This is a genomic window from Prevotella amnii CRIS 21A-A (assembly GCF_000177355.1).
GTDB lineage: Bacteria > Bacteroidota > Bacteroidia > Bacteroidales > Bacteroidaceae > Prevotella > Prevotella amnii.
Genome location: NZ_ADFQ01000105.1, coordinates 1 through 98,764 on the forward strand (window position 1 = coordinate 1; position 98,764 = coordinate 98,764).

80 protein-coding genes and 2 pseudogenes are annotated in these 98,764 nt (G+C 33.5%); 37 read left to right on the plus strand and 45 right to left on the minus strand.

From position 1 onward, the window contains the following. Window positions 1–488, plus strand: a 488-nt coding sequence (locus HMPREF9018_RS09455; protein WP_008450999.1) for a hypothetical protein, incomplete at its 5' end; no start/stop codon positions are given. Between the two features lie 93 nt (window positions 489–581). Here HMPREF9018_RS09455 and HMPREF9018_RS09460 read toward each other — a convergent pair. The 3 genes from HMPREF9018_RS09460 to HMPREF9018_RS09470 form a co-directional block, all read right to left on the minus strand. Then, window positions 582–1,145: a Maf-like protein gene (locus HMPREF9018_RS09460; RefSeq protein ID WP_008451035.1), complete on the minus strand. Its 564-nt coding sequence runs from the start codon at window positions 1,143–1,145 to the stop codon at window positions 582–584. A gap of 86 nt (window positions 1,146–1,231) precedes the next feature. Next, window positions 1,232–1,750 carry a KdsC family phosphatase gene (locus HMPREF9018_RS09465; RefSeq protein ID WP_008451062.1) on the minus strand — a complete coding sequence of 173 codons (519 nt, stop codon included), beginning with the start codon at window positions 1,748–1,750 and terminating at the stop codon, window positions 1,232–1,234. Further along, window positions 1,737–2,534, minus strand: a complete 798-nt coding sequence (locus tag HMPREF9018_RS09470) for a Rossmann-like and DUF2520 domain-containing protein (protein WP_008450997.1) — start codon at window positions 2,532–2,534, stop codon at window positions 1,737–1,739. The genes HMPREF9018_RS09465 and HMPREF9018_RS09470 overlap by 14 nt, the downstream gene beginning before the upstream one ends. 82 nt (window positions 2,535–2,616) lie before the next feature. Between HMPREF9018_RS09470 and kdsB the strand changes: the two genes are divergently transcribed. Together kdsB and HMPREF9018_RS09480 are read left to right on the plus strand one after the other, a co-directional pair. Continuing rightward, on the plus strand, window positions 2,617–3,354 hold the full coding sequence (kdsB, locus tag HMPREF9018_RS09475) for a 3-deoxy-manno-octulosonate cytidylyltransferase (protein ID WP_008451097.1): 738 nt from the start codon (window positions 2,617–2,619) through the stop codon (window positions 3,352–3,354). 87 nt (window positions 3,355–3,441) lie between these two features. Beyond that, on the plus strand, window positions 3,442–5,214 hold the full coding sequence (locus HMPREF9018_RS09480) for a DNA polymerase III subunit gamma/tau (protein WP_008451005.1): 1,773 nt from the start codon (window positions 3,442–3,444) through the stop codon (window positions 5,212–5,214). A 49-nt stretch (window positions 5,215–5,263) separates the two neighbouring features. On the opposite strand, the gene HMPREF9018_RS09485 is transcribed toward HMPREF9018_RS09480, so the two are convergent. From HMPREF9018_RS09485 to nusB, 8 genes are all read right to left on the minus strand, one after another. Next, window positions 5,264–6,721 carry a TrkH family potassium uptake protein gene (locus HMPREF9018_RS09485; protein WP_008451053.1) on the minus strand — a complete coding sequence of 486 codons (1,458 nt, stop codon included), beginning with the start codon at window positions 6,719–6,721 and terminating at the stop codon, window positions 5,264–5,266. A 5-nt stretch (window positions 6,722–6,726) separates the two neighbouring features. Then, window positions 6,727–8,067 (minus strand): Trk system potassium transporter TrkA, encoded by a 1,341-nt coding sequence (gene trkA / locus HMPREF9018_RS09490; RefSeq protein ID WP_008451150.1) that lies wholly within the window; start codon window positions 8,065–8,067, stop codon window positions 6,727–6,729. A 12-nt stretch (window positions 8,068–8,079) separates the two neighbouring features. After that, window positions 8,080–10,008: a 1-deoxy-D-xylulose-5-phosphate synthase gene (dxs, locus tag HMPREF9018_RS09495; RefSeq protein ID WP_008451039.1), complete on the minus strand. Its 1,929-nt coding sequence runs from the start codon at window positions 10,006–10,008 to the stop codon at window positions 8,080–8,082. A 229-nt stretch (window positions 10,009–10,237) separates the two neighbouring features. Continuing rightward, on the minus strand, window positions 10,238–10,684 hold the full coding sequence (locus tag HMPREF9018_RS09500) for a DUF5606 family protein (RefSeq protein ID WP_008451138.1): 447 nt from the start codon (window positions 10,682–10,684) through the stop codon (window positions 10,238–10,240). Window positions 10,685–10,705: 21 nt separating this feature from the next. Next, complete coding sequence (gene coaE, locus HMPREF9018_RS09505) at window positions 10,706–11,284, minus strand: dephospho-CoA kinase (protein WP_008451021.1); 579 nt, start codon at window positions 11,282–11,284, stop codon at window positions 10,706–10,708. Continuing rightward, on the minus strand, window positions 11,281–12,291 hold the full coding sequence (locus HMPREF9018_RS09510) for a CdaR family protein (RefSeq protein WP_008451010.1): 1,011 nt from the start codon (window positions 12,289–12,291) through the stop codon (window positions 11,281–11,283). Before HMPREF9018_RS09510 ends, coaE begins: the two co-directional genes overlap by 4 nt. Window positions 12,292–12,339: 48 nt before the next feature. Beyond that, window positions 12,340–12,663 (minus strand): preprotein translocase subunit YajC, encoded by a 324-nt coding sequence (gene yajC, locus HMPREF9018_RS09515; RefSeq protein WP_008451110.1) that lies wholly within the window; start codon window positions 12,661–12,663, stop codon window positions 12,340–12,342. A 57-nt stretch (window positions 12,664–12,720) separates the two neighbouring features. Then, entirely contained in the window at window positions 12,721–13,737 is a 1,017-nt protein-coding gene (gene nusB / locus HMPREF9018_RS09520) for a transcription antitermination factor NusB (RefSeq protein ID WP_050773476.1), read from the minus strand. A gap of 262 nt (window positions 13,738–13,999) precedes the next feature. Here nusB and HMPREF9018_RS09525 point away from each other — a divergent pair, with 262 nt between their 5' ends. The 4 genes from HMPREF9018_RS09525 (at window position 14,000) to aroB (ending at window position 16,742) form a co-directional block, all read left to right on the plus strand. Then, entirely contained in the window at window positions 14,000–14,590 is a 591-nt protein-coding gene (locus HMPREF9018_RS09525) for a 50S ribosomal protein L25/general stress protein Ctc (RefSeq protein ID WP_008451095.1), read from the plus strand. A gap of 39 nt (window positions 14,591–14,629) precedes the next feature. Beyond that, window positions 14,630–15,202 carry an aminoacyl-tRNA hydrolase gene (gene pth, locus HMPREF9018_RS09530; protein WP_008451072.1) on the plus strand — a complete coding sequence of 191 codons (573 nt, stop codon included), beginning with the start codon at window positions 14,630–14,632 and terminating at the stop codon, window positions 15,200–15,202. A 1-nt stretch (window position 15,203) separates the two neighbouring features. After that, window positions 15,204–15,617, plus strand: coding sequence for an RNA-binding S4 domain-containing protein (locus tag HMPREF9018_RS09535; RefSeq protein ID WP_008451081.1), 414 nt, complete (start codon window positions 15,204–15,206; stop codon window positions 15,615–15,617). A 78-nt stretch (window positions 15,618–15,695) separates the two neighbouring features. Continuing rightward, window positions 15,696–16,742: a 3-dehydroquinate synthase gene (aroB, locus tag HMPREF9018_RS09540; RefSeq protein ID WP_008451076.1), complete on the plus strand. Its 1,047-nt coding sequence runs from the start codon at window positions 15,696–15,698 to the stop codon at window positions 16,740–16,742. A gap of 226 nt (window positions 16,743–16,968) precedes the next feature. Here the strand turns inward: aroB and HMPREF9018_RS09545 are convergent, their stop codons facing one another. The 18 genes from HMPREF9018_RS09545 to rfbA all read right to left on the minus strand — a co-directional run bounded on the left by HMPREF9018_RS09545 (window position 16,969) and on the right by rfbA (window position 38,303). Beyond that, on the minus strand, window positions 16,969–18,045 hold the full coding sequence (locus tag HMPREF9018_RS09545; RefSeq protein WP_008451147.1) for a nucleotidyltransferase domain-containing protein: 1,077 nt from the start codon (window positions 18,043–18,045) through the stop codon (window positions 16,969–16,971). A gap of 58 nt (window positions 18,046–18,103) precedes the next feature. Beyond that, window positions 18,104–19,105, minus strand: coding sequence for an ATP-grasp domain-containing protein (locus HMPREF9018_RS09550; protein ID WP_008451065.1), 1,002 nt, complete (start codon window positions 19,103–19,105; stop codon window positions 18,104–18,106). Between the two features lie 4 nt (window positions 19,106–19,109). Continuing rightward, window positions 19,110–20,312 carry a type III PLP-dependent enzyme domain-containing protein gene (locus HMPREF9018_RS09555; protein ID WP_008450995.1) on the minus strand — a complete coding sequence of 401 codons (1,203 nt, stop codon included), beginning with the start codon at window positions 20,310–20,312 and terminating at the stop codon, window positions 19,110–19,112. Next, window positions 20,299–20,907 (minus strand): sugar transferase, encoded by a 609-nt coding sequence (locus HMPREF9018_RS09560; protein ID WP_008451023.1) that lies wholly within the window; start codon window positions 20,905–20,907, stop codon window positions 20,299–20,301. Before HMPREF9018_RS09560 ends, HMPREF9018_RS09555 begins: the two co-directional genes overlap by 14 nt. A gap of 21 nt (window positions 20,908–20,928) precedes the next feature. Continuing rightward, entirely contained in the window at window positions 20,929–22,062 is a 1,134-nt protein-coding gene (locus HMPREF9018_RS09565) for a glycosyltransferase family 4 protein (protein WP_008451048.1), read from the minus strand. A gap of 8 nt (window positions 22,063–22,070) precedes the next feature. Then, window positions 22,071–23,147: a glycosyltransferase gene (locus tag HMPREF9018_RS09570; RefSeq protein ID WP_008451043.1), complete on the minus strand. Its 1,077-nt coding sequence runs from the start codon at window positions 23,145–23,147 to the stop codon at window positions 22,071–22,073. Window positions 23,148–23,180: 33 nt separating this feature from the next. Beyond that, the gene (locus HMPREF9018_RS09575) at window positions 23,181–24,206 is read right to left on the minus strand and encodes a glycosyltransferase (RefSeq protein ID WP_008450992.1); all 1,026 of its coding nucleotides are present in this window, start codon (window positions 24,204–24,206) and stop codon (window positions 23,181–23,183) included. A 14-nt stretch (window positions 24,207–24,220) separates the two neighbouring features. After that, window positions 24,221–25,201 carry a glycosyltransferase gene (locus HMPREF9018_RS09580; RefSeq protein WP_008451019.1) on the minus strand — a complete coding sequence of 327 codons (981 nt, stop codon included), beginning with the start codon at window positions 25,199–25,201 and terminating at the stop codon, window positions 24,221–24,223. Between the two features lie 3 nt (window positions 25,202–25,204). Continuing rightward, on the minus strand, window positions 25,205–26,086 hold the full coding sequence (locus tag HMPREF9018_RS09585) for a glycosyltransferase family A protein (RefSeq protein WP_008450994.1): 882 nt from the start codon (window positions 26,084–26,086) through the stop codon (window positions 25,205–25,207). 11 nt (window positions 26,087–26,097) lie between these two features. Beyond that, window positions 26,098–27,162, minus strand: coding sequence for an acyltransferase family protein (locus HMPREF9018_RS09590; protein WP_008451149.1), 1,065 nt, complete (start codon window positions 27,160–27,162; stop codon window positions 26,098–26,100). 5 nt (window positions 27,163–27,167) lie between these two features. Further along, window positions 27,168–28,328, minus strand: a complete 1,161-nt coding sequence (locus tag HMPREF9018_RS09595; RefSeq protein WP_008451007.1) for an EpsG family protein — start codon at window positions 28,326–28,328, stop codon at window positions 27,168–27,170. 6 nt (window positions 28,329–28,334) lie between these two features. Further along, entirely contained in the window at window positions 28,335–29,525 is a 1,191-nt protein-coding gene (locus tag HMPREF9018_RS09600; RefSeq protein ID WP_008451009.1) for a glycosyltransferase, read from the minus strand. Window positions 29,526–29,651: 126 nt separating this feature from the next. Then, entirely contained in the window at window positions 29,652–30,779 is a 1,128-nt protein-coding gene (gene glf, locus HMPREF9018_RS09605) for a UDP-galactopyranose mutase (RefSeq protein ID WP_036855375.1), read from the minus strand. Window positions 30,780–31,142: 363 nt separating this feature from the next. After that, complete coding sequence (locus HMPREF9018_RS09610) at window positions 31,143–32,393, minus strand: ABC transporter permease (protein WP_008451037.1); 1,251 nt, start codon at window positions 32,391–32,393, stop codon at window positions 31,143–31,145. 104 nt (window positions 32,394–32,497) lie between these two features. Beyond that, complete coding sequence (locus tag HMPREF9018_RS09615) at window positions 32,498–33,694, minus strand: pyridoxal phosphate-dependent aminotransferase (RefSeq protein WP_008451016.1); 1,197 nt, start codon at window positions 33,692–33,694, stop codon at window positions 32,498–32,500. A gap of 785 nt (window positions 33,695–34,479) precedes the next feature. Further along, window positions 34,480–34,890 (minus strand): BT0820 family HAD-type phosphatase, encoded by a 411-nt coding sequence (locus HMPREF9018_RS09620; protein ID WP_008451041.1) that lies wholly within the window; start codon window positions 34,888–34,890, stop codon window positions 34,480–34,482. Between the two features lie 5 nt (window positions 34,891–34,895). Continuing rightward, window positions 34,896–37,394 carry a GumC family protein gene (locus HMPREF9018_RS09625; RefSeq protein ID WP_008451114.1) on the minus strand — a complete coding sequence of 833 codons (2,499 nt, stop codon included), beginning with the start codon at window positions 37,392–37,394 and terminating at the stop codon, window positions 34,896–34,898. 30 nt (window positions 37,395–37,424) lie between these two features. Beyond that, window positions 37,425–38,303, minus strand: coding sequence for a glucose-1-phosphate thymidylyltransferase RfbA (gene rfbA / locus HMPREF9018_RS09630; protein ID WP_008451140.1), 879 nt, complete (start codon window positions 38,301–38,303; stop codon window positions 37,425–37,427). A gap of 293 nt (window positions 38,304–38,596) precedes the next feature. Between rfbA and HMPREF9018_RS09635 the strand changes: the two genes are divergently transcribed. The 5 genes from HMPREF9018_RS09635 (at window position 38,597) to holA (ending at window position 42,709) form a co-directional block, all read left to right on the plus strand. Then, a complete protein-coding gene (locus HMPREF9018_RS09635) occupies window positions 38,597–39,229 on the plus strand; it encodes a hypothetical protein (RefSeq protein WP_039864868.1) in 633 nt (210 codons plus the stop codon). Window positions 39,230–39,304: 75 nt separating this feature from the next. Further along, on the plus strand, window positions 39,305–39,598 hold the full coding sequence (locus HMPREF9018_RS09640; RefSeq protein ID WP_019036560.1) for a hypothetical protein: 294 nt from the start codon (window positions 39,305–39,307) through the stop codon (window positions 39,596–39,598). 36 nt (window positions 39,599–39,634) lie between these two features. Beyond that, on the plus strand, window positions 39,635–39,928 hold the full coding sequence (locus tag HMPREF9018_RS09645) for a cell division protein ZapA (protein ID WP_008451116.1): 294 nt from the start codon (window positions 39,635–39,637) through the stop codon (window positions 39,926–39,928). Window positions 39,929–39,965: 37 nt separating this feature from the next. Then, the gene (rny, locus tag HMPREF9018_RS09650) at window positions 39,966–41,507 is read left to right on the plus strand and encodes a ribonuclease Y (protein WP_008451054.1); all 1,542 of its coding nucleotides are present in this window, start codon (window positions 39,966–39,968) and stop codon (window positions 41,505–41,507) included. Between the two features lie 173 nt (window positions 41,508–41,680). Further along, the gene (gene holA, locus HMPREF9018_RS09655) at window positions 41,681–42,709 is read left to right on the plus strand and encodes a DNA polymerase III subunit delta (protein ID WP_008451029.1); all 1,029 of its coding nucleotides are present in this window, start codon (window positions 41,681–41,683) and stop codon (window positions 42,707–42,709) included. A 227-nt stretch (window positions 42,710–42,936) separates the two neighbouring features. Here holA and HMPREF9018_RS09660 read toward each other — a convergent pair whose 3' ends face one another. From HMPREF9018_RS09660 to HMPREF9018_RS09700, 9 genes and pseudogenes are all read right to left on the minus strand, one after another. Then, on the minus strand, window positions 42,937–44,775 hold the full coding sequence (locus tag HMPREF9018_RS09660) for a DUF262 domain-containing protein (RefSeq protein ID WP_008451051.1): 1,839 nt from the start codon (window positions 44,773–44,775) through the stop codon (window positions 42,937–42,939). A gap of 25 nt (window positions 44,776–44,800) precedes the next feature. Continuing rightward, window positions 44,801–46,425 (minus strand): annotated as a pseudogene (locus HMPREF9018_RS11440) (type I restriction-modification system subunit M). After that, the gene (locus HMPREF9018_RS09670) at window positions 46,409–47,512 is read right to left on the minus strand and encodes an AAA family ATPase (RefSeq protein ID WP_008451084.1); all 1,104 of its coding nucleotides are present in this window, start codon (window positions 47,510–47,512) and stop codon (window positions 46,409–46,411) included. The pseudogene HMPREF9018_RS11440 and the gene HMPREF9018_RS09670 overlap by 17 nt, the downstream one beginning before the upstream one ends. Window positions 47,513–47,521: 9 nt before the next feature. Continuing rightward, on the minus strand, window positions 47,522–48,721 hold the full coding sequence (locus HMPREF9018_RS09675) for a restriction endonuclease subunit S (protein WP_008451124.1): 1,200 nt from the start codon (window positions 48,719–48,721) through the stop codon (window positions 47,522–47,524). A gap of 4 nt (window positions 48,722–48,725) precedes the next feature. Further along, a complete protein-coding gene (locus HMPREF9018_RS09680; protein ID WP_008451134.1) occupies window positions 48,726–51,692 on the minus strand; it encodes a type I restriction endonuclease subunit R in 2,967 nt (988 codons plus the stop codon). A 117-nt stretch (window positions 51,693–51,809) separates the two neighbouring features. Beyond that, window positions 51,810–52,772, minus strand: coding sequence for a Fic family protein (locus tag HMPREF9018_RS09685; RefSeq protein ID WP_008451130.1), 963 nt, complete (start codon window positions 52,770–52,772; stop codon window positions 51,810–51,812). Then, complete coding sequence (locus HMPREF9018_RS09690; protein WP_039864871.1) at window positions 52,765–52,971, minus strand: helix-turn-helix domain-containing protein; 207 nt, start codon at window positions 52,969–52,971, stop codon at window positions 52,765–52,767. Before HMPREF9018_RS09690 ends, HMPREF9018_RS09685 begins: the two co-directional genes overlap by 8 nt. Window positions 52,972–53,504: 533 nt before the next feature. Continuing rightward, on the minus strand, window positions 53,505–55,406 hold the full coding sequence (gene dnaK / locus HMPREF9018_RS09695; protein WP_008451152.1) for a molecular chaperone DnaK: 1,902 nt from the start codon (window positions 55,404–55,406) through the stop codon (window positions 53,505–53,507). Window positions 55,407–55,600: 194 nt separating this feature from the next. Continuing rightward, entirely contained in the window at window positions 55,601–56,029 is a 429-nt protein-coding gene (locus tag HMPREF9018_RS09700) for an HU family DNA-binding protein (RefSeq protein WP_008451105.1), read from the minus strand. A gap of 660 nt (window positions 56,030–56,689) precedes the next feature. Here HMPREF9018_RS09700 and HMPREF9018_RS09705 point away from each other — a divergent pair. The 6 genes from HMPREF9018_RS09705 to HMPREF9018_RS09730 all read left to right on the plus strand — a co-directional run bounded on the left by HMPREF9018_RS09705 (window position 56,690) and on the right by HMPREF9018_RS09730 (window position 65,697). Further along, on the plus strand, window positions 56,690–59,482 hold the full coding sequence (locus HMPREF9018_RS09705; protein WP_008451013.1) for a SusC/RagA family TonB-linked outer membrane protein: 2,793 nt from the start codon (window positions 56,690–56,692) through the stop codon (window positions 59,480–59,482). 3 nt (window positions 59,483–59,485) lie between these two features. Further along, window positions 59,486–60,889 carry a RagB/SusD family nutrient uptake outer membrane protein gene (locus HMPREF9018_RS09710; RefSeq protein ID WP_008451112.1) on the plus strand — a complete coding sequence of 468 codons (1,404 nt, stop codon included), beginning with the start codon at window positions 59,486–59,488 and terminating at the stop codon, window positions 60,887–60,889. A 17-nt stretch (window positions 60,890–60,906) separates the two neighbouring features. Continuing rightward, window positions 60,907–61,581, plus strand: a complete 675-nt coding sequence (locus HMPREF9018_RS09715) for a DUF4843 domain-containing protein (protein ID WP_008451033.1) — start codon at window positions 60,907–60,909, stop codon at window positions 61,579–61,581. 65 nt (window positions 61,582–61,646) lie between these two features. Beyond that, the gene (locus HMPREF9018_RS09720; RefSeq protein WP_008451069.1) at window positions 61,647–63,191 is read left to right on the plus strand and encodes a PKD-like domain-containing protein; all 1,545 of its coding nucleotides are present in this window, start codon (window positions 61,647–61,649) and stop codon (window positions 63,189–63,191) included. A gap of 76 nt (window positions 63,192–63,267) precedes the next feature. Next, a complete protein-coding gene (locus HMPREF9018_RS09725; protein WP_008451064.1) occupies window positions 63,268–64,782 on the plus strand; it encodes a leucine-rich repeat domain-containing protein in 1,515 nt (504 codons plus the stop codon). Window positions 64,783–64,857: 75 nt separating this feature from the next. Further along, window positions 64,858–65,697, plus strand: coding sequence for a hypothetical protein (locus tag HMPREF9018_RS09730; RefSeq protein WP_008451087.1), 840 nt, complete (start codon window positions 64,858–64,860; stop codon window positions 65,695–65,697). Between the two features lie 256 nt (window positions 65,698–65,953). On the opposite strand, the gene HMPREF9018_RS09735 is transcribed toward HMPREF9018_RS09730, so the two are convergent. Beyond that, on the minus strand, window positions 65,954–66,970 hold the full coding sequence (locus HMPREF9018_RS09735) for an aspartate-semialdehyde dehydrogenase (protein WP_008451067.1): 1,017 nt from the start codon (window positions 66,968–66,970) through the stop codon (window positions 65,954–65,956). 122 nt (window positions 66,971–67,092) lie between these two features. Here HMPREF9018_RS09735 and HMPREF9018_RS09740 point away from each other — a divergent pair, with 122 nt between their 5' ends. The 10 genes from HMPREF9018_RS09740 (at window position 67,093) to HMPREF9018_RS09785 (ending at window position 78,561) form a co-directional block, all read left to right on the plus strand. After that, window positions 67,093–69,213 carry a cation:proton antiporter gene (locus HMPREF9018_RS09740; protein WP_039864875.1) on the plus strand — a complete coding sequence of 707 codons (2,121 nt, stop codon included), beginning with the start codon at window positions 67,093–67,095 and terminating at the stop codon, window positions 69,211–69,213. A 2-nt stretch (window positions 69,214–69,215) separates the two neighbouring features. Then, window positions 69,216–69,902: an ABC transporter ATP-binding protein gene (locus HMPREF9018_RS09745; protein ID WP_008450991.1), complete on the plus strand. Its 687-nt coding sequence runs from the start codon at window positions 69,216–69,218 to the stop codon at window positions 69,900–69,902. 59 nt (window positions 69,903–69,961) lie between these two features. Further along, on the plus strand, window positions 69,962–70,828 hold the full coding sequence (locus HMPREF9018_RS09750) for a CvfB family protein (protein ID WP_008451120.1): 867 nt from the start codon (window positions 69,962–69,964) through the stop codon (window positions 70,826–70,828). An 81-nt stretch (window positions 70,829–70,909) separates the two neighbouring features. Continuing rightward, window positions 70,910–71,797 (plus strand): tRNA threonylcarbamoyladenosine dehydratase, encoded by an 888-nt coding sequence (locus HMPREF9018_RS09755; protein WP_008451085.1) that lies wholly within the window; start codon window positions 70,910–70,912, stop codon window positions 71,795–71,797. 128 nt (window positions 71,798–71,925) lie between these two features. Then, window positions 71,926–72,627, plus strand: coding sequence for an SDR family NAD(P)-dependent oxidoreductase (locus HMPREF9018_RS09760; RefSeq protein ID WP_008451092.1), 702 nt, complete (start codon window positions 71,926–71,928; stop codon window positions 72,625–72,627). A 274-nt stretch (window positions 72,628–72,901) separates the two neighbouring features. After that, window positions 72,902–73,375: a Dps family protein gene (locus tag HMPREF9018_RS09765; protein ID WP_008451107.1), complete on the plus strand. Its 474-nt coding sequence runs from the start codon at window positions 72,902–72,904 to the stop codon at window positions 73,373–73,375. A 295-nt stretch (window positions 73,376–73,670) separates the two neighbouring features. Next, window positions 73,671–75,404, plus strand: coding sequence for a lysine--tRNA ligase (lysS, locus tag HMPREF9018_RS09770; protein ID WP_008450989.1), 1,734 nt, complete (start codon window positions 73,671–73,673; stop codon window positions 75,402–75,404). A 10-nt stretch (window positions 75,405–75,414) separates the two neighbouring features. Continuing rightward, complete coding sequence (locus tag HMPREF9018_RS09775; protein WP_008451073.1) at window positions 75,415–76,470, plus strand: NAD(P)H-dependent glycerol-3-phosphate dehydrogenase; 1,056 nt, start codon at window positions 75,415–75,417, stop codon at window positions 76,468–76,470. A 3-nt stretch (window positions 76,471–76,473) separates the two neighbouring features. Beyond that, a complete protein-coding gene (locus HMPREF9018_RS09780) occupies window positions 76,474–77,832 on the plus strand; it encodes a glucose-6-phosphate isomerase (protein WP_008451103.1) in 1,359 nt (452 codons plus the stop codon). Window positions 77,833–77,895: 63 nt separating this feature from the next. Continuing rightward, window positions 77,896–78,561, plus strand: coding sequence for an HAD family hydrolase (locus tag HMPREF9018_RS09785; RefSeq protein ID WP_008451089.1), 666 nt, complete (start codon window positions 77,896–77,898; stop codon window positions 78,559–78,561). Window positions 78,562–78,629: 68 nt separating this feature from the next. On the opposite strand, the gene HMPREF9018_RS09790 is transcribed toward HMPREF9018_RS09785, so the two are convergent. Both HMPREF9018_RS09790 and HMPREF9018_RS09795 read right to left on the minus strand, forming a co-directional pair. Further along, entirely contained in the window at window positions 78,630–80,090 is a 1,461-nt protein-coding gene (locus tag HMPREF9018_RS09790; RefSeq protein ID WP_008451049.1) for an aminoacyl-histidine dipeptidase, read from the minus strand. 18 nt (window positions 80,091–80,108) lie between these two features. Beyond that, entirely contained in the window at window positions 80,109–81,110 is a 1,002-nt protein-coding gene (locus HMPREF9018_RS09795; RefSeq protein WP_008451031.1) for a lysylphosphatidylglycerol synthase transmembrane domain-containing protein, read from the minus strand. Window positions 81,111–81,187: 77 nt separating this feature from the next. On the opposite strand from HMPREF9018_RS09795, the gene rsmA reads away from it, so the two are divergent. From rsmA to rsgA, 3 genes are all read left to right on the plus strand, one after another. Continuing rightward, window positions 81,188–81,991, plus strand: a complete 804-nt coding sequence (rsmA, locus tag HMPREF9018_RS09800) for a 16S rRNA (adenine(1518)-N(6)/adenine(1519)-N(6))-dimethyltransferase RsmA (RefSeq protein ID WP_008451100.1) — start codon at window positions 81,188–81,190, stop codon at window positions 81,989–81,991. Window positions 81,992–82,142: 151 nt separating this feature from the next. Continuing rightward, window positions 82,143–82,703 (plus strand): ribosome recycling factor, encoded by a 561-nt coding sequence (frr, locus tag HMPREF9018_RS09805; RefSeq protein ID WP_008451060.1) that lies wholly within the window; start codon window positions 82,143–82,145, stop codon window positions 82,701–82,703. A 79-nt stretch (window positions 82,704–82,782) separates the two neighbouring features. Further along, on the plus strand, window positions 82,783–83,727 hold the full coding sequence (gene rsgA, locus HMPREF9018_RS09810; protein ID WP_008451128.1) for a ribosome small subunit-dependent GTPase A: 945 nt from the start codon (window positions 82,783–82,785) through the stop codon (window positions 83,725–83,727). Window positions 83,728–83,816: 89 nt separating this feature from the next. On the opposite strand, the gene HMPREF9018_RS09815 is transcribed toward rsgA, so the two are convergent. The 3 genes from HMPREF9018_RS09815 to HMPREF9018_RS09825 all read right to left on the minus strand — a co-directional run bounded on the left by HMPREF9018_RS09815 (window position 83,817) and on the right by HMPREF9018_RS09825 (window position 88,270). Then, window positions 83,817–85,577, minus strand: coding sequence for a DUF349 domain-containing protein (locus HMPREF9018_RS09815; protein ID WP_008451136.1), 1,761 nt, complete (start codon window positions 85,575–85,577; stop codon window positions 83,817–83,819). A gap of 159 nt (window positions 85,578–85,736) precedes the next feature. Beyond that, window positions 85,737–86,663, minus strand: coding sequence for a magnesium transporter CorA family protein (locus tag HMPREF9018_RS09820; protein ID WP_008451143.1), 927 nt, complete (start codon window positions 86,661–86,663; stop codon window positions 85,737–85,739). A 692-nt stretch (window positions 86,664–87,355) separates the two neighbouring features. Beyond that, window positions 87,356–88,270 (minus strand): substrate-binding domain-containing protein, encoded by a 915-nt coding sequence (locus HMPREF9018_RS09825; protein WP_008451014.1) that lies wholly within the window; start codon window positions 88,268–88,270, stop codon window positions 87,356–87,358. 62 nt (window positions 88,271–88,332) lie between these two features. Here HMPREF9018_RS09825 and radA point away from each other — a divergent pair, with 62 nt between their 5' ends. From radA to HMPREF9018_RS09845, 4 genes are all read left to right on the plus strand, one after another. Beyond that, window positions 88,333–89,730, plus strand: coding sequence for a DNA repair protein RadA (gene radA / locus HMPREF9018_RS09830; protein ID WP_008451070.1), 1,398 nt, complete (start codon window positions 88,333–88,335; stop codon window positions 89,728–89,730). A gap of 178 nt (window positions 89,731–89,908) precedes the next feature. Next, window positions 89,909–92,383, plus strand: coding sequence for a ferrous iron transport protein B (gene feoB, locus HMPREF9018_RS09835; protein WP_008451058.1), 2,475 nt, complete (start codon window positions 89,909–89,911; stop codon window positions 92,381–92,383). A 149-nt stretch (window positions 92,384–92,532) separates the two neighbouring features. Then, the gene (yihA, locus tag HMPREF9018_RS09840) at window positions 92,533–93,138 is read left to right on the plus strand and encodes a ribosome biogenesis GTP-binding protein YihA/YsxC (protein WP_008451056.1); all 606 of its coding nucleotides are present in this window, start codon (window positions 92,533–92,535) and stop codon (window positions 93,136–93,138) included. Window positions 93,139–93,142: 4 nt separating this feature from the next. Next, complete coding sequence (locus HMPREF9018_RS09845) at window positions 93,143–94,939, plus strand: ABC-F family ATP-binding cassette domain-containing protein (protein WP_008451045.1); 1,797 nt, start codon at window positions 93,143–93,145, stop codon at window positions 94,937–94,939. A 123-nt stretch (window positions 94,940–95,062) separates the two neighbouring features. Here the strand turns inward: HMPREF9018_RS09845 and hemN are convergent, their stop codons facing one another. Beyond that, a complete protein-coding gene (gene hemN / locus HMPREF9018_RS09850) occupies window positions 95,063–96,427 on the minus strand; it encodes an oxygen-independent coproporphyrinogen III oxidase (protein WP_008451122.1) in 1,365 nt (454 codons plus the stop codon). 361 nt (window positions 96,428–96,788) lie between these two features. On the opposite strand from hemN, the gene HMPREF9018_RS09855 reads away from it, so the two are divergent. After that, complete coding sequence (locus HMPREF9018_RS09855) at window positions 96,789–98,294, plus strand: glutamine synthetase family protein (RefSeq protein WP_008451126.1); 1,506 nt, start codon at window positions 96,789–96,791, stop codon at window positions 98,292–98,294. Between the two features lie 369 nt (window positions 98,295–98,663). Next, window positions 98,664–98,764: pseudogene (locus HMPREF9018_RS10800) on the plus strand (Arm DNA-binding domain-containing protein); the annotation flags it as partial.

Here is a 98,764-nt window from a genome sequence, read left to right on the forward strand (position 1 = left end):
TACGCAAAAAGGAGGAAGCAAAGGTTGATACCAATCCTATTGAGAGCAGCGAGAGGACGAAGCCAGAGACCAAGAATAGACTGGTAACGGATGAACGCTATGAGGAGCTGAAAAAGCGCATGAGAGCAAAGCTACGTGGTCAGCTTAATTTAGGTGTAGCCCCTGAGATGTTGGCTATCGGTGCAGAAATGGCAGTGTACCGCATCGAAAAGGGCGCACGTGCCTTTGGAGCCTATGCAAAGGAAATGATTTCTGACCTTGGAGACGCAATTCGTCCATATCTCAAAGCATTATACAACGATGCAAGAGATTTACCAGAGATGGCAGAACTATCTAAGGAAATGACCTTTTATAGTGATGTTAGTGCCTTTGATGTAGATACTATCGGCAATGATGGCGAAGAGGTAGACCGTCTATCTGATTTCTATGCAAACGAGAAAGATGCTAATAGAGCTATAAAGGAACTTTGTCAAGGCTGGAGTTATTAACAATAAACAGTTAGCAGAACTGCGTACAGGTTAAATCTTATTTATCATAATTCTCATTATATTAATCTTATGCTTGTTTCATGAAATTTAATACTAAATTATTTCACATAGTTCTTCCCATAACCTCTGCACGGGAAGCCCCATTACGTTAAAGTAACTACCATTTATAGAAGTTACACCAACATAACCTATCCACTCTTGAATGCCATATGCTCCAGCTTTATCAAATGGCTTATATTTGTGTATATAATAATTTATTTCGCTTTCTTTCAAAACTTTAAAAGTAACGTCTGTAGATACTGAGAAGTGACGCTGTAAAGTATTAGTTGTTATGCATACTCCAGTTACTACCTTATGCTTTTTCCCACTGATTGACTGTAACATATACTTAGCTTGGTTTTCATTCTTAGGTTTTCCTAACACTTGATTACCCAAGACAACTATAGTATCAGCTGTAATAATTAATTCGTTTTCTTCTATACTCTCCTTATATGCTTTGGCTTTAAGACATGCTATATATTCAGCTATATCCATAGTTGGTAGATTTTTAGGATATTCTTCAGATATATTGGGCAATACTTTTACTTCAAATTTAATTCCTAAGCCCATTAATAATTCGCGCCGACGAGGAGAATTACTTGCTAAAATTATTTTCATAATCAAAATAACAAGATAAGTTTAATATGCATATTTAAACTAATAATATATATATATGTTGGATATATATTTTAACTGAAATAGGATTACCAACCAAATGCTTTAGCATTCATCAACCATTTACCTTGAGCCTTTAATACTTGTTCTATAATATCACGTGCAATACCTTTGCCACCGATAAAATCGCTAATATAATTAGATATTTGCTTTATTTCTGTGCAAGCATCTTTAGGACAGCAAGGACAACCACAGTGCTGCATTACTTCATAATCAGGAATATCGTCTCCTACATAAATAACTTCCTCTGCATGCAATTTATGTTTATGAAGAAAATTATTCCAAGATTGTATTTTTACAGAGCAGTTAAGATAAATATCTTCCACTCCAAGATAAGCATAACGCTTTCTAATATATTCATTCCTACCACCTGTTATAATAGCTACTTTAAGCCCCAATCGAATAGCTAATTGTATAGCATATCCGTCTTTTACATTCATTGTGCGTATAGGCTCACCATTATTATCCATAATAACAGTAGAGGCTGACAACACTCCATCAACGTCAAAAACTAAAGCTTTAATTTTTTTTAGATTATAATTTATCATAATGTTTTTTTTTAGAAGAGCTCATATCATAAATATTTTGCGAAAAGTTTTTATAAAGTTCTTGCCATTGAGGATTATCATGCATTAATTTAATATGTTTCTCTATAATATTCTTATCACCTCGAACAGCTGGTCCTGTTTGCGCTTCTTTTGGTTGTAAATAGCTAACCTTCTTTGTAGTTTCATATATTAGAGGTAATAAAACTTTAAAAGGTATTCCATGTTGTGCTAAAATATCTTGTCCTATTGAATAACAATGATTTACAAAGTTACAAACCCATACAGCGGATAGATGTATATATTGTCGCACCTCACTTGTAAGTGTATATACATTTATAGAAATCTTCTTTGCTAGCATTTCTAACTGTTGAGAAACTTCTATACTATTTCCCTCTATAAATATAGGAATATTTTCAAAATCAACGTAACTATTTTTGGAAAAAGTTTGTAATGGATAGAATACACCATATTTATTTACTTTATTCTTAAAAACATCACAACTCATTGAACCTGCTGTATGAAGAAAAATTCCTGTTTTTATATGTGAACAAACATCTATTATCAATTGTTCCAAGACATTGTCTTTTACAGAAAAAATGTAATAATCTGCATCATCTACTATTTCTTGTACATCTATTGTCCAATTACAGACAAGAATATCTGATAAAAGTTTTGCAGATTTCTTAGTCCTACTATATACCTGCACCACTTCTATACCTGCTTTTTTAAAAGCTTTACCCAAATTAGTAGCTAAATTCCCCGCCCCTATTAAAACCACTTTCATACCAAACAAAATTACAATTTATATTGGAATTTCACAAATAAATTTTACCTTTGTTTTCCATAATAATTAAAATAAAGAGAAGATGAAGTTTGTTGGAATTATCCCTGCACGTTATGCTTCTTCACGTTTTCCAGGGAAGCCCTTAGCTATCTTAGGAGGTAAAATGGTGATAGAGCGTGTATACATGCAGGTAAAAGAAGCACTTAAAGATGTTTATGTTGCTACTGATGACGAAAGAATATATAAAGCAGTAAAAAGCTTTCATGGCAATGTTATTATGACAAATAATAAGCATAAAAGTGGTACTGATAGAATCTGTGAAGCTATAGATAAGATAGGAGAAAAATATGATGTTGTTATAAATATACAAGGTGATGAACCTTTTATCCAAGCAAGCCAGATAAAAACAGTAATAGATTGTTTTGATGACTCTCAAACACAAATAGCTACATTAGGTAAACGCTTTGATAAAATAGAAGATGTACAAAATCCTAATTCTCCAAAGATTGTATTAGATAATAATAATTATGCAATGTATTTTTCACGCTCTCCTATTCCGTTCATTCGTGGGAAAGAAACTAAAGAATGGCTTGCTAATTTTCCGTTTTTAAAACATATAGGGCTGTATGCTTATAAAACAGAAGTATTGAAAGAAATAAGTAAGTTACAACAATCCCCTCTTGAGATAGCAGAAAGCCTTGAACAATTGCGTTGGCTTCAGAATGGTTATAAAATAAAAGTAGGTATTACAGATATAGAAACTATTGGTATCGACACGCCTGAAGATCTACAAAAAGCTGAGATTTTTTTAACTCGTTAAGACTTAAAAAAGTATAGTGATTGACTATATAATCAGTCTTTTTATATAAATTTGCAAAAAGAATAAACATATAAGACGAAATAAATTATGAGCGAATACATTGTATCAGCACGTAAATACAGACCTGCTACTTTTAGTTCTGTAGTAGGGCAAAGTTCCTTAACTACAACATTAAAGAATGCTGTCATAAGTGGAAAACTCGCACATGCCTATCTTTTTTGTGGTCCTCGTGGAGTAGGTAAAACTACTACTGCAAGAATATTTGCTAAAGCAATAAACTGTGAACATCCAGTTTCAGACGGTGAAGCATGTAATGAATGTGAAAGCTGTAAAGCTTTTAATGAAGGAAGAAGTTATAATATATTCGAATTAGATGCTGCAAGCAATAACTCTGTAGAAAACATAAAAGAACTAATGGAGCAAACTCGTATACCTCCACAAATAGGCAAATATAAAGTATTTATAATAGATGAGGTGCATATGCTTTCATCACAAGCTTTTAATGCCTTTCTTAAAACTTTAGAAGAGCCACCAGCGCAAATAATATTTATTCTTGCTACAACAGAAAAACATAAAATTCTACCTACTATTTTATCACGATGTCAGATATATGATTTTGAGCGTATGTCAGTAGCCGACATTATAAAACACCTTGAAAAAGTAGCTGAAAAAGAAAATATTACTTATGAAGAGAGTGCGCTCAATGTCATTGCAGAAAAAGCTGATGGGGGTATGCGTGATGCTCTTTCAATATTTGATCAAGTAGCAAGTTTCTCACAAGGTAAAATAACTTATCAAAAAGTTACAGAAGATCTTAATGTGTTAGATATAGATAATTATTTCGACATTATAGACCTATCTTTACAAAATAAGGTCAGTGAAATTATGCTACTTCTTAATAATGCTATTAACAGAGGTTTCGATCCTGGTAGAATAATAAACGGATTAGCTGCCCATGTACGCAATATACTTATGGCAAAAGACATATCAACATTGCCCTTAATAGAGGTTAGCAAGCAACAAATGGAACGTTATAAGAATCAGGCATCAAAATGTCCTGTAAAGTTTCTATACAAAGCATTAGAAAAAATGAATCAATGTGACATTAATTATAGGCAAAGCTCTAATAAACGACTTCTTGCAGAAATAACACTTATTGAAGTAGCACAGATAACGCAAATAGATGATAATGCTGATGACTCCTCATCGGGGCGTAGCCCCAAAAGATTAAAAAGCCTGTTTAAGAAAATAAAGATTAGTACTCAACAGAAAACAGTTTTGCAGGTAGCTGGGAGTACTAAACATACAAGAGAGGTTAAACCTTCCTCTTCTAATAGCAATGACACAGATGTTTCTTCTTCACAACTAACAGCAAAGCAAGTAAAACTCAATTTGCAGCTTAGCAGCATAGGCAATTCTTTTGGTCATCTTCTGAAAAATGATAAAAAAGATAATGTTATAATAGAAGATGCAGAGGTAATTAATAAAAATGATAATGAAACATTTACAGAAGAAGAATTGCTAATACAATGGCGAGCCATGTGTTCTAGAATGCCTAAAAGTATGCAAGCTTTGGCTTCTAGAATGAAGAATATAACACCAACCATTACTACTTTCCCTGAAATTCAAGTTCTTGCAGAAAACAATATCCAGCTTAATGAACTGTTGGCTATAAAGTCAAGGATACGTTCTACTATGGCTAAAGAACTAAGAAATGGTAAAATAAATATACTTATAAGATTAGCAGAAAAGGACGAGATTATACCCGTCCTTTCACCATATGAAACACTCGAAAAACTTAAAAGAGAAAACAAAGCTATTACTCTACTTATAGATACTTTCAATCTCGATTTAGGATAAAATATATCTTATCAACAATACATTTTATAAAATACTATAAAGATATGTTTTAGTTATTCTTCCAATAATCTCGAGAAAACAGTACTAAAACGCCAAAGAACTCTAAACGTCCTAAAAGCATCAAACAAGAACACATCCATTTTATAGTATCAGGAAAGGCTGCCCATGACTGCGTAGGACCTACCTCCTTGCCAAATGCAGGCCCCACATTACTAAGACAACTTATAGTAACAGTAATAGAATCTATATCATTCAAACCAAGCATAATCATTATAAAAGCACTTATAAATACTACACCTATATATAATCCTATAAAAGATACTACGGTTACACGTTGTTTCATTGGAATATTAACGCCATCTATCTTCATAGGCAGCACAGCATTAGGATGTATAATCTGCCTAAACTCATTTCTCAATACTTTAAAAAGCATCACTATTCGTATACTTTTCACACCACCACTTGTAGAACCAGAGCAGCCACCTATCACCATACCTACTGTAAAAATAACCCACGTTATATGAGGCCACAATCCAGCATCATCACTAAAACACCCTGTTGTTGTAATAATAGAACATACCTGACACAAGGCACTACGAATAGCATGTTCTATTTCGTAGTGATTATATCTTACCAATTCAAAAGCTATAAAACCTGAAAAGAATAATACCATAATAGTATAAAACTTTATCTCACTATTCTTTAATAAAGTTTTAATATTTAGTCCTGTAGCTGAAGCATAAAGTACTGTAAAATTGACACCTGAAATAAAACAAAAAAAAGCTACAGCATAGTCGAGCGCAGGTTTGTGAAAACCCATTATAGATGTACTCGATGTACCGAAACCACCTGTTGCTGTAGTAGCCATAGAATAATTACAAGCATCAAACCACCCCATTCCGCATACTTTATATGAAAGTAAACATATAATGGTTAGAACTATATAAACTACCCAAATCCACTTTGAACCTGTAGTCAATCTCGGATGAAGCTTACTCTTTATAGGGCCTGTAGACTCTGCATCAAAAACTTTCACCGATCCGCCTACTAAAGAAGGTAATATAGCAACAGTAAAAAAGACAATCCCCAAACCACCTATCCAATGAGTTAAAGAACGCCAAAATAAAAGACCTTGAGGAAATTTCTCTGGAAAATTAATAATAGATGCTCCTGTCGTAGTAAATCCAGACATCATTTCAAAATAAGCATCAGTGAAACTACTCAAATAACCACTTATAAGAAAAGGCAAAGTAGCAAATGAAGAGAATAATACCCAAATTATAGTAACTACAAAATAGGCATCTTTTCTGCTTAAATTATTATCTGCATTAATACCATATAAACGGAATAGTAACCCTACCAAAGCAGTAATGCCAATACTCCACATAAAAGGATAAACATCATTACCTCTATAAAACAAAGCTACTACAAGGCATACTAACATCAACATAGCTTCTAAGACGAGCAAAGAACCTATGATTTTACTTATCAATTTAATATTTAACATTTCTCTTATAGAAATAAATTTTCTACTTTCTTCAAATCAACATTGTGACAAAACATCACTACAATATCTCCTGCCTGAATATGACTATTACCAGAAACAAGGATTCCTTCATTGCCACGTACAACCCCTCCTATTATTACTCCTTGGGGTAGATGAATATCTTTTACCTCTTTTTGAGTTATTTTAGAACCTTCTACTGGAATAAACTCTGCAACATCTGCATTTACAGACATAAGAAATTTAACGTTTTCTACATTTGCATCGAGCATCATTTGGTATATATGACTTGCTGCTACTGCTTTTTTATTAACAAGAGTACCTATATCTAGACTCTCTGCCATATAATAATAATCTTCATTCTCTACCATTGCTACCGTCTTACGCACTCCTTTTTCTTTAGCTGTAAGACAAGCTAAAATATTTGTTTCTGCATTAGATGCTAACGATACAAAAGCTTGGGTACTAAGAATACCTTCTTCTGTTAACAAACTAAGATCACGACCATCACCATTTATTACCAAAGTATCTTCTTTTAATACCTCATTAAGATACTCACAGCGATCAATGTCTTGTTCTATAACTTTTACATTCATATAATCTGGCAATATCTCTACTGCCCTAACAGCAGTACTTCCACCACCCATAATCATTACGTTTTTAACATCTACATAATGTTCCTTGCCTACTACCTTACGAAGATAAGGGATATAATTCTTTGTTGTCATAAAGTACACTAAATCGTGCTTCTTTAAAACACTATTACCACCTGGTATAATTGTTTCACCATGACGTTTAATAGCAAGCACATGATAAGGCTCCTCTGGTCCTGCTGTTTCCTTTAAAGGTCTATCTAAAATAGTACAAGTACTACGAAGCTTAATACAAAGCATTACCAAAGCACCACCATGAACGTCCCATCTTTGGCGCACCCATGACATCTTCAAACCATTTACAATATCCTTTGCTGCTAATAAGTCTGGAAGCACTATACTATTAATACCCATCGACTTAAACTCTGCCAAGTTATTAGCCTCTACATATTCCGGATTATCTACCTTAGCCACTGTTTTCTTTGCTCCTAAACTATGGGCAATAAGACAAGAAGTGAGATTTACATGCTCGTCAGGTGTTACTGCAACAAATAAATCAGCATCTTGTACCCCTGCTTCTTTCTGTGCCTTAAAGCTAGAAGGAGATGCGTCTATTGTTAACAAATCATATTCACTACTTAAATTATCAAGGTTTTCGGAGTTTCCACTTATAAGTGTTATGTCATGTTTATCACGTGCTAACAGCTTAGACAAATAAGTTCCAATAACATATGCTCCTGCTATAACTATCTTCATTATATTTATTTTTTATTGTAAAACAGTTTCTAAACCGTTTATTATTTCTTTCTTTATTCCACATATATCTATACCACAGATATGTTTTAGCTCTTCCACTGTTCCTTGTTCTACAAAAGTGTCTGGCAAACCTAAACGAACAATATGAGGAGTGAAGCCGTGATCGCCCATCCATTCTGATATAGCTGTTCCTAATCCACCAGCTCTTACGCCGTCCTCTACCGTTATAACATAGCTAAACGTCTGCCCAACATGCTGTAGAATAGCCTCATCTAAAGGTTTCAAAAAACGCATATCATAATGAGCTATCAAAGAAGTGTTATTAAATTTCTTTTCCAATTCAATAGCATCTATAGCACGTTCTACATCATTGCCTATAGTACCAATACTTAATACTGCTAACTTATTACCTTCACGTATCTTACGCCCTTTACCTACAGTTATTTCTTCTAAAGGACATTCCCAATCATTTAACACACCATTGCCACGAGGATAACGAATAACGAAAGTACCTTTATCGGGCAATTGTGCTGTATACATTAACTTACGTAACTCGTGCTCGTTCATAGGAGCAGATATAGTAAGATTAGGGATAGGACGAAGAAAAGCTAAGTCGAAAGCACCATGATGAGTAGCTCCATCTTCACCTACCAAGCCTGCACGGTCTAAACAAAGCACTACGGGTAAATTAAGAATGGCAGCATCATGAATAATATTATCATATGCACGTTGTAAAAACGAACTATAAATATTACAAAAAGGAATAAGACCATCTTTTGCCATACCTGCTGAAAATGTTACAGCATGCCCCTCTGCTATACCAACATCGAAACAGCGTTCAGGTATTTCGTCCATAACAATATTCATAGAGCACCCTGTAGGCATAGCAGGCGTAACACCTACAATAGCATTATTTTGTCGAGCTAATTCGAGCAAAGTCTTACCAAAGACATATTGATATTTAGGGGGATTAACTTTAGATGAAACCTGCTCTACACGCTCGCCTGTAGCTGGATCAAACTTGCCTGGTGCATGCCAAACGGTAGCACTTTTCTCTGCAGGCTCATAACCCTTGCCCTTTACTGTTCGTAAATGAAGTAATTTTGGTCCTTTCATATCCTTCAACTGCCTAAGAATACGTACTAACTCGCTTACATTATTACCATCAAAAGGACCAAAATAACGTATATTCATTCCTTCAAAAATATTCTGCTGACGAGCAAGAACCGATTTCAAAGAATTAGTAAGACGAATAATGCCTTTCTTACGTTCTTCTGTTAACAGTCCCTTCTTTTCAAACCATATAGACGCACGATTGCGAATCTTATTATAAGTTTCATTAGTATTCAAACCTATAAGATATTGCTCCATGCCGCCTACAGCACGATCTATAGACATTTCGTTGTCATTTAATATGATAAGAAGATCGTTAGGCTGACTAGAAACATTGTTCAGCCCCTCATAAGCTAAACCGCCACTCATAGCACCATCACCTATTATTGCCACTACATGACGTTTCTTATTCTGTAATTTAGCTGCAACAGCCATACCTAACGCAGCTGAAATAGAGTTAGAAGCATGACCACAAGTAAAAGTATCATACTCACTTTCCTTTGGAGAAGGAAAAGGCATAAGACCATGCAGCTTCCTATTAGTATAAAAAATATCACCACGACCCGTAATAATCTTATGACCATATGCTTGATGCCCAACATCCCACACTATACGATCATCAGGAGTATTAAAGACATAATGACAAGCTATAGTAATCTCAGTAGCACCCAAACTCGAAGCCAAATGACCCGGATTTACAGCTACCTCTTCTATTATCTTGCTCCGCAACTCCTTACATACTTCTGGAAGTGATTCTATCGGCAAACTTCTCAAATCAGAAGGATATCTTATCTGCCCTAAGTATTTATACTTATTCTCGCTCAACATTATCGTAGATAAAAATGACTATGGCTGCAAAGATACGCTAAATAGCTTAAAAGGCAAAGACTTTTAAAAGTAATTTACTAATGACTACTATTATATAAACTCTAAATAAGCCTATAATAAAGAAAAACCAGCAAGTGTTGTATCTATTTTTTCACACTTGCTGGTTAATAGCATGATACACCATAGCTTATATTATTATTATAAAAAGCTATAAAATGCAGCTAAAACATTATTCTTGCTGCTGACGGTCCTGAATATGATCGCCCTTAGTAGGCTTCATTTCTTTCTCAAAATCGGTAACTCCTGCTTTTATAAGAAGGTCATACCATTGTAATAACTTTTTAATATCACTATTATGCACTCTGTCGCGATCGAAAGAAGGAAGCACTTCTGCAAAATAACATTGAAGTTCTTTTGATGAGGCTTTGCGCCAATTAAGCGAACATTCTTTACCTTCTTCCTTATCACGCACCTTGGCAAGAACCTCACCAAGTGGCATATCTTCACTCTCTGTAAATATAGCTATATCAGCAAGACTGGTAACACGATCTGTGGCAAATATAGGCTGACGTTTTTTTGTTTCATCAAGAACTTCCACTATAAGATTATTATTACCACGGCTTACTAACTTATAAAGACCCGGTTTTCCGGAAATTGAAAGAATTGTCTGTAACATTTTCTCTTAATCTTTTTATTATTATATATTTTTACTATCTTTTTGTAAGGAGGCAAGAATTGCAGTTATCTGCTTATCAAGATCCTTTTTACCATCATTTATAATATTATAATTGCTGCGAGCCAATATTTCACACTCTGGCAACTGACGTTTAATCCATGCACGTGCCTTATCCTCTGTTATGTTATCACGACACATTATACGATATATACGTACTTGCTCAGGAGCTGTTACACACACCACCTTGTCTATTTTTATACGCTTATCGAAACCACTATCAAAAAATATTGCACTCTCTATCCAATCGTAACCAGACGATATAAAATCGGTTGCTACTACAGGGTGAACTATATCGTTAATAGCTTTTACATGCTGAGAATCGGAAAGAAGATAACGTGTCAATACTGCTTTTTGCAATATACCTTTTACAAAGATATTCTTACCTACCAGATTACTTAACTGCTGCTGAATAACAGCAGAAGAAGACATCAATCTTTTAGCCCGTGCATCACTATCGTATACTGCTATTCCGCGCTGTTGAAGAAGCTTGCAGACGTACGATTTACCACTACCTATACCTCCTGTAATTGCTATTTTCATCGTTGTTCTATAACATAATCGACAGATGTTGTTGTAAGCTGAACATTACGAATATCTGTAGGACTCGCTGCAATATAAATACGACATTTATCTGAATGTCCTTCCACCAACTTACTATAATCGGCTACTACTTTAAAACCTGTAGGTAATAGCTCTTTTGTCTCGCTGTTTCTTGGCATAGACTGTAACCTAAAAGCACCTACTATAAACCTTACATTTACCTTACCCGGAAAAGTTCTTAACACCTTATCCTTAGGAATATTAATAGCCTCTATAGGTACTGAAACAGTCTCTTCTGTAAGAACATCAGGCGTTATTCTCATGCGTACCTTATTAGGAATACACTTTGCTCGGGCTATCTTACGAAGATTAACATCTACATCTTTAGTCTCGGTTAGTTTTGTTATATACTGTTTCTCTGTGTATACACTCTTTATACTATCCAAAGTAGCCTTATCAGCATATACTGTTACCAGGTCGGGAGTAAAAAGAGTATGAGATATGTTATAACTGCCATTAGAGGCAACATATCCCAAAAACTTCACAGGAACACGCTTATGTAACCCATAATTATAAGTAAAACTAAGATTGTCTACCTTTAATGAAACTATACGAGTACCTTTATTAAGCTGATTTTGTATCTGACGCTGAATATCAACCAAAGAAACAGTACCATGCCCTCTATCATCGTTATACAAACGAAAACTTACCAAGACTGGTTTTAGCACTTTTGTAAACTCGTATGCAGCTATAACAAAACCTTTATCACGTACAGTAAAACGAACTATAGTGTCAGGATCTTCTGTTATAACAACATTTTTAGGAATGTCTATTAACTTCATATTAACAGTTAGCTCACTTTCATACGTCTCGTTTAAAGTCATCATAAGCCAAAATGCTCCACTTAAAAACAAGAAGAATAAAAAAACGAGGAACTCCTTGCTGAATATCTTCAATAAGAAGTTCCTTGCCGTATCTAATGTAAATATCGAGCGAATAGACATCATTTAAATTCCACCTTTATATAAAATTAGGTGATAGTAATATAACTCTTTTTATTTCTGAGCTTGTGCCTGAGATGCTTTAACATCAGCAAAAACATAGCTCTTATCTACTGTTATAACTACACCTTTAGAAATTTCTATATCTATTTTACCTGTTGTTAGGTCAATACGCTTTACTATGCCGTATATACCACCACCTGTAACTACAGAGTCGCCATCTTTTAAAGCATTCTGAAAAGCACGAATCTGCTTTTGCTTCTTCTGCTGAGGACGAATCATAAAGAAATACATTATTACAAAGATGGCTACCATCATAATAATCATAGAATAACCACCACCTTGTGATTGAGCTACTAATAAAATTTCTGTATTCATTATTTATTTATTTATTATCTTAATATTAATAATTTACACTATTCTCTCGTAAAACAATTAGTTATCATCATGCTTTTCGCTTGCTACACTACGAAAACTACGCTTAGCTTCTATAGTCCTATTATATTTCCTGCGTTGCTGAGATTCAGGCATAGGTTTTAGTAGCTTACCCACTTCTATTAAATGGCGAGCTATACTATCTAACATACCATTAATATAACCACCACTACGCGGAGTACTATATAGCTTAGCAAGATTAACATACTCATTTATAGAAACGTTAATAGGGATATTAGGAAAATTAACCATTTCGGCTATTGCTATTTGCATTATAACAACGTCCATATATGCAAGACGAGAAAAATCCCAGTTACGACTCGCCTGACTCATATAACCCTGATAAACCTCTGCATTTATAATAGTAGCGCGAAAAAGATCAATAGCAAACTTGCGATCTTCGTCGTCCTTAAATTCTGGCAACAACTCCTGGTCTGCCCCTTTTACAGGATCAAAACGCTTAATAGTCTTTACAACAAAGGTATCTACTATCTCTTTATCGTCATTCCAATAAATACTTTTATCTTCTAAATATGCATCTATTAGCTCATTGTTTTCTATAATATGCCGATAAAGCTTACGCCACAACTCACGATCAGCATCATAAGAAGCATCATCACTTAAGATGTAATCTTTAAAAACATCGCTCTCCTCTATATCATTACATATCTTGCGCACAAGCTCTATATCATCGTCCCAACGATAACTCTGATTAGATAAAAAAGCATTCAGCTGATTATTCTCTTCTAACTGTAAAGCAAACTTATTATTAATAAAACGATCTGAAGGCATTTGTAACTCCTCACGCTTTGCTTTTCGCTGTAAAAGATCAAAACGGCGACGCTCCTCTTGAGTTACTGCAACTATCAAGCCTAAAAGAAAATTATACAAATCATAAGCTTTTGAAAGACTTAATAACAACTCTTTCTCTGCTGTATCCATATTACGACTACCATTTTGATAGTATCCATAGGTTAACTGAACAACCTTTATTCGAATTAATTCTCTGTTAATCATCTTGCGAGTTATTGTGCTTCTTCAATAATTTATGATTGCAAATGTAGGAATTTTTCCACGTTTGCACAAGTAAAAGATATTATTTTATGCTTTTTTTAGTTGCCTATTATCTTGTTTGCTAAAAAAAGCGTACCTTTGTAACGCTTTTTGCAAATTGAGAACAAGAGAAGGTTATTAATAATATATCCCTATTCTCGACAAGCATCTCAGTGTGTGATGGCGAATTAACATTCATATTAATTTAGAGTAACACAACACAATTATGAAAGAAATTAAGTTGTCAGGTCAGAAGCGTAACGACCTTGGGAAAAAAGCTTCACGTTTAATGCGTAAGGAAGGCTTAGTGCCATGTAATCTTTATGGTGAAAAGAAAGAAAATGGTCTTCCTGTAGCAGTCTCTTTTTCATCGCCTATGTCTGAGCTTCGTAAGCTTGTTTATACACCAAATATATATGGTGTAGAGCTAACAATAGATGGTGAAAAACACTTGGCTGTAATGAAGGACTTACAATTTCACCCTACGACAGACGCTCTTTTACATGTAGACTTCTATGAGGTAACAGAAGAGAAACCTATCGTAATGGGAGTTCCTGTTAAGCTTTCTGGTCTTGCACAAGGTGTTCGCGATGGTGGTCGATTGAATATGTCTATTCGTAAGATCAATGTTAAAGCTCCTTTCAATAAAATGCCAGAAACTTTAAATATTGATGTAACCAATCTTCAGCTTGGTAAAGCTATAAAGGTAGGCGATTTAAGTTTTGAAGGTTTGGAATTAGTAACTTCTAAAGAAGTAGTAGTTTGTTCTATTAAGGCTACACGTAATTCGCGTACTGCTGCAACTACCGCTGAATAATTTTATCTTTGAACAAACTAAAATATTAGTTTAACAAAATTGGATAAATATTTAATATGTGGTCTTGGTAACCCTGGTAATGAGTATGAGGGTACCAGACATAATACGGGATTTATGGTATTGGACGCTTTAGCTAAAGCGTCCAATGCTGTTTTTGAGGATAAACGTTATGGTTTTATCGCAGAGTTTACCTTAAAAGGTAGAAAGATTATCCTTCTAAAGCCTACTACATTTATGAACTTATCGGGAAATGCTGTGCGCTATTGGCTTAATAAGGAGAATATAGATCAAAGTCGTTTATTAGTAATATCCGATGATATTGCCTTGCCACTTGGTGCTTTTCGTTTAAAAGGAAGTGGATCAAATGGAGGACATAATGGCTTAGGTAATATAGAACAACTTATAGGTAAGGATTATCCTCGGCTGAGAATGGGCATAGGAAACGATTATGCTAAAGGGAAACAAGTGGACTGGGTATTAGGTCATTACTCTGAAGAAGACATGAAAATATTACAGCCCTCTATCAATTTAGCTGAAGACATTATAAAAAGTTTTGTACTTTCAGGGCTTGGATTTACTATGAACGAATATAATAAACTGGGGAAGAAATAATATGAGCGATATAGCACGAATAGATAAATGGCTATGGGCTGCACGAATATTTAAGACGCGCTCTTTAGCTGCTAATGCTTGCAAAAATGGTCGTGTTACAGTAGCAGGAGTAAGCAGGAAGCCTTCCCATAATATAAAAGTAGGCGATGTGGTAAGTGTTAAGAAAGCTCCCATCACTTATTCCTTTAAAGTGCTTAAAACCATTGAGCAACGTGTAGGAGCTAAACTTATACCTGAAGTTTACGAAAATGTTACCGATGCCAAACAATATGAACTTTTAGAGATGAGTCGTATAAGTGGTTTTGTAGACAGAGCAAGGGGCACAGGGCGTCCTACTAAGAAAGAACGACGCGCAATGGAGGCATTTATCTATTTAGACGATTGTGATTTAGATAATGAAGAAGATCTTGATTAAAAAGCTTATAAGCAATAAAACATCTTTAAAAGGTCATATTATTTTTTTATTTCATCATACGTTTTTATAAAATAGTACATGCTTCAAAACATTATCTCCTCACACAACCTATCTTTAGACATTGCTACCTTAATAGCAAAATGTGAACATGACAAGATTTTTATATTAGTGGACGAAAATACCAAAAGGAAATGTTTACCACTAATAAAAGACTATCATTGCTTAAAAAAAGCAGAAACTATAACTATAAAAGCATCGGATATTAATAAAAATATTAATACTGTTATAGATGTTTGGACTTCTTTACAAACTCTTGGAGCTACTCGACACTCAGTATTAATAAATCTTGGGGGAGGAATGGTAACTGATCTTGGAGGATTTGCAGCATCTACATTTAAAAGAGGTATAAAATTTATAAACATTCCAACTACTCTTCTTGCTATGGTAGATGCCAGTGTTGGAGGGAAAACAGGAATTAATTTTAGGGGATTAAAAAACGAAATAGGAGTATTTAATAACCCCATTTCTGTTGTTTTGAACACGCAATGGTTAAAAACCTTAGATCATGAAAATATACTAAGTGGATTTGCAGAAATGTTAAAACATAGCCTTATTAGTAATGAAACTATGTGGGCAGAACATATTAATTTTGATCTTTTTAAGCCTAACCTAAAAAAACTCTCATCTATGCTCACCCAAAATATAAAGGTAAAAGAAGATATTGTCTTACAAGACCCAACAGAGAAAAATATAAGAAAAGCTTTAAACTTTGGGCATACATTTGGTCATGCCTTTGAAAGTTGGGCTATAAAACGCAACCCCATACTTCATGGATACGCTGTAGCTTATGGATTGATACCAGAACTCTTCATATCTATGTATAAAAAAGGATTCCCTACGGACAAACTTAGACAAACAGTTCTTTTCATTCAACAGAACTATGGCACTCTTAACATTACATGCGATGATTATACAGAAATTATAAAGTATATGCATCATGACAAAAAAAACAGTGGAAACGATATAAATATTACTCTATTAAGCAATATTGGTAATATCTGTATTAACCAGACTATAACAGAAAAAGAAATAGAAGAAGCCTTAGATTTCTTTAGAGAAGGATAACCATATATAATAACATTATGAAGACTTAATGCTAACTTTTATTATACAAACAACAACCCTTTAACAAACAAATAATAACTATTTCAGGACGAAAATAAATTATTTTTACACCATTTTTAATTTATTTTTCAACTAAAAATAAATTATTTTTCTTCACCAGATTTGTTTTTTCCCTTACTAAAAAAGTCTCTTTTACTCTTTATATAATAAACGGTGTTTTATGTTTTTATATATGTTTTATACCTAATCTTATTTTTTCAGGAAGTCCATACATAATAGATGCCTTAATTTCCTTTGCTGATAGTTTCCAAAATAGCCTGTAATGATTTATCTTTCTAAAAAAAGCTCTTATAAAATAAAGACCTCCTGAGCGAAAACCTTCAGGAACATTATCTTTACCAAAGTTGCCTCCAGCAAGTACTATCTTTAATATTCTTTCTACATACTTGCGTTCTTTCTTTTCTAATTCTATAGGAAACATTTCTTTAGGCAAATTAAATTTATCTACAAGTATCCACCCAATAGCAATGAAAGCTTTTCGAAAGCCTAACTCTGTGAGATGCTTATCAAGTAAAGTTTTGTTTATATCTTTATGGTAATGCTGAAGAAGACAAATCAAATCGCAAAAATGACGAAATCCCACTCCTAACTCTACCAAGTGATGATACATATGTAAAAACGTGTAAAGCAGATTTAACGTTGGTGCTAAAGTAGGTATGTCTGTATTACATATTTTCACCATTACAGGCTTATTTGTAGCAAGAATATTATCCCAATACTGCTGATTAGCAGAAGAAAAGAAATGCATCATGTTATAATGTAACTCAAACAACACATTATTATGTGTAAAACTATAGTGTTGCTTAGAGTCTTCAGCGTCAAGTTTTACCCCCCACTCTGCCTTTATCAATGTCTTTGCTCTATCAAAATGCTTTTTATCTACATAAAAATCTATATCACCAGGCAAGCGTTCTTGTCTATGAGGATATAATGTAGATATTGTTTGCCCTTTAAAAATAAGATGTGGTATAGCATTATCTGATAACAACTTACTTATAGCAGTTAGCTCTTTCGATACTTTTTCGTTTAACAACCTAATACGTTCAGATAATGTAAATACCTTAAAAGCATCTATTCTATCAAGTAATACCTTTTCTCTTATTAATACTCCTGCTACCATTCCGTCTACGGTCTGCTTACGAGCTAAAGACATTAAAGAAACATACTCCGTATGCGATAATGACTTAAAGGGTAAAGAGCTATAACCAAAACTCTTCTGCAAAAGTAGATATAACAAATTCATATCAGATTTATTATAATATAATGAGAAAAAGATAAAATATTAAAAGTAAATATTAATCTTAAAGCAAGGGGAAGTTTTCTGACAACAATTCTGATTTCTTTTTTATAACAACATCGTCATACATCATCATTATAATGTCCTCTTCATAGTTTCCTATAATACTTTTATTCTTCTTTCCATGAATATTATTAAGTATTAGCTGCACGAAGTCTACTCCTGCACCATAAGCATGCAAATAAGCTCCACCAAAGCGAGGATTAATCTCACTCAGATAATACTCACCATTTTTATAAAAGAAGTCCATATCACAAGGGCCATTTAGCTCTAAAACAGAACATACTTCTCGTACAAAATCAAACAATTTATGATCTTTAAAAGATATTGTTTTACTTGCTCCTCCTATCCTACTTTCTATTTTCTTTTTAGAAAAAATAGCAACAGGCTCATGAGAAATACAGTCTACATAAACATCTGCATCACAGTCGCCACCTGTCATTAATTCCTGAATAATATAAGTAAACTTGCCATCATAAAACTTTTCTTCTGCCTCTTCCCAATTATTAACTTTTCCTATCCCAGCACTGCCACTACCAGAAATAGGCTTCATAAAGACAGGGAATCTTATTTCACCTTTTTCTAAACCCTCTTTAAAACTTTCAAGAGAATTGTATGTTAACACTGTACGTACTCCTTTAGTATATAAGTACTTAAACATTTCATATTTATCAAAACATAAATGAGCTGTCCAATCTGCCGGGCAAAGAGGAATAATATCTTTTTGTAAAAACTCGTTACGATGTTTTGATAACAATTCTATTTCTGGATCTATAAGTGTAGTAATGGCATTAACACTTTCCTTGTTACAAATATCAAAAACTTTACTTATATACTCTGGTGCATCAATACGTGGCATAAGATAGCTCCTATCAGCCATAAACAATGCAGGCGCAACTGGTGAAAGGTCGGTGGCAATAATTTTCCCACTTTCCTTCATAGACTTACGAAAGTTTTGCAATAATTTTACGCGACGTCCACAACTACAAAATAATATATTATCCATATACTTAATATTTTGATTTCATTATAAAATCTTTTTCTGTCCATTCTTCTCTTACTACACAATATTCATCTCCCCTCTTTACATATATAACAGGAAAGTAATGAATAAAAAGTGGTGTAAGACACAATGTATAAGCTCCCACTCTGTTAAAAACTATTTTATCCCCGAGACATAGTGTTGTTTCCCCTTTCTCTAATACAAATAATCTATCGTTTTCAAGACATGTTAGTCCTCCAACAAGCTGCTTATGCTGACATTTTTCTGAGCTTTTCTTATATATAAATGATTTGAAATAATCTGTTTTATGAAATAAAGGGTCTACATCATTTCTTGTCCCATCAGTGGTAACAACATTTTTATCATTATGGTGTTTTACATCTATTACAGTACAAACATAGTCAAATGCTGATGCTACAATAGCATTACCTGGCTCTACTATAATCTTATAATTGTTATTGCTATGCTTTAACACATCATAAAAAGCATCTACATAGTCTGCATAAGTAGGCTTACCTGGCATTTCACCAAAATATCCTCCTCCTAAGTCTATATATTCTATATTTAGATTATATTTATTAATAACAGATAAGGCATAAGTTAAAGTGTTTTTATAAAAATCTACACTACGAGTCTTAGAAGTACGGTGTATATGCAAACCCACTAAGCGAACATTACTATATTCAGATATTTGTTGTATAGCATTCTTAAAATCTGCAGAATCTGCAGAAAAGCCAAATCTACTATCATCTTCTTTATGATTTTCATCTAATGGAGATATTTTCGATATGTCTATATTTAGTCTTATACCAACCTTATAAATCTCATTACAAGATAATTCCCTTAACCATTCTATTTCTCTGAAAGATTCTATGTTTACAATACCTTTATGCTTTAACACATCAAGAAAAGTATCTTTAGATTTCATCGGACCATTATATATAATATGGTTTTTAGGAAATCCACAAGTTAATGCTAATCGATATTCATGATAAGAAACTACTTCTGCATAACACCCATTATCTTTAGCTATTTTAAGACAATAAGGTAAGGAATTGGTTTTTACAGAGTAACCTATAATACTATTTGGAAATTTAGTATCTAAAGCTGTTTTAAAACCATAAATACTTTTTTTAAGTTCTTCTTCTTTTAAAATGAAACAAGGTGTAGATAAATTGCTTATAGTCATCATTTTTTCAATTACTTCCATTAAATTCTTCCATTGTAACAAGACCTTCCTGCGATATGCCATCACGCTTGAGTACCGACTTTATAGTAAACCAAATAACTTTTAAATCTGTTATCAACGAAACATGATCAACATACCATACATCATATTCAAACTTTTTTTTCCAAGTTATTCCATTACGACCATGACATTGAGCCCAACCCGTGATACCAGGTCTAACTTCATGCCTACGCATCTGCTCTTCAGAATATAATGGTAGGTATTCTACTAATAATGGGCGTGGTCCTATTAAAGACATATCACCCTTTAAAACATTTATAAGCTGTGGCAACTCATCTATAGATGTTGAACGTACAAACTTTCCTACTTTAGTTATACGATGTTCATCAGATAATAATTTTCCAGACTCATCACATTCATCGGTCATTGTCTTATACTTAATTATTCTAAAAATTTTCTTGTTTTTACCTGGACGTTCTTGATAAAAGAACACTCCAGTGCCTTTATTTGTAAAATAAAGCCAAACGGTTACTACTAACAATAAAGGGCTAACACATACCAAGACTATAAAAGAGATGACTATATCTAAAAGACGTTTTAAAAAATATTGATACATCTTGCTAAAAATCTTTTTATTTTATAAAAGCTCTTTATACATTGCTAATAAAGCATTCCATAAATCTCGGCGTTCATATCTATTACAGATTTTCTCACGAGCGCAAGCAGCAAGCTGCTCCACCTTATTTTTATTTTGTATAAAGAGGTTCATAGCTTTAAGTAATGCAATAGCACTCTTTGATGGTATTATGAGTCCATTCACTCCATCTTCTATTATTTCATTACTACCATTAATATCTGTTACTATTGAAGGTAGCCCCATTGCTCCAGCTTCCATTACTACATTAGGAAATCCTTCACGATAACTTGGAAACACTAAAGCATCTGAAGCAAGAAGATAAGGACGCACATCTTTCTGAGAACCTACATATAATATGTCTTTATTTTCATTAAAAAAAGTCTCGTATTCTTTATAAATAGTGCCTTTACTCAACTCAAAAGAACCTACTATAATAAGTTTACATTTACCTCTTAACTCTTTCATACAAGCAATAAGCTCATTAATGCCTTTATCCCTTACTATCCGTCCTATGAATATAAATGTAAAATCATTGGGGGATAAACAAAGTTTTTGCCTCATTTCCTTACGGCTAATTCCTACTGCTTCATCAGAAAAATAACTCGTATCAATGCCATTAATATTACCATTTAATATTACTTTCAGAGGCTTACTCGTTATCTTATCTTTCTGTAAAGTATTTAAAACTCCTCGTCCCTCAGGAATAACCTTTGTTGCAAAATAACAAGTAATACGCTCCATCATCATTAACAAAACACGAAATATACCACTTGCACCCTCATAACGTAATCCTGTTACAAGATAAATACGATGCTTTACACCAGCAACTTTCCCGGCTATCATTGCCAATAAACTTCCTTTTGGAGTATTTGCATGTACAATGTCAGGCTTCTCCCTCTTAAAAATACAATATAACTTCCATAAACATTTAATATCGGATAATAATGAAATCTCACGGCACATAGGCACTTCTATAGTTCTTATACCCTCACGCTTACCTATCTCTTCTAACAGTCCAGTATTGTTAGATACGCCTATAACATTAAACTCTTTATTTAAAAATTTTAATTGTCCCTTTCCAAATGAATCAAGACTTATATCAGAGGTCATTATACGTATTATCTTCTTTTTCATATTCTTATTTATTGCAATAACAAGTTATTATAAACCTCTAAATACCCATTAACAGTGGTATCTATATCAAATAGTTGTGCCCTTTTATAACAGGCTTCTGCTACTTGCTGATAATAAAGACTATCTTCCATAAGTTTTAATATTTCTTCTGCCAATTTTCTGTCATTCTGATAAGGAAAGAGAATACCAGCCCCTATAGTAGTTTGATGTAATCCCTTAACATCACTCGCTATAAAAGGCTTATTCACAGACATTCCCTCTATACTTGCCAAAGATAAGCCCTCATAACGAGAAGACATAACTATAACATCTGAAGCCTGCAACAGTTCTGGTACATCGCTACGCACGCCAAAAAGCCTTACTCGCTCTCTTAAAGACAACTTGCTTATAAGATTATCTATTTCGTTTCTACGCACACCATCACCTAACAACCATACCTTATAGTTAGTTGGCAGATATTGCAAAGCTTTTATTAAAGTATCTTGATCCTTACCCACTCGAAAACCTGCAACCATTGATATGATAACATCTCCTTCCTTTTTATACTCTTTATTAGGTCTTGCAGAATGAAACTTTTCTATGTTTACACCATTTGGTATAGTTATAACCTTACTATCATACCCTATATAATCTATTAACAACTTTGTTGCTATTTCTGATATTGATATTATTTTTTCATACCTACTATACATCCACTTATCAAATGGCTTTAACCACCACTTAGAACGTCTACGGTTTTCTGTGCTATGCTCGGTTGTTACTAACTTACATTTACATGGTATTATCATCTTAGCTAATGCTACAAACAGCTGACAAGCAGTGTTATGTGTATGAATAATATCATATTTTTTCAGAAAAGGAAATATCTTAAATATAAATCCTACTCTATACACACTACCTTTTCTTGCTAAAGAATAGACATTAATACTATTTTTGCGTAGCTTTTCATAAAAAGGAGTTTCGCCTCCAATGAAAGTAAGAACATCTACTTCAACGCCTTTCTTTTTAAGTAAAGGAACCATCTCTGATATAAGATTCTCAGCCCCTCCTGTTTCTAATGATGTTATCACATGAAGTATTCTCATATTTCCTCTATTATATTTAACTTAATAAGTTTTTTAAAGTTTTTTCCTAATAATAGGCATTATATAAGGCACTATAATATTATTAAATATAAAAGAAGAAAGTTTATATGAAAAATATTTTTTCAAAGAAATATTCATTATATAAGTTATGATTTTTCCTTTAATTGTATTTGAACTCTCTTTAAAAGGATAAAAACCTATTTTTTTACATTTTACTAAGACTTTTTCATATGTTTCAGGAGAATAGTTAGCAGAAAAGATTCTACTTAATCCAAACATCTTTTTAGAATTTAGCGATCTTAAACATTTATCGTAAACAACTTTGTTTTCTAATGTTATACTATACTTTGCCATTGTTAAAAGTATATCTTTATATGAGGAAAGATAATCCTCTACACATTGTCTCGCATGCTTTATAGAACGTTTTGTTGTAGCACTATTTTTATGTATCACATAACGGTAAAAATTAGCTCTAGTTGAAGCTAATCTTGGATTTGCTATATACACCTGCGAAGAGAATAACTGATCTTCACCAACAATTAATTTTTTAAATCTAATACTGTGCTCATCTAAAAACTCTTTTCTATATAAACATAACCAACAAAAAGATGGTAACCCTTGCTTAACTATATATTCATGTCCTGTTCCCTCAAAGTCTATACTATTATCAATAGGCTTCTTTTCCCAGTTATCATAGCTACTATAAAAATGCAACACGTCAAAATTACCACGGTTACTAAAAGTATCTAATACTATCTTATACCCATTATCTAATAAATAATCATCTGCATCAAGAAAGGCTATATATTTACCTTTAGCTATTTCTATGCCTTTATTTCTTGCAACAGCTACTCCTTCATTCTTTTTATCTATTAAACAGATGTTATTATGCCTACGTACGTATTCTTTACAAATATCTAAAGAATTATCAGTAGAACCATCATTTATAAGTATAATTTCAAAAGATTCTTCTTTTAGTCCTTGTCTAAAAACAGAGTTAAGACATAAAGGAAGATATTCTGCCACATTATATATTGGTATTATAATACTAAGAATCATTTATAATATTTTTTTTATATTATAAAATTAGGTACCGCTTGGTATTCTTTAGAGTCTGCATATTTTTTAGCATCTTTATATCCTCTAACATGAGCTTTAATATACTTAACGTCTAATTTTAAAATAGAGAAAGCTAAACGTACTATTCCTCCGAGTAAAAACCTAAATCTATAAGCACGTTTACAGCAAGAACGTTCTTCTTCACTTATACCATTTACTCCATAGCAACAACGATACCAAATTAGATATTGAGCCATTGCTCTATAATAAAGTTTTTCATAAGTTTTTTGACTAGCCTTATTTGTAGAAGCATCAAGGTGAATTATACCAGCATCGTACTGCATCATCAATTTATATCCATTGCGAAATATTTTATAAAACATAATTTGATCTTCACCTAAAGAACCTGCAGGAAATGTATCTACCCAATACTCATCTTTATAATGAATATCTTTAAAAACTTTCGTCTTAATAAAAACTGCTGGACCCGCAGCACTCTGCGTAAGATATACTCCACCCTTACGAGGATTATTGTTATAAGAAAATGTTCCATTTGGTTCTATTTTTATAGCCCAATTATCGTTACTTCTCCAACGGACATCATTAGCTAATCTTGCTTTTATCTTTTCTTTAAGCGACATTTCATGATTAGGAAACGTATCAGGAGCTACTGCATCAGCTTTATTTTCTTTTAAAATAGCATACATTTTCTCAACAGCATCTTTAGGGAAATACACATCATCGTCCAAAATAAGAATAAAATCCTCTTCTACTATATCTGCAGAAGCTCCACGCTGATGTACTAAACCTTTGGGTACTGATATATATTCTTCATATCCTACCTGAAATTCCGGACGTTGAAAACCTTCTGCAATGCATACATAAATATGTTTTGGCTTTATTGTTTGTGCATGTAAAGACTCTAACTCTTTTTTAAACTTATCCCCCCCCTTACCAAGAGTACGAATAGAAACACTATACTCAAACTTATTCATATCTTACAAATTATATTCTTTCTTCCAATATTTATATAATAACATTCCTGGTAAAAAAGCTATGATTACCAAAAAAGGATAAGGACATTTTATTATTTGTTGTATAGTTCTTCGTCCAAACTTACTATATACAATATATAACAATGCTTGTTTATAACGTATCTTAAATGAAAAGTCCTTTGACATTGTTTCTAATGAGCCATAAATCATTCCATTTGGACATTTAAAACGTAAAGCCCTTCCTGTATCTGATAATCCTCCTGCAAGATATTCAGTAATATAAATAATTTTATTTCTAAATAGCATATCTTTATTTCTTGAAACTTTTATCCATAACACTGACTCGCTTATAAAATGTTCACCATCAAATTCAGGAAAACAATATTTCTTTAAACTTTTAGTAACCCACACTTCAGCCTTATCTCCACTAATAGATTTATTATAGCGCAAATGTATAAAATTATCTATAATATTATCTGAAGGGTATTTATCTCCTATAACATTTCCTTTTTTATCACCTCTCAAATAACCTATTCCACAAATATTTTTATTACAATGATTATTCCAATCAGATAATATAGTTTCTATTGCATCATGTGTTAGCAAATCATCGCTATCCACTATAAAGAATAATTCTGTATTAACAACTCTAATCGCAATATTTAAAGCAGTATGTTTTCCACCATTTTCTTTTTTTAAATAAGTTATATTAAGTTTCTTATCTTTTATAAAATCTTGTATTACCTCTTTAGTATTATCAACTGATCCATCATCTATTATTAACCAATCAAAATATTCTACACTCTGATTAAGAAGGGATTTATATAAATAATTTAATTCTTTTGCTCTATTATAAGTTGGTGTTACTACTGTTATCTTATTCATTACCTCTTCTTTTATCTGTTACCTACTAAGATTGCTGTAAACTTAGGCATTATTAACTTCAGTAAAAAATATATTCCTACACATGAAAAAGATACCATAAAAGGTATTATTAGAATAGAAATAAATGCACCTAAAGTATTAATTGGCAAAATTTTTATCCATAACTTAGCTGGAATATATATTATAAACATATGAAAAACGAAAACAAAAAAAGAACTCTCTGAGAATAATTTAAACTTTCCAAAATTATATCTCTCTACTAAATAAGATACACTTATTAAACACCATATTCCGCCGATTAATCTCATAAGACTAACTATAGTTAAATTTTCTTTATTATATTTCCACATAAAGAAATCTATTGATACAAGCAATAAGGTTAAAATAGAGATTAGTATGTAATGCTTTCTTAATTTAATAATAGGATCTATTTTATTGATACTAAACCAGGCACCTAAAATAAATGGATATAAAGCCCTTAACCCAATACCTTCTATGTATTGACAATAACCAGATAAATAGAAAAGTGTAAAAAATAACATTACTACTTTATTTAACTTACAAGATAATAAAAAATAAATAATGGGGCATATAATAGTTATAATTATTAAGTCTCTTAAAAACCATAAGGGTATTAATCCTTGACTCATTTCCCAAAAACAATTACATATTTCCCAAAAAGACATGTTTAAAAAACTTTTTTTATATGAAAGTAATGAAGGAGCTAAAGCATTTACTGCTGCAACAAATAGCATAAATATAATATTCCATATAAAAAAAGGAATGACTAAAGAATAAAACCTTTTATGACATTTATGAAAATATTTTTTCCATTCAAATTTCTCTAATCCTATAAAAAACAGAAAACCTGATATAAAAAAAAATAGATGCACTGAAAAATTAGCTAACTCATTTTGGTAAATCTGTATAAAATAGTCTAAATAAGTATAAGTACCTGTTTGGATATATACAATACCATTTATAGGTCTATCTATGATATAAGTGTGTAATAAGACAACTGCTATTATCATAGGAAAACGAATAGCTGAAATTGTCTTAGATGTTAATACTGACATAATTACTAAAACTTAAAAATCGGTCGGTAAAACTTATTCTTGTCATACTTCTGATCATATTCAAATCTATAGAAAATATTGTCACCATCTCTGTGCCCATTAGTAAGAAAAGTTTTATAAGGATAAAGATAAATGCCCCAATATAATATAAATCTTAAATAAAGTATAAAGCTAATTAGTACTAAAAATTTGCGATAATAGCTTATTTTATCCTTGAAGTTACCTATCTTTACCAATGTAACTATAACTCCAATCATATAATACCAACCTAATCGCCCTCCTGAAGAAGATTTAATAAACAACATCAGAACAGCACAGAAAACAATTGCTGCATTTGTAAATATTAAGCTTTGCTTATCTTTAGTGACCTTATCATAATTTTTAAGAATAAAGAAAAGAAAGAAAACTGCTTCTATTATGTATTCTATCCTAATCCCTGATCTGTCTAATTCCTCTGCATAATATGCAGTTCTTTCTTCTGAACCTGTTAAAGCACCAAAATGAGTATATAATTGAGCAGGAAGAGGAGATATACCAATAAGAAGCAATATTGTCATTACGATAGCTATAGTGCTAGGATTAAATTTTCGTATAGGGAAAAAATAAAATGGAAGAAATATAACCGCCGAATTATGAAAACTTATAGCTAAAGATGTGAAAAGAATAAACTTCCAAAAATTTCGTTTCACAGCATATCGCATTGCATACCAAGATATAGAAACTGCTATAACTTCACGCAGATAAGTAAATGTGAAGCAAAACATCAGTCCAAGGAAGAGAATCATTCCCAACGGATAATTCTCTAAATACTCACTAAATGATTTATAAATTAAGCCATATATAATAAAAGTTACTAACAATATGAAAATATATCGATTAGCTGTTATATGAGAAATTAATATATTAAGAAGAACATATCCATACTCTTTATAATACCCGGAAATAGACGCATCTATATAAGGAATAGCCGCATCTGTAGCATCTGAGGTGTCATCAAAAAGTTCTGCATATATATATCTGTCATATCCACCAAGCATATCTCCAAATCCCACAAACAATGCTAAACCCAACAAGCAAAACATAAGTTTTTTTCGTGATAAAGCCTCCTTTTCTCCTAATGACAACCATAAAAGGACTATAACAAATATAACTATATAAATAAACATATTCTATTATTTAAACTTATTAAATAAGAGTGTAGCTGCTTGTCTTCTGCTATGATGCGACAGAACATTTTCTCTACCAGCCTTTGCTATTTGCTCATATAATTCTCTTTTTAAAGGAATATCCTTTAATATTTCGATAACATCTTCTGCTTTAGCATATTCTAAACAAGACTTTCCGTTGTCTACTAAAATGTTTTCCATAGCATAAGGTGTACCTAATACAAGCAATCCTGAAGAGAGTGCATCTAAAACCTTTCCTTTTGTTCCTGTTCCTATAGAAATAGGAGTGATCTGAATATCATGTTTAGAAACCTCTTCTATATAATCTTTAGCAAAAACTACCTTATTAGTTATAAAGCCACTTAGGGCTAAATGTTTCACATGTTCTTCCCAGCCTCTACCAAGAAATGTTATAGTATAGTAACTTGACAACTCCTTATGCTTTAAAAGTTGGCTTACCAGCTCATCAGAAGCCTGCTTCATATATATATTATATTGTCCAGCTATAACAATACTCAATTTTTCTTTTTTTAAACAAATACTTTTTTTACTGTATAACTCGTAGTGAGGGTGATAGAAAAAGGAAGCTCTTATTTTAGTATTGTTATTTATTAAGGTTTTCAAATCTTCTTTTCCCACAAGCATATACTGAATATTATCACTATTATCATACGCTTTTTCTAAACGAATATACTTCCTATACATTATAGCCTCTCTCCAAAATAAATGAATGGAATGGATAACAAACCGTTGCTTCAGCATTCTATAAAAAAACAACGATTCACAATCTGGCAAAACATGTACTCGCTTATACTTCTTAAATTGCTTTGCTACTCTTGACAGCTCTTGCCCATATATCCAAATACCATCATAATTAGCTTTATCTATAGACATAAAAACATCTTTTGGTATCTTCAGATAATAGTATATTGGCATTGCAAGAAGTAATCTTATAATAAGCAAATTATATTTTAAAACATAAAATAGCCACTTTGGTTGTGATAGTATATGAATCCTAACACCTAACGTTTTTTCTACTTCAGCTATCTTGCTTTCACTGATATCATTATAATTGAAAGTATAAATATCTATATCAATATCTTCCTTTCGCTCTATCATCATGTGATAAGGTAGAGCAGAAGCCCCTCTAACATTCTCTGCAGTAGGTGTTAAACTTGTTAATAGCGCTATTTTCATTTACTATAATTATTTTATAAAATGCAGTATATACTACAATGAAGATTAAACAATGATATTTAGAAAATTATTATTTGCAAATAAATTCTCTATAAAGCATTACATCTTTTTTAGTAACATAACACCTCAGTCAAACATTTCTAATACCTGCTCTACTATAGGAGCCATATCATAATATTTATATTGAGCTAATCTTCCGCCAAATATAATTTTATCTTCCTTGTCAGATAGCTGCTTATACTGCTTATATAAAGCTATGTTTTTATCATCATTTACTGGATAATAAGGCTCCATGCCAGGCTTCCACTCTGTAGAATATTCTTTTGAAATTACGGTCTTAGGGCATTTATACACATCACTACCGAAAAGCTCAAAGTGCTTATGCTCTATGATGCGTGTGTATGGGACTTCTTTTTCAGTATAATTTACTACAGCATTGCCTTGCCAATTAGGCGTATTAAGAGTTTCCTGCTCAAAACTTACCGTACGATACTCCAAATATCCATATTTGTAATTATAAAACTCATCTATCTTTCCTGTAAAAACTATCTTTTCTGCAATATTTTCCCATAAGGTACGATCAGTAAAAAAATTAGTTTCTATACGTGTTTCTATACCTGCAAGCAAACCTTGTATTAACCTGTTATACCCTCCCTTAGGAACACCTTGATAGCTATCATTAAAATAATTATTATCAAAAACAAAACGAAGTGGAAGTCGTTTGATAATAAAAGCAGGAAGCTCTGTACATTTACGACCCCACTGCTTTTCTGTGTAGCCCTTTATAAGTTTCTCGTAAATATCTCTACCTACTAATAAAAGAGCTTGCTCCTCTAAATTGCGAGGCTCCTGTATTCCTGCTATTTTCATTGCAGCAACAACCTCAGCTCTCTGTTCTTCTATCTTCTTCCAAGCCGCAGTAGGTGTTAATACTCCCCACATCTGGTAAAACGTATTCATATTAAAAGGCAAGTTATATAGCTTACCTTTATAATTTGCAACAGGAGAGTTAGTATAACGATTAAACTCCGTTATACTGTTAACAAAGTCCCATACTCGCTTATTATTTGTGTGAAATATATGTGCACCATATTTATGAACACTTATACCTTCTACCTCTTCACAATAAAGATTCCCTCCTACATGTGCACGCTTATCTATTACCAAGCATTTCTTACCTATTTTTGTGGCAAGATATGCAAAAGTAGAACCAAACAAGCCAGAGCCTACAATGAGATAATCGTATTTTTTCATATTTATACTAAACACAAGCAATGCAAAACAAAACATTATAAAAGAGACATTATTCTCTCTCCCTACAATCAAGCACATTGTGCTGATTATTGGTTATAAAAAAAGAGTGAACCTTATCTCCGCTTAAGAACATAAAACAAGAATAAATAATAGAATGTTAATGATGTTTTTTATCCTATTCTTTATATAAAAGCTTATCCTTCTTGAGATATTATATTCGCAGATGCCTTAGTTGCACATTGCCCTAATAATGTACAAAGATAGGAAAAATAATTAATACTCAATGTAAAAATATTGCAAAAACTCTATATCTATATACAATTTATAATGCCGTAGAGTAAAGAAGCAAGTATTTCTCCTATTTTATTCATATTGCATTGATTTGGCTGGATTAATTCTACTTACTAAATAGCTTGGAGCAATTAGCACTAATACACATACTATCATAGTAATAATATTAAGGGCTAAGATAAGAAGAATGTTTATTTCTACTGGAATAATATTCACATAATAGGTTTGTGGGTCAAGTTTTATAAATCCTGTATATCTTTGCAACAATATTATACCTACTCCTATAATATTACCAAAGAGTAAACCTTTTCCGATTACAAATGTAGCAAACCATAGAAATATATGGCGTATTTGCTTATTCCTACACCCAAGAGCCTTCATGGTGCCAATCATTTGTGTACGTTCAAGGATAATAATTAATAATCCTGACACCATTGTTACACCAGCTACTGCTATCATCAGACCTAAAATAATCCATACATTCATATCCATAAGATTAAGCCAAGAGAAAATTTGCGGATACTGACTAATAATATTAGAAGCAGCATAAGTGTTATTGTATTTATCCCTTCTGTCCTTAACAAGATGTGATATTTTATTAGACTCTATATGGAGATTATTAAAATCTTTTATTAGCAATTCTACCCCACCATATTGATCATCTTTCCAACTGTTAAGTTTTTGTGTTGTATAAAGATCTGTAAAACATATTTGTGAATCAAATTGCTTCATATTTGTGGCGTAAATGCCTGCTATTTTAAAATAACGCATACGCACCCCTTGTCGATTTAAGAAATATGCAAAAGCTTTATCCCCCACATGAAGGTTTAGCTTTTGAGCTATTGTTTCTGATATAACTATCTTGTTTTGGCTTTTTTTATCAGAAAAATTAGGAATATTACCCTCTCTAAGGTTTTCATGTATAAAAGAAAGATCATATTCAGGACCAATACCTTTAAGCATAATACCTAAAAAATCGGAATTTGTTTTTAATACCCCTTCAGTATAAGCATATCTCTCTACTTTTTTTACACCATCTACCTGTGTGAGTCTTCTTGTTAAATCTTTATTAATAGCTATAGGATACTGTTCTGCTCCATCTATATTTAAAATATTTGTTACAATAATATGACTGCCAAAGCCAACAACTTTATCTCTGATAGAATTTTTAAACCCTAATACTACACTTACAGAGATAATCATTACAGACAAACCTATAGTTACTCCGAGTGTGGCTATTCTTATCGCAGGCTTAGAAACTTTATTATTTAGACCTCTACCTCCGGTATAAATTTTTCGTGCAACGTAAAGAGAAAAGTTCATTTATATTATAATTTTATGACATAAAATATAATCTAAAACATATTCAGCCTATATAATTTTGCTTTTATAAGCATTCATCTGTTTAGAAATATTATTACTATCTATCATATTCTACCAGGATATTGTTCTAAAGCTTTCTCAAGGATAGTTAGAGAGCGTTGTAATTTTTCGCGCTTCAGAACATAAGCTATTCTAACCTGATTAATACCAGCATTATGTGTAGAATAGAAGCCACTGGCAGGTGCCATCATAACAGTTTCACCATTATAGTTAAACTCCTCTAAACACCAACGGCAGAAATCATCTGCATTTTTTACAGGTAGCTTTGCTATTGTATAGAATGCTCCCATAGGCATAGGCGAATATACTCCCGGTATTTTATTTAATCCTGCTATTAGACAATTTCTTCTATCTACATATTCTTTATAAATTTCACGATAATATTCTTCTGGTGCATTAAGGCTTGCTTCTGCAATAATTTGTCCTATTAAGGGTGGAGAAAGGCGAGCCTGACAAAATTTCATAACCGTTTTCCTCACTTCTTCATTTTTTGTTATAAGAGCCCCTATACGAATACCACACTCGCTGTATCTTTTAGAAACAGAATCTATAAGAATAGTATTGTTATCTATCCCTTCTAAGTTCATAGCAGAGAAATAAGGCTCATCAGTATAGGTATATTCACGATACACCTCATCAGAGAACAGAAATAGATTATGCTTAGCCACTATATCTCTAATTTGTTTCATTTCCTCCTTAGTATATAGATACCCTGTTGGATTATTAGGATTACAAATCATAATGGCTTTAGTATGTTCGTTTATTATTTCTTCAAATTTTTCTATTGGAGGTAGTGCAAACCCTTTTTCGATAGTAGTAGAAATAGGACGTATTTTCGCTCCAACTTGCATAGCAAAAGACATGTAATTAGCATATGATGGTTCTGGTAGAATAACCTCATCACCTGGATTTAAACATGTCATAAAAGAATACAGCACAGCCTCAGACCCTCCTGTTGTAATAATAATATCATCAGCAGTTAAGTTGATATCATATTTTTTATAGTACTCACATAATTTTTCACGATAAGATAGGCACCCTTGTGAAGGAGAATATTCTAATAATGTACGATTAATATTTTTTAAAGCATCTAATCCACATTTAGGAGTAGGCAAGTCTGGCTGACCTATATTAAGATGATAAACCTTTACACCACGTTGTTGTGCAGCATTAGCAATAGGTGCTAATTTGCGAATAGGTGATTCTGGTATTTTATTACCACGTATAGAAATATTTGGCATAGCCTTAAATTTTAAATTTGTTTTTTAAGTTTATCTTAAAGTAAAAGCAAAGTATTTTTCTTATTACTCTTCTTACCCTGCAAAGATATATAAAAAAAACATTCTAATACTATATTTCCAAATTTAACGTATTTTTTTTTACTATATAATATACACTTAACAGCATTTACCTTTACTCATATCTTTTTCTTATTATCATACTATCTACATTAGTTAGAATTAATATTTCCAATAACTCTTATTCCTTACCATAGTAAAAGTTATAATACAATGATAAATTAATATTATGCTTATCGCTTATTTAAAACTCATAAAATATTAAAATATCAAACGATCATTTCTAATATGAAACCCTGATTTTTTTGAACATTCTATATCTTAGCTTCAATAAAACACTACATTTTATAAAAGAAAAAATTATGTTTTACTTTAAAAAAGATGTCTGCTTATTTTTAAAAATAATTTATTTTTAAATTGTTTTTAATTTATTTTTTCACCAAAAATAGATTATTTTTAAGTGTGTTAGTTGATTTTTACCATAGCTATAAATGCTTTTTTACTATCTTATATGTATACCCTTAATAGTAAAAACCAAACAGTAAAAAACATATATACTACATTAAACTTTTATATGTTAAATATCCCGTTCTTATTTTTATGAGCTAAGTGATATGTGCTTTTAAGTTTTACTTACCTACTATAAATACGAAATAACCCTTATACGTTTAACAACATATAAGGGTTATTTGATAACATGAACCACCTTCTGGTATTAATATTTTAGCTTATATTTGCCACCAATGCTTCTTTTTAGGTGGATTATAATATTTATCTTGACTTGATTGCCACGTTTCGTTATTTTTAATCATATTGTATATAGTGCCCCAGTCTGGTAAGCCTCCAAAGTTTCTATCATCTATAAACATATCTGCTTTTATCTTACGAGAGAAATGATTGTTTTTATGCTTTTCCTCTTCAGGATAATCTTTATTGACTGCATAAAACTCTATTCCTCTATCACGACACCAGTTTACAGCATCTTCTAACAATATTCCTTCTCTAACAGTCCACAAAATAAGGCGATGACCATCATTGATTAGCTCCTTAAGAGTGTCTATAGCAAAAGGTATCTCCTCCCCTATTTTAGGATATTTATGTTCTACTATTGTTCCATCAAAATCTATTGCTATAACCATTTTTGCTATTTCTTTATAGAATTGTCATTCTTATTGCCATAATGGCTATTATTATAACTTCCATATCCACCATACTGCTTATTAGAGTTGTAATAGCCATATTTACCATAACGCCCATATTTACCATATTTGCCATAGCCATATTCATAACCATACTTCTTTTTAGACATATCAATGCCATTAATAACAAGCGACATCTTAGGTAACTTCTTTTCTACAGCAAAGCTATTAACCATGCCAAAAGTAGCTTTAGGAGTATAGTCTGCACGACATAAGTAAACAGTAGCATCAGATACTCGAGCTATTTGTAAAGTATCTGTTACCAACCCTACAGGAGCTGTATCTACAATAATGTAATCATAATTTTCTCTCAATATCTTAAATATATCTTCTAAAGACTGACGTGCCGTAAGCTCTGTAGGGTTAGGAGGTATTGGCCCTGACATTAATAACTCTAAATTAGGATGCACTCCAGAGGGCAATATCTGGTCATAAATACTTTCTAAAGTTTGGTTATTTTTCACCAATAAATTAGTTATACCATGTTTATGATCGCTTATTTTAAACAGCTCTGCCAATCGAGGACGACGAATATCAAGACCAACAAGAATGACCTTCTTTCCCAATAGGGCAAAGCTCATAGCCAAATTAGAAGCTATAAAGGTTTTACCTTCACCCGATGTGGAAGATGTAAATAAAATAACTTTCTCATCTTCCTGCAACATAAACTGCAAATTTGTACGCATTGCACGAAAAATCTCTTCCATCTGATTGTTTTGATTTTCATGCACTACTATATCTGCTTTACCCTTTGCCTTATTACTTGCTATTGCAACATCAGCTAAAATAGGAATACGTGTAAGACGAGTAACGTCTTCATGCCCTTCTATCTTATAGCGTAATAAGCTTATTAAGAACAAAATTAAAGAAGGAATCAATAATCCTATAAGAGCTGCTGTACCTAAAATAACAGAAGACTGTGGACTAACCTGCCCCACAAGCTCAGGATCGTCTATCAACTTTCCTTTATCTGCTGTTGCTGCTAAAGATATATTATTTTCTTCACGCTTCTGTAAAAGCATAAGAAAAAGCCCTGATTTCACTTCTTGTTGTCTACCTATCTGCGTTAAATCTTTTTCTTGTTTAGGAGCTTCTGCCACTTCGCCTGAGAATTTATTATACTGACCAGCAAGAGCATCTCTTTGAATTAAAAAACTTCTTTTAGCTGCACTTATGGCGTCTCTAATGTTTCGGTTTAATACTCTAAGCTGATCGCTCAATGGCTGTATAACAGGTGAATTTTCAGAAGCACTTTTTAATAAACGATTACGCTCTAATACCAATTCATTATAACGATCTATCAACTTTGCAGAACTTTCATCTTGCAATCCTACATTAGAAGGAATAACCTGTGTAAGATTTCGTGAAGACTTTTCTATCTCAGAAGAAATTGTATTAAATAATTCTATCTGCGTTTGAATATCAACTAATTTCTGTTCATATACATTTTGATTTTGAAAAGAATTAGCCGAACTAGCCTCAAGCGCAATCATACCATTTTCTTGTTTATATTTCTGCAACTTTCCCTCTGTCTTGCTAAGCTCAGCATTAATCTTATCTAAACGATCATTAATAAATTGCTCTGTACGTATAGCAATAGTGTTTTTGTCTTCATTAGCCTGCAAATTGTATTCTACGATTAACTGCTTTAGGTAATCTATAGAACGCTGAGGAATAGCATCTGTTATTTGCAACTGCGCTATAGATGATGCTTTTGCATCTTGAGCAACTTGTAAAGATCGTGTGTATCTCGCTGCTGCCATTTTAGGAGAAACTATGGTAACATTTTCAAACTGACCATCATGTAAAGAGCGATTATCATTATACGTAATTGTAATATTACCTGCACGGGTAATAAGGGTTATAGGCAAAGTAGATACTTTTCTATTAATACTAAATGGACCACGATGAGAGAACTCATCTATAGGTTCATAATACGTACCTGTTATATTATAATAATTTCCCTTACGTGCAATATTTAAAGATATAGGTGCATTCAATTTGTCTAAATGAGCAGAATCAATATCTACTGTGATAGGTTCGTTTTTATAGAAACTATATTCTTTTATTCTACCCTCTGTTGTATAAGTTGTATATAATTTTAGATTGCGCACTGCAGCACTAGCAAGTGAACGCGATGTTAAAATTTCCATCTCATTATCTAATCCATTAGAATTAGAAATAGTACCTAAATTACTTGCATATTTTATTGATGAAGATCTATGATTATCAGCATCTTTTACCAACAACTTAGCTGATATCTGATACATAGGAGTAGTGTAGCGTAAAAATATTTTAGCTAACCCTATACAGATAATAAGTGATAAAACAAACCAATACCAATTTAAAATTACTACTCTATAAATAGTCTGAATATTAAACAAACTTTTATCCTCTATAGCATTATAATCTCTTTTATTATCTACTGTATTATTCTCTTCCATGTTTTTTTATTTATTTCAATGCTTTTTTATTTATTTCTCATTTGCCAAACGAATAAGATATTTACCATATTCATTCTTTTCCATAGGAGCTGCCTCTTTTAAAAGTTGCTCTCTATTTATCCATCCTTTTTTATATGAAATCTCTTCTAAGCATGCTACTTTCAAACCTTGACGCTTCTCTATACATTCTATAAAGGTACTTGCTTCATATAAACTATTATGTGTACCTGTATCAAGCCATGCAAATCCACGTTGTAAAGTTTGAACCATTAATGCCTTTTTCGATAAAAACTCTTGATTGATACTCGTTATTTCATATTCTCCACGCTCTGAAGGCTTAATATTTTTTGCTATTTCTATAACACTATTGGGATAAAAATACAGCCCCACAACGGCATAATTACTCTTTGGATTCTTTGGTTTCTCTTCGATACTTAAGCATTTTCCATCTTTGTCAAATTCAGCTACGCCATATCTATAAGGATCGTTTACATAATATCCAAAAACAGTTGCCATATTATTATGCTCTACATTTTCAACGCTTTTACGAAGAAGCTGACTGAAACCTGCACCGTAAAAAATATTATCTCCTAACACCAAGCAAACACTATCTTTACCTATAAACTCTTCACCTATAATAAAAGCTTGCGCTAAACCATTAGGCGAAGGCTGCTCTGCATATTGAAAGCTAACACCATATTGGCTACCATCACCAAACAAATGCTTAAAATAAGGTAAATCAAAAGGTGTAGAAATAATTAAAATTTCTCTGATTCCTGCTAACATTAACACTGAGATAGGATAATAAATCATAGGTTTATCAAAAATAGGAATAAGCTGCTTACTTATACCTTTAGTGATAGGATAGAGGCGAGTTCCAGAACCTCCAGCTAAAACGATACCTTTCATATATTTTACTTAATGTTTGTCTTAAATATGCGTTAAAAAAAAAAGGTTATATCATATTGTCACACAAAAGCCCTACATGAAAACGTTATTATAGCATTACAAGCCTAACACTTCTTCAAAAAGTTCTTCCGTTAGCATACATGTTCGCAAAGGTAATAAAATAATATTTGAAACAAAAGATTATAGAAGAAAAAAAGGCTACTTGTAGATTTTCTTGCTTAAATTTATTAACTTTGCATACTGAAATACTTTAATTAAACATATTATTGTTAATAAAATTATATACAAAAAGAATGGGATTTTTTTTAAAACTATTTAAGAAAGGGGAAGAAACTTCGCCACATATTGGAGGCATGGAAGATTACATGACGCTAGTAAGAGTTTACTTTCAAGCATCATTAGCTTGTCATTTAGGCATAACTAATCTGGCTATGCTTCCAGACCTAAGAACTTATAAACAAACTTTTCATATACCTACAACAAATAACAAATTAGGATTAAATGAGAAGGCGAGTATAAGCAAAACAATGAAAAATATTTATCAGCTAAATGATAACTTCTTTAATGAAATTGATAAAAGTATAAAAAAGAATTGTAAGAAATATCAAGATGTTCAAATATACCTTGTACAATTTCAAGGTTATACACAAGAGTTAATGATGTTGATTGGCAATTTAATGAAATTTAAGCTGCGTATACCAGGCTTTTTTAAAAGAGCTATTTATTCGATGACAGAGAAGACAGTAAATGATATTTTTGAAAAGAATGATTTTTCAGATGCAAGCGTTATTAAGTCTGTACTATCTGTACGTAAATATAATAAGCGCCTAAACTTTTCTAAGGCATGGACAACAGATTTTATTTACCAAATAGTACTTTTAGCAAAGAAAGAACCTAAACCAAAAGAGGATAAACAGCATAAATAAATAAATATGAATAATTTGCTTAAATAAAAACTTTAAAGTAACTTTGTTCACAAAAAGATAAATAAAGGTAAACAGATGAATGCGAATGAAAAGATCTTGAATACATTTGCCACTAGGGTTCGCCAGTTAATTCTACAATATCTTTCTATAAAAAAGGAGAATAACGAGCTATACAATATGGTTAATGAACGGGATCAAGAAATCTTAAAATTGCAAAAACAATTAGCTCAGTCGCAGTCTGATTACCAAACTTTAAAGATAGCACGAATGATAGAAGTTTCTGATAAAGATATAGAAGTGGCACAAAAGCGTGTTTCAAAGCTGATTAGAGACATTAATAAGTGTATTACATTATTAAGCGACAAGTAAAATTAAGCGGCAAGTAAAAAAGAGAGTTATCAAGATATGGACGATAATAATAAATTGCATATTCGACTACATATTTATGACACTGAGCTTCCTGTGGGATGTCCACGAGACGATGAGGAATATTATCGTTCTGCAGCTAAACTCCTTAACGATATGATGAATACATATTTTACACGCTTCAAAGGGAAAAAAACGGATAAAGAAATTCTATACATGGTTATGTTTGATGTTGCATTACAATTAAAACAAAATGAGGATAGAAACGATACTGCTCCCTATGATAAATTATTAAGCAAACTTACCACAGAATTAGAAGAAACTCTTGAATAGAACATTAATATAAATTCTATAACATACAAAATATTAAATGAATCCAATAATAGTTACTATTATAGCATTAATCTGTTTTATTATAGGTTGCGTAGGAGGCTTTGCTTTCTTTAGATATATCTTAATAGGAAAATATAATGAAACTATTGATAAAGCAGAAAAAGAAGCTGAAGTTATTAAAGAAAAAAAGTTGTTAGAGGTTAAAGAGAAATTCCTTAACAAAAAGAGTGAATTAGAAACTGAAGTTCAACAGCGAACTCAAAAAATCCAACAAAACGAAAATCGCTTAAAACAGCGTGAAATATCTTTAAATCAACGTCAGGAGGAAATTAACAGGCATAAACAAGATGTCGAACAACAACAAGTCCATATAGACAATGAGAAGAAATTACTCCAAATAAAACAGTTAGATTTAGAAAAGATGCAAGGGCTAGAGCGTGCAAAGTTAGAAGAACTTTCTGGTTTAAGCGCAGAAGAGGCTAAAAGAAGACTTGTTGAAAGCTTAAAAGATCAAGCAAAACTTGATGCAGCATCATATATAAACGAAATAGTAGATGAGGCTAAATTAAATGCTAATCAACAAGCAAAAAAAATAGTTATACAAACTATTCAACGTATAGCCACTGAAACAGCCATAGAAAATTCAGTTAGTGTTTTCCATATTGATAATGATGAGGTAAAAGGACGTATTATTGGTCGTGAGGGTCGTAATATTCGTGCTTTAGAAGCTGCTACTGGAGTAGAAATTGTTGTTGATGACACACCTGAGGCTATTGTTATTTCTGCTTTTGATCCAGTAAGGCGTGAAATATGTCGATTAGCACTTCACCAATTAGTTACCGATGGACGCATACACCCTGCTCGAATAGAAGAAGTTGTTGCTAAAGTAAAAAAACAGCTTGATAACGAAATTATAGAGACAGGAAAACGTACTGCTATAGATTTGGGTATTCATGGTCTTCACCCTGAGCTAATACGTATTATCGGTAAAATGAAATATCGCTCTTCATATGGGCAAAATCTTTTACAGCATGCACGCGAGACAGCAAACCTTTGTGCTGTAATGGCCAGTGAGTTAGGTTTAAATCCTAAAAAGGCTAAAAGAGCAGGTTTACTTCATGATATTGGTAAAGTGCCAGATGAAGAAACTGATCTGCCACACGCTTTATATGGTGGTAAAATAGCTGAAAAATATAAGGAGAAACCAGATGTTTGCAATGCCATAGCTGCTCATCACGATGAAATAGAAATGACTACCCTATTAGCACCTATAGTACAAGTATGTGATGCTATATCAGGCGCACGTCCTGGTGCTCGTCGTGAAATTGTAGAAGCATACATTAAGCGTTTAAATGATCTTGAAGCTATTGCTATGAGTTACCCTGGAGTAACAAAAACTTATGCTATACAAGCAGGTAGAGAGCTTAGAGTTATTGTTGGGGCTGATAAGATGGACGATATTGAAAGTGAAAAATTAAGTTCAGAAATAGCAGAGAAAATACAAAACGAAATGACTTATCCTGGGCAGGTTAAAATAACTGTTATTCGTGAAACACGTTCTGTAGCTTATGCCAAATAACAGTTAAGATGCTTTTCAATATTTGTTTTTACTTTACAAAATTCTTATCTTTTATATAAATATATTTTTTTAAATAGAAAATAAGAATTTTGTATTTCATACAAATTCTATTATCTTTGTATTATAATTGAGTGTAATATATCATTAATTATAATACAAAGATAATAAAAATAATGCCGACAAAATTAGACCATACTTTTCAGAGCATTATCTCAGATCTAAAAGCAAAAAGGTTTGCCCCTTTCTATCTTTTAATGGGAGAAGAATCTTATTTTATAGATAAGATAACCGATTTTATTGCAAACAATGTTCTTGAGAAAGATATGCGAGATTTTAATCAAACTATTTGTTTTGGTTCAGATGTCTCAAGTACACAAGTAATAGATATTGCAAAGCGTTATCCTGTAATGGCAGATACCCAAGTAGTTATTGTGAAAGAGGCTCAAAATATCAGGTCGTTAGATGCTTTAGAGAAATACCTTAGTGGCAATATTTTAAAATCTACTATATTAGTATGGTGCTATAAAAATGGAGTTATAGATAATAGAAAAAAAATTGTAAAGTTGGCTAATTCTGTAGGAGTTGTTTTTGAGAGCGTAAAGCTACGCGATTATCAGTTACCTACCTTTATTCAAGAGTATCTAAATAAAAAAAATGTAGCAATAGATCCTAAGGCAAAACAAATTATAGCAGATGCTGTTGGATCTGATCTTAACCGTTTAACTTCAGAATTAGATAAAGTAATTATATCTCTCAATAAAGATAACTTACTCATAACACCTGAAATAGTAGAAAGAGAAATAGGTATAAGTAAAGACTTTAACTCTTTTGAACTGCGAAATGCTATAATTCAGAAAAATATTTTTAAAGCCAATCAAATTATTAAATATTTTAGTAATAATCCTAAAGCAGGTTCATTATATTCAGTACTTCCTATTTTATTTTCATATTTTCGAAATTTAATGATAACTCATTATCTTCCAGGAAACAAAACAGAAGATAACATTGCTACTGCAATAGGACTAAAAAATAAGTGGGGAGTAAAAGATTATTTAATAGGGCTTCGAACTTATAATGCTCGAAAAACAATGGATATACTTAGCAAGATACGTGAAATAGATGCTAAAAGTAAAGGCTTAGACAACCCTAATACAGGACCTAATGAACTCATGAAAGAACTTATTTTTTTTATTTTACATTAGGAAAAAACATCATATTTATCATATTCTATAACATATAAGTTTTTTATTCTTCAGTATTACTGTCTGATAAAATAAACATCTTTGCTCATGGTTATATTTTTATTTTTCTTTCTCAAATATATTCCACATTGATTATCAGCAAATTACATTCTCATGGTACAAAAATGTTTCCTCAATTTGAGTAGTATTGATTAGAAAACATCTTGGAGGTTATCGCTATTCTCTTGCTATACCTCCCAAATAACTTTTATTAAGTTATAAAGTAATAGACTTCTTTCACGTAATGCCTCCTTATCAAATTTATTGAAAGGCTTAAACTCTGCTGAAATTCTTTCTTTTAAGGAATAATTAAAGTTAACAAAGTCTTTATTTGCATGATAAAAGTCTGCACACAAAGAATGTCCCCATATTAAACCACTGCTATAAGTTTTAAGCTTATCGACATACTCTTCATTACCAGAACTAATATTGTCTAAACCTTTAAGTAGCAACAATCCACCTAAGAGATTCCGTTTATCTTCAAATTCTTCTTCATTATCAAAATATTTTTTATTGATTTCATTATGTGATAATATATGTTCAATATGGTACCCCGTTTTATTCCCCGTTTTTGTAGATATATACTCCACATCGTTTTGCATAGACTGATTTGTGTGTTCACAAATGAATTTTTCTATTCGTGCAAAAAGATACCTTAATGAACGAGTATTCATATTACTATAATTCTTCTTGATGAAATTCTGATAATCTAATACAGAAGTTGGAGTGGTATTCCTCTTATCACGAATTGCGTCCATAATTAACTTATCAAATATGCTACGGTATTCAGATATATTCTTTTCTTTCAATAATTTGTTAAGTTCATAACACAAATTTTGAAACTTATTACTATCGTAGATATCATTTAAGATTAAAAGCATCCATAACCTATCTATCTCTTTAGCAATAGTATCTATCTTTTCATCTTCAATCGGATCATCTATACTGCAAGCAGCCATTATAATCTGATATTGTCCTGATAAATAATTAATCACATTATCATACCTCAGGAATTGATTTTGATTAGCTCGTATTTTAGCATATAGTTTAGAATAATACTTAAAATCCGTATCTATAAAATGTTTGATATTAGTAATATGCTTTTTATCAGTCTTTCTGAATTGCAAGTCATCTGCAATATCATTATAATCAAAAATGTATCTATGATATGCTTGGTTTAATGCTGATTCTAACTTGGCATTTTCTTTAAAAACAAATCTAGACTTTATGAAGTCTATGAAAAAAGCATCTTGTATGCCACTCAAACATGATATGGCGTTGTCCCATTTTTCAGAGTAAGCTTCGGTGTCATTTTTACCTAATGCCCCTATCATTTTTCCTTTAAGAATTTCAAAAGGCTTAAGAGATTCCCCTCTGTCATTAATAACTTCAAAGACCATAGGTGTATCATCTTTTTCAATAGATAATTCTACCATGACTAATCTTTCAAGAAAATAAAAAGTAAAAGCCTTAATTTCTTCTGAAGGAAGATTCTTGTCATCTATAAACTTACTGATGTCATTATACCTTAAAATAAGATTTTCTTCGGTTTTATTCTTATAAGGTTCTTGGTATTTAGTTTCTGCTAAGATACTTCGCATGACATCTTTACGCTTTTCATTGTCTATACAGAAAATATCTCCCTTGAATTTATCCTTTGAGAAAATACATTCCTTTAAGGTATCTTTTAGATTTTCATCATCAATTATATGATATAATTTGGTAGCGATGAGCGTAAGTGTCGTTAACCGTTGCTGACCATCTACTATATAGACTTTTCCATCCACTTTATTGGTAATGAATACATTCATATAATACCAATTATAGAGGTCAAGAACCTCTTGAGTTAATTCTTCATCTTTATGAATATTATACGACAATTCAAATTCATAAAATATATCACGCAAAAGAATATCTACAGTTTCTTTTGACCAAACATATTCTCTCTGATAAAAGTCCACATAATAAGATTTTTGTTTTAGACATGATTCTACTGTTTGCTTGTCTGGACTAATTTCGTGTTTCATTTTTATACTTTTATGTGATATGATTTTATACAAGATCCAACCCCAATTCTTTTAGAAATTCATTATGCTTTTGACGGGCAGCTTCAATCTTTTCCTCTGTTGCTACTAATTGCCTGTGTACTTCTGCTAAATCAATCTTTTCTTCTTCTTTGGACAGATTTACATAGCGTGATATGTTCAGATTATAGCCGTTGTCCTTGATTTCTCGCATATAGACCTTACGAGCATAACGGTTCTCTTCTATACGGAATTGATAAGTTTCTACTATTTTGTTTATATCTTTAGGACGTAATAAATTCTGGCGTTTCCCTTTCTCATAGTGTTCTTCTGAACTGGCATTGATGAAAAGAATGTCATCTGTACGACGACATTTCTTCAACACTAAAATACAGACGGGAATACCTGTTGAATAGAATAGATTAGCAGGAAGTCCTATAACAGCATCTATGTTATCGTCACTCAGAAGTTTCTTTCTGATAGTTTCTTCCTTTCCTCCTCTAAACAAAACACCATGAGGAAGAATGATAGCCATTGTACCATCACCACTCAAATAGTGGAAACCATGTAATAGAAATGCAAAATCGGCAGCAGATTTTGGAGCAAGACCGTAACGACTGAAACGGAAATCCTTTGCAGTTTCCTCTTTCGGTTCCCAGCGATAACTGAATGGGGGATTTGCAACAATGGCATCGAATTCCATCTTCTTTGACGGGTTCATATTGTTTAGGATACTCCAGTCATTGACAAGTGTATCACCATGATGGATTTCAAACTCTGTATCTTTTACTCCATGCAGCAACATATTCATACGGGCAAGGTTATAGGTTGTGATATTTTTTTCTTGACCATAAATCTTACCTATGCCATTAGTTCCCATTTCATGCCGCACATTGAGAAGCAAAGAACCGGAACCGCAAGCAAAATCCAACACATTGTTTATTTTTTCTTTTTGCCTGATTTAGGATCCTGGCAATCGAGTGTAACAATTTTTGATAGTATTGAAGAAATACCTTGTGGGGTATAGAACTCACCTGCCTTTTGTCCAGAGTTAGCTGCGAATTGTCCAATAAGATACTCGTAGGCATCCCCCAATGCATCTGTAGTTGTATCTAATTCTGATATTCCCTCTTTTATCTTATTGATAACTTTTGCCAACAATGTATTACGTTCTGCATAGTTCTTACCAAGTTTCTCTGAGTTCAAATTGATTTCAGAAAACAATCCTTTGAAAGAAGTGTCAAAAGATTCCTCTTCAATATATTTGAAACCTTTCTCTAAATTTTCTAATAAAGAATCAGATTGTGTACGTGCTTCTTCAGCTATGCTATCCCAAATATAATGGGGCTTAATAACATAGTGAATCTTTTTTCGCATCTGTGCTTCAAACAAATCTATATCTTGCGGATTGTTTTCGTACCAAAGTTGTAATGGAGAATTGACCCCAACAGCATAGGCTTCTTTTATATCTATAACAGGATAGTCTCCCCCTAACTCTTTTTTTGCAAATGCGACATAATTATCTGAAAGATACTTCAGAAAGAGAAATGATAGCATATAATCACGAAAATCATCTGCCATCATTGCACCTCGCAAGCTATTGGCAATATCCCAAAGGGTTTTACCTAGTTCATCTTTATTTTCTGTTGTCATTGATTTCAATTTTATCATTATGGATAATAAAGTGATATTTCCCCATCAACGCATTATAAACGTCTTTTACTATTTGTTTGTTATCTTCTACCATAGCATCCATTTGTGGATAATAGACATTTTTATGTGTCAGAGAGTTTGTTATAGTTGTAATCCTATCTGCATCGGAGAAACCGATTTGCTCCAAAACATAGTTAATCCTTCCAGTACCTAAAAATGAAGAAACATTTTCAAGGACTTGTCGTAAAAGAGCCATGTGATAAACCTCCAAAGAATTATTTTGTATTGCGTCATCCAAGATTTGCAATAATCTTAGATGATATAATAATACATCTTTTTTAGGATTACCTAAAGAGAATGACGTACCTTCTTTCTCTAAGAGGCGAAGTTTATACCGCTTCTTAAAACTTCCTGCTTTTTCTCCTTTTGCCAAAAGATTATCTAATATCGTTGCAAAGCCGATATGATGCGTTGTGATGATAAACTTTCTTTCCTCATAATATTTTTCAATGAGATCAAGTAGAGAGAACGTTGTAATAAAAATATTATGGTCGTCAAGGCTTGATACAGGGTCATCAATGAAAATATATTGATTTTGTTTGTCTGCCCATCCTTCTGTATCAAATAACGCCAAAAAGAAACACCATACAAAAATACGCTCTTCTCCCCTTGATATTTTGATAGACATTATGCTTTCATCATCTTTTAAGTAGAAATGAATGTATTCAATACCTTTTTCTGGATCATTGTCAATATAAGAAAAATTGAACTCATATTTAGGATTATACGGACGGAGTTTTTCGCGTACAGCCTCCTCGCTTATTTGTGAATGTAAGCGATTGAGACTACTTGGGATGACTTGCATCTTTATATCTGCTTCCGAGTTTTTTGTATCATTATCCCATATAAACAGATCTTCGCTAAACGCATTATAATATACTCCTGTCTGAAATCTTGTTTTAGAATCTCGGGCAGTTTCTTTATATTCCACGGAAAGACGTGTCTTGCCTGTTGCGTTAAATGCATAAATTAGAAATATATTCTCTTTTGCATCCTTTATTTCTTTTGCTATATTTGAAAGTTCCATATTATTTCATTATAATCTTGGAAAAAGTTGTTGCATCAATCCCTGTTTATGCTTTTGAAGCATTACAAGTTTTTGTTTTGTACTATCTATTAAATCATCAATTGAGGCGAAGCATTCTGCAATTTCCTTCTGTTCTTCTGGTGAGGGTAGAGATACGGACAGTCGTTTAAATCCATTCATATCAACTGACGCAAAACCACCTGCATTTGTATGCTGTTTACACCACTCGTCAATGATATACATATAATAGTAAAAATACTTCATATCTATTTGTGTATCAAACGATTTACGTTTTGTTAAAAACGTAAATCGTTGATTCGCAAGCGAATCAACAATTATCAATGCGTGTTCGCCAATTGTAGCCGTTGTAGCAACAATAATAGAGTTAGCAGGAAACAGACCTTTCCCTTTAACAGCCTCTTTCGTTATATGTTGGATTGAATCAGAAAGTATATGTCCGTGTTCTCTTATATCTTCCATTCTAAACCAAGGTATAGTACCGTCTTCCCAGAATTTAGGATTTGATTTTGAAGGGGTATAACCATTCCTTATTTTAAACATTTCTTCCATAGAATAGGGACTCCACTTCTTGGATTTCCCAAATTTTGGTAAACGCTTCTGAGGCATAGTTTTCCCTAATGCAGGAAGTAATTGCTGTATCAGCCCTTTCTTGTGTGCTTGTAATATTTCAATCTTCTCTTGCGTTGCGTTGATATAATCGTCAAGGGAAGAAAGACAATCTGCTATTTTTTCTTGCTCAGAAAAAGATGGTATATAAATGCATTTATGTTTTATATCAGAATAATATATGTGCGGAATACCTGCTCCTTTTACATAAGAAGAAAAATCCAAAGTATTAAGTAAATAATAAATCCATTTTAAGAAATATCTTTTACTGTCTTTTGATTTTAGAGCAGTTAAAGTTCCAAGAATAGAAGAATGTTTTTGGCACAAATTAAGTTTGCCTACACCTGAACCATCTTTCACCATTGAAATATACTCTTCCTTTTGTTGGAAGTCATTGATATATCCTATTAATCCATCTGCACCATAAACAGGAAAACCTTCTTTCAGGAGTTCCAGTTTATTCATTGCCATTGTAGAACTTTCTTGAGAAATTATACTTTCTATTTTCTTTTTCTCCCAATCTCCTAATTTTATAAATTCAGGGAAACGGAGTTCTGGTATATTTTTTAATTCTTTTTCCATACTTTTATTTCTTTTCATCGTATGCTGACAAGCCAGAGATTTCCTGCCCTGCAGATAGACGTTTCAGCAAAGGGGTAACATCTTCCATTAGTGCCAATTCTTTCTTGGTTCTGTCTCGCCATCCAAGATTGAGCGGAGCAAGCAGGTCGTTCAATTTCTCGCCATCAAATATTTTACGGTCGATAATCTCGTTTACAAATGCTTCCAATGCTTTGGCACTAATATTATATTTGTCTGCTATCGTAAGCAACTCTTTGGCATATTTCTCCGTTTTGAATATTTCGTATTCCTCTTTTATCTGCTTGGCAGTTTTTCCGTTTACACCTTCTTTTAAACTGTCGAGGTAAGCAATGATGTCATCACGCTCTTCCAATAAGTTTGAACTTGACTTTATAAGGCTTATGATTTGCTCCTTTGTCATCTTCTGCTTGGAAGTAGTTCCACCCGACAGTCTTGCTATCAGTTCCATTATATAGTCATAGTCTATCAAGGCAGAGGCAAAAAGAACAAATTCAAAGTCGATGTTCTCTATTTGGGGGTTCTCTCCTTCTTTTGTCCTATCCTGTTGCTTTTTGAGTTGCTTTGCTGTTTCAAGGTAGGCACCTCGGAAGCCTCTCAGCCTTTCTTCATTGAGCATATTGTCAATGGCGGTACGCTCTTCCTCACTAATATCCGTATATTGGTCAAGTTGTGTTCGATAGCGTTGTACTTCCTTGAAGCAATTTACAAATCCAATACGTGCATCGTCACCTTGCAAATTATAAACCTCTTCGGGGTTGCACTCCAAATCCTGCGAATGCATAAAGTCTTTCAAATGCGTAACAGCTTCCTTGTATTTCTGCATGATTGTGGGGGCTGGATCAACAAGCCAAATTGTTCTTGGCTTATCTACATCCACACCAGAGAATCTGGTAATCGCTATGTCCACAGCCTCTTGCTGCCCTCTGAAATCAAGAATATTACCGTATGGCTTGGTATCATTCAAGATACGGTTTGTTCTTGAAAAGGCTTGTATCAGATTGTGATACTTTAAATTTTTATCAACATACAACGTGTTCAAGTATTTAGAATCAAAACCTGTTAAGAGCATATCTACAACAATAGTAATGTCTATTTTATTCTTGTGTGGATAGTCTTTATTGCTATATTGTTGGTCTTTTATTCGCTTCTGCACATCTTGATAGTATGCGTCGAATTCGTTGATGGTAAAATGAGCCCCAAACTGTCGCTCATAGTCCTTTAAGATTTCTTGCAAAGCTCGCTTCTTCTTTTCAGGCTCAACCGTATTGTCTTGTCTTTCTTGTGCCAAATCCTCCTGCATCTGCATAATATCTTTGTTACCCTCTGCAGGAGGAGTAAAGACACACGCAATGTTTAATGGTTCACAATCTGTTTTTGCTTTTTGAGCCTTTTTGAACAAATGATAATACTCTATTGCATCATTAATGGAGGATGTAGCAAGAAAAGCGTTGAAACGTCTGCCATTGGTTGCAGCATCATGCTTAGACAGGATAGTCTCTACAATGGCTTGTTTCTTTACGGTTCCCTCTGCTGTTATATCCTTTTTTTCATCGGGTTTAAAATAGTCCACATGGAATCGAAGAACATTCTTATCTTCAATGGCATGGGTAATGGTATAGGTATGCAATTCGTGTTCAAATACATCCTTGGTGGTCATATAAGTCCCCTGCTCGTTATTATATTGGATATAGACCGCATTCTCTTCAAAAATCGGTGTTCCTGTAAATCCGAATAATTGTGCATTGGGGAAGAAATCCTTAATGGCTTTATGGTTTTCTTTGAACTGGGAACGATGACATTCGTCGAAGATAAAAACCAAATGCTTATTCTTCAACGGCAATAGTCTTTCCTTGTAATTTTGCTTGGTATTTGAGTTCAGAGCAATGCCTAATTTCTGAATGGTTGTAACAATCACCTTATCTGCATAATCGTCAGACTCCAATCGTTGTACAAGAGATTCTGTATTTGTATTTTCTTCTACACAATTTTCTTGAAACTTGTTAAATTCCTCACGAGTCTGTCTGTCAAGGTCTTTTCTGTCGACAACAAACAGACACTTTACTATTTCTCTGTTTTCCTTTAACAATGTCGATGCTTTGAATGAAGTGAGGGTTTTGCCACTACCTGTTGTATGCCATATATAACCATTTCCTCTATTTTCTTCAACACTACTCATAATAGCCTTTACAGCATAAATCTGATAAGGGCGCATGATGAGTAGTTTCTGTTCGCTGGCAACCAACACCATATATCGGCTAATCATTTCTCCCAATTTGCATTTGGGGAGAAACTCATCCGTAAAAGCGTCAAGGTTTGTAATCTTATGATTGTCCTTATCTGCCCAATAATATACAGGGAGAAACAGCTCATCAGCATTAAAGTTGAAATATAGGCTGTTGTTATTGGTAAAATAACAAGTGTGTGTCTGATTGCTTACTATAAATAATTGCATAAAGCATAGTAACGAATTAGTAAATCCGTTCCCTATGTCATTCTTGTAATCTACAATCTGTTGCATTGCTCGACGTGGACTTACTTCCAAGGTCTTCAGTTCTATCTGAACGAGCGGAAGTCCATTAACCAACAGAATCACATCATATCGCTGGAAGCTGTTCTTGGTGTTTATTCTTAGTTGATTGACAACCTCATATTCGTTTTTGCACCAATCTCTAATATTGACCAAGCTATATTGCAACGGTGTACCATCTTCTCGGATGAAAGTATTCACCTCTCTCAACATCTTGGAAGCTACATAAACATCGCTGTTGATAATATCTTCAAGCAATCTATTGTATTCTGCATCCGAAAGATGAACTCTGTTGAGTTGTTCAAACTTCTGTCTGAAATTCTGTTCAAGTGCTTCCTTATCATGAATATCCTCACGATAAGTATAATTTAAACCTATAAGTCGTTTTATAAGATTGTATTCTATTGTTTTCTCTGTATTCATAGAATTTCCTATTTTACATTTTATTATAACGGAATCATATAATTTTCATTGTGAGATAACGTTGTAATTCTTTTAAAAAAACATCCTACCTAACAATAGAGATTCCATGTGGAAAAATCAATCATTCTGCTCATAATAATATGAATAATCAATACCCTTCATGAACATTTCTCGGTCATCAATCTTGGTGGTGAGGGCTGGCTGTACCAAAGCCTTGATGTGTACGCTATCAGCTACACTCTCACGCATGGCTGATAGATATTCGTTCTTATCTATCTGACTCCAATCCACACACAGCTTGAGAGAACGCTTCAGCATCAGGTCGAGCCAAATGCGAGTGCTGCGACCGTTGCCTTCCATAAAAGGATGGGCAACATTGCATAAATTCGGCTGCACTCTACCATTAGTGAACTCGTTCACATGGTACTCGTTTGTACGAATTTTCATTTCAACATATTTGTCCATTATCTCGTTGAAGGTTGTTTCTGGCATTCGCTCTATTGTGTGCAGGGTTTCAGGGAAGTGCATACAATTAGCAAAGGTAAAACCACCTTTGGATATATTCTTAGTTCGGATTTGTCTGGCAAAGTCGTACAATCCACCAAAAAGATAAGCATGAATCTGTTGCAGACACTTGACGCTACCAGGCTCTGCCGTGTTCAAAAGTCCGCTCTCAAAAAGTTGGTAGGATTTCTTCTTACTCTGTCCATCAATGGTATTATCGCTGTAAGTAAACCAATCAAGAAAGTCATTAGCACGATTGTTGGGGTAGTTCTTTGCCAACAATACAACATCCTCACTATTAAGAACATCTGCCACGCGTAACTTCCCATCAGGAGCTTCAAACTTGAAGTTGTGAGTGGTACTCACGACTTTGACATCTTTTTGCTTCAACTTCCTTTTAAGCCATCGCCAATAGTTACTGGCTTTAGTATAGTCTGGTTCATTGTTAATAGCACGAACAATATCTGTTGCTGAGAACCACCAACAGTTTTGTTCGTCGTCCCACACCGCCCTAACTTCACGGTCGTTGAAAAAACGAATAGATGTTTTATGCTCTGCCATAATAAAGTTACTCATCTGGGGTGTTAATCAATTCTTTTGGATTGATTTGTAAAATCTCTGCTATCTGAAATAACAATTCGAGGCTTGGCTGACGACGATTGCAAACGTAGGAGTTCACAATAGTGAAACTCTTACCGAGTTTCTCTGCAAGCCATGTTTGCTTAATCCCTTTCTCGATAAGTACCTCTTTAATTCTATTAGTTGGACTTTCCATAAATATTATATGATTGTTTGCAAATATAGTAAATATTCTTGTATAAAGAATAGAAAAGGAGGAGATATTTTCTCCCATTTTAAAAGTCCTAATATCTACCTCTCTTATGTTGTTAATTATGCTGCATCAGACTATCTACTTTTGACTTCAGTTTCAAGCTATAATTATACGTCTTTTATGTTTGTAGCTGCCAATACACGAACATGCTTTACATAGTATTTAGATATTCTTGTTTAAATCATTACTTTATACTTAAGTTTCTATCTCTTCCACCCACTCTATTTCATATATTAGTAGCAAAAAGATACAAACTGTTTTACTTAAGAAATTTATCTATATGCTAACAATTATCTGAAGTCCTCTTATAAAAACCAATATATTATAACAGCTTACGCTTAGCTGTAGGTAATGGCTTTTTATCTTTACTGTTTTTTTACTTTCTTTATAATGTTCGTAGTTTGATTTTTTTTAACAAAAAAAGTCCATACTTTCCTATAACAGGGAGGTATGGACTTATATATTCTAATTTTGTTTTACTTCACTTCCTCAAAGTCAGCATCTTGTATATTATCATCTTGTTTTGGCTGCTCTTGCTGTGCCTGCTGACTATTAGCTGCACCTGCCTGAGCACCTGCCTGATTATACATTTGCTGTGAAGCAGCCTGCATAACACTGTTTAGATTAGCCGTAGCAGTGTCGATAGCTGCTATATCTTGAGCCTTATGAGCATCTTTAAGCTGCTGAAGAGCTGTTTCTATAGCCGATTTCTGATCGGCAGGCACCTTATCGCCATTATCCTTCAAGAAGTTTTCTGTAGTGAATATCATAGAGTCTGCTTGGTTAAGCTTATCTATCTTCTCACGTTCGGCTTTGTCAGATGCTGCGTTTTGCTCTGCTTCTGCTTTCATACGATTAATCTCATCTTCGCTCAAACCACTTGATGCTTCGATACGAATAGATTGCTCTTTGCCTGTAGCCTTATCTTTAGCAGACACGCTTAAGATACCATTAGCATCAATATCAAAAGTTACTTCTATCTGTGGAACACCACGACGAGCAGGAGCAATACCAGTTAAGTTAAACTGCCCAATACTCTTATTTTGTGATGCCATAGGACGCTCACCTTGAAGAACATGTATTGTTACCTCTGTCTGATTGTCGGCTGCGGTAGAAAATACCTCGCTCTTCTTAACAGGTATAGTAGAGTTAGCATCTATTAGCTTAGTCATTACACCACCCATAGTCTCGATACCAAGCGTTAATGGTGTTACATCTAGCAAGACAATATCTCCTACACCACTTTCCTTGTTAAGAATAGCTCCTTGTATAGCAGCACCTACTGCAACTACCTCATCAGGGTTAACACCCTTTGAAGGCTCTTTGCCAAAGTAGTTTTTTACTAATGTTTGTACTGCAGGTATACGGCTCGAACCACCTACAAGTATTACCTCGTCTATATCGCTAGTAGAAAGCTTAGCGTCCCTGATAGCATTCTGGCAAGGCACTAAACAAGCCTGTATCAAGCCATGAGCTAACTGCTCAAACTGTGAACGAGTAAGAGTCTTTACCAAATGCTTTGGCACACCACCTTCAGCAGTTATATAAGGTAAGTTGATCTCTGTAGATGAAGAAGAGCTTAGCTCTATCTTAGCCTTTTCAGCTGCTTCCTTTAAGCGTTGCATAGCCATAGGATCTTTTGTAAGGTCTATACCTTCGTCAGCTTTAAAGCCATTTACTAACCAGTCTATAATAACCTGATCAAAATCGTCTCCTCCAAGATGTGTATCACCATTAGTAGATAGCACCTCAAAGACACCACCACCAAACTCTAATATAGATATATCAAAAGTACCACCACCAAGGTCGAATACTGCTATTTTCATATCTTTATTAGCCTTATCTACACCATAAGCTAATGCTGCTGCAGTAGGCTCATTAACTATACGCTGAACATTTAAGCCTGCAATCTGCCCTGCTTCTTTTGTAGCCTGACGCTGAGAGTCAGAGAAATAAGCCGGAACGGTGATAACAGCATCGGTTACCTCTTGTCCTAAATAATCTTCTGCAGTCTTCTTCATCTTCTGAAGCACCATAGCTGATATTTCCTGAGGAGTATATTTGCGGTCGTCTATCTGTACACGTGGATAACCACCTTCATTAACCACCTTAAAAGGTACACGATTTACCTCTTTAGAGCTTTGATCGTAGGTTTCACCCATAAAACGCTTAATAGAATAAACTGTCTTTTCTGGATTTGTGATAGCCTGACGCTTAGCAGGATCGCCCACCTTACGCTCGCCACCTTCTACAAAGCCTACTACAGAAGGAGTAGTACGTTTACCTTCGCTATTAGCTATTACTACTGGCTCGTTACCTTCAAATACTGCAACACACGAGTTAGTTGTTCCTAAGTCAATTCCAATAATCTTTCCCATAATTATATATATATTTTTTTTATTTTTATTATTCTTGTATCATTACCCCAATGCGTTATACATTGGCGTTCGCTTAATTATTTACAAAGGTTGTGCCAACGAAAGAAAGTGTGACAAGATGGCAGACTTCTTTATTCTTAAATATTATCTTCTCTTAGAAAAACTCTCTACGCGTGTTTCTACCATGAAGCGTCTTATTTCAGCTCTCTATTATTTTTATCTGCCCATGCTACCTGCACACCAAACCCAAAATCCTCCACTTTGCGATTAGTATCAGGATCGCGACGACCTGAAGGCACAAACTTACACTTTACACTCTTTATATTTTTACGCAAAGAAAAATCCTCCGGACTATCTGAAGGAGTACTCTCCACAGTGAGATGAAAGCGCCCAAGCCCTTCTAAGACTACCGTCTTTCCATTTGCAAGCTGAAAACCTATCTCGTCTATCAACGCCACTACAATACCACGCACATCACCTCGCGTAAACGAAGTACTTTCCTGAATAGCATTAGATAAATCGTTAATAGTAGAAATACCATTACTTACCGTACGAGCGTGCCACTTTCCGCCACGATTATTTTCCTTAAACTTGCTTTGCTGTAATCTGATCTTTACTGCCATAATATTCTTTTTTTTTGTTAATCTGTTAGGTTATCTATCAAAAGGCAATACATAATATTAATAAAACTACTGATTTTATATATAACAAAAGATTGCCTATCTTTATAGAAAAGATATGCAAATATAAACAAAAATAATTTATTTTCCAAGTATTTTTAGATTATTTTTGATAGAAAAATAATTTATTTTCATTTTTTACTCGCCTTCTTTTTACAGATAAAACTATAGTTTTCAAAGCACATAGTAAGACATATTATTATGTTATATATAAGATGTATATGATTTTTAGAAATAAGCTTTTTTACTAAAACTTATATTTATTATTAAAAACAGCAATATAAATAAATCTTTACTTTTAGCAAAATATCTACAGAAAAGAACAAGCAAAATACCTAAAAATGTAGAAAGGTAACGAAGATTAATTATATTTACAAAAAGAGAAATATTTACCAAAACTAACAAAACGTTAGTTTTTGTAGCAAATCGCACGCTAATATAAGATAAACAAGTGCAATAATATAGGTTTAAAACATTTTAAGAAAATATTTTATAACACATTATCTATAATAAAATCACTAAAATTAAGTATTGTCTAACTTTTAGTAATATATTAATTTTGCATTTCCTATTTAATAAACAGATAGAACTATTGAGGCAATAATGGCACTAATACATCGGGATAACAAATATGTTTTTACAACTATATCTTTGCTTTTTGTAAGCCTTCTTTGTTTAGCACAAACACATAAAGACACTACGTCTATACACCAAGAAATGCTCGATGAAGTGGTGGTTACAGGCTATATTAATAAGCCTAAGGAAATATATACAGGTTCGGCATTTACCATTGACAGAAAAACTATAAATAACCAAGTAAACACAAACTTGTTAGAACTTATAAAAAATAATGTTCCCGGATTTGAACTAACTCCTGACAATAATAAAGGGTCTGACCCTAACAAGTTGCCAGATATGATTATACGTGGGCGAAGCAGTTTTATAGAGGGCGACCATACTAACCTTCCGCTTTTCATTCTCGATGGCGTAGAGGTAGATATACGAGTAGTTTTCAGCTTAAAGCCTTCCACCATCTCTCAAATATCTGTGTTGAAAGATGCTGCTGCCACTACTTACTATGGCTCGAAAGCAGCCAATGGTGTCATTGTCATAACGTCATTACCCTCTCGTATAGGAAAACTGGACATCGATTATAGTAATCGTTTTCAGGTGAGTGTAGCCGATTTGTCTGATTATAATCTGCTTAATGCTGCCGAGAAATTAGAATTTGAGCGCAAAGCAGGTTTATATGGCCGTTTCATAGGCAACAGCGATATAGATGTAAAACGCCAAAAAGACTATTATGCAAGACTGGACAGGGTAAAAGCAGGTGTTAATACCAACTGGCTAAAAATGCCGTTACGTACAGGGTTATCACAAACACATAACATTAACATTATGGGCGGAACACCATTATTTCGTTATACGCTTATGGCAGGGATTAATGATGTGCGGGGAGTTATGGATAAAAGCGACAGAAGAGATGGCTCGGTGAGAGTAAATTTGACATACGGCGATTTTTCAAAATTCTTCTTACAATACACTGCACTTATAATGGGTGGGCAAAGTCATGATGTGCCTTATGGCAGTTTTTCGGACTATACAAGACTAAACCCATACGATGAGCCATACAATAGCTACGGAGAGCTAAACAACCATCTTGCCTTTGGTATGGCTAATCCTATCTTTGAAAAGACTCTTTCCAGCTATATTCTGCAAAAAAACAAGGTTGTTACAAACAGTGCTAAAGTGCGTTGGAATATCTTAAAACATCTACGCTTAGAAGCTACAGCCTCTTTAACACAAACGCAAAACGATAACGAAACGTTTTATTCGCCACATTCTGTAAAATTTCATTATACGGATAAGGCTAAGCGCGGTAGTTTTGATATTATGCACAGCGAATCTACCGATTTTTCGGCAAATGCCTTTTTAGTTTGGGCTAAAGCTATAAAAAAGCATCAACTCATTGCTACCTTAGGACTTAACCTTCAGGCTACAGACGACGAAAGTAATGGGTTTACAGCCATTGGGATACTATCAGACAAGATAGACCATGCTTCACAGGCGGCAGCATTTGCTGAAGGGAGTACACCAAAGGGAGGAAAAGACAAAGCAAGAATGTTTGGAGGCTATTTAAACGTGCAATATGTTTTTGAAAATAAATATTTCATAGATGCATCTTTTCGCCGTGAAGGATCGTCAAAGTTTGGAACATCAGAACGCTACGCTCCTTTTTGCATGATAGGATTAGGGTGGAATATACATAAAGAGCGATTTTTTAGTGACAGCCCTATCAACTTGTTAAAGCTCAGGACAAGCATAGGCACCGTAGGTAATGTTAGTTTTAACCCTTATCAGGCTCAATTAGCTTACCGATACCATGCCAATTACATCTATAACAACGAAATAGGAGCTATGCCTGTAGCATTAGTAAACCCGAACTTAAAATGGGAACGAACCATAAAAGCCAATTTGGGGATTGATTTTAGTTTGTTTTCCGACCGCTTAAGTGGCTCATTCGACATATATAAAAACACAACTAATAATGTGGTTATGACCATATCAAAACCTTTGCATACAGGTTTTGCCAATGCAAAAGAAAACTTAGGTCAGATACGCAACAGTGGTTACGAGCTGTCGTTGCGTGGTAGGATTATAAATAGTAGGCTTTGGGGTCTAAACGCATATTTTACAGCGAGCCACAATCACAATGTAATTGTAAAAATAAGCGATTATTTAAGAAATCAAAACGCACATAACGCAAAGCTCTCAGGTAGGCTACCCGCAGCAATATACGCTGAAGGAGAGTCGCTTACAGCCTTAAAGGTAATGCTCTCGGCAGGTATAAATCCTTCAAACGGCAAGGAAATATTTATTGGAGAAGATGGAGAGCAAACCTATACATACAATTATAATGCGCGAAGAGTAGTTGGCGACCTTACTCCAACGCTGCAAGGAGCATTTGGCTTAGCTACTAATATTAGCAATTTTAGCCTTACCGTATCGTTTAACTATCGTTTAGGTGCAACAATCTATAACGGAACTTTGGCAAACAAGGTAGAAGGCATCAACCCTATGTATAATGCTGACAAGAGAGTGTTTTACAACCGCTGGCAAAAGCCTGGCGATAAAGCTATCTATAAGCATATTGCTGCTCAAGAAGATACACCTCCCACTTCTAGATTTGTAAAAAAAGAATACGCTTTAGAGGGCACTTCGCTTATGTTAGGGTATGACGTGCCAAATAGTTTGTGCAAATTAGCTCACCTGCAATATGTACGCTTTACTTTTTCTATGGGACAATTCCTGCACTTATCTACTATAAAGCGTGAAAGAGGCTTATCTTATCCGTTTGCAAATATCTATGAGTTAGGACTTAACATTAAAATATAAGAAATGAGAGCAATAAAAATATTCTTTATAATGAGTCTGCTTACATCTACTTTTTCTGCATGTAATTTCATCGATATAGACACGCCCGGACTTATCAATGACAAGCAAATGTTTGCCGATGAGCAAGGTGCAAAAGACGCTCTTACTGGTATTTATGCCACACTTACAAAAGCCGACCTTTACGGTAGTAACCTCTCTTTTGGTTTTATAGATGAGATAGCACAACTATATTATAACGACCACGAGTCGTCTACAACTACCCTACTTGCAAAAACATACGATTTACAATATAAAGATAAAGAAGTAAGACGAATAATCGACCAGATTTGGGCAACAGCCTATTATGATATTTATGCCATTAATAGCCTTTTAGAACACATAAAAGATAAAGACACCCCTAAAATGTGCAACTACAGAGCACAAGCTCTTGCCATTAGAGCAATGTTACATTTTGATTTGCTTCGTCTTTTTGCACCAAATATTAATAATCCTAACGCTTTAGCCATACCATATATAACAAAGGCAAGTAACCAGATATGTGAAAAGAAAACCGTACAAGAATGTTATCAGGACATTATGCACGACTTAGAAGAAGCAAAAAAAGAGTTTTCAAAGAAAGAATATCCAACTGTTAAAAATGTATATATCACCCTCAATGCCGTAAAAGCTATCCAAGCTCGTGTGGCTTTATGGGGAAACAATAACAAAAAGGCAGCCACCTTAGCAGAAGAGGTTATAAACAGCCACTATAAACTGGTGAAAGAAAACGATGTTTTACAGCTTTTCAGAGGTTATGATGCAGAAACAGAATGTATTTGGGTGTTAAATGCGCCTAAAATGTACATCAATGTACGACAATTGTTTTATCCTGAACACAGCACGCCTACCTGCAATATGGTAAGGGAAAACTATAAACGCTTGTTTAAAACCGAGACCTTCTCTACCATAAATAATGATTATCGGTATCAAACTTATTTTACTGCTACTAATTGGGGAAAGCCTGTTACTGCTTTTATAAAGCTTTATGATAAAGATTATGATGAAAGCCAGCAATGGAAGTCTAACAGAACACCCGGAGTTAATATGATTCGTCTTCCTGAGATGTATTATATTTTAGCAGAAGCTATATATGATAAGGATAAACAAAAGTCGCTAAAGGCTATAAATACAGTTGTAACGGCAAGAGGTTTACAACCTATATCAATGGACGAAATTAGTACTAAGAAGCTCTTTCAGAAATGGATAGCTGACGAGATAACAAGAGAATATTGGGGAGAAGGGCAAATATTCTTTACCTACAAACGTTTGTGGCGTAGCATGGACGGACTGAACGGTAAACATATAGAAGCCAGTAACGAAACCTATGTACTGCCACTACCCGAAAGCGAAAAAGGATTAGAGAAATAAAAACAAAGACAAAAGTTATGAAAAAAACACTTTCTACCATTCTTTTTTCTACAGCACTATTACTCATATCAAGCTGTTCATCTTATTTTATAGAGCCATCTAAAAGTGGGATATGCTTTGAGAAATCTACCTATAGCATATCTTTAGGCAGTTTGCCTTATGCAACTACCGATTCAGTGGTGAGCGTTATTATAGAAACAATAGGAGAATTGCACATGGAAGAGCGTTACTACAAATTGCAAATTATAGACACTGCTACAACGGCTATTGCCAATTTGCATTACGACCCATTAATATTAAGCAGAACAATAAAGCCAAATGCTACCCACGATACATTAAAGATAAAAATTAATCGTCGCTCTTTAGACGACCATTCTACCTATACGCTAACCCTTGGCATTGATCCCTCATCGCCATTACAGCCAGAGATTATGGAGCATAAAATAGCCAAAATATTATTTAACAACCGGTTAGATATTCCTTCATGGTGGACATCTGTGGCTTATTGGTTAGGAGAATATAATATTAAGAAATATCAAAAATTTATAGAATATTATGGTAACCCTGTAAGAAAGGAACAGTTTGAAGATCGTAAATATGAATACCTGCGCATTTTTAAACGTGTAAAAGAATATTTCGACATTCACCCCGAAGAAGGTGTAATATTCCCTAATGTTACTTGGGAGGTATAGGTGCCATATTTTAGATAAATATTTATTAAAAAAAAACAGACATTTAATTAATAGAAACAGACAAAATGAAAAAATTAAAAAACATCTACCTCTTGTTTATAGCAATGTTATTATTAACAGCTTGTTCAGAAAACAATTTTGACAATAGCGACCTGAGCCATAAAACTACTGAAGGAAAACTAAGTAGTATTGAAGGTATAGAGAAAGCATATAGCATAAAACAAGGTGCTATATTGCAAATAAAGCCAAACATAAAGTTCTCTAACGATCAGAAACAAAAAGTTACTTACCAGTGGAATATCAATCATAAAGAAGTAAGTAATGAAGAAACATTAAATTACACTTGCTCTACATTAGGCACCTTTTCATGTTTCCTAAAGGTAACGGCGGCTGACGAAACAGCTAAAATTATAGAGTTTAAGCTCTTTGTTTACTCCGATTACAATCGCGGGTTACTATTATTTACTGAAGGAGAGAAAGGTGCCGAACTTGCTTATAAGGCTTTAGACATAAGTAATATACCTATGGCTACAAACGTTTTCAAACAAAGTAACCCTAACCTTACATTAGGAACAGAGCCTTTAGCTCTTTGCTGGACAGGAGAAGGTATTACAAACCCTAACAACATAGAAGACACAGATGGGTTAAATGTGGTTATTAGTACCGATAATCCAAGAAAAGTTTACTTGCTCGACCCTAACACACTCGAAGTAAAAACAGAAGTGCAATACGATGGCAAAGGCGAATTTTATCCAAACTTTGCTTTTGCGCCGTTTGGAGGGCAAAACTTTATGTGGAATAGAGATTTTAATGTGATTTTTTTCGTAGGAAATGGTAAGGATTACTTAATGACATTAAACCATCATTTCCTTGAGGATAAAATTAATCATCAAATGCCTAAGGACGTTAAAATAGCCGATTTAGCTTGTTCTTTTATACCTTTACCTACCGATATGGTACGTGTATATTTTGATTTGAAATCGAAACATTTACTGTATATTGCTGCAATAGGAAGGACAGCATTAGGTGAAACTGTTTGTGATGTTACACCTATGGCATTACTACCTTGTGATGGAGTATATGCAGACGGACTGGCTGACAATCGTTATGAGCCACGCCACTTCTTATTTGTAGGATATACAAGCAATAAAGAGGTTAATATTTATCGATTATCTATTTCCCGTACATCACAAAAAAATCCAAAAATAAAAGAAATTGTTTTAACTAACATCTCGTCTAATGGCAACATAAAAAGTACCGATGCTATTGGTGTAAACCCTACAAAACCAATAATGTATTATGGTAACGAAAATGGTAAAATATTCGCTTTTAACTATGAAGCGCAAAACTTTAGCAATAAGCCTTATATAGATTTGGGTGAAAACTTTAAGGTAAAACAAATCATCTTCAATCCTTATAATTCCAATGAAATGTATGTTGCTGCCGAAGATAAGAAAGCTTCAAAATATTCATGTGCCTCTGTTTTCATAATCAACGCAACAAACAAAGAAAGCGGAGAAATTATAGAATCTGACCATAACGTGGGAGGTAAAATACGTAGAATGGTGTTTAAAGGAAATGGAAAAGAACATTTAGATAGAATAAAATAAAAAAGATATTCATAACAGTAAGTAATAATATCACATAATATAAATTAATAAAAATAACAAATAAAAAAAAGTAATTATGAAAGTTTTTTGTAAATATTCATTTGTCGCTTTAATATTGTTCGCAGCTTTTATGGTAAGTTGTAGCAAAGACAATGATGATATTAATCCAACAAAAAAAGAAGAACAGAAAGGTTCGCAAGGCACTAAGACTTATGAAAAGCTGCAACTTTCTACAGCTACGCTCTTGATGAAAGCAAGTCAGGAAGCATCTATAAAGATTCTACAAGGAAACGGAAAATATAGTTGTAAAGTTATAGATAGCAGCATAGCTATAGCAACTTTAAATAACAATGTTATAACCATCAAATCGCTTTCTATAGGCGAAACAGAACTTATTGTAACCGATGAAGACAGTAAAGAGCAAGCAAAGGTAAATATTCTTGTAGAGGAAACTGACACACAGATACCTGATGGCGTTGAGATAAAAGATAATGTTATTAAAAAATGGCCTGCTGAGTTAATACCAGAAGGTGGCAAAATAGTTCTTAAAGAAGGCATTACAGGTATAGATGTTGAGGCTTTCAGAGAAACACCAATACAAGAAATAATATTTCCTTCTACATTAAAATATGTTGGTAAAGGGGCATTTTCTTACTGCAACAAGTTGCATAGAGTAGTTTTATCTCCTAATTTAGAAAAAATAGATGAAGATGCTTTCTATCAATGCCACGCTTTGCAAGAGGTAAATATACCTAAATCGGTAAAAGAAATAAAAGCAAACGCATTTGCTTATTGTAATAATTTACAAAAAGTTACTTTAGATGAAGGTCTTGAAACCATTGGAGAAAGCATGTTTTATGGTTGTAATCAATTAACGGAAATAAAGTTGCCTACTTCTTTAAAGGATATTGAAGGAAACGCTTTTGGTGCCTGCAGTAGTCTGGAATCTATCATTATTCCAAATAATATTACAGAGATAAAAGCTACTACTTTTAAGGATTGCAAATCATTATCATCTGTTCAGCTTCCTAAAAATCTATCTTTAATAGGTAGTCAGGCTTTTTATGGTTGTAAATCGCTAAAGAGCATAACACTCCCAGAAACGTTAGAAAGATTAGAGCTATCTGCTTTTAGTAGCTGCGAAGAGCTAACAGAGGTTATACTTCCAAAGAATGTTAACTTTATAGGAGGCGGCTTATTTGCTGATTGCAAAAAATTGAGCAAAGTAAATATACCAGAAAAAGTGAAAGTCATCAATGTGAAAACTTTTCATAACTGTGAAAGCTTAACCAGTATTGTAATTCCAGAAGGTGTTACAGAGATAAAGCATTCGGCATTTCTTAACTGTAAAAAACTAACAAAAGTAGATCTGCCTTCTACACTTAAGAAAGTTTTTCTAAATACATTTACTGGTTGCTCTAACCTTGCTGAAGTTATCTGTCGTGCAACAACACCTCCCACAACAAATGCTGCCATCTTTAACAAAACTCCAACAACCAAAAAACTTTACGTACCTAAAGGAAGCAAAGAGCAATATAGTAACGATGAAAGGTGGGGTAAAGCTAACTTTGCAGAGGTAAAAGAGCTTTAACGCAACACATAAAACGTATTATAGCAACAAAAAAATAACAAATAATAAACTAATCAAATAAACAAAAAAATAATTATGAACAGTTTTTACAAATTCTCATTTATCCTTTTATTTATGATTGCTGCTTTTATGACAAGTTGCAACAAAGATAATGATGACTTTAATCTTCCTAAAAAAGAAGAGCAAAAAGGTTCGCAAGAAAACAAAAACGATGTTAAACTACAACTTTCTACTACTCAGCTAAATATGCAGGTAGGAAAAACAGAGTCTGTAAAAATATTAAAAGGAAACGGAAAGTATAGTTGTAAAATAACTGATAACAATATAGCTACAGCTACTTTGGAAAACGATATCATTACCGTTAATCCGCTTTCTACGGGTAATACCGAGCTTATTGTTACTGATGATAATAGCAAAGAACAAGTAAAGGTAAGTATAGTAGTTAGTCAAGCTGCTACACCAAATCCTACACCTGGTGAAACTGGAGAAACTACTAAAACTATCTTTACTTTCAATTTCTCTGAAAACCCATGGAAAGTTCCTACTACTAACAGTATAGACGCCAAAGAAGATAAGACTGCTGGTAAATTAGACGATGATGTTAAGATGGTAACAGGACCTGTAACACTAACACAAAAGAAAAATAGTGATAGGTATTGGAACAGAATAATAGATAATATCTATACAGTATATAAAGAAAATGCTTTTACATTTACAGCAGAAGAAGGTAAGTTTATTACACGTATAGAGTTTATAAACGTACCTTATTACTGCAATCTTACATACAATTTTAAAAACCTAATATGTAGCAATGATGATGATTTTCCCTATATTTGGACTGGTAAAGAGAAAACTATTACGTTTAATGCCATTGCGACGTCTAAGTTTAAAGAAATAAAAGTTACTGTAGAATGATAATACTACAAACGATTATTAATCTTTTCTAACAGTATTGAGATTACTATAACAAAGTAATTATTTCTTTTATTGTAATTAAAAAATTACAAGATAAGTATTAGATATAAAATAAGCTGTATTAAGTTATAATAAAAGGTAACTTAATGCAGCTTGCTTTTTATATAATAAGTAAGCAATAACATTAAAAAAAACCGCTATATATGCGCTAAAAAGCGTGTATATAACGGATTATCTGTACACCAATATGTGAGAATTATCTCTTTATATCACCTTCTCTGATAAGATATTCTGCTATCTGAACAGCATTTAGTGCAGCCCCTTTACGTATTTGGTCGCCTGTAAGCCATAACACACAGCCGTTATCATCAGCAAGATCTTTACGTACTCGCCCAACGTAGACATCATCGTGTCCTGCACTTTCTAAAGGCATAGGGTAAACATAGTTTTGCGGATCATCTACCAATGTAACCCCCTCGGCAGCAGCTAACACCTTGCGAATATCGTCTACAGCTAACGGCTTCTCGGTTTCAAACCACACACTCTCAGAATGACTGCGAAGAGATGACACACGTACGCAAGTGGCACTGGTACGTACATCAGAGTGCATTATTTTGCGAGTTTCGTTAAACATCTTCATTTCCTCCTTAGTATAATCGGTATCGGTCATCTTATCTATTTGAGGAATAACATTATATGCTAACTGGTGAGGAAACTTTTTTATCGTTTTTACCTTACCTATAGTTAGCAGCTCCTTATATTGTTGCTCTAATTCTGCCATAGCGGCAGCTCCTGCACCGGATGCACTTTGATAGCTACTAATATGTATTTTCTTAATATGACTAAGCTTTTCTATAGGAGCCAAAGCTACTACCATCATTATTGTGGTGCAATTAGGATTGGCTATTATCCCACGAGGGCGTTTTAAAGCATCAGCAGCATTAATCTCAGGGACTACCAATGGCACATCTTCACACTGACGAAACTGGCTGGAATTATCTATCATCACAGCTCCATACTTAGTTATAGTATCGGCAAACTCTGCAGATGTGCCTCCTCCTGCACTAACAAAAGCTATATCCACTCCCTTAAAGTCGTCATTATGCTGAAGCAAATTTACCTTGTAATTCTTTCCCTTAAAGGCATATTCTCTACCTGCAGAACGTGAAGAACCAAACAACACTAAGTCGTCAAGAGGAAAATTTCTCTGTTCCAATATGCGAAGAAATTCCTGCCCTACGGCACCACTGGCACCAACAATAGCTACTTTCATTTTTATATTATAATATATTTATCAGTCTTTTTACTTTGCAAAAGTACAAAAAACCATCTATTATCACCGTTACTCTATCATCTTTTTACTATCTTTGCATATATTTTTACAATGTGGTTACTATGATTAATATATCTCATTTTTTTCCTATAACAGATCCAACGCTTATATTTTTTGTCGTTATCCTCATGATATTGTTCTCACCTATTATCATGGGAAAGCTCCGTATTCCTCATATTATAGGAATGGTGCTTGCAGGAGTCCTTGTAGGTAAGAATGGTTTTGATATATTAGGCAGAGATGCTTCCTTTGAGATTTTTGGGCAAGTGGGCTTATATTATATTATGTTTTTAGCAGGATTAGAGCTTGACATGGAAGGCTTGCGAAAGAATAGCATGCGCGTAATAATATTTTGTGCTCTCACCTTTCTCTGCCCATTTGTGCTAATATATGGTGCTTTTACATTGTTTCTTCACTTCAGCGGTATGGCAGCTTTGCTCATTAGTACCATTATGGCAGACAACACGCTTATAGCCTACCCTATCGTTGGGCGTTATGGCCTTACAAAACATGTTAGTACTACTATAAGTGTAGGTGGCTCTATGCTTGCTTTACTTATATCGTTAATAATTCTTTCCTCTATAACAAGCTCTGTAACAGGCAGTGGAGATATAACGTTTTGGATTATCTTTAGCATAAAATTTATAGCATATAGCGCATTTCTCTTTTATACTGTTCCTCGTGTGGCGCGCTGGTTCTTACATCGTTATTCAGACAGTGTAATGCAGTTTGTCTTTGTTTTAGCTATTATGTTTGGCTCGGCAGCCCTTTCACATGCTATCGGCGTAGAAGGCATATTTGGCGCTTTTCTTTCTGGACTTATCTTAAACAGGTTTATTCCAAAGGTATCTCCTCTTATGAACAGGTTAGAGTTTACAGGTAATGCCTTATTTATACCTTACTTTCTCATAGGAGTAGGCATGCTAATAAACGTAAAATTACTTTTTGAAAGTACTTACATTTTATGGATAATGTTATTACTTGTAGTCTTTGGAACATTAGGAAAAGCATTAGCATCTTATATTGCTACATGGGTCTTTAAGCTATCCTTAAAGTCGGGGCATATGATGTTTGGTCTTACCTCTGCTCATGCTGCAGGTGCAATAGCCTTAGCTATGGTTGGGTGTAAGCTGCCTATAGGCGGAGGAAAATATCTTTTTGATAATGCTGTTCTCAATGGTATAGTGCTTATGATACTGTTTACCTGCATAATATCTACTATGATAACACAACGAGCAGCTGAACAGTTGCGACTATCGGAAAAAGAAGATCTTAAGGATAAAAAGGTGGATAATGATGAGAAAATACTTGTCCCTGTAAAATATGCTAACACCTCTATCCACTTATTAAATCTCGCAACAATGATGCGCAATCCTAAGTTGAAACGAGATATAGTGGCTCTTAATGTAGTATACGATGATGTAAACATACATACTAAACAAGCCGAAGGTATAGAGCTTCTAAACAATCTTAATAAATATGCCAGTGCTGCCGATGTACCTATATCTACACAGATGCGTGTAGCTGCAAACATTGCAAACGGCATTATGTATGCTTTTAAGGAAAATCAAGCATCTGAAATAGTAATGGGGCTTCATTTTCATCATCAGCAGCATGGTGGCTTTTGGGGAGAATTTGCACGTAGTGTATATCATAGGCTCAATCGTCAGATTATTATAGCACGTATTAAGCAACCTCTAAATACTATACGCCGTATCCAGGTAGCAGTACCTTCAAGGGCAGAATACGAACCGGGCTTTTATCGTTGGTTAGAGCGTTTAGCCCGAATGGCAGAAAATATGGAGTGTAGGATAGTATTCGATGCCAGACAAGAAACACTCGATTTGATAAAAGAATATGTAATAAACAACTATCCAAGTGTGCGCGCTGAATACGAACAGATGGAGCATTGGAACGAATTGCCTATAAAAGCTATGAACGTAAAACATGATCATATGTTTGTTATCATTACTGCCCGTAAAGGAACTATCTCATATAAAGCAGCAATGGACGATCTGCCCAATGAGATAAACAAATATTTTAAGGGTAAAACTATAATGATTATCTTCCCTGATCAATATGGTAACAATTTAGACACAATGACTTTTGCTGAGCCTCAACATACAGAGGAACGTAGCGTTTATGAGGTAGCAAGTGAATGGATACATAAGAAAAATTTATAACAATGATAGATATAAAAGGAATTACTAAGAGTTTTGGTTCGCTTGAGGTACTAAAAGGTATCGATTTGCACATAAACAAGGGTGAAGTTGTAAGTATTGTAGGCCCATCAGGAGCTGGTAAGACTACATTATTACAAATAATTGGCTCGCTCGACAAAGCAGATGAAGGAAAGGTAATAGTAGATGGAATAGATATAAACAGCCTCTCTACTAATAAATTGAGCGATTTCCGTAATAAGCATTTAGGCTTTGTTTTTCAGTTTCACCAACTTTTACCTGAGTTTACTGCACTCGAAAATGTAATGATTCCTGCCTATATAGCAGGTAAAAGCTCTAAAGAAGCTAAAGTTAGAGGTAAAGAGTTGTTAGCCTTTTTAGGTCTTACAGATCGTGCTAACCATAAGCCTCAAGAGCTATCTGGAGGTGAGAAACAACGTGTTGCAGTAGCACGAGCGCTCGTAAACAACCCTGCTGTAATACTTGCAGACGAACCATCTGGAAGTTTAGATTCAAAGAATAAAGCAGAGCTACATCAGCTTTTCTTCGACCTAAGAGATCAGTTTGGACAAACGTTCGTTGTTGTTACACACGATGAAGGATTGGCAAGTATTACCGACAGAACCATACATCTCAAAGATGGTATAATAATATCTGATACTAGTAGGCAACAGCCTTCTAAAGAAGACTAACTTGCTCATAAAAATAAGCAATAACATATTTATAAACAAATTAAAAAGGACGACAAGACATGAAAACAATAGAATTAGGAACCTTCAACAAACTCACCATAGTAAAGAAAGCTCTTCGTGAGGGTTTTGGAGAAGAATTTGGCGTTTATCTCGATGGTGGTAAGGCTGGCGATATTTTAATGCCACAAAAATATATACCACAAGGTGCAAACATAGGTGATGAGGTAGAAGTACTCGTTTACCTTGATCAGGACGAGCGCCCCATAGCCACTACCGAAAAACCATTAGCTACAGTTAACAGCTTTGCTTATTTATCATGCTCGTGGGTAAATGAATATGGCGCATTCTTATCATGGGGCGTTACAAAAGATCTGTTTTGCCCTTTCCGTGAGCAAAAAAGACGCATGGAAATAGGCAATTCGTATATTATATTTATGTATATTGATAAAGAGACTTATCGCTTAGTGGCATCAGCAAAGGTAGAACATTTTCTCTCTAAAGAGTTTCCAACATATAAACATGGCGAGGAGGTGGACTTGCTTATTTGGCAAAAGATCGACTTAGGTTTTAAAGTTATCGTAGACAATAAATACGCAGGATTAATATACGAAGATCAGGTTTTTAAGCGTATTCACACAGGAGATAAATTAAAAGGATATATTGCAAATATACGTACTGATGGCAAAATAGACTGCACTCTACAGCCTATTGGACAACAATATGCTATCAGCTTTGCTGAAAGATTATTAGAATATCTTAAAGCACATAATGGAGAATGTAACCTTGGTGATAAAAGTAATGCCGAAGACATTAAATACCAATTTCAGGTATCTAAAAAAGTATATAAAAAAGCCATTGGTGACTTGTATAAAAAACATTTGATCACAGTAGAGCCAACTAAAATAAAGTTAGTAAAAAATGTGTAATATCCATAACACCATAACCTTGTTAGTATATTATAAAGCAGACATAACAATATAAATAAATATTAGTAAACACCCTTAAAAATGCAAAACCAATTTTCAAGAACACAATTATTACTGGGCAAGCCTGCCATTAATACCCTTCATGGTAGCAGAGTGGCTGTGTTTGGAGTAGGAGGTGTAGGAGGATATGTAGTGGAAGTTCTGGCACGTAGCGGTGTAGGAGCAATAGATATTATAGATGATGATCGTGTATGTTTGACCAATGTAAACAGACAGTTGTTAGCTACTACAAAAACAGTAGGAAAATTTAAGGTAGATATAGCCGAAGAACGCATACTATCCATAAATCCACGCTGTATAGTACGCAAATACCAAACTTTCTATTTACCCGATAACGCTACTCAATTCGATTTCGATCACTACGATTATATTGTCGATTGTATAGACACTGTTACTGCAAAGCTCGACCTTATATATCGCTGTTATGAACTAAAGATACCTATATTATCATGTATGGGCGCTGCTTATAAGATAGATGCTACTAAGTTTGAGGTAACTGATATATTTAAAACTATTAATGACCCATTAGCAAAGGTTATTCGCAAAAAACTTCGAAAGACTAAAATCAAACATCTAAAGGTAGTTTATAGTCCTGAAGAGCCTTTAGAAAGCATAGAACAACCAGAAATAAGCTGTGCGTTCCATTGCATATGCCCTGATAAAAATATGCGCAAATGCACCGAACGACATACTATTCCAAGTTCTAATGCGTGGGTACCAGCTACAGCAGGACTTATAGCAGGAGGTGAAGCTGTAAAAGATTTGATTAACATTGCAAAAACTATGCGTATTAAGCCAGAAGAAGAAGCCACAAGTAAAGCAGCTATACTTGCAGAGCAACGCGCTAAAGATATGTTGGAAGAACGTAAACGCCTAAAATCTACGCAGAGAATAAAACAAGAGGCTTAGGAAATATACCCTTATTTATTTTATTCATTATTATTACTACTACTCTCACAAAAAGGGGTAAAAAATAGGTATAAACATAAAGATTTGATTAAAAATATAAGTTTTAAAACAACTAATTTGATAAAATTATGAATAAAGCATTAGTAACAGGTGCCAATAAAGGCATAGGATATGGAATAGCTAAAGAGTTGATAAAAAGGGGCTGGCATGTCCTTGTAGGCGCACGTAACAAAGAACGTGGCGAAGCTGCAGTAAACAAGCTAAACGCCATAGGCAAAGGAAAAGCAGAATATCTAAAAGTGGATCTTTCTAACTACACAGTTATAGCCTCTACTTGTGAAGAAATAAAAGATAAACATTCCGACCTTAAACTATTAATAAACAACGCTGGTATACCCGGAGATATGTCAGTACTTAGCTATGAAACACAGCTAAAAGATATAATAGAAACTACTCAGGTCAATTTCTTTGGTACTTTTTATCTTTGTCAGGGACTAATATCTATACTATCTAAAAATAATGGCAAAATAATAAACATCACAGTACCCACCTCTACCAATCCTTACTGGAATCCGTTAGCATATAAAGCAAGTAAGGCTGCACAAAATTGTATGAGCGAACATTTTGCCTTCGATTTTCAAAAAAACAATATCCCTATAGAAATATATACCGTTCATCCAGGTCCAACTACTACCGATCTTAACGGCAATATGTCTCTACCTGGATTCCATAAGCCTGACGAAGTTGGGAAAAAGATAGTAGATTTGCTCTATGATGAGCAGCAGCACCAAGGTGAATTTATTGAGATTTATCCCATTGTTGCAGAGTAATAAAATATAATAGGGTGTGTCTAAAAGAGACACACCCTATTTATAAGGGGGGACTAAATAAATATACAATAATATTTAAATTCTAAAATAAAAGTACTTTTCAAAAATCTTATTAAAATAATAAATTCTTTTATTTATTTTTCGTATCTTTGTAATGTTATTTAATTAGAGTTTGATTTTAACTATGAAAAAAACTCTATATGGTAACAATCCTTGCTACATATTGTTTCAAGGTTTTTAATTAAATTATATAACTTAATAAAAAAAAAGAAAAATGAAAAATTTAGATGTTTTAGCATTAGACAAAACAAAAATAGAAGGAGTAGTTAATGGTCTTAATCAGCTTTTAGCAGATCTTCATGTGTATTACATGAATTTACGTGGATTGCATTGGAATGTAAAAGGTAAGAGCTTTTTCCAGTTACATGCAGAATATGAAAATCAATATAACAATGTTGCTGAGAAAATAGATGAAGTTGCAGAACGTTTGTTACAACTTGATAGCAAGCCTGAAAATCGTTTTAGTGAGCTTTTAAAAGTTGCTACACTTAAAGAAGAAAATAACAAAGTAAATGAAGTAGAAGGTATGAAATTAATCCTTGATACTTTAAAAGTTTTAATTGCAAAAGAGCGAGAAATTATAGCAGCTGCAGAAGAAGCAAATGATGAGGTTACTACAGCTATGATGAGCGATTTCCTTGTAGGACAAGAAAAATCTGTATGGATGGTTAATGCTTATTTAGCATAACTTTTAAATAGCTATCAGTTCTAATATTAAAGCTATTACATATATACTAATAGTTTTATAAGCAAAATATAGAGGATGTGTGAAAAGTTAAACATATCCTCTATTTTTATATTATAATATCCTTTCTAAAAATATCTTAATATTAATACTTAAATAGGCTATATCACGCAAAGATTACAAATATTATATACTTATATTAAACTGTCAAATTTATGCAAATATTACAGCGATTATTAGTAACTTTGCAATATTATATAAAATATTAAATGAAATATATTGATAAGATAGAAAAACTATGAATGTTTTAGAATTATCAGAGCAAGAGATTGGTCGCCGCCAAAGCTTGCAAGAATTACGCGATATGGGTATAAATCCTTATCCTGCTGCTGAATATCCCACTAATGCATATTCTATAGATATAAAAGAGCAATTTACAGAAGGAGAACAACGCGAGGTTGTTATTGCAGGTCGTATGATGGGGCGTAGAATAATGGGCAAAGCTTCTTTCATAGAGCTTCAAGATAGTAAAGGTAGGATTCAAGTATATATTACCCGCGACGATCTTTGTCCTGGTGAGGATAAAGAACTATACAACAAGGTTTTTAAAAAGTTACTTGATATTGGTGATTTTATTGGAATTAAAGGTTTTGTTTTTAAGACTCAGATGGGCGAAATATCAGTGCATGCTCGTGAACTCAGCCTACTTTCTAAAAGCTTGAAACCTTTACCTATCGTAAAATATAAAGATGGCGAAGCATATGATAAATTTGATGATCCAGAACAACGCTATCGTCAACGCTATGTAGACTTAGTTGTTAACGATAATGTCAAAGATACTTTTCTCAAACGTGCAACTGTTCTACGCACAATGCGCCAATTTTTTGATAATGCTGGTTATACTGAAGTAGAAACGCCTACATTGCAAACTATTGCAGGTGGGGCGAGTGCACGACCTTTCATAACTCATTTTAATGCTCTTAATACCGACATGTATATGCGTATTGCTACTGAACTATACTTAAAACGATTAATAGTTGGTGGATTTGAAGGAGTATATGAAATAGGGAAAAACTTTCGCAATGAAGGTATGGATCGTTTCCATAATCCAGAGTTTACTTGTATGGAACTATATGTTCAATACAAGGACTATAACTGGATGATGACATTTACAGAACAACTATTAGAAAAAATTTGTATAGCAGTAAACGGTAAGCCTGAAGTACAAATAGGCAATAAGACAATAAACTTTAAAGCACCATTTAAACGCTTACCTATACTAGATGCTATCAAAGAAAAGACAGGGTTTGATCTTTATGGTAAGAACGAAGATGAAATTCGTCATATTGCTGTTAGCAAACTAGGTTTGGAAGATATTGATGAGAGCTTTGGTAAAGGTAAGCTGATAGACGAAATATTCGGTGAGTTCTGCGAAGGAACTTATACACAACCTACTTTTATTACTGATTATCCTATAGAAATGTCTCCTTTAACCAAAACACATCGTTCAAAACCTGGTCTCACAGAACGTTTTGAACTAATGGTAAATGGGAAAGAGCTTGCAAATGCCTATTCTGAGCTAAATGATCCTATAGATCAAGAAGAACGTTTCATAGAACAAATGAAATTAGCAGATAAAGGAGATGATGAAGCTATGATTATAGATCAAGATTTCTTGCGTGCTCTACAATATGGAATGCCGCCTACATCAGGAATTGGTATTGGAATAGATCGCCTTGTTATGTTAATGACTGGCAAAGAATATATACAAGAAGTATTACTCTTCCCTCAGATGAAGCCAGAAGCAAAAATTCCACAAAGTAGTATAAAGGAATGGGGAAATATTGGCGTTAGCGAAAATTGGGTATATGTACTTCGCAAAGCAGGTTTCAATCTTATTTCTGATATAAAAGATGAAAACGCACAAGGTTTACAACAAAAAATTGGCGAGATAAATAAAAAATATAAGCTTGGGTATGAAAAACCTTCAATACCCATTATACAACAGTGGATAGATAAAGCAAAACAATAATACAAAAAATATGTCTTTCTTTTCAAAGCTATTCAGACGACGTTGGCAGCTACCATTCTATAAAAAAACAAATGGCAGCATAGGTAATGTTGCTATTATAGGAAGTGGTAGTTGGGCAACAGCTATTGCTAAAATAGTTATAGAGCACACTCATTACATAGGGTGGTATATGCGTAGCCAAGAAAAGATATCAAACTTTAAACTATACGGACATAATCCTGGATATCTTACAAGCACACATTTTAATATAGATGAAATAGATTTCTATACAGATATTAACAAAATTATTAATGATTTTGATACTCTCATTTTTGTAATACCTTCACCTTATCTAAAAGATCTGCTCGATAAGATTACCATCAACATAAAAGACAAAAATATAATTATTGCAATTAAAGGATTAGTACCAGGTGAGAATCTTACTTGCTCTGAATATATACATCAAAAGTTCAAGGTAAATTATGAACAATTAGCAATTATAGGTGGTCCTTCTCACTCAGAAGAGGTTGCCATGGAGCGATTAACATATCTTACAGTGGGCTGTTCTAATGAGCAAAAGGCTGAAAATATCTGTAAGATATTACGTTCTAATTATATTAAAGCAAAAACCTCTAATGATGTCTTAGGTATAGAATATGCTTCCGTACTAAAAAATGTATACGCTATAGCAGCAGGTATCTGTGATGGATTAAAATATGGTGACAATTTCCAAGCCGTACTTTTATCTAATGCCATAGCAGAAATGGAACTATTTCTTACCACAATAGCACCTATAAACAGAACTATCTCTGATAGTGTTTATATGGGTGATCAATTAGTTACAGGATATAGTAATTTTTCACGTAATCGTACTTTTGGCACTATGATTGGACGAGGTTACAGCATTAAATCGGCACAAATAGAGATGCAAATGATAGCCGAAGGCTATTATGGCACAAAATGCATGTATGAGATAAATAAAGATATACAGGCTAAAATGCCAATACTAAGTTCTATGTATAATATTTTATACAAAAAAGCTGATGTGAAACAAGAAATAATTTTATTAACAGACTCATTTAGATAAAAAATGGAAAGTATTAAATTAGACATTACGAAAGCTACCCAGTTTCTTAATCCTGGGACAATAGAAGCATATGCTCCACAAGTAGCTGCTGCACAAGTAGCTTTAGAAGAAGGAACGTGCGCAGGTAACGACTTTTTAGGTTGGCTACACCTACCGTCAAGTATAACTACAGCTTTTCTAACAGAAATAGAAAATGTAGCTGATACTTTACGCAAAAAATGCGAAGTAATAGTAGTGGCTGGCATCGGAGGTTCTTATCTTGGTGCTCGTGCTGTAATAGAGGGATTAAATAACAGCTTTGCATGGCTGATAAAAGACAAGAAAAATCCTACTATTCTTTTTGCAGGTAACAACATAGGTGAAGACTATTTATTTGAGCTAACTACTTACCTAAAGGATAAAAAATTTGGCGTTATAAATATTTCTAAATCTGGTACCACTACAGAGACAGCTCTGGCTTTTCGCTTATTAAAGAAACAGTGTGAAGATCAATTTGGAAAAGAATTTTCAAAAGACGTTATTGTAGCTATTACTGATAAAAAGAAAGGTGCAGCTCGTATTACAGCTACACAAGAGGGTTACAAATCATTTGTAATACCAGATAATGTTGGAGGTAGATTTTCCATTCTAACACCAGTGGGACTTTTACCAATTGCCGTTGCAGGATTTGATATTAAAGCTTTGGTAGAAGGGGCTAAAGATATGGAAAAGGAAACTGGCACAGATGTACCTTTTGCTAATAATATAGCTGCACGTTATGCTGCTGTAAGACAAGGATTATATGCACAAGCAGGTAAAAAGATAGAAATTGTAGCTAATTTTCAGCCTAAACTACACTATTTTGCAGAATGGTGGAAACAACTTTATGGAGAAAGTGAAGGTAAAGATCATAAAGGCATTTTCCCTACTGCTTGTGATTTTACAACAGACCTACACTCTATGGGTCAATGGATTCAGGAGGGTGAACGGTCTATTTTTGAAACTATAATATCAGTAGAACAGTCAAACTCTACCCTACTATTTCCACATGATAATGAAAACCTCGATGGATTAAATTTCTTAGAAGGTAAACGGGTAGATGAAGTAAACAAAATGGCAGAACTTGGAACCAGACTTGCACATGTAGACGGTGGCGTACCTAATATACGCGTAAGTGTTCCCACACTTAATGAATACTATCTTGGACAACTAATATATTTCTTTGAAAAAGCATGTGGCATTAGTGGCTTAATCATGGATATTAACCCATTTAATCAACCAGGTGTAGAAGCTTATAAAAAGAATATGTTTGCTTTACTCAATAAACCAGGATATGAGGCAGAAAGCAAAGCTATACAAGAAAGATTGACTTCTGATAAATAATTATTCCTTTTTCCCAGTCAAGTTAATAATATCTTGACTGGGAATATATTTTTATAAAACACTATGCAGAATAGCCTGTATAAAGTAGTACTCTTTGATATGGACGGAGTACTATATGATTCTATGCCCAACCATGCCGTAGCATGGCAAAAGGCTATGAATGAGTTTGGCATTCATTTCACTATGGCAGATGCCTATGCCACTGAAGGAGCACGTGGAGTAGATACTATTCGTTCATATGTAAAAGCACAACAAGGCAAAACAATATCAGAAATAGAAGCACAAAAAATATATGATGTAAAGACGCACTATTTCCACGAAATGAAGGAGGCTCCCATTTTTGATGGTGTAATCGACTTAATGGAAAAAATATGCAAAAGTGGATTAAAAATAGGTATTGTTACAGGTAGTGCTCAATTACCTTTAATAGAGAGATTAAAAAACGATTTTGGAAGATTTATTACAAATAACAATATAACAACTGCTTATGATGTAAAACGAGGCAAACCTAATCCTGATCCTTACTTGATGGGCTTGCAAAAAGCAGGTGAAATTTTACCCCATGAGGGTATAGTAATAGAAAATGCGCCACTTGGCATTCGCGCTGGAGTTGCTGCAGGATGTTATACGGTAGCTATTAATAGCGGTCCTTTACCTGACAAACTATTACTAAAAGAAAAACCTAATGTTCTTTATAAAACTATTAGAGAATTTGCCAATAAATGGTGAATAAAAAATCCCTTCTTGCTCTTACATAAAAAGGAAAATAGAGCAGAAGGGATTTTTTTTATATCAATTTATCTATTTTTCACAGGAATTTCTTCTAAAGACTTAACAAGAAGTTTCCAGAAAGGCTCACAAGAAGATATTTCTGCCCTTTCTGTAGATGTATGAGGACTACGGATAGTAGGACCAAAACTTACAACATCCATATTAGGATACTTACCTAAAATAATAGAGCATTCTAAGCCTGCATGATCTACCTGTACAATGGCATCTTCACCATTCTGATCCTTATAAATCTTTTTTAATAGATTAAGAATTTCACTATTAGGGTTAGGATCCCAACCACCATAACTACCACTTGCTACACTCTTCATACCTGCCATATCAAAGCAAGATATAATACGATTGACTAATACCTCTTTCATGTCTTCACGACTTGAACGAACAAGAATCTTGAAGCTTGCCTTGTTAGAAGTAATATTGATAATAGCAAGATTAGAAGATGTTTCAACTACATCAGGATAAGCAGGAATAAAACGAAGAACGCCATCATGGCAAGCTGTTATAGAATTAATCAAGTTATCCTGAATTTCTACAGGAACAAGAGTCTTAGGAATATCAACTGATTCACATAAGAACTCAACGTTTTTCTCTATCAACTTAAACTCATCTGCTACTAACTCTTGCTGCTTGGCTACCATCTTCTCTAAAGACTTTACATTAGCCTTTGGCAAGGCAAGTACAACCTCAGCTTTAAAAGGAATAGCATTACGCATGTTTCCACCATCCCAAGAAACTAAACGAGCTCCCAGCTCTGATATTGCTTTACGTACTAAGCGAGCCATTTCCTTATTTGCATTGGCGCGACCTTCATTTATTTCCAAACCAGAATGACCACCTCTTAGCCCCTTTAAAGTAATCTTAACTGCAGCATCATAAGTATTTTCTACTTCCTTATACTCTAAAGAAGTGTCAATATCAACACCACCAGCTGACCCAATAACAAACTTGCCCCATGTTTCTGAATCAAGATTCATCAATATATCACCTGTCAAAACATCAGTAGGAAGATCGTTTGCTCCATACATCCCTGTTTCTTCATCATTGGTAAGAACAGCCTCAAGAGGACCATGTTTTAAGTCTTTCGACTCCATTATAGACATAATAGCAGCTACACCAAGCCCATCATCTGCACCAAGTGTGGTATCTGTACCATAAACCCATCCATCTATAATACGAGTTTGGATAGGGTCTGTTTCAAAGTTATGACTACTGCTTGGAGCTTTCTGCGGCACCATATCTATATGTGCTTGCAAAACTACTGTCTTTCTATTCTCATAACCAGGAGTAGCTGGTTTTCTAAAAATAACATTATTTGCAGTGTCTACAAAAGCCTCTATGCCTATCTGCTTACCAAAGTCTACTAAAAACTTACGCACCTTCTCTGTATGTCCTGATGGACGAGGTACTTTTGTTAACTCATCAAAGTTTCTCCATAGCCCTTCAGGCTTTAATTTTCTAATTTCACTCATTTCTTAAAATTTTAAAGGTTAGTTATTTGTTAATATTGCTTTTTTTGTAAAACTAAGTGCTATCCATGCATATATTCCTAACAAAATTACCAAGAATGTTTGAATAGTATGCACTATTAACACAAAATAAAGTGCATGAATATCATTTACACCATAAAGTATCAACATCGTTTTTACAGCAAAATGCCAAGGTCCTGCCCCATTTGGTGTTGGAACAATAACAGCTATTGAGCCTACTACAAAGCTTACTATGGCACAAGTCAGACCAAGATGAGAAGTTTCAGCAAAACAAAAGAAAGTAAGATAATAATGAAAAAAATAACTTATCCAAATAGCAAAACTAAAAAAAAGAAATAATGGAACATTATTAACACCTTTCAATGATAAAACCCCTTGCCAAATACCTGAAAAAGTATTACTTATTCTATTGTTTAATGAGAACTTTTTAAAAATAATATATAATAATAAAATAGCAGCTATGCCACAAATAGCTGTAACTCCCCACCCCATTGGTGTAAACATTTCTAATATATTATCAAGACGTGTACCCGTCTTTAAAAAGAAATTAGCAAATACTCTAATCTGCAAAACAAAAGCTAAAGCTGTTATTAATAATATTATTAAAGTATCTACAGCACGCTCAGTTACCACAGTTCCTAATGCCTTAGGAAAATTTATTCTATCATATCTATGCAAAATTCCACAACGAGCAAACTCTCCAATACGAGGAATTAACAAACTAACAGCATAAGAAATAAATATAGAATTAATGCTAACTGATATACGAGGCCGCTCATTTACAGGTTCTAATACTTGTTTCCAACGCCACCCTCGAAATACTTGAGCCATTATTCCAAATGGTAGAGAAAGAAGCATCCAGACCCAATCCATTTCATAAAGCAATATCTTTCGGATATTAGAAAAGTCAAAATCCCGATACATCCAATAAAGAATAGCACCTCCCAAAACAAGTGGGAATACTATCTTTACTATATTATTAATAATCTTACTTATCACCATTATAAGAGCAAAGATAGATAAAATGCATTTAAATACAAAAGAAAATAAGTATCTTTGTAGCATAATAAAGAAAATTTATGAAATTAGTTAAACCAAAAAAGAATCTCGGACAGCACTTTTTAACCGACCTCAGCATTGCTAAGCGCATTGCCGACACTGTAGATTCTTATCCCAATATTCCTATTTTAGAGATAGGACCAGGTATGGGAGTACTTACCCAATATCTTGTTGAAAAGCATAGAGAAATAAAAGTAGTAGAAATAGATGCCGAGAGTGTAAAATATCTTAATGACAGATTCCCTAATTTACGAGAAAACATCATAGGAAAAGATTTCCTTAAAATGGATTTAAAGAATATATTCTATGGTAAACAATTTGTACTAACAGGCAACTACCCATATGATATTTCTTCACAAATTTTCTTTAAAATGCTCGATTATAAAGATCTTATTCCATGCTGCACAGGTATGATACAACGTGAAGTTGCTATTCGTATGACAGCAAAGCCATGTAATAAAACTTATGGCATTCTTTCGATATTAATACAAGCATGGTATGATGTGGAATATCTTTTCACGGTAGACGAGACTGTTTTTAATCCTCCTCCCAAAGTAAAAAGTGCTGTTATTCGTATGACACGCAATAAAGTTACCTCTTTAGGCTGCGATGAAAACCTATTTAAAAGATTGGTAAAAACAGTGTTTAATCAAAGACGAAAAATGCTTCGAGTTAGTCTTAAACAAATAATCAAAAGCTACTCTACCTCAGAAGTTTTCTTCAAACAAGACATAATGACAAAGCGACCAGAACAATTGAGCATAAAACAATTTGTAGAGCTTACAAATATGGTAAGTGAAGAATTAGCCTCAAGAGATGAATAAAGAATTATTATCTTCAACACTTTATTATGATAATAAAAGATAGCAACATAGAAAAATAAAAAGTAACACTTAAAAAACAGAATGTTTTCTTGTGAAATTCTGAATTAATATATATTTTTGTACAAAGATAAATTAAATACAACAATAGAATATGATAGACGTAAAAGAGACTTTAAAAGAAGCAAAAGAGCGTATGAACATGGCAGTAATGTATCTTGACGAAGAGTTACAACGTATCCGTGCAGGTCGTGCTAATGTCGCTATACTTGACAGCGTACGCGTTAGCTCTTATGGGCAAATGGTTTCTTTAAACCAAGTAGCCACTGTAATGGTACCAGATGCACGTACCATAGCTATTAAGCCATGGGACAGAAAAGCTATTAAAGATATTGAAAAGGCCATAATGGATTCTGATGTTGGTATAACTCCAGAGAATAATGGTGAGATGATACGTTTAAATTTGCCCCAACCTACAGAAGAACGTCGCCGTGAGCTTGTTAAACAGTGTAACAAGATAGGTGAAAAAACTAAGATCCAAATTCGTAATGTGCGCACTGACATTAAAGAGATTTTAAAGAAAGCCATTAAGGAAGGATTATCTGAAGACTTAGAAAAAGATGCAGAATCTGACTTACAGAAAGTGCATGATAAATACATAAAACAAGTAGAAGACCTACTTGCTGCTAAGGAAAAAGAGGTAATGACTGTATAAAACAACAAATGCCCCCTTTAAGAATTATGTATAAAAGATAATAACTTAAAGGGGTATATTATATTATAACATCAAGTGAATGCGTGGATTAGTAATTAAAAACACAGGTAGCTGGTATAGCGTAAAGACAGAGAATGGGCAAATCATAGAAAGTAAGATAAAGGGCAATTTCCGATTAAAAGGCATTCGCTCAACTAATCCTATTGCCGTAGGAGACTATGTGAAAATAATTACCAATCAAGAGGGTACGGCTTTCATATCCGAAATAGAAGACAGGCGAAACTATATCATCAGAAAATCATCTAATTTATCAAAACAAAGCCATATTTTAGCATCGAACATTGACCAAGCCTTCCTTATAGTTACTACTAATTATCCTGAAACATCTACTACTTTTATAGATCGTTTTTTAGCGGGTGCTGAGGCTTATCGCATACCTGTAATACTTGTTTTTAACAAAATAGACTTGTTAAACCAAGATGAATTACACTATCAAAAAGCAATGATAAACCTCTATGAAAATATTGGTTATAAATGTTTTGAAATACAAGCAAATGCAAAAGAAGCAACTCCGTTTAACTCTAATCTATTAAAACCTTTGCTAAAAAATAAAGTAACATTATTAAGTGGTAACAGTGGTGTGGGGAAATCGACACTTATCAATGCTCTTTTACCACATATTAAGTTACGAACAGCAAGCATCTCTAATGCTCATAACACAGGCATACATACAACTACATTCAGCGAAATGTTAGAAATACCTGAAGGAGGCTATATTATAGATACGCCGGGTATAAAAGGATTTGGTACATTCGATATAGAAAAGACGGAGCTAACGAGTTATTTCAAAGAGTTTTTTAAGTTTTCTAAACATTGTCGTTTTTCTAATTGCACGCATACACATGAGCCTGGATGCGCTGTTAGAAAGGCTTTAGAAGAACATTATATTGCTGAAAGCCGCTATAATAGCTATCTTTCTATGCTTGAAGATAAAAATGAAGACAAATATAGAGCAGCCTTTTAAAGCTTTAAGAATATAAAATAAGGAGGTATTTTATAATACTTATAAAGCATTTAAATACCTCCATATATAAAAAATCAAACTACTTGTGCTTACTTATTTTCTGCATCTATAGCCTTTATCTTTTGTTTAATTTCTTCTACATCTGCCTTAAGCCGCTCTATACGACGATTCATCTCATCTATAAGGCTATTACCTTTTTTAGAACTAATATTTAAGAAGCCTAAATTATTTTCATAAGTATTAATTTCTTGCTTCAATTTCTCATAGCGATGCATCAATTTATTACGCTCATTATCTAAAGCACTAACACCACGCTCTGCTACTTTCTTAATATTATTCTTAAAACTATCTACACGCTTGTTAGCTTCACTTATATGTAAAGCACTATAAAGATTGTCTAACACATCATGATACTCTTTATATAATTTATCTTTATCACGATAAGGAACATGACCTATGTTATTATACTTCTCAGTAAGGTTCTTTACTTGTTCCTGTGTTGCTTCAGAAATATTAGCATATAGCTGCTTCAATTCTTCTATAACGCTACGCTTCTGCTTTAGGTTTTCTTTTTCCTGAGAATATACACCTTGATGTGCAGAATTGCGAGCTTCAAAAAACTCGTTGCAAGCACCTATAAAAGTATTCCATAGCTCATCACCTATTTTCTTTGGAACTATCCCTATAGTTTTCCACTCCTTTTGTAAAGCTACCAGCTTATCTGTTGTAGCCTTCCAATCAGTAGACTTAGCTAAAGACTTAGCTTGTTCTACAAGAGATTGCTTCTTTTCAAGGTTTTCTGCATATTTTTTCTTCAACTCCTTAAAATACTCTCCCTTACGCGTAAAGAACTCATCACAACCTGAACGAAAACGCTCAAATATCTTCACATTCATCTTCTTCGGAGCAAACCCTATTTCTTTCCACTCTGCCTGAAGATCCATTATCTGCTTTGTATGCTCCTCCCAATCGGAAGACTTAGTATTTTCTTTTTTGATAATATCCTCTAACTGCTCACACAAAGCTGTCTTCTTAGCCAAATTGTCTTCTTCTTTTGCACGAAGTTCCTCAAAATGCTGCAAATGACGTTTATTTATTATAGTGCTCGCAGCTTTAAAACGATTCCAAATCTCATCACGAACATCTTTTTCTACAGGTCCTGTTTCTCGATATTCTTGATGTAACTCTTGCAATTGATGAAAAGCACTTACTACATCTTCTTCCTCTGTAAGCTTCTCTGCTGACTCGCAAAGCTGAGTTTTCTTCTCTAAATTCTTCTTAAAATCATACTCTCGAGCTTCACGATTAAGATTTAAAAGATCATAAAACTGCTCCACATAAAGCTGGTAATTACGCCACATTTCTGTTACTTTATCAGCTGGAATGTTTTTTATATCTTTCCACTCTTGTTGAAGTTTCTTAAACTCTGAAAAATTTTCATTTACCTCTTCAGGAGTAGTTATCATGGCCTTTATACGCTCTATAATAGCTTCCTTCCGCTTAAGATTATCTTGCTTCTGTTCTTCTTGTGCCAAAAAGGCTTGCTGACGCTTCTCTTTTACTAATATCATCTCAGCTTTAAAAGCCTCCTCGTCTTCATCAGGAAGGTAAGTATATTTATTAGGATCACCTCCTCCTTCTAAGAAAGCCTTTTGCTGCTCTTCTCGTTCTGCAAAAAGAATTTTGTAAAAAGCAGCTTTCAAATGGTCTACCTCAGCTTTACTTGGAGCATCATCACTTGCTACAATCTCTTTCAAACGTTCTAAAACTTCTTTCTTAGATCCGTACAACTTAGTTGTCTTACTATCTTCTTCTATACCTTTTTCAAGGTTCTTCTCTTGAGAGTCCATCAATTAAACATTTTAGTTTATGATTCGGGTTACCAAAAAATATATGAATAAACTAACCTTATTTAAAGGCTAACTATTTATCACTTTTATTACAACATGCAAACTTAATTAAAAAGTTCGAATATACCTAATTTATACTTATTTTTATTATTAATTTTCTTACAATAACCGTTTATGACGTAAAAGCCACCAAGAAGCTCCTGATACTACAAAAGAAAGTAATATCGCTATTGGAAAGCCCCAAAGATTTCTTTCTAACCCATTCACAAGGTTCATACCAAACAAAGATGATATAAGTGTAGGTAACATCATAATAATAGAAACTGAAGTTAAGGTACGCATCACAGTGTTCATATTATTATTAATAATACTGGAATACGTCTCCATTGTCGATTCTAAAATATCAGAATAAATACTTGTTGTCTCACGAGCCTGACTCATTTCTATATTTACATCTTCTATCAAATCGGCATCAAGCTCATCTACTTGCAGCTTAAATTTCAACTTAGCTAACAAATTTTCATTACCACGTATAGAGGTTATAAAGTATGTAAGCGAATCTTGCAACCTGCTCAAACCTATCAAGCTCTCATTATTAACACCTTTATCAAGATTGCGTTTTGCCTTTTCTATCAATGTGTTTATCTGTTTCAATCGCTTCAAATACCACACTGCAGACGAAAGGAATACACGAAAAATAAGATCCACATAGTCGGTAAAACCTTCCCTACGCTTCTGCTGATAAGATACAAAATCTATCATCATGTTCGTTTCAAAGTTGCAAACAGTAATTGTTACATCTTTCTTATGAATAATACCAAGAGGCACAGTAGTATAAGGAGTACGCGAACGCACTTCCTTTACATAAGGAATACGCAAAATGATAAGCATCCACCCATCATCATATTCATAACGCGCACGCTCATCTGTATCACTAATATCCGAAAGAAAATAATCTGGGATATTAAACCGTTCTATTAAGTCTTGTTGATCTTCTTCAGTTGGACAAGTTACTTGTATCCAACAATTAGGCTGCCATTCTTTAATAGCATTTAAATTGCCATTAATATTCCAATATGTTTTCATTAATATAATCCTCAAATATTAAAAACTACAGAGGATTAATGTAATTCAAACACAATCCTCACGCTAAAATAAATTATTGAAACTTTCCGCGTAATAATCGTCCATATAATTATACAAAATGGTTTACATTTGCAAATGTAATAATAAAAAGTGATAAAGACAAGTGAAAATATCGTTTTTTGCACTATATAAATATAAAAAGTATTACATAAAACTTTACTCTGCTAAAAAAAACTTTACAGCCTTTATAAATAGCATCTCATTTTATCGCTAAAATAACTTCTAACAGTAAAGCTATAATATATAACACCTTTTTAAATCATAATATGATGTTTAAACCTTAAAAGACAACATATATAATAAGGAAAAACAACGTTTTATATGGCTATAACATATATATAGAAAATAAAAATAACCTATTTTTAAAACAAAAATAGATTAAAAACAATATAAAAATAAATTATTTTTCTTACTCATATAATGCTTTTTTATCATTAAAAAACATTTTCTACAAGTAAAAAACATTATAAGAAACAACTTTTCTTCACAACTATAACTTTTTTTATAGCAATGTCACGACAAGGAATTTTGCTCTTTTTACCGTAAAGCCTCCATTAATAACCATCATATACACCAAGCTATTACTTATAACATGGAAAGATTACTTAATCTTTTTATATCTCTTTTAAATGTTATCTCTTAATATTTTCCACAAAGCTCTTTATAGATAACAAATCCACCTTACGAGGAGGCTCTACTGTAGAATATTTAATATTAGGCAAGGCTTCTATCTGAGCATCTGTAAGACCCATATATTTTTTTATCAAACCTGCAAAATATTTCACACCATGCTTATTGATTAGCTTAACAGCGTTATTATATGCCTCTGCAAAGGTTGCTTCTTGCGCGCTTCTATCCTCATTGTCCATAATTGCTAACACCCCTAAGTTGATACCACTTTCAGAAGTATCATATAAAAGCACATTATCGCCCTGCATAGCCACTGTAGCCTGTGGCTCTTCAAACCAATAAGCATCTATTTCATGGTTAGCAAGCATTCTTAATCGAACAAAAACATCATTTACCTGAACACGAAACACATTATATTTAGGTTTGGCTTTATATACTACCTTATCAGTGAAAAAATCAGTAGCTGAAAAACGTGTCATAGCAACTATCTTATCACTAAGATCTGCGGGCTTAATTACCTTTGCTTGACGATCGGCTATAAGTTTCCAGCTTGCATTAGTACTTGTTAGATAATGTAACAACAATTTCTTCCTTTTTTTAAGCCGCTCTGTCCTTACCAAATCAGAAAAGGCCGCTTGCACACGATGATAAAGCATAGCAGTATCGCAATCCATCTGTGCATTATATTCCTTTAAAATTACATCAACCTTCGAACTATCATATAGCAAGCTATCTCTCAACAAATAGGCAGGAAGGCAATCCATTGTAGGCATTACTGCTACTTTAAAAGCAGCCTTATACTTTGCCAACTGCTCTTCCTTTATATGTTGTAGCTCTGAAGCTTGCCTATCTTTCGACTTACTACAACTAACAAGCACTGAAAAAAATAAAAAAAACAGATAATTTATATATTTCATACCTTTGCAAAAGTAAGCATTAATTTTGTAACTAAAAAAAAACTTATTACTTTTGTCGTATTATGGCAAAGGATAAGACAGCTTACGTTTGCAGCTATTGCGGACAGGAAAGTAGTAAATGGATAGGTAAATGTCCTAACTGTGGGCAATGGAACACCTTTAAAGAAATAAAGATAGCAGCTACCCGTAATACATCTGCTACTAAGCATGCTGCAACAATGTTACAAAAAGCAGGTATGGGGCTTATAGCAGGTTTAGCTCATAAGCCTCAACTATTATGCGATATATCTTCCACTGACGACCCTCGCATAGATATGAATGATGCCGAACTTAATAGAGTGCTTGGTGGAGGTATGGTACCTGGAAGTATTATTTTGTTAGGTGGAGAGCCCGGCATTGGAAAGAGTACCCTTACACTGCAAACAATATTACATCTTAACTTTAAAGTATTATATGTTAGCGGAGAGGAGAGTCCTAATCAGATAAAAATGCGTGCAGAACGTATTACTAAAAATATACCCAATAATGTAGTAATACTCTCAGAGACTTCATTGGAGCATATCTTTGAGCATGCTAAAGAAGTTATGCCTCAACTTCTTGTGATAGACTCTATACAAACCATATCTACAGAAGAGGTTGATAGCAGTCCGGGAAGTATAACACAAGTACGCGAATGTGCCGCTGCCCTACTTCGTTTTGCCAAAACAAGTGGTGTACCCGTTATCTTGATAGGACATATTAACAAGGAAGGTTCTATAGCGGGACCAAAAGTTTTAGAACATATAGTAGACACCGTAATTCAGTTTGAAGGAGATCAGCATTATATGTATCGTATCCTAAGAAGCATTAAAAACCGTTTTGGTTCCACTTCCGAGTTAGGTATTTACGAAATGCAGCAAGAAGGATTACGACAGGTAAGCAATCCTTCAGAGCTTTTATTAACAGGCAATCATGAGGGGCTGTCAGGTATAGCTATCTCTAACGCTATAGAAGGCGCACGCCCTTTCTTAGTAGAGACACAAGCCTTAGTATCTTCTGCTGCTTATGGCACGCCACAACGCTCAACAACCGGATTTGATGGACGCCGCTTAAATATGCTTTTAGCAGTTTTAGAAAAGCGAGTAGGATTTAAAATCATGCAAAAAGACGTTTTTCTTAATATTACAGGTGGGATACGTGTTACTGATATGGCTATGGATCTAAGCATCATTGCTGCTATAATATCCTCTAATCTTGATCTTCCTATAGAGCAAGGCTGGTGTATGTGTGGCGAAGTGGGGCTTAGTGGTGAGGTACGTCCTGTATGCCGCATAGAGCAACGTATAGCAGAAGGAGAAAAGTTAGGCTTCAAAGATATAATAATTCCAAAATATAACATAAAAGGATTAACAGGCAAATATTCCATAAACATTCACCCTGTAAGCAAAGTGGAGGAAGCCATTAGAGAGCTATTCGGGTAAAATAATTGGTATCGGTACTTATTCTCAATACCTAATAGTAGGTATTTTAATATTGTATACTATGTATAGGTAAATATATTCCGTCTATTTTTTATATCTTTGTTTACGAATTGAATGTGTAAATAAACGTGATGAATAAAATAAATGTTTATTGCAACACACAATAGTATTATATCAAATGAAATTATCTGAATTAAAGACAGGCGATTCTGCCATTATTATAAGAGTCTTAGGACAAGGTTGCTTTAGAAAACGCATTATTGAAATGGGGTTTATCAAAGGAAAAAAGGTAGAGGTTATGCTTAACGCTCCTCTGCAAGACCCTGTAAAATACAAAATAATGGGATATGAGGTTAGTTTGCGACATAGCGAAGCAGACAACATAGAAGTGCAACCAGAGTATGATGATAAAGAGATAGGACAAGACACAGCTAACCATCAGCAAACAATCTTTGCTAAGAAGAACGATGTTATGGACAAAACACTTAGTCCCATTAACATTAACACTTCTAATAACAAACATAAGAAAACTATATCAGTAGCATTGGTTGGTAATCCAAACTGTGGTAAAACCTCTCTGTTCAATTTTGCATCTGGCGCTCATGAGCATGTTGGCAACTACTCTGGGGTAACAGTTGATGCTAAAATGGGGTATGCTGAACAAGACGGCTACAGATTTAACCTTGTAGATTTGCCTGGTACTTACTCTTTGTCTGCTTATAGCCCTGAAGAGCTTTATGTGCGTACTCAGCTCACGGATAAAACTCCTGATATAGTTATCAATGTAATAGATACTTCTAATTTAGAGCGAAATCTTTATCTTACCACACAGCTTATAGAAATGCATATACCTATGGTATGTGCTCTAAACATGTTTGATGAAACAGAAAAGCGTGGCGATAATATTAATGTACAACAGCTTTCTTTGCTACTTGGAATACCAATGATACCCACTTCTTTTATTTCTGGACGTGGCGTAAAGGAACTTTTCAAAAAAGTAATTGATGTATATAAAAATGATGAAAACATACCTTCCGGCTATAGACATATACTTATCAATCATGGACACGAAATAGAAAACGGCATTAAAGCCATTCAAAAACATTTAGAACAATACCCCGACATACGCTCACGCTATTCCACCCGCTACCTTGCTATCAAACTTTTAGAACATGATAAAGAGGTAGAAAATTTCATTTATAGCCTAAACGACTCTACAGAAATACTCAAACATCGTGACGAAGCCGAAAAGCGTGTTAAGGAAGAAACCGGTAACGATAGCGAAACTGCTATCATGGACGCTAAATATGGTTTTATTAATGGTGCTTTAAAAGAAACACATTATCGTCCTGGTAATAAAAAAGGCAATTACCATACTACACATATTATCGACAGCATACTCACAAACAAATATTTAGGTTTCCCTATATTCTTTTTACTCCTCTTTATAATGTTTACTACTACATTCAACTTAGGAGAGTATCCCAAGAGTTGGATAGAAACGGGTATAGCAGATCTTGGAACTTTAATAGAGGGACATTTACCAGCAGGACCTTTAAAAGATATGCTTATAGGTGGCATTATCGGAGGCGTGGGGCAAGTTATAGTATTTTTACCACAAATACTTATTCTATACTTTTTTATTTCTTATATGGAAGACTCGGGTTACATGGCAAGAGCAGCATTCATAATGGATAGATTAATGCATAAAATAGGGTTACATGGCAAGTCTTTCATACCTCTTGTAATGGGTTTTGGTTGCAATGTCCCGGCTATTATGTCAACACGTACTATAGAAAGCCGACGCAACCGTCTTATCACTATGCTCATACTACCTATGATGAGCTGCTCGGCTCGTTTACCTATTTACATTATGATTACAGGTTCTTTCTTTGCTATGAAATACCGATCTATTGCTATGTTATCGCTTTATGTTATAGGTATATTAATCGCTATTATTACAAGTAAGATATTCTCTCGATTTCTAATAAAAGGCGAAGATACTCCCTTTGTTATGGAGCTTCCTCCCTATCGGTTCCCAACATGGAAAGCCATAGGTAGGCATACTTGGGAGAAAGGTAAACAATATCTTAAAAAGATGGGTGGAATAATACTTGTAGCATCACTTATTGTATGGGCTTTAGGTTATTTCCCCGTAAACGATGACCCAAGAATAAACAGACAAGAAAAACAAGAACAAAGCTATATAGGAAGAATAGGTAAAGCGGTAGAGCCTATCTTCCGGGCTCAAGGTTTCAACTGGCGGTTAGACGTTGGAATATTATCAGGAGTAGGAGCTAAAGAGATTGTCGCTTCTACTATGGGAGTACTTTATACTGACAATGATAGCTTTAGTAATGATAACAATTATAGCAATGATGACAAGAAGTATAGCTCTCTTCACAAACAAATAACAAAAGATGTGGCTAAAATACATGGTATTAGTATAAAAGAAGCCGAACCTATAGCCACACTTACTGCTTATTGCTTCTTACTCTTTGTGTTATTATACTTTCCTTGCATAGCTACTATAGCAGCAGTAAAAAGCGAAACAGGTAGCTGGGGCTGGGCTTTATTCTGCGCAATATACACAACGGTATTAGCATGGGTAGTAAGTGCTGTGGTATTTAGGATAGGATTACTTTTTATATAAAGAGAGCTTTGCTAAAAATTATACCTGCATATAGAATATTTACAGTATTAAAAGTATTTATCTTTTAAATGTTTATATTTAAAAATACTTACTTGAAGAAGTATTTGCAATAATTTTTATGTAATTTTGCCGCTAAATATTTAGCTATCATGATTATTAAAGATTCAGAGTTTACTATATCCTCTCCTACAGTTTTTAAATGCCCTAATGATAACAAGCCAGAATATGCATTCATCGGCAGATCAAATGTGGGTAAGTCAAGTCTTATAAATATGCTATGTAACCACAAAGGTTTGGCTAAAACATCGGCAAAACCAGGGAAAACATTACTTATAAACCATTTTATTATTAACAAAGAATGGTATTTAGTAGACTTACCTGGTTATGGATATGCAAAAAGCTCTAAATCTGTTCGTAATAAATTAGAACAGATGATAGCACAATATATATTACAGCGTAAACAGCTTATCAATGTATTCGTACTTATTGACATTCGACACGAACAGCAAACTATTGACCGTGAGTTTGTAGACTGGTTAGGAAAAAGCAACATTCCTTTCTCTATAATTTTCACAAAAGCCGATAAGCTAACAACAGGAAAAGCCAAATCAAATGCACTTCTTTGGATGAGAAAACTAGAAGATACATGGGAAGAACTCCCTCCGTATTTCATAACATCAGCTGAAAAGAAAACAGGTAAAGAGGAAGTTCTCAATTATATAGAAAGTATAAATTCTAATATCAATAAAGGCTAATTTTATGAATCAAAAACCTTATCTTGATGTTCAATCTCTTTCAAAACGATTTGGGGCTCAAATACTATTTAATGACATATCTTTTTCTGTTTCCGAAGGACAGCATGTTGGACTAATAGCTAAAAACGGAACAGGGAAATCAACTTTACTATCTATACTCACCGAAAAGGAAGGATACGATAGCGGAAGTATTATATATCGTAATAACATAAAGGTTGGATTATTAGAGCAAACCACCATATTCGATCCTAATGAGACTGTACTTGATGCTTGCTTTAATCATCAAGGTAATGAAGAAAAGCTCCTAAAGGCAAAACAGATACTCACTATGCTAAAGATATATAATATGGAGCAGCCTATGGGGGAATTAAGTGGAGGACAACAAAAACGTGTAGCCTTAGCTAACACCTTAATCTTAGAACCAGACCTTCTCATACTTGATGAGCCCACAAATCACCTCGACTTAGATATGATAGAATGGCTTGAAAGCTACTTAAAACGTGGTAATAAAACCATTCTTATGGTTACACACGATAGATATTTCCTTGATAATGTTTGCAATACTATCATTGAAATAGATAATAATACCATATATACATATAAAGGTAATTATGCTTATTATCTGGAAAAACGACAAGAACGCATAGATAACACAAAGGCTGAAATAGCACGAGCAAATAATCTTTATCGTACCGAACTGGAATGGATGCGCCGTATGCCACAAGCACGCGGACATAAAGCTCGCTATCGTGAAGAAGCTTTTTACTATCTGGAAGCTAAGGCTAAACAACGCATAGAAGAAAGACAAATACGACTTAAATCGTCTAATGTATATATTGGAAGTAAAATTTTTGAATGTCAATATGTTTCAAAACGATTTGATGATAAAGTAATTCTCCATAACTTCTATTATAACTTTTCTCGTTTTGAAAAAATGGGAATTGTTGGAAATAATGGTACTGGAAAATCTACATTCATTAAAATGCTTTTAGGTTACATTACACCTGATGAGGGGAAATTTGACATTGGAGAAACCGTACGCTTTGGATATTTCTCACAAGATGGATTACAATTTCGCAATGATCAAAAAGTTATAGATATTATAACAGATATAGCCGATTATATTGATTTAGGTGGTGGACGGCATCTAAGTGCGTCACAATTTTTACAGCATTTTCTATTCGACCCTGAACAACAGCATAATTATGTAAGCAAATTATCTGGAGGTGAAAAGCGCAAACTATATCTTTGCACTGTATTAATGAAAAACCCTAATTTCTTGGTACTTGATGAGCCTACCAACGATCTTGATATTCAGACCCTTCAGATATTAGAAGAATATCTACAAGACTTCCCTGGATGCGTAATTATTGTATCACACGACAGATATTTTATGGATAAGGTAGTAGATCATCTTTTAGTATTTAATGGTAAAGGAGATGTAAAAGACTTTCCTGGCAACTACACACAATATCGTGATTATATGCGCCTAAAGTCAAAAGAGCAAGATGTTTCTAAACCTATTCAACAACCCAAAAGTACCACTAAACTAAACAAGAGCCATAATAGTAGCAATGAGTTAACACACAAAATGACCTTTAAAGAGAAATATGAATATGAACAAATAACAAAAAAAATAGAACTACTAAACACAGAAAAGCAAGCCATTGAAGAAGCACTCTGCTCTGGAACTCTATCTGTAGAAGAACTTACTGATAAAAGTAAACGTCTGCCCCTAATAAGTAGCGAACTTGATAAACTTGAAATGCGGTGGTTAGAATTAGATGAATTAAAATCTTAATAACTAAAAGATTATACAAAAAATCTTATAATTAAAAAGTATAATACCTATTTTCCTAAACGCCGCACAAATAATTATTAACTTAAAACTAAACGTATAAAAAACTTTTTACTGCAAAAATACTTACAAAGGCTTTGAAAAATGCTTCTCTGTATTTATCATCATAGGATCAAGAGCCGCTGCTACATTACGAACAAAAGGACGAGCAGATGATAATACTGTTAAATAATCTTCAGAGAATGTTATCAAACCATCACGTTGCATCTCCTCTAAAACATCAGACTGATAATTAATACTATCCATAAGAAATTCTTTAGATATATTAAGCTCTGAAGCTAAAGTTTCCCACTCTATATGATAATTGCACATAAGCTGCTCTATTACTGCCCTTACTATCTTTTGTTGTGAAGATAAATTATATCCCTTACTAACAGGAAGATGTCCTATTGACAGCATTGCTATATATTCATCTATTGACTTAGTGTTCTGAGCGTATGCCATATCTAACTGACTAATACCTGTAACACCAAAAGCATATACTTGCCCTGTAGTGCGTCGAGTACAATAACCCTGAAAATTACGATGAAGCTGGTGAGTATTAAGTGCTAATGTAAGTTCGTCAGAAGGCAGCACAAAATGATCTAAACCTATTTCTTCATATCCTGCTCTTAATAATTCCGTCTCGGCATTCTTAAACATCAATGACTTATCTTCACCACTTGGCAGACCAGCCTTCTCTAATATCATTTGTCTCTTAAATATCCATGGACAATGACCATAACTAAAAGTAGTAAGGCGATCAGGCTTAAGAGTTATTGCCTTGCGCATTGTTTGAAGGAAACTATCTGGTGTCTGAAGAGGAAGCCCAAAAAGAAAATCCATATTAATACTTGCACCACCTTCACGCAATATATAAATTATATCTAATAAAGGTAGCTTGGAAGGAGTTCTATTAACTACTTTAAGTACATCTTCATTAAAATCTTGCACACCTATACTAAAACGATTGAAATGTGCTGATAACAATTTATACCAATCATTTTTTTCTAAATAACCAGGATGACACTCTATTGCTATTTCAGGATGTTCTATAGTTGGAAAATAAGAAAACAAATGCTCATTAAACTCTTTCAAAACTGTTACAGGCAAAGATGTAGGACTTCCTCCACCATAATGTATCTGAGAAATACACCTCTTTTTATTCAAATGCTTTGCTACAATATCTATTTCCTTATGAATAGCCTCTACATAAGCCTTTACATTTTCTTGTTTCTGCATAGGATAAGAATTACACCCACAATAATGACACAATCGGTAACAAAACGGTATATGAAAATAAAATGAAAGATTACTTGTGCCATAGATATTACTTCTTTCAAGAACATCTATATAGTTATCCTCAGTAAATGATTCAAAATAATTAGCTGGAGGATAACTCGTATATCTTGGTACAGATACATTATATTTATTAAGAATATTAGCATTCATTATAAGTAAAAAATTATTTTATTGTTTTATAAATTAATAAGCCATACGCCTATATAATCTTATTATTTCTATCTTAGGTAATATGACTTTCTTTTATCAAAATAAAATCTTGTTACACTACAAATATTTTTTCTTTAAGTTCCTTTTGTCATATCTTTATCATTTATTGCAAGCAAAAATACACAATTATTTCTTATAAACAGCCTTATAGTATCATAAGTTAAACATAAAAGTATATTTATGTTACTTTTATCATCATAAATGAGTAGGAAAAGAAGAGAAAATAAAACACTAAAAAGATTTATTTTCAGAAAAGAATTCTTATTTTTGTAATAAATATAACCTCATAATTTTTTTAATAATGGAAAATAATATTAATCTTTTTTCTGCTAACAAGTTGGAAACATTTCTATGCAAGAAATCAAAGACTTTTACCAAAGTAGACATTCTTAAAATAGTAGATAAGTATGAAATTGAAATGGTAAATTTCATGTATCCTGCTGGAGACGGAAGATTAAAAACCTTAAACTTCTCTATCCACTCAAAAAAATATCTCGAAACAATACTTACCTGTGGTGAACGTGTAGATGGATCATCATTATTTAGCTTTATAGCTGCAGAAAGTAGTGACCTATATATAATACCTCGCTATTCTACTGCTTTTATAGATCCTTTTGCAGTTACCCCTACTCTATGCTTTCTATGTACTTTTTTTGATAGAGATGGAAAACCTTTAGCCTCTTCTCCAGAGCAAACACTCTTTAAAGCTATGACAGCCTTTGAAGAAGTAACAGGAATGACCTATGAAGCAATGGGTGAACTTGAATATTATGTTATACATGAACAAGAAGAGGACTTCCCTGCTGAAGACCAACATGGATATCATGAAAGTTCTCCATTCTCTAAAACCAACGACTTTCGCACTGCATGTATGAAAATCATTACAGAAATAGGAGGTAAGATAAAATATGGACACTCTGAAGTAGGTAATTTTGTAGATAATCACTTAAACTATGAACAAAATGAAATAGAATTTTTACCAGTACCTGCAAATGAATGTGCAGAACAGATACTCTTAGCTAAATGGGCTATCAGAACTTTAGCCTATAAACAAGGATTAGACGTTACATTTGCACCTAAAATTACCACAGGAAAAGCTGGTTCAGGTATGCATATTCATATGCGCATGATGAAAAATGGTAAGAATATGATGCTTAATAATGGCAAACTTTCTGATGATGCACGAAAAATGATAGCAGGAATGATGGAACTTGCACCAAGCATTACAGCTTTTGGTAATAAAACCCCTACATCTTATTTCCGTCTTGTTCCTCATCAAGAAGCTCCTACTAACGTTTGCTGGGGCATGAGCAATAGATCTGTTTTGGTTCGTGTACCTTTAGGCTGGACCTCTGGTGAAGACATGTGTCATAAAGCTAATCCCTTAGAACCTTTAACACAACGTGATTATAGTGGCAAACAGACTGTTGAAATGCGATCACCTGATGGTTCTGCTGATATTTATCAGCTTCTTGCAGGATTATGTGTAGCTTGTCGTCATGGCTTTGAAATGCCTAATGCCAAAGAAATAGCAGAACGTACATTTGCCGATAGTGATATTCATGACGAAAAAAATGCCAGCAAATATGCTAACCTTACACAACTACCAGATTCTTGTGAAGCTTCTGCAGATTGCTTAGAAAAGCAACGAACTATTTATCAAGCCTACAATGTGTTCCCTGCTGCTATGATAGATGGCATTTTAAAGCAACTACGTGATACACACGATCGCACTTTACGTGCTGATATACATGATAAACCAGAAGAAATAGCCATTTTAGTGAAAAAATATTTCCACTGTGGATAATTATAATAGTTAACATAAATGTATAGAAAAGTGCAAGTCCCATGATTCCAACTATGTATTTAATGGAACTTGCACTACAACTAATCAGCGAAAATGAAGAAATATCGAAGTTGGTGTAAACTGACTGATAATGAGCAGGAAACGGAATAATTTGCATAGAAGTGCTCTTTTCAAAAAGAGTTATAATATGCAGATTTAGGCAGAAGTTCAGTTACTAGAGCGTTACCCGATTTCGTCATAAGTAACGATGGGGCAATATTCGGTAACTAAGTTATTTTCGCTCGTGTGGCTGTTGCTGCGGTCGGCAGTTTTCTGCATAAGTGAGGAACGCTTTGAAATTGGTAATTTTGCCACAAAACATCAAAGCGTATGAAACAAGAGAAAATGAAGGTGTTGCTCTACCTCAAAAAGAGCGGTCTTGACAAGTCGGGTAAGGCTCCCATCATGGGACGTATCACGCTTGGAAGGAG

Excerpts from the sequence above, each read along its gene's own strand:
- HMPREF9018_RS09460 (WP_008451035.1), bottom strand. The coding sequence starts at position 1,145 with ATGAAAATAATTTTAGCAAGTAATTCTCCTCGTCGGCGCGAATTATTA.
- HMPREF9018_RS09465 (WP_008451062.1), bottom strand. The coding sequence starts at position 1,750 with ATGATAAATTATAATCTAAAAAAAATTAAAGCTTTAGTTTTTGACGTT.
- HMPREF9018_RS09470 (WP_008450997.1), bottom strand. The coding sequence starts at position 2,534 with ATGAAAGTGGTTTTAATAGGGGCGGGGAATTTAGCTACTAATTTGGGT.
- kdsB (WP_008451097.1), top strand. The coding sequence starts at position 2,617 with ATGAAGTTTGTTGGAATTATCCCTGCACGTTATGCTTCTTCACGTTTT.
- HMPREF9018_RS09480 (WP_008451005.1), top strand. The coding sequence starts at position 3,442 with ATGAGCGAATACATTGTATCAGCACGTAAATACAGACCTGCTACTTTT.
- HMPREF9018_RS09485 (WP_008451053.1), bottom strand. The coding sequence starts at position 6,721 with ATGTTAAATATTAAATTGATAAGTAAAATCATAGGTTCTTTGCTCGTC.
- trkA (WP_008451150.1), bottom strand. The coding sequence starts at position 8,067 with ATGAAGATAGTTATAGCAGGAGCATATGTTATTGGAACTTATTTGTCT.
- dxs (WP_008451039.1), bottom strand. The coding sequence starts at position 10,008 with ATGTTGAGCGAGAATAAGTATAAATACTTAGGGCAGATAAGATATCCT.
- HMPREF9018_RS09500 (WP_008451138.1), bottom strand. The coding sequence starts at position 10,684 with ATGTTACAGACAATTCTTTCAATTTCCGGAAAACCGGGTCTTTATAAG.
- coaE (WP_008451021.1), bottom strand. The coding sequence starts at position 11,284 with ATGAAAATAGCAATTACAGGAGGTATAGGTAGTGGTAAATCGTACGTC.
- HMPREF9018_RS09510 (WP_008451010.1), bottom strand. The coding sequence starts at position 12,291 with ATGATGTCTATTCGCTCGATATTTACATTAGATACGGCAAGGAACTTC.
- yajC (WP_008451110.1), bottom strand. The coding sequence starts at position 12,663 with ATGAATACAGAAATTTTATTAGTAGCTCAATCACAAGGTGGTGGTTAT.
- nusB (WP_050773476.1), bottom strand. The coding sequence starts at position 13,737 with ATGATTAACAGAGAATTAATTCGAATAAAGGTTGTTCAGTTAACCTAT.
- HMPREF9018_RS09525 (WP_008451095.1), top strand. The coding sequence starts at position 14,000 with ATGAAAGAAATTAAGTTGTCAGGTCAGAAGCGTAACGACCTTGGGAAA.
- HMPREF9018_RS09535 (WP_008451081.1), top strand. The coding sequence starts at position 15,204 with ATGAGCGATATAGCACGAATAGATAAATGGCTATGGGCTGCACGAATA.
- aroB (WP_008451076.1), top strand. The coding sequence starts at position 15,696 with ATGCTTCAAAACATTATCTCCTCACACAACCTATCTTTAGACATTGCT.
- HMPREF9018_RS09545 (WP_008451147.1), bottom strand. The coding sequence starts at position 18,045 with ATGAATTTGTTATATCTACTTTTGCAGAAGAGTTTTGGTTATAGCTCT.
- HMPREF9018_RS09550 (WP_008451065.1), bottom strand. The coding sequence starts at position 19,105 with ATGGATAATATATTATTTTGTAGTTGTGGACGTCGCGTAAAATTATTG.
- HMPREF9018_RS09555 (WP_008450995.1), bottom strand. The coding sequence starts at position 20,312 with ATGGAAGTAATTGAAAAAATGATGACTATAAGCAATTTATCTACACCT.
- HMPREF9018_RS09560 (WP_008451023.1), bottom strand. The coding sequence starts at position 20,907 with ATGTATCAATATTTTTTAAAACGTCTTTTAGATATAGTCATCTCTTTT.
- HMPREF9018_RS09565 (WP_008451048.1), bottom strand. The coding sequence starts at position 22,062 with ATGAAAAAGAAGATAATACGTATAATGACCTCTGATATAAGTCTTGAT.
- HMPREF9018_RS09570 (WP_008451043.1), bottom strand. The coding sequence starts at position 23,147 with ATGAGAATACTTCATGTGATAACATCATTAGAAACAGGAGGGGCTGAG.
- HMPREF9018_RS09575 (WP_008450992.1), bottom strand. The coding sequence starts at position 24,206 with ATGATTCTTAGTATTATAATACCAATATATAATGTGGCAGAATATCTT.
- HMPREF9018_RS09580 (WP_008451019.1), bottom strand. The coding sequence starts at position 25,201 with ATGAATAAGTTTGAGTATAGTGTTTCTATTCGTACTCTTGGTAAGGGG.
- HMPREF9018_RS09585 (WP_008450994.1), bottom strand. The coding sequence starts at position 26,086 with ATGAATAAGATAACAGTAGTAACACCAACTTATAATAGAGCAAAAGAA.
- HMPREF9018_RS09590 (WP_008451149.1), bottom strand. The coding sequence starts at position 27,162 with ATGTCAGTATTAACATCTAAGACAATTTCAGCTATTCGTTTTCCTATG.
- HMPREF9018_RS09595 (WP_008451007.1), bottom strand. The coding sequence starts at position 28,328 with ATGTTTATTTATATAGTTATATTTGTTATAGTCCTTTTATGGTTGTCA.
- HMPREF9018_RS09600 (WP_008451009.1), bottom strand. The coding sequence starts at position 29,525 with ATGAAAATAGCGCTATTAACAAGTTTAACACCTACTGCAGAGAATGTT.
- glf (WP_036855375.1), bottom strand. The coding sequence starts at position 30,779 with ATGAAAAAATACGATTATCTCATTGTAGGCTCTGGCTTGTTTGGTTCT.
- HMPREF9018_RS09610 (WP_008451037.1), bottom strand. The coding sequence starts at position 32,393 with ATGAACTTTTCTCTTTACGTTGCACGAAAAATTTATACCGGAGGTAGA.
- HMPREF9018_RS09615 (WP_008451016.1), bottom strand. The coding sequence starts at position 33,694 with ATGCCAAATATTTCTATACGTGGTAATAAAATACCAGAATCACCTATT.
- HMPREF9018_RS09620 (WP_008451041.1), bottom strand. The coding sequence starts at position 34,890 with ATGGTTATAGCAATAGATTTTGATGGAACAATAGTAGAACATAAATAT.
- HMPREF9018_RS09625 (WP_008451114.1), bottom strand. The coding sequence starts at position 37,394 with ATGGAAGAGAATAATACAGTAGATAATAAAAGAGATTATAATGCTATA.
- rfbA (WP_008451140.1), bottom strand. The coding sequence starts at position 38,303 with ATGAAAGGTATCGTTTTAGCTGGAGGTTCTGGAACTCGCCTCTATCCT.
- HMPREF9018_RS09635 (WP_039864868.1), top strand. The coding sequence starts at position 38,597 with ATGGGATTTTTTTTAAAACTATTTAAGAAAGGGGAAGAAACTTCGCCA.
- HMPREF9018_RS09640 (WP_019036560.1), top strand. The coding sequence starts at position 39,305 with ATGAATGCGAATGAAAAGATCTTGAATACATTTGCCACTAGGGTTCGC.
- HMPREF9018_RS09645 (WP_008451116.1), top strand. The coding sequence starts at position 39,635 with ATGGACGATAATAATAAATTGCATATTCGACTACATATTTATGACACT.
- rny (WP_008451054.1), top strand. The coding sequence starts at position 39,966 with ATGAATCCAATAATAGTTACTATTATAGCATTAATCTGTTTTATTATA.
- holA (WP_008451029.1), top strand. The coding sequence starts at position 41,681 with ATGCCGACAAAATTAGACCATACTTTTCAGAGCATTATCTCAGATCTA.
- HMPREF9018_RS09660 (WP_008451051.1), bottom strand. The coding sequence starts at position 44,775 with ATGAAACACGAAATTAGTCCAGACAAGCAAACAGTAGAATCATGTCTA.
- HMPREF9018_RS09670 (WP_008451084.1), bottom strand. The coding sequence starts at position 47,512 with ATGGAACTTTCAAATATAGCAAAAGAAATAAAGGATGCAAAAGAGAAT.
- HMPREF9018_RS09675 (WP_008451124.1), bottom strand. The coding sequence starts at position 48,721 with ATGGAAAAAGAATTAAAAAATATACCAGAACTCCGTTTCCCTGAATTT.
- HMPREF9018_RS09680 (WP_008451134.1), bottom strand. The coding sequence starts at position 51,692 with ATGAATACAGAGAAAACAATAGAATACAATCTTATAAAACGACTTATA.
- HMPREF9018_RS09685 (WP_008451130.1), bottom strand. The coding sequence starts at position 52,772 with ATGAGTAACTTTATTATGGCAGAGCATAAAACATCTATTCGTTTTTTC.
- HMPREF9018_RS09690 (WP_039864871.1), bottom strand. The coding sequence starts at position 52,971 with ATGGAAAGTCCAACTAATAGAATTAAAGAGGTACTTATCGAGAAAGGG.
- dnaK (WP_008451152.1), bottom strand. The coding sequence starts at position 55,406 with ATGGGAAAGATTATTGGAATTGACTTAGGAACAACTAACTCGTGTGTT.
- HMPREF9018_RS09700 (WP_008451105.1), bottom strand. The coding sequence starts at position 56,029 with ATGGCAGTAAAGATCAGATTACAGCAAAGCAAGTTTAAGGAAAATAAT.
- HMPREF9018_RS09705 (WP_008451013.1), top strand. The coding sequence starts at position 56,690 with ATGGCACTAATACATCGGGATAACAAATATGTTTTTACAACTATATCT.
- HMPREF9018_RS09710 (WP_008451112.1), top strand. The coding sequence starts at position 59,486 with ATGAGAGCAATAAAAATATTCTTTATAATGAGTCTGCTTACATCTACT.
- HMPREF9018_RS09715 (WP_008451033.1), top strand. The coding sequence starts at position 60,907 with ATGAAAAAAACACTTTCTACCATTCTTTTTTCTACAGCACTATTACTC.
- HMPREF9018_RS09720 (WP_008451069.1), top strand. The coding sequence starts at position 61,647 with ATGAAAAAATTAAAAAACATCTACCTCTTGTTTATAGCAATGTTATTA.
- HMPREF9018_RS09725 (WP_008451064.1), top strand. The coding sequence starts at position 63,268 with ATGAAAGTTTTTTGTAAATATTCATTTGTCGCTTTAATATTGTTCGCA.
- HMPREF9018_RS09730 (WP_008451087.1), top strand. The coding sequence starts at position 64,858 with ATGAACAGTTTTTACAAATTCTCATTTATCCTTTTATTTATGATTGCT.
- HMPREF9018_RS09735 (WP_008451067.1), bottom strand. The coding sequence starts at position 66,970 with ATGAAAGTAGCTATTGTTGGTGCCAGTGGTGCCGTAGGGCAGGAATTT.
- HMPREF9018_RS09740 (WP_039864875.1), top strand. The coding sequence starts at position 67,093 with ATGATTAATATATCTCATTTTTTTCCTATAACAGATCCAACGCTTATA.
- HMPREF9018_RS09745 (WP_008450991.1), top strand. The coding sequence starts at position 69,216 with ATGATAGATATAAAAGGAATTACTAAGAGTTTTGGTTCGCTTGAGGTA.
- HMPREF9018_RS09750 (WP_008451120.1), top strand. The coding sequence starts at position 69,962 with ATGAAAACAATAGAATTAGGAACCTTCAACAAACTCACCATAGTAAAG.
- HMPREF9018_RS09755 (WP_008451085.1), top strand. The coding sequence starts at position 70,910 with ATGCAAAACCAATTTTCAAGAACACAATTATTACTGGGCAAGCCTGCC.
- HMPREF9018_RS09760 (WP_008451092.1), top strand. The coding sequence starts at position 71,926 with ATGAATAAAGCATTAGTAACAGGTGCCAATAAAGGCATAGGATATGGA.
- HMPREF9018_RS09765 (WP_008451107.1), top strand. The coding sequence starts at position 72,902 with ATGAAAAATTTAGATGTTTTAGCATTAGACAAAACAAAAATAGAAGGA.
- lysS (WP_008450989.1), top strand. The coding sequence starts at position 73,671 with ATGAATGTTTTAGAATTATCAGAGCAAGAGATTGGTCGCCGCCAAAGC.
- HMPREF9018_RS09775 (WP_008451073.1), top strand. The coding sequence starts at position 75,415 with ATGTCTTTCTTTTCAAAGCTATTCAGACGACGTTGGCAGCTACCATTC.
- HMPREF9018_RS09780 (WP_008451103.1), top strand. The coding sequence starts at position 76,474 with ATGGAAAGTATTAAATTAGACATTACGAAAGCTACCCAGTTTCTTAAT.
- HMPREF9018_RS09785 (WP_008451089.1), top strand. The coding sequence starts at position 77,896 with ATGCAGAATAGCCTGTATAAAGTAGTACTCTTTGATATGGACGGAGTA.
- HMPREF9018_RS09790 (WP_008451049.1), bottom strand. The coding sequence starts at position 80,090 with ATGAGTGAAATTAGAAAATTAAAGCCTGAAGGGCTATGGAGAAACTTT.
- HMPREF9018_RS09795 (WP_008451031.1), bottom strand. The coding sequence starts at position 81,110 with ATGGTGATAAGTAAGATTATTAATAATATAGTAAAGATAGTATTCCCA.
- rsmA (WP_008451100.1), top strand. The coding sequence starts at position 81,188 with ATGAAATTAGTTAAACCAAAAAAGAATCTCGGACAGCACTTTTTAACC.
- frr (WP_008451060.1), top strand. The coding sequence starts at position 82,143 with ATGATAGACGTAAAAGAGACTTTAAAAGAAGCAAAAGAGCGTATGAAC.
- rsgA (WP_008451128.1), top strand. The coding sequence starts at position 82,783 with ATGCGTGGATTAGTAATTAAAAACACAGGTAGCTGGTATAGCGTAAAG.
- HMPREF9018_RS09815 (WP_008451136.1), bottom strand. The coding sequence starts at position 85,577 with ATGGACTCTCAAGAGAAGAACCTTGAAAAAGGTATAGAAGAAGATAGT.
- HMPREF9018_RS09820 (WP_008451143.1), bottom strand. The coding sequence starts at position 86,663 with ATGAAAACATATTGGAATATTAATGGCAATTTAAATGCTATTAAAGAA.
- HMPREF9018_RS09825 (WP_008451014.1), bottom strand. The coding sequence starts at position 88,270 with ATGAAATATATAAATTATCTGTTTTTTTTATTTTTTTCAGTGCTTGTT.
- radA (WP_008451070.1), top strand. The coding sequence starts at position 88,333 with ATGGCAAAGGATAAGACAGCTTACGTTTGCAGCTATTGCGGACAGGAA.
- feoB (WP_008451058.1), top strand. The coding sequence starts at position 89,909 with ATGAAATTATCTGAATTAAAGACAGGCGATTCTGCCATTATTATAAGA.
- yihA (WP_008451056.1), top strand. The coding sequence starts at position 92,533 with ATGATTATTAAAGATTCAGAGTTTACTATATCCTCTCCTACAGTTTTT.
- HMPREF9018_RS09845 (WP_008451045.1), top strand. The coding sequence starts at position 93,143 with ATGAATCAAAAACCTTATCTTGATGTTCAATCTCTTTCAAAACGATTT.
- hemN (WP_008451122.1), bottom strand. The coding sequence starts at position 96,427 with ATGAATGCTAATATTCTTAATAAATATAATGTATCTGTACCAAGATAT.
- HMPREF9018_RS09855 (WP_008451126.1), top strand. The coding sequence starts at position 96,789 with ATGGAAAATAATATTAATCTTTTTTCTGCTAACAAGTTGGAAACATTT.